Annotated in this window: 90 protein-coding genes, 3 tRNA genes and 3 pseudogenes (1 of these 96 running past the window's edge); 57 read left to right on the forward strand and 39 right to left on the reverse strand. The window is 41.0% G+C overall.

Annotation, left to right across the window (positions count from 1 at the left end; genetic code table 11):
* From VB620_RS05275 to VB620_RS05290, 4 genes are all read left to right on the forward strand, one after another.
* Window positions 1-306, forward strand: the final stretch of a protein-coding gene (locus VB620_RS05275) for a phosphoglucomutase/phosphomannomutase family protein (protein ID WP_323195094.1). Its footprint begins 1,131 nt before the window's first position; the window shows 306 of its 1,437 coding nt (coding positions 1,132-1,437); its start codon lies beyond the left edge, outside the window; it ends in the stop codon at window positions 304-306.
* A gap of 136 nt (window positions 307-442) precedes the next feature.
* Entirely contained in the window at window positions 443-1,033 is a 591-nt protein-coding gene (gene rdgB, locus VB620_RS05280; RefSeq protein ID WP_323195178.1) for an RdgB/HAM1 family non-canonical purine NTP pyrophosphatase, read from the forward strand.
* 231 nt (window positions 1,034-1,264) lie between these two features.
* Window positions 1,265-1,741: a hypothetical protein gene (locus VB620_RS05285; RefSeq protein WP_323195095.1), complete on the forward strand. Its 477-nt coding sequence runs from the start codon at window positions 1,265-1,267 to the stop codon at window positions 1,739-1,741.
* Window positions 1,738-2,430: an ATP-dependent Zn protease gene (locus tag VB620_RS05290; RefSeq protein WP_323195096.1), complete on the forward strand. Its 693-nt coding sequence runs from the start codon at window positions 1,738-1,740 to the stop codon at window positions 2,428-2,430. Before VB620_RS05285 ends, VB620_RS05290 begins: the two co-directional genes overlap by 4 nt.
* Here the strand turns inward: VB620_RS05290 and VB620_RS05295 are convergent.
* A complete protein-coding gene (locus VB620_RS05295) occupies window positions 2,399-3,412 on the reverse strand; it encodes a diguanylate cyclase (protein ID WP_323195179.1) in 1,014 nt (337 codons plus the stop codon). The two genes, VB620_RS05290 and VB620_RS05295, sit on opposite strands and share 32 nt — an antisense overlap.
* 749 nt (window positions 3,413-4,161) lie before the next feature.
* Here VB620_RS05295 and alaS point away from each other — a divergent pair.
* The 9 genes and pseudogenes from alaS to VB620_RS05335 all read left to right on the forward strand — a co-directional run.
* Entirely contained in the window at window positions 4,162-6,858 is a 2,697-nt protein-coding gene (gene alaS / locus VB620_RS05300) for an alanine--tRNA ligase (protein ID WP_323195097.1), read from the forward strand.
* A gap of 339 nt (window positions 6,859-7,197) precedes the next feature.
* The gene (locus VB620_RS05305; protein ID WP_323195098.1) at window positions 7,198-7,833 is read left to right on the forward strand and encodes a hypothetical protein; all 636 of its coding nucleotides are present in this window, start codon (window positions 7,198-7,200) and stop codon (window positions 7,831-7,833) included.
* Between the two features lie 9 nt (window positions 7,834-7,842).
* A pseudogene (locus VB620_RS20840) lies at window positions 7,843-7,920 on the forward strand (DUF2281 domain-containing protein); the annotation flags it as partial.
* A gap of 180 nt (window positions 7,921-8,100) precedes the next feature.
* Complete coding sequence (locus VB620_RS05310; protein ID WP_323195099.1) at window positions 8,101-8,340, forward strand: hypothetical protein; 240 nt, start codon at window positions 8,101-8,103, stop codon at window positions 8,338-8,340.
* Entirely contained in the window at window positions 8,337-8,783 is a 447-nt protein-coding gene (locus VB620_RS05315) for a putative toxin-antitoxin system toxin component, PIN family (RefSeq protein WP_323195100.1), read from the forward strand. The genes VB620_RS05310 and VB620_RS05315 overlap by 4 nt, the downstream gene beginning before the upstream one ends.
* 47 nt (window positions 8,784-8,830) lie before the next feature.
* Window positions 8,831-9,148: a DUF2281 domain-containing protein gene (locus VB620_RS05320; RefSeq protein ID WP_323195101.1), complete on the forward strand. Its 318-nt coding sequence runs from the start codon at window positions 8,831-8,833 to the stop codon at window positions 9,146-9,148.
* 118 nt (window positions 9,149-9,266) lie between these two features.
* Entirely contained in the window at window positions 9,267-10,550 is a 1,284-nt protein-coding gene (locus VB620_RS05325) for a phospholipase D-like domain-containing protein (RefSeq protein ID WP_323195102.1), read from the forward strand.
* A gap of 120 nt (window positions 10,551-10,670) precedes the next feature.
* The gene (locus VB620_RS05330) at window positions 10,671-11,279 is read left to right on the forward strand and encodes a hypothetical protein (protein ID WP_323195103.1); all 609 of its coding nucleotides are present in this window, start codon (window positions 10,671-10,673) and stop codon (window positions 11,277-11,279) included.
* 217 nt (window positions 11,280-11,496) lie between these two features.
* A pseudogene (locus VB620_RS05335) lies at window positions 11,497-11,808 on the forward strand (DHHA1 domain-containing protein); the annotation flags it as partial.
* A gap of 144 nt (window positions 11,809-11,952) precedes the next feature.
* Here VB620_RS05335 and VB620_RS05340 read toward each other — a convergent pair.
* From VB620_RS05340 to VB620_RS05360, 5 genes are all read right to left on the reverse strand, one after another.
* Complete coding sequence (locus VB620_RS05340; protein ID WP_323195104.1) at window positions 11,953-12,333, reverse strand: hypothetical protein; 381 nt, start codon at window positions 12,331-12,333, stop codon at window positions 11,953-11,955.
* Between the two features lie 189 nt (window positions 12,334-12,522).
* Window positions 12,523-15,225, reverse strand: coding sequence for an ABC transporter substrate-binding protein (locus VB620_RS05345; RefSeq protein ID WP_323195105.1), 2,703 nt, complete (start codon window positions 15,223-15,225; stop codon window positions 12,523-12,525).
* A gap of 227 nt (window positions 15,226-15,452) precedes the next feature.
* Complete coding sequence (locus VB620_RS05350) at window positions 15,453-16,406, reverse strand: tetratricopeptide repeat protein (RefSeq protein ID WP_323195106.1); 954 nt, start codon at window positions 16,404-16,406, stop codon at window positions 15,453-15,455.
* A 48-nt stretch (window positions 16,407-16,454) separates the two neighbouring features.
* A complete protein-coding gene (locus VB620_RS05355) occupies window positions 16,455-17,558 on the reverse strand; it encodes a DUF1822 family protein (protein WP_323195107.1) in 1,104 nt (367 codons plus the stop codon).
* Window positions 17,559-17,610: 52 nt separating this feature from the next.
* Window positions 17,611-18,306, reverse strand: coding sequence for a hypothetical protein (locus VB620_RS05360; RefSeq protein ID WP_323195108.1), 696 nt, complete (start codon window positions 18,304-18,306; stop codon window positions 17,611-17,613).
* A gap of 277 nt (window positions 18,307-18,583) precedes the next feature.
* Between VB620_RS05360 and VB620_RS05365 the strand changes: the two genes are divergently transcribed.
* Together VB620_RS05365 and VB620_RS05370 are read left to right on the forward strand one after the other, a co-directional pair.
* Window positions 18,584-19,525, forward strand: coding sequence for a DNA adenine methylase (locus VB620_RS05365; RefSeq protein ID WP_323195109.1), 942 nt, complete (start codon window positions 18,584-18,586; stop codon window positions 19,523-19,525).
* 19 nt (window positions 19,526-19,544) lie between these two features.
* On the forward strand, window positions 19,545-20,471 hold the full coding sequence (locus tag VB620_RS05370) for a type II restriction endonuclease (protein WP_323195110.1): 927 nt from the start codon (window positions 19,545-19,547) through the stop codon (window positions 20,469-20,471).
* Between the two features lie 24 nt (window positions 20,472-20,495).
* On the opposite strand, the gene VB620_RS05375 is transcribed toward VB620_RS05370, so the two are convergent.
* The 5 genes and pseudogenes from VB620_RS05375 to VB620_RS05395 all read right to left on the reverse strand — a co-directional run bounded on the left by VB620_RS05375 (window position 20,496) and on the right by VB620_RS05395 (window position 24,069).
* Complete coding sequence (locus VB620_RS05375; RefSeq protein ID WP_323195111.1) at window positions 20,496-21,479, reverse strand: L-histidine N(alpha)-methyltransferase; 984 nt, start codon at window positions 21,477-21,479, stop codon at window positions 20,496-20,498.
* A gap of 198 nt (window positions 21,480-21,677) precedes the next feature.
* On the reverse strand, window positions 21,678-21,935 hold the full coding sequence (locus tag VB620_RS05380) for a GNAT family N-acetyltransferase (protein ID WP_323195180.1): 258 nt from the start codon (window positions 21,933-21,935) through the stop codon (window positions 21,678-21,680).
* Between the two features lie 35 nt (window positions 21,936-21,970).
* Window positions 21,971-22,321: pseudogene (locus VB620_RS05385) on the reverse strand (hypothetical protein); the annotation flags it as partial.
* Between the two features lie 377 nt (window positions 22,322-22,698).
* Window positions 22,699-22,968 (reverse strand): hypothetical protein, encoded by a 270-nt coding sequence (locus tag VB620_RS05390; RefSeq protein WP_323195112.1) that lies wholly within the window; start codon window positions 22,966-22,968, stop codon window positions 22,699-22,701.
* A 624-nt stretch (window positions 22,969-23,592) separates the two neighbouring features.
* Window positions 23,593-24,069 carry a GNAT family N-acetyltransferase gene (locus VB620_RS05395; RefSeq protein WP_323195113.1) on the reverse strand — a complete coding sequence of 159 codons (477 nt, stop codon included), beginning with the start codon at window positions 24,067-24,069 and terminating at the stop codon, window positions 23,593-23,595.
* Between the two features lie 120 nt (window positions 24,070-24,189).
* On the opposite strand from VB620_RS05395, the gene VB620_RS05400 reads away from it, so the two are divergent.
* The 3 genes from VB620_RS05400 to VB620_RS05410 all read left to right on the forward strand — a co-directional run bounded on the left by VB620_RS05400 (window position 24,190) and on the right by VB620_RS05410 (window position 28,193).
* On the forward strand, window positions 24,190-26,283 hold the full coding sequence (locus VB620_RS05400) for a hydantoinase/oxoprolinase family protein (RefSeq protein WP_323195114.1): 2,094 nt from the start codon (window positions 24,190-24,192) through the stop codon (window positions 26,281-26,283).
* A gap of 125 nt (window positions 26,284-26,408) precedes the next feature.
* Window positions 26,409-26,552, forward strand: a complete 144-nt coding sequence (locus VB620_RS05405) for a hypothetical protein (protein WP_407674181.1) — start codon at window positions 26,409-26,411, stop codon at window positions 26,550-26,552.
* Between the two features lie 72 nt (window positions 26,553-26,624).
* Complete coding sequence (locus VB620_RS05410; RefSeq protein WP_323195115.1) at window positions 26,625-28,193, forward strand: hydantoinase B/oxoprolinase family protein; 1,569 nt, start codon at window positions 26,625-26,627, stop codon at window positions 28,191-28,193.
* A gap of 178 nt (window positions 28,194-28,371) precedes the next feature.
* On the opposite strand, the gene VB620_RS05415 is transcribed toward VB620_RS05410, so the two are convergent.
* The gene (locus tag VB620_RS05415) at window positions 28,372-31,653 is read right to left on the reverse strand and encodes a diguanylate cyclase domain-containing protein (RefSeq protein ID WP_323195116.1); all 3,282 of its coding nucleotides are present in this window, start codon (window positions 31,651-31,653) and stop codon (window positions 28,372-28,374) included.
* A 650-nt stretch (window positions 31,654-32,303) separates the two neighbouring features.
* Between VB620_RS05415 and VB620_RS05420 the strand changes: the two genes are divergently transcribed.
* From VB620_RS05420 to VB620_RS05435, 4 genes are all read left to right on the forward strand, one after another.
* A complete protein-coding gene (locus VB620_RS05420) occupies window positions 32,304-32,942 on the forward strand; it encodes a bifunctional 4-hydroxy-2-oxoglutarate aldolase/2-dehydro-3-deoxy-phosphogluconate aldolase (RefSeq protein WP_323195117.1) in 639 nt (212 codons plus the stop codon).
* 322 nt (window positions 32,943-33,264) lie between these two features.
* Window positions 33,265-33,675, forward strand: a complete 411-nt coding sequence (locus tag VB620_RS05425) for a hypothetical protein (RefSeq protein WP_323195118.1) — start codon at window positions 33,265-33,267, stop codon at window positions 33,673-33,675.
* Between the two features lie 6 nt (window positions 33,676-33,681).
* On the forward strand, window positions 33,682-34,536 hold the full coding sequence (locus VB620_RS05430) for a hypothetical protein (RefSeq protein ID WP_323195119.1): 855 nt from the start codon (window positions 33,682-33,684) through the stop codon (window positions 34,534-34,536).
* Window positions 34,537-34,824: 288 nt separating this feature from the next.
* Window positions 34,825-36,273 carry an FAD-binding domain-containing protein gene (locus VB620_RS05435; protein WP_323195120.1) on the forward strand — a complete coding sequence of 483 codons (1,449 nt, stop codon included), beginning with the start codon at window positions 34,825-34,827 and terminating at the stop codon, window positions 36,271-36,273.
* 225 nt (window positions 36,274-36,498) lie between these two features.
* Here the strand turns inward: VB620_RS05435 and VB620_RS05440 are convergent, their stop codons facing one another.
* Complete coding sequence (locus VB620_RS05440) at window positions 36,499-38,577, reverse strand: mechanosensitive ion channel domain-containing protein (protein ID WP_323195121.1); 2,079 nt, start codon at window positions 38,575-38,577, stop codon at window positions 36,499-36,501.
* A 261-nt stretch (window positions 38,578-38,838) separates the two neighbouring features.
* Here VB620_RS05440 and VB620_RS05445 point away from each other — a divergent pair, with 261 nt between their 5' ends.
* Entirely contained in the window at window positions 38,839-42,678 is a 3,840-nt protein-coding gene (locus tag VB620_RS05445; protein WP_323195122.1) for a DUF2157 domain-containing protein, read from the forward strand.
* 248 nt (window positions 42,679-42,926) lie between these two features.
* On the opposite strand, the gene VB620_RS05450 is transcribed toward VB620_RS05445, so the two are convergent.
* Window positions 42,927-43,880 carry an NAD-dependent epimerase/dehydratase family protein gene (locus VB620_RS05450; protein ID WP_323195123.1) on the reverse strand — a complete coding sequence of 318 codons (954 nt, stop codon included), beginning with the start codon at window positions 43,878-43,880 and terminating at the stop codon, window positions 42,927-42,929.
* A gap of 224 nt (window positions 43,881-44,104) precedes the next feature.
* Between VB620_RS05450 and purD the strand changes: the two genes are divergently transcribed.
* Window positions 44,105-45,379: a phosphoribosylamine--glycine ligase gene (purD, locus tag VB620_RS05455; protein ID WP_323195124.1), complete on the forward strand. Its 1,275-nt coding sequence runs from the start codon at window positions 44,105-44,107 to the stop codon at window positions 45,377-45,379.
* A 178-nt stretch (window positions 45,380-45,557) separates the two neighbouring features.
* Window positions 45,558-47,504, forward strand: a complete 1,947-nt coding sequence (gene nblS / locus VB620_RS05460; RefSeq protein WP_323195125.1) for a two-component system sensor histidine kinase NblS — start codon at window positions 45,558-45,560, stop codon at window positions 47,502-47,504.
* On the opposite strand, the gene VB620_RS05465 is transcribed toward nblS, so the two are convergent.
* The 5 genes from VB620_RS05465 to VB620_RS05485 all read right to left on the reverse strand — a co-directional run bounded on the left by VB620_RS05465 (window position 47,501) and on the right by VB620_RS05485 (window position 51,341).
* A complete protein-coding gene (locus tag VB620_RS05465; protein WP_323195126.1) occupies window positions 47,501-47,869 on the reverse strand; it encodes a zinc ribbon domain-containing protein in 369 nt (122 codons plus the stop codon). The genes nblS and VB620_RS05465 overlap by 4 nt on opposite strands.
* A gap of 186 nt (window positions 47,870-48,055) precedes the next feature.
* Window positions 48,056-48,967, reverse strand: coding sequence for an alpha/beta fold hydrolase (locus VB620_RS05470; protein WP_323195127.1), 912 nt, complete (start codon window positions 48,965-48,967; stop codon window positions 48,056-48,058).
* 33 nt (window positions 48,968-49,000) lie between these two features.
* Entirely contained in the window at window positions 49,001-49,825 is an 825-nt protein-coding gene (locus VB620_RS05475; protein WP_323195128.1) for an SDR family oxidoreductase, read from the reverse strand.
* A 47-nt stretch (window positions 49,826-49,872) separates the two neighbouring features.
* Window positions 49,873-50,520, reverse strand: coding sequence for a pentapeptide repeat-containing protein (locus tag VB620_RS05480; RefSeq protein WP_323195129.1), 648 nt, complete (start codon window positions 50,518-50,520; stop codon window positions 49,873-49,875).
* A 338-nt stretch (window positions 50,521-50,858) separates the two neighbouring features.
* Window positions 50,859-51,341 (reverse strand): hypothetical protein, encoded by a 483-nt coding sequence (locus VB620_RS05485; protein ID WP_323195130.1) that lies wholly within the window; start codon window positions 51,339-51,341, stop codon window positions 50,859-50,861.
* A 111-nt stretch (window positions 51,342-51,452) separates the two neighbouring features.
* Here VB620_RS05485 and VB620_RS05490 point away from each other — a divergent pair, with 111 nt between their 5' ends.
* Window positions 51,453-52,169: a calcium-binding protein gene (locus tag VB620_RS05490; RefSeq protein WP_323195131.1), complete on the forward strand. Its 717-nt coding sequence runs from the start codon at window positions 51,453-51,455 to the stop codon at window positions 52,167-52,169.
* A 40-nt stretch (window positions 52,170-52,209) separates the two neighbouring features.
* Here the strand turns inward: VB620_RS05490 and VB620_RS05495 are convergent, their stop codons facing one another.
* Complete coding sequence (locus tag VB620_RS05495) at window positions 52,210-53,421, reverse strand: DUF4336 domain-containing protein (protein WP_323195132.1); 1,212 nt, start codon at window positions 53,419-53,421, stop codon at window positions 52,210-52,212.
* Window positions 53,422-53,661: 240 nt separating this feature from the next.
* Between VB620_RS05495 and VB620_RS05500 the strand changes: the two genes are divergently transcribed.
* Entirely contained in the window at window positions 53,662-54,435 is a 774-nt protein-coding gene (locus tag VB620_RS05500) for a hypothetical protein (protein WP_323195133.1), read from the forward strand.
* A 217-nt stretch (window positions 54,436-54,652) separates the two neighbouring features.
* Here VB620_RS05500 and VB620_RS05505 read toward each other — a convergent pair whose 3' ends face one another.
* From VB620_RS05505 to VB620_RS05520, 4 genes are all read right to left on the reverse strand, one after another.
* Complete coding sequence (locus VB620_RS05505) at window positions 54,653-55,021, reverse strand: hypothetical protein (RefSeq protein WP_323195134.1); 369 nt, start codon at window positions 55,019-55,021, stop codon at window positions 54,653-54,655.
* A gap of 49 nt (window positions 55,022-55,070) precedes the next feature.
* The gene (locus tag VB620_RS05510; protein WP_323195135.1) at window positions 55,071-56,795 is read right to left on the reverse strand and encodes an ABC1 kinase family protein; all 1,725 of its coding nucleotides are present in this window, start codon (window positions 56,793-56,795) and stop codon (window positions 55,071-55,073) included.
* Window positions 56,796-57,222: 427 nt separating this feature from the next.
* A complete protein-coding gene (locus VB620_RS05515; RefSeq protein WP_323195136.1) occupies window positions 57,223-59,814 on the reverse strand; it encodes a M1 family metallopeptidase in 2,592 nt (863 codons plus the stop codon).
* Between the two features lie 577 nt (window positions 59,815-60,391).
* Window positions 60,392-60,658 (reverse strand): hypothetical protein, encoded by a 267-nt coding sequence (locus tag VB620_RS05520; RefSeq protein WP_323195137.1) that lies wholly within the window; start codon window positions 60,656-60,658, stop codon window positions 60,392-60,394.
* Between the two features lie 776 nt (window positions 60,659-61,434).
* On the opposite strand from VB620_RS05520, the gene VB620_RS05525 reads away from it, so the two are divergent.
* The 3 genes from VB620_RS05525 to VB620_RS05535 are packed head-to-tail and all read left to right on the forward strand — an operon-like array spanning window position 61,435 to window position 63,138.
* The gene (locus VB620_RS05525) at window positions 61,435-61,926 is read left to right on the forward strand and encodes a GNAT family N-acetyltransferase (RefSeq protein WP_323195138.1); all 492 of its coding nucleotides are present in this window, start codon (window positions 61,435-61,437) and stop codon (window positions 61,924-61,926) included.
* Complete coding sequence (locus VB620_RS05530) at window positions 61,927-62,625, forward strand: ComF family protein (RefSeq protein ID WP_323195139.1); 699 nt, start codon at window positions 61,927-61,929, stop codon at window positions 62,623-62,625.
* A gap of 54 nt (window positions 62,626-62,679) precedes the next feature.
* Entirely contained in the window at window positions 62,680-63,138 is a 459-nt protein-coding gene (locus VB620_RS05535) for a PPC domain-containing protein (protein WP_323195140.1), read from the forward strand.
* Window positions 63,139-63,166: 28 nt separating this feature from the next.
* Here the strand turns inward: VB620_RS05535 and cobS are convergent, their stop codons facing one another.
* The gene (gene cobS, locus VB620_RS05540) at window positions 63,167-63,937 is read right to left on the reverse strand and encodes an adenosylcobinamide-GDP ribazoletransferase (protein ID WP_323195141.1); all 771 of its coding nucleotides are present in this window, start codon (window positions 63,935-63,937) and stop codon (window positions 63,167-63,169) included.
* A 373-nt stretch (window positions 63,938-64,310) separates the two neighbouring features.
* Here cobS and VB620_RS05545 point away from each other — a divergent pair, with 373 nt between their 5' ends.
* From VB620_RS05545 to psbM, 5 genes are all read left to right on the forward strand, one after another.
* Window positions 64,311-64,763 carry a hypothetical protein gene (locus VB620_RS05545; protein WP_323195142.1) on the forward strand — a complete coding sequence of 151 codons (453 nt, stop codon included), beginning with the start codon at window positions 64,311-64,313 and terminating at the stop codon, window positions 64,761-64,763.
* A 187-nt stretch (window positions 64,764-64,950) separates the two neighbouring features.
* Complete coding sequence (gene tgt / locus VB620_RS05550) at window positions 64,951-66,054, forward strand: tRNA guanosine(34) transglycosylase Tgt (protein WP_323195143.1); 1,104 nt, start codon at window positions 64,951-64,953, stop codon at window positions 66,052-66,054.
* A gap of 86 nt (window positions 66,055-66,140) precedes the next feature.
* Window positions 66,141-66,278, forward strand: coding sequence for a photosystem II reaction center protein K (locus VB620_RS05555; RefSeq protein ID WP_010995059.1), 138 nt, complete (start codon window positions 66,141-66,143; stop codon window positions 66,276-66,278).
* Window positions 66,279-66,470: 192 nt separating this feature from the next.
* Complete coding sequence (locus VB620_RS05560; RefSeq protein WP_323195144.1) at window positions 66,471-66,767, forward strand: 2Fe-2S iron-sulfur cluster-binding protein; 297 nt, start codon at window positions 66,471-66,473, stop codon at window positions 66,765-66,767.
* 117 nt (window positions 66,768-66,884) lie between these two features.
* Window positions 66,885-67,001: a photosystem II reaction center protein PsbM gene (psbM, locus tag VB620_RS05565; protein ID WP_280653519.1), complete on the forward strand. Its 117-nt coding sequence runs from the start codon at window positions 66,885-66,887 to the stop codon at window positions 66,999-67,001.
* A 309-nt stretch (window positions 67,002-67,310) separates the two neighbouring features.
* Here the strand turns inward: psbM and VB620_RS05570 are convergent, their stop codons facing one another.
* Window positions 67,311-68,162, reverse strand: coding sequence for a universal stress protein (locus tag VB620_RS05570; RefSeq protein WP_323195145.1), 852 nt, complete (start codon window positions 68,160-68,162; stop codon window positions 67,311-67,313).
* 459 nt (window positions 68,163-68,621) lie between these two features.
* Here VB620_RS05570 and VB620_RS05575 point away from each other — a divergent pair, with 459 nt between their 5' ends.
* The 5 genes from VB620_RS05575 (at window position 68,622) to VB620_RS05595 (ending at window position 72,374) form a co-directional block, all read left to right on the forward strand.
* On the forward strand, window positions 68,622-69,158 hold the full coding sequence (locus tag VB620_RS05575; RefSeq protein WP_323195146.1) for a pentapeptide repeat-containing protein: 537 nt from the start codon (window positions 68,622-68,624) through the stop codon (window positions 69,156-69,158).
* Window positions 69,159-69,444: 286 nt separating this feature from the next.
* Complete coding sequence (locus VB620_RS20845) at window positions 69,445-69,969, forward strand: pentapeptide repeat-containing protein (RefSeq protein ID WP_407674182.1); 525 nt, start codon at window positions 69,445-69,447, stop codon at window positions 69,967-69,969.
* 356 nt (window positions 69,970-70,325) lie between these two features.
* Window positions 70,326-70,745 carry a pentapeptide repeat-containing protein gene (locus tag VB620_RS05585; protein ID WP_323195148.1) on the forward strand — a complete coding sequence of 140 codons (420 nt, stop codon included), beginning with the start codon at window positions 70,326-70,328 and terminating at the stop codon, window positions 70,743-70,745.
* A gap of 472 nt (window positions 70,746-71,217) precedes the next feature.
* Window positions 71,218-71,718 carry a pentapeptide repeat-containing protein gene (locus tag VB620_RS05590; RefSeq protein WP_323195149.1) on the forward strand — a complete coding sequence of 167 codons (501 nt, stop codon included), beginning with the start codon at window positions 71,218-71,220 and terminating at the stop codon, window positions 71,716-71,718.
* 119 nt (window positions 71,719-71,837) lie between these two features.
* On the forward strand, window positions 71,838-72,374 hold the full coding sequence (locus VB620_RS05595) for a pentapeptide repeat-containing protein (protein WP_323195150.1): 537 nt from the start codon (window positions 71,838-71,840) through the stop codon (window positions 72,372-72,374).
* A 138-nt stretch (window positions 72,375-72,512) separates the two neighbouring features.
* Here the strand turns inward: VB620_RS05595 and VB620_RS05600 are convergent, their stop codons facing one another.
* Window positions 72,513-74,621: a M3 family metallopeptidase gene (locus tag VB620_RS05600; protein ID WP_323195151.1), complete on the reverse strand. Its 2,109-nt coding sequence runs from the start codon at window positions 74,619-74,621 to the stop codon at window positions 72,513-72,515.
* 115 nt (window positions 74,622-74,736) lie between these two features.
* On the opposite strand from VB620_RS05600, the gene VB620_RS05605 reads away from it, so the two are divergent.
* The gene (locus VB620_RS05605) at window positions 74,737-75,531 is read left to right on the forward strand and encodes a dienelactone hydrolase family protein (protein ID WP_323195152.1); all 795 of its coding nucleotides are present in this window, start codon (window positions 74,737-74,739) and stop codon (window positions 75,529-75,531) included.
* Between the two features lie 419 nt (window positions 75,532-75,950).
* Here VB620_RS05605 and VB620_RS05610 read toward each other — a convergent pair whose 3' ends face one another.
* Window positions 75,951-76,253: an acylphosphatase gene (locus tag VB620_RS05610; RefSeq protein WP_323195153.1), complete on the reverse strand. Its 303-nt coding sequence runs from the start codon at window positions 76,251-76,253 to the stop codon at window positions 75,951-75,953.
* 166 nt (window positions 76,254-76,419) lie between these two features.
* On the opposite strand from VB620_RS05610, the gene VB620_RS05615 reads away from it, so the two are divergent.
* Together VB620_RS05615 and VB620_RS05620 are read left to right on the forward strand one after the other, a co-directional pair.
* Window positions 76,420-76,797, forward strand: coding sequence for a DUF1823 family protein (locus VB620_RS05615; RefSeq protein WP_323195154.1), 378 nt, complete (start codon window positions 76,420-76,422; stop codon window positions 76,795-76,797).
* A gap of 322 nt (window positions 76,798-77,119) precedes the next feature.
* Window positions 77,120-78,163 (forward strand): 3-deoxy-7-phosphoheptulonate synthase, encoded by a 1,044-nt coding sequence (locus tag VB620_RS05620; RefSeq protein WP_323195155.1) that lies wholly within the window; start codon window positions 77,120-77,122, stop codon window positions 78,161-78,163.
* A gap of 349 nt (window positions 78,164-78,512) precedes the next feature.
* On the opposite strand, the gene VB620_RS05625 is transcribed toward VB620_RS05620, so the two are convergent.
* Entirely contained in the window at window positions 78,513-79,730 is a 1,218-nt protein-coding gene (locus VB620_RS05625) for a TetR/AcrR family transcriptional regulator (RefSeq protein ID WP_323195156.1), read from the reverse strand.
* 174 nt (window positions 79,731-79,904) lie between these two features.
* On the opposite strand from VB620_RS05625, the gene VB620_RS05630 reads away from it, so the two are divergent.
* The 3 genes from VB620_RS05630 (at window position 79,905) to VB620_RS05640 (ending at window position 83,004) form a co-directional block, all read left to right on the forward strand.
* Complete coding sequence (locus VB620_RS05630) at window positions 79,905-80,762, forward strand: acyl-CoA desaturase (protein WP_323195157.1); 858 nt, start codon at window positions 79,905-79,907, stop codon at window positions 80,760-80,762.
* A 114-nt stretch (window positions 80,763-80,876) separates the two neighbouring features.
* On the forward strand, window positions 80,877-81,800 hold the full coding sequence (locus VB620_RS05635; protein ID WP_323195158.1) for a ribonuclease D: 924 nt from the start codon (window positions 80,877-80,879) through the stop codon (window positions 81,798-81,800).
* 364 nt (window positions 81,801-82,164) lie between these two features.
* On the forward strand, window positions 82,165-83,004 hold the full coding sequence (locus tag VB620_RS05640) for a tetratricopeptide repeat protein (protein WP_323195159.1): 840 nt from the start codon (window positions 82,165-82,167) through the stop codon (window positions 83,002-83,004).
* Window positions 83,005-83,012: 8 nt separating this feature from the next.
* Here the strand turns inward: VB620_RS05640 and VB620_RS05645 are convergent, their stop codons facing one another.
* Complete coding sequence (locus tag VB620_RS05645; protein WP_323195160.1) at window positions 83,013-83,357, reverse strand: hypothetical protein; 345 nt, start codon at window positions 83,355-83,357, stop codon at window positions 83,013-83,015.
* A gap of 210 nt (window positions 83,358-83,567) precedes the next feature.
* Window positions 83,568-83,750, reverse strand: coding sequence for a hypothetical protein (locus VB620_RS05650; RefSeq protein ID WP_323195184.1), 183 nt, complete (start codon window positions 83,748-83,750; stop codon window positions 83,568-83,570).
* On the opposite strand from VB620_RS05650, the gene VB620_RS05655 reads away from it, so the two are divergent.
* The 3 genes from VB620_RS05655 to VB620_RS05665 all read left to right on the forward strand — a co-directional run bounded on the left by VB620_RS05655 (window position 83,662) and on the right by VB620_RS05665 (window position 86,329).
* Window positions 83,662-84,501 carry a DMT family transporter gene (locus tag VB620_RS05655; protein WP_323195161.1) on the forward strand — a complete coding sequence of 280 codons (840 nt, stop codon included), beginning with the start codon at window positions 83,662-83,664 and terminating at the stop codon, window positions 84,499-84,501. The two genes, VB620_RS05650 and VB620_RS05655, sit on opposite strands and share 89 nt — an antisense overlap.
* A gap of 271 nt (window positions 84,502-84,772) precedes the next feature.
* Window positions 84,773-85,138, forward strand: coding sequence for a hypothetical protein (locus VB620_RS05660; protein ID WP_323195162.1), 366 nt, complete (start codon window positions 84,773-84,775; stop codon window positions 85,136-85,138).
* A gap of 285 nt (window positions 85,139-85,423) precedes the next feature.
* A complete protein-coding gene (locus tag VB620_RS05665; protein WP_323195163.1) occupies window positions 85,424-86,329 on the forward strand; it encodes an ATP-grasp domain-containing protein in 906 nt (301 codons plus the stop codon).
* 262 nt (window positions 86,330-86,591) lie between these two features.
* Here the strand turns inward: VB620_RS05665 and hpsU are convergent, their stop codons facing one another.
* The 3 genes from hpsU to VB620_RS05680 all read right to left on the reverse strand — a co-directional run bounded on the left by hpsU (window position 86,592) and on the right by VB620_RS05680 (window position 89,026).
* Window positions 86,592-87,146 carry a hormogonium polysaccharide biosynthesis acetyltransferase HpsU gene (hpsU, locus tag VB620_RS05670; protein WP_323195164.1) on the reverse strand — a complete coding sequence of 185 codons (555 nt, stop codon included), beginning with the start codon at window positions 87,144-87,146 and terminating at the stop codon, window positions 86,592-86,594.
* A 103-nt stretch (window positions 87,147-87,249) separates the two neighbouring features.
* Window positions 87,250-88,179 (reverse strand): glycosyltransferase, encoded by a 930-nt coding sequence (locus VB620_RS05675; RefSeq protein WP_323195165.1) that lies wholly within the window; start codon window positions 88,177-88,179, stop codon window positions 87,250-87,252.
* 64 nt (window positions 88,180-88,243) lie between these two features.
* Window positions 88,244-89,026 (reverse strand): hypothetical protein, encoded by a 783-nt coding sequence (locus VB620_RS05680; RefSeq protein ID WP_323195166.1) that lies wholly within the window; start codon window positions 89,024-89,026, stop codon window positions 88,244-88,246.
* A gap of 237 nt (window positions 89,027-89,263) precedes the next feature.
* On the opposite strand from VB620_RS05680, the gene VB620_RS05685 reads away from it, so the two are divergent.
* The 4 genes from VB620_RS05685 (at window position 89,264) to VB620_RS05700 (ending at window position 92,141) form a co-directional block, all read left to right on the forward strand.
* Window positions 89,264-90,571 carry an RNA-guided endonuclease InsQ/TnpB family protein gene (locus VB620_RS05685; protein ID WP_323195181.1) on the forward strand — a complete coding sequence of 436 codons (1,308 nt, stop codon included), beginning with the start codon at window positions 89,264-89,266 and terminating at the stop codon, window positions 90,569-90,571.
* A 45-nt stretch (window positions 90,572-90,616) separates the two neighbouring features.
* Window positions 90,617-91,165, forward strand: a complete 549-nt coding sequence (gene cobU, locus VB620_RS05690) for a bifunctional adenosylcobinamide kinase/adenosylcobinamide-phosphate guanylyltransferase (protein WP_323195167.1) — start codon at window positions 90,617-90,619, stop codon at window positions 91,163-91,165.
* Window positions 91,166-91,221: 56 nt separating this feature from the next.
* Window positions 91,222-91,650, forward strand: a complete 429-nt coding sequence (locus tag VB620_RS05695; protein WP_323195168.1) for a hypothetical protein — start codon at window positions 91,222-91,224, stop codon at window positions 91,648-91,650.
* A gap of 269 nt (window positions 91,651-91,919) precedes the next feature.
* Window positions 91,920-92,141 (forward strand): hypothetical protein, encoded by a 222-nt coding sequence (locus VB620_RS05700; protein WP_323195169.1) that lies wholly within the window; start codon window positions 91,920-91,922, stop codon window positions 92,139-92,141.
* A 42-nt stretch (window positions 92,142-92,183) separates the two neighbouring features.
* Here VB620_RS05700 and VB620_RS05705 read toward each other — a convergent pair whose 3' ends face one another.
* Entirely contained in the window at window positions 92,184-92,969 is a 786-nt protein-coding gene (locus VB620_RS05705) for a TrmH family RNA methyltransferase (RefSeq protein ID WP_323195182.1), read from the reverse strand.
* A gap of 40 nt (window positions 92,970-93,009) precedes the next feature.
* Window positions 93,010-93,091, reverse strand: a tRNA-Leu gene (locus VB620_RS05710).
* A gap of 330 nt (window positions 93,092-93,421) precedes the next feature.
* On the opposite strand from VB620_RS05710, the gene murA reads away from it, so the two are divergent.
* Window positions 93,422-94,801, forward strand: coding sequence for a UDP-N-acetylglucosamine 1-carboxyvinyltransferase (murA, locus tag VB620_RS05715; RefSeq protein ID WP_323195183.1), 1,380 nt, complete (start codon window positions 93,422-93,424; stop codon window positions 94,799-94,801).
* Between the two features lie 93 nt (window positions 94,802-94,894).
* A complete protein-coding gene (locus VB620_RS05720; protein WP_323195170.1) occupies window positions 94,895-95,770 on the forward strand; it encodes a M48 family metallopeptidase in 876 nt (291 codons plus the stop codon).
* Here the strand turns inward: VB620_RS05720 and VB620_RS05725 are convergent.
* Together VB620_RS05725 and VB620_RS05730 are read right to left on the reverse strand one after the other, a co-directional pair.
* Entirely contained in the window at window positions 95,702-95,977 is a 276-nt protein-coding gene (locus VB620_RS05725) for a hypothetical protein (RefSeq protein WP_323195171.1), read from the reverse strand. The two genes, VB620_RS05720 and VB620_RS05725, sit on opposite strands and share 69 nt — an antisense overlap.
* Window positions 95,978-96,019: 42 nt before the next feature.
* A tRNA-Leu gene (locus VB620_RS05730) sits at window positions 96,020-96,103 on the reverse strand.
* Between the two features lie 267 nt (window positions 96,104-96,370).
* Here VB620_RS05730 and VB620_RS05735 point away from each other — a divergent pair.
* Window positions 96,371-96,442, forward strand: a tRNA-Gln gene (locus VB620_RS05735).
* 242 nt (window positions 96,443-96,684) lie between these two features.
* Here the strand turns inward: VB620_RS05735 and VB620_RS05740 are convergent.
* Window positions 96,685-97,161, reverse strand: a complete 477-nt coding sequence (locus VB620_RS05740; RefSeq protein ID WP_323195172.1) for a hypothetical protein — start codon at window positions 97,159-97,161, stop codon at window positions 96,685-96,687.
* Between the two features lie 202 nt (window positions 97,162-97,363).
* Between VB620_RS05740 and VB620_RS05745 the strand changes: the two genes are divergently transcribed.
* A complete protein-coding gene (locus VB620_RS05745; protein ID WP_323195173.1) occupies window positions 97,364-98,668 on the forward strand; it encodes a hypothetical protein in 1,305 nt (434 codons plus the stop codon).
* Window positions 98,669-98,811: the final 143 nt, after the last annotated feature.

A 98,811-nucleotide genomic window follows, 5' to 3' on the forward strand; every position in this document is an offset into this window, starting at 1 on the left:
TATCAGTCCTTGCAAGAAAAAACAGGTTTTACCTCCGCCTACGATCGCATAGATTTACCCTTAGCTAGTATGGATGTGCGATCGCGGCTTTTACAACAATTACAAACCCAACCATTAACCGAAATTGCCGGTCAAACTGTGATTGATTGCCAAACCATCGACGGCTATAAATTCCGCCTAGCTGACCATAGCTGGTTAATGATTCGTTTTAGCGGTACTGAACCAGTATTACGTCTATATTGCGAAGCCCCTACCCTTAAACAGGTGCATCAAACCTTGGCTTGGGCAAAAACCTGGGCAGAATAAGTCCTAAGTGCTGAGTAGAAAAATGTGAAAAGTCTTATATTCAGCACTTAAAACTACGAATTACGAATTACGAATTACGAATTACGAATTACGAATTACGAACTACGAACTACGAACTACGAACTACGAATTACGAATTATGAAATTACTCGTTGTCGCTACAAGTAATCCCGGTAAATTGCGGGAATTACAAGCTTATCTCGCTGATTCTGGTTGGGAATTAACCCTCAAACCCGAAGCATTAGAAGTAGAAGAAACAGGCGAAACCTTTGCCGCCAATGCTTGTCTCAAAGCTTCCCAAATTGCCCAAGCTACAGGAGAATGGGCGATCGCCGATGATTCCGGTTTACAAGTGGATGCCCTGAATGGCGCACCGGGGGTATATTCTGCACGTTACGGAAACAGCGACTCCGACCGCATTGCGAGGTTATTACGGGAATTAGCTAACTCTGTAAATCGCCAAGCTCAATTTGCTTGTGCCGTAGCGATCGCCCGTCCTGATGGTACAATTGCTTTAGAATCCGAAGGTGTCTGTCGCGGCGAAATTCTGCATTCACCCCGTGGTGAGGGTGGCTTTGGTTATGACCCGATATTTTACGTTCCCGAACACAAATTGACCTTTGCAGAGATGTCGCGGGAGTTAAAAGGTTCAATTAGTCATCGAGGTCAAGCTTTAACGGCTGTGATTCCTCAGTTAAAAATTCTGACCGAGAATTTTAGATTTTAGATTTTAGATTTTAGATTTTATAGCAACCGCCCAGGAAGTTAGGACAGAAACAGATCATGAAACCCTGTTCCCTGTTCCCTGCTATAGATTAAAACAATTTGGTACAAGCCCCGTCCTTGAGGACGGAAAAATCCTAAATCCCAAATCGAGTGATTTCTATAATTAAACTACAGATGAACAAAAAGCTAAAGTGATACTATATTGTAGTCATCGCTCTAATCTCTCCTCTAGATGAACAAAGCATTGAATGCAGCACTTTCAATGGAAATTGCTGAGAAGATCAAAAGCAAAGCTAATCAGACATTTGATAATGCTTACAAAGCAGTATTAGCTACAGATAACGCTAAGTATGTTCAGGGATTTTTAGTGGTGGCTGAAACGGCATACCAACCCATCGAACATAGTTGGATAGAAATCAGCGATACCTCAGTCAATGATGCTGTGGTGACAATTATTGATCCCACCCTACCACATCTGCACACAGACCCTGCGGCACTTTGGTACTTCGCCGCCCATAGCTTGAGTGTGAAGCAACTAACAGCCATTGTGGAGGAATCAAAAGAAGATTATCCCGAAGATCATCCCTTACCAATTTATGGCGAAGCACCTTACAAGTATTATGGTAATGTGATGTTAGGTGGTGAAGAATATTTAGTAGCTTTTCAGGCCGCTGAGGCTAAGTGTCAAGAAATCAGAGAATCTCAATGAGTCAAACTGCCTTAAATTTAGTGGCAATATCGATATTTCTCATGACTTTTTCGGTGTTGTTGGGGCCATTAATTCATTTGTCACCAGCAGTACCTGCAATTGCTACCTTTACTATTTTGGGAATCGCCACTTTCGATAATTTCAGTTTGCAAGGTCAGGGCGGTACAATTATTTTAGACTGGATAGCGGGTTTTTCTCCCCAACACCGCGATCGCATTATCCACCACGAAGCCGGTCACTTGCTGACAGCCCATCTCTTAGATATTCCTGTAACTGGTTATACACTCAGTGCTTGGGAAGCCTGGAGACAAGGACAACCGGGACAAGGTGGTGTCACCTTTGATGATGCGGAATTAGCCACTCAATTAGAACAGGGAACAATCAGCGCCCAAATATTAGACCGCTACTGTACAATCTGGATGGCGGGTATTGTGGCTGAGACTTTAGTATTTGACAATGCTGAAGGTGGGGCTGATGATCAAAATAAGCTAGCCGGAGTTTTAGCAGGTTTGGGTTTTTCCCCCGCAGCGACTCAACAGAAACAAAGATTTCATCTTCTGCAAGCCAAAACCTTACTGCAAGCAAATTGGTCTAGTTACCAAGCTTTAGTCGAATCTATGCAAAAACGCGCCTCTGTGCTAGATTGCCAAGATGTGATCAAGAAGAAACTATTCTCAGACGGGGAATAGAAGCACAATACTCACGCCCAACAACTTGATTCCGTCCAGCATCTTTCGCCTGGTATAAGTATTGATCAGCACGATGTAATAGGTTTAAACCATGTACATCATCCTCTGGTTGCAGAGTGGCAAAACCTAAGCTAATTGTAATATTAATAGCTAATTGATGGTTGATTTTAAACGCTTCCTCCGCAATTATCCGGTTGAGACGCTGTGCTACTACCAAAGCCTCCTGATTATTTGTTTGAGGTAAAATCACCACAAATTCCTCTCCGCCATAACGAAAGGGCGTATCTTGAGAACGCAAATTTTGCCGTAAACGTTGACACAATAATTGTAACAGGCGATCGCCAACTAAATGCCCGTGGGTATCATTAACTCGTTTGAAATGGTCCACGTCTAAAATAATTAAGCTCAAAGGAGTGGTTTTAGTCCGGGCTTTAATAATTTGTTTCGGTAATTCCCATTCCAAAGCACGGCGATTATTCATCTCTGTTAAAGCATCAGCTAAAACCATCCCTGACAATAAATTGTTTGTTTGCACCACATCCCGGTGTTTCTGGGCTTTGTGTACACCCAGCATCAACTGAGCTAGCAATAGATTATTATATCCACTGATACTATCTTTTGTGATCTCAGAAGCTTGCCAAATATAAGCATCAGCCCCTTCTTGGAGTACATTGGCCATGGTTTTTAATTCCCAGTCCCAGTCATGCTGTCTTCTCGCAGCCAGATGTTCTAGACGATCCTCTAAAATGATACAGTGTATCCAGTATAAATGCGGCTGAGTTTTCAACCAACGGCAAATCTTCATCGACCCATCCATACTAGCCTGTGCAATAATCACATCCGGAGGTGAAGTTTGAATGTATGATATTGCCAAATGTAAATCCACGATCACTTCTAAATGAATATCTGTAGCATCAAGAAGATGATGGGGAAGTTTGGCGAGAAAATCTTGATTACCAAAAATTAAAACAGAACATTTTATCATTATCTTTTATACCTTATTTTGTAAATGTCAACAGCAGGATAAACTGACAATAAATAAGTTACTAATATTTGATTTTCTGCAAGGGATGATGATTCCTATCGTATGCTGACTAGATTTTTTTATTTAAGGAAATAAAATTACGCGATTCTCCATAGTTCCAAAATATATTCCATAAATATAAGTTATTGAAAAAGAGTATTAGGGTTCAAATTATATTCAATTTAACACTTGATTATTTGCCAAATGACCTGATAAATGTTGGAAACATAAATTTACAGATTAAAAGTATAATGAAAGTGAATATTAATATCCTTACGAGCAACTATTTTTTTTATCATTCTGATAACTTGTGAAATTGATAAATTTATATTGAAACAGAACAACGTTTTTTAGGTTAACATAAGGTTAAGATTCTTTTTCATTAGATAAACAGAAATACTTAGATGAGATGGTTGTGAGATCAATACAGACCTGGTTACCCAAGTCAAATTTTTACTCACCAAACAGATGATATGCCTACGGAGAGCGATCGCACATCTTCCTCTAGATAGGTTGGAAATAAAGTTAATTAGTGGAGATTGTCATTTGTCAGAATTCCCGGTGTGTTTACTTTTCGTAATGTATAGCAGGGAACAGGCTCGCTAATAAGATACCCCTCCCATCAACAACTCACCTATGGCAGAGATGCCCAATTTTGGGTCATACTCTTTCTGTAAAAGCGATTATTTAAAATACTTTTGTCACTCATGGCTTCCAACCCCCAGAAACTTAGCGGTAACGAAATTCGCGCCTCATTCCTCAACTTCTTCGCCCAACGAGGACACCAAATTCTCCCCAGCGCTTCCCTCGTCCCAGAAGACCCCACCGTGTTGCTGACAATAGCGGGGATGCTACCATTTAAACCGATATTTTTAGGACAACGCACAGCCGAATTTAACCGCGCCACCACATCCCAAAAGTGTATCCGCACCAACGATATTGAAAACGTGGGACGGACTCAACGCCATCATACCTTTTTTGAAATGTTGGGTAACTTTAGCTTTGGTGATTATTTTAAACCACAAGCGATCGCCTGGGGTTGGGAATTATCTACTCAAGTTTTCGGCTTACCTCCAGAAAGGCTAGTAGTTAGCGTCTTTAGAGAAGATGACGAAGCCTATGATATTTGGCGGAACCAAATCGGCGTACCCGCAGCGAGAATTAAGCGCATGGACGAAGCAGATAACTTTTGGGTATCTGGCCCCACAGGTCCCTGTGGCCCTTGTTCCGAAATTTATTATGATTTTCACCCAGAACTAGGGGACGAAAACATTGATTTAGAAGACGATACCCGATTTATCGAATTTTATAACCTCGTCTTCATGCAATATAACCGGGATGCGTCGGGTAATTTAACACCCCTGCAAAACAAAAACATTGATACCGGGATGGGTTTAGAAAGGATGGCGCAAATCCTGCAACAAGTCCCGAATAACTACGAAACTGATTTAATTTTCCCCATTATTGAGACAGCAGCCGAAATCGCGGGGATAAATTACCACAGCAGCAGCAAGAGAACCCAAGCTTCCTTAAAAGTTATTGGTGATCATGTGCGTTCCGTTGTTCACATGATAGCCGATGAAATTCGCGCCTCCAACGGGGGACGGGGTTATGTATTGCGGCGATTAATTCGGCGGGTGGTGCGACATGGCCGATTACTGGGGATTAGTGAATTTACTACCCAGGTTGCCGAAACTGCAATTTCCCTGTCAGAATCAGCTTACCCCAATGTGAGGCAACGGGAAGCAGCAATTAAAGCTGAGTTGCAACGGGAAGAAACCAATTTTCTCAGAACTTTGGATAGAGGCGAAATACTGTTGCAGGAAATTATAGAGGATGTATTCTATTCATTACAACATGACCCGTCATCACCGTATTCGCCACTAGGCACAAAAATTTCTGGTATAGATGCCTTTACCCTTTATGATACCTATGGTTTCCCCTTGGAACTGACCCAGGAAATTGCAAGAGAAAAGGCATTAGGTGTTGATGTTGAGGGATTCAACACAGAAATGGAAAAACAGCGAATTCGCGCCAAGGAAGCACACGAAACCATCGATTTAACTGTACAAGGTTCCCTAGATAAACTCGCAGAACATATCCAAGCAACGGACTTTATCGGTTATGTCCAACCAAAAATAACAGCAAAGGTAGTAGCTTTGTTAGTAGATGGTGTTTCTCAAGAAGAAGTATCAGCAAATGGATTACTTGTTACGCAAGCAATGACAAAAATCCAAATTGTTCTCAATCAAACTCCATTTTATGCCGAGTCTGGGGGACAAATTGGGGATAAGGGTTATATCTCCGGTGATGGTGTGGTGGTGCGGGTGGAAGACGTGAAAAAAGAATCTGATTTCTTTATCCACTTTGGACGCATCGAACGCGGTACAATCCGAGTAGGAGATTCTGTGAATGCTCAAATTGACCGGAGTTGTCGTCGTCGCGCTGAAGCAAATCATACTGCAACGCACCTATTACAAGCGGCGTTAAAGCAAATTGTCGATGATGGGATATCTCAGGCTGGTTCTCTGGTTTCCTTTGAAAGATTGCGCTTTGACTTTAACTGTTCCAGGGCTTTGACAGCAGAGGAAATTCAACAAGTGGAAGCACAGGTAAATAGTTGGATTGCGGAAGCACACACTGCACATATAGAAGTATTACCTTTAGCAGAGGCTAAGGCTAGGGGTGCTGTGGCAATGTTTGGGGAAAAATACGGCGACGAGGTGCGGGTGATTGATTTTCCTAATGTGTCAATGGAACTCTGCGGTGGGACTCACGTTAGTAATACTGCGGATATTGGCATCTTTAAGATTATTTCCGAAGCCAGCGCGGGTTCTGGGATACGACGGATTGAGGCTGTTTCTGGCCCGGCAATCTTGGATTATTTGAATGTTCGGGATATAGTAGTTAAGGATTTAAGCGATCGCTTTAAAGTTAAACCGGAAGAATTACCAGAGAGAATCACTACTCTGCAAACTGAACTGAGAAATAGTGAGAAACAATTAGCTACACTGAAATCACAATTGGCGATCGCTAAATCAGATAGTCTCTTACAAACAGTAGAATCTGTAGGCGAGTATCAAATTTTGGTAGCGCAGATGGAAGATGTTGACCCGGAATCATTGAAAACGGCGGCGGAAAGGTTACTGCAAAAAATCGGTAACGGTGCTGTGGTGTTGGGTTCAGTCCCCGAAGCTGGGAAGGTGAGTATAGTTGCAGCCTTCAGTGCAGAGGTGAATAAAAAGGGACTGCAAGCGGGTAAATTTGTCGGTGCTGTAGCGAAGATTTGCGGCGGTGGCGGTGGTGGAAGACCAAATTTAGCCCAAGCCGGCGGACGCGATGCGAGTAAGTTACCAGAGGCGTTAGCCAAGGCGCAGAGTGATTTACAGTCAGCCTTGAGTTAATTAGTTGACTAAGTATATCATCTGCTGATAACATCTCATTAAATGGCGTTGCTGAAGTAAATGATGAAAAGCTCACGCACCAGCGCAGCGAAGCACGAAGTGCGTTAGGCGCAAAGGCGCAAAGGTAGAAAGTGGAGTTCATCAATCAATTCAGCAACGCCCTGTTAATCTATTCGTTTGCTTCACAAGTTAAGTTAGAAGATACCCAGCAACTACCAGAATTCAATTACCGCAAGTGAGGAGGGGAGATAAAGCATAATTATTTTATCTAATTATTTTTGTACCTGAATATCTTCAACAATTGTGTGATAAAACTGATATTTTCAAAAGGAAATCTAAATGCCTAAGCAAATAAAACCTGGTGTGAAAATTTATGTTGCAGTAGAAATGCTGGGGCATATTTGCAATGGTGAATTTATAGTTACAGATGAAAGGAATGATCAAGAATTAAATCCAAGAAATATAGATGATAAAATTAAAATATATCGAAGAGAAGTGGAAGAATGGTTTTTACTGCCAGCTAAAAAATTATTAGAAGAAAATAATTTTAATAATGCTTTTATTGTATTAATGGTTTGTATGTCATACCTTGAGGGAGTACAACAATATAAAACTGGAATTTCTTCTAGTACAGCGAGAGGGTACAGTGAACGATACTTTAAAGACTCTATACGAAGATTATATCCGGGGCAATTTGATAATAATGGTCATTTAATTAAGCTTTATGATCAGGCAAGATGTGGCTTGTTTCACGATGGAATGGTAAGAGGTAGTGTTAGGTTTAAAAATGATTATCCTGAAGCCATAAAATTTAAAAACAATGGAAAAATAATTGAAATTAATCCAACAAAACTATTAAACGATATAGTAGATGATTTCAAAAAATATATCAATGAATTGGAGGATATAAATAATGATAAATCTGAAACTGCAAGAGAAAATTTTGATAAAATGTATAAATTATTAGAGGAATGAATACTGCGCTGGGAAGGTGATGACTTTCAAGAGTGTCTTCAGTCGGTTTACGCTACCCGTGGTAAAGCTAAATTCGATTATGTCTAAGGGACTGCAAGAAATAAATGACCCGGATAAACGAACCGCAGAGACACAGAGGACACAGAGTCATGATAGTTTCAGAGATTTTCTGTTAGTCCGCGCAGGCGGACTTTGTTTGTATAGCCGCGATTTCTAATCGCCTGGGCTTCTTTAAATGAGAATCGCACTACAATTTAAGAAACGATCATGATAGCTACCGACATGGTATCAATTCCAATCACCTTGGAACAACTCATTACGGCGGTACAACAGTTGCAGCCAGATGAACGGGCAAAAGTCGCCAGAGCCTTGATTGAACTAGATTTACGTTCAGATTTGACGGCTTTAATTCAAGAACTTTATGCCGAACCCCCAGTTGATGATATTACAGACGATGACATCATGGCTGAAATTAAAGCCGTGCGTCAGCAATCCCAGCCGATATGACGTTGCGAGTAGTCATTGACACCAACATTTGGATTCGCATTTTGCTAAAAGGACGAGTTACGTTGCCGATTTTGGAAGCATTTAATCAACACAAATTCCAGTTGGTAATGAGTCAACCTCTCATGGAAGAACTCCATCTTGTTTGGAATCGCCCCCGTTTAAGAAAGCGGATTGATCCGAGTCAGGCGATGCGCCTGGAACAACAGTTGCAGTACCGCTCATTATGGGTTGAATTGAAAACTATTCCGCCTAATTGTCGAGATCCTAAAGATTTACCTGTGTTGGCAACAGCGATTGATGGCGAAGCGAGAATTATCGTATCTGGAGATGATGACTTGCGGGCTGATGATGACTTGAGAGCGCTAATGGCAAGCTATAGTATTCAGTTACTGGGCGTTAATTCTTTCCTGAAATATTTGGATGAAAGTGGTGAATCAGGATGATCTCTCTACTAATGTGCCGGGCTTTTTCTATTTTCATCGATACCTTTATGACTATCAAAAAACTCCTTTTCCAAGAAATTGAATCTTCCCCAGACTCTCTTCTAGAAGAAACTCTAGACTTTTTGCGCTTTCTCAAGACTAAGCAAGAAGCAGATAAAAAAGATACACCTGCCTCACCAGTTAAATCAGAAGATACCCAGCGACTACCAGAATCCAATTCAAAAGAAAATTCTCAATCACCCTACCGTCCAGCTTCCGGCCGTTCGATTCTGAGACACGCCAGAACCTGGGAAGGTGATGACTTTCAAAAGTGTCTTCAGTCCGTTTACGCTACTCGTGGTAAAGCTAAATTCGATTGTCAATAGCAAAAACGATCGCACAACTCTAACTTACACCAAGTGCGATCGCGCTTTGCACTTGTCGGAGGCGATCGCCTGAATTAGCGGTATCATATTAAAGATTTAAGCGAAGGCAAAACGAGCCATGAGTCAAACATTTGTGTGGATAATTTTTCCTATTAGCCTACTCATTCTCGTTACTTTAATAGTACTGTATTTCCGAGGTTTATTCCGTTCTCGAACTTTTTACAAAATTAAGAATTTACCCTCACCAAGTACAGCTAACTTTCCTGTTACTATTGCTAGTCTCTCGGATTCCTTTATCACTCAGGGTAAAAGTACCGGATTTTATCGGGAAGCGACAGATATTTTTACGGCGCGACTGGAAGTAATCAATAGTGCTTGTGAATCCATTCAGTTTGAAACATATATTATCACCCCCGGAAAACGTGCTGATGATTTTGCTCAAGCTTTAGTAAAAAAAGCCCAAGCAGGTGTTACCGTCAAAGTAATTGCCGATAGTTATGGCGCAAAAAGTATACCTCAGCAATATTGGGATACACTCAAAGCCGCAGGGGTGGAAGTGCTGCTGTTTAATCCTTTCACTTGGAGAGATCCCGCAGCTAACCTCAGACGCAACCATCGTAAGTTATTGATAGTGGACGGAGAAATTGTCCTGATTGGGGGCGCTGGAGTTTCTGACTTGTGGGATGGAAAGGACGAAACCGAAAATAACCAACCTTGGTTAGATTATGAGGTTTGTTTTCAAGGTTCCTTAGTTGCTCGTTTCCAAGGTATTTTTCTCCAACACTGGCTAGATACTGGTGGTTCATTAGATTGGAACTCGGCCAGTAGTTCTCAGCGTCACGAACAAGAGGAAACCTTGTTAATTACTAAGGGAGAAGATCCCACTCAGCAAGATTCGGGAATTCGCGCTCTGTTTGAATCATTACTACAAGCTGCGAGAAAGCGGATTTGGATCGCTAGCCCCTATTTTTTACCTAATCCCAATTCCTCCCAAATATTACAGCAAACAAAAGCTAGGGGAATTGATGTCAAAATTTTGACGATGGGAGCGCATAATGATAAACCGCCAGTCCGCTATGCTTCTCGGCGATTGTACCCAAAACTGTTAAAAGCTGGCATCGAAATCTATGAATATCAGCCTAGTATGATGCACGCTAAATGCTTACTAATAGATGATGATTGGGTCAGTTTGGGTAGTGCTAATCTTGACTCCCGGAGCTTATTTCATAATGATGAGTTAAATATTTCTACAAGCGATCGCTATTTGTTCCAGCAGATGGAGCAATTTTTTCTGGATGGTTTTGCAAATAGTCGGCTGGTGAGCAACAGGGATTTACGCCATCGTTCCTTACAGGAGCATTTAATTGGACGTATGACGCTGTTATTTCGCTGGTATTTGTAAATTTATCCTCAAAACCTCTAATTAGATAGATATAGATATTGGTCTGTAGGTAGATCCAAATTAGCACTATTTCATCAGAAAATGACGGAGTAATAGCTTTTTCTGGTGTTTAAATATATTATGCAATCAAAACCTTTGATCTTACAAAAAATCATCCCTTTATCTTTAATTGTGCTTCTCCTTCCTTTAGCATCTTGTCAAATAGAAAAAGAACAAGCAGGTAGCTTACCTGAAGTGAATGTAGAACCCGGAAAGCTACCACAATATGATATTCAAGGACCCGATGTGAAGGTCGGAGTCGCAAAGCGCACGGTTACAGTACCCAAAGTAATTGTCATACAGGAAGAACAAACTGTTGAAGTTCCTTATATTGATGTTGATGTACCCGGAGCAGACCGAAAGGAGCGGACTATAACAACTGAAGTTGAAGTTCCTTCTAGTGGTTACAATCTGGAAATTCAAGGTATATATGCCCTAAACAATGAGCTGTGGGTGGTTTCTCAACTTCAAGAAGAAAATCCCAATGCACCAAAAACAAGAGTACGTGTTTCTGATCGCGTTGTTGTTAATAGTCCGGATATACCAGTACGTCAATACATTATTGGAGAGCGTCCTGAGAGTAGCTTTAACGAACAGTACACATTCATTAATAGTCGTCAGCCAATTACTTCAGAATTAGAGTCAGGACAAATGCTATATCAAAAGCCGGAAGAGACGGCTTCAAAATAAATCATCACCTCATCCATTGCACCAAATACAATTAATCGTAAAATTCTGAAGAGTTTCCCACCTTAATTGGGTGCATTATGGACTTGATGACGCGCCGAAAATCCAGTATGCTGCGATCGCCCTACAGTTAATTTATATCTCTTCATAGACATTCCCGCAGTTTTCACCCATTTAGACCACACTATTGTTGATATATTTCCTTCTTCCTGATCAAACTTTGGTAGCGCAAATGGAAGACGTTGACCCGGAATCATTGAAAACGGTGGTGGAAAGGTTACTGCAAAAAATCGGTAACGGTGCTGTGGTGGTAGTTTCAGTTCCCGAAGCTGAAAAGGTGAGTATAGTTGCAGCCTTAAGTGCAGAGGTGAATAAAAAGGGACTGCAAGCCAGTAAATTTGTCGGTGCTATTGCCAAGATTTGCGGCGGTGGTGGAAGACCGAATTTAGCCCAAGCCGGAGGACGTGATGCGAGTAACTTACCGGAGGCGTTAGCCAAGGCGCAGATTGATTTACACTCAGCCTTGAGTTAATTCTATTCTCTTGTGGGGCAGGCAGCATTCGACGAAGCTCGCGCCAAGTCTTGCCTCTTGCCTGCCTGGAGAATAAATTCGACGTTAGGTGTTGATCAAAATTTAGTCAAGAATCTAAACTCCAGTAGAGAATAACAAAATCATTTAGTCAATTACCCAGAAGCCGTTACGTCGCCAGAACTGTTCTTGCAATACTAATTCCAGTTGCTCCACTGAAATACAGTTAGCTTGGACGAGCAATTTACCTAAAGGCTGTTGTTTTTTGATTTGAGCAGTTAAAAAAGAGTGCAGAATTTCTTGGGAAATTAACCGTTTCTTTACTAACAAAGTTCCCAGGCGAATTTTTTGGTTATTTAGTGCTTTTTTAAGTTGTTTTTCTGTAACTAATCGATTTTTTAACATCAGTTCACCCAGTAGACAACCATTATCTTTCTGTTCTTCAAGAATGCTTTTTAAATCCGTTTCAGATATCAGACCTTGACGCAACAACAATTCACCCAACTTATAAAATTGATTTGATAACATACGATTAAATCAATCCTAAAAAATGTATCGAACCTACTTGATTGAGAGATGGCTGTGAAGGTTCAATATTTATCATTCAGCAGTGTTTTCTACTGAAGGGCTATCTGTATTGGGTATGGGACAAAGACGGATTGTTTACAAAACTTTACAAATAAATTACGGTTTAATCACTACATACTTCAGAACCGATTAGATTTGCTCTGTGGATGAAGCCGGACAATTAGCATCTTCTGTGAGGGCAAACTGATTTTGATCGTTAACTGTCACAATTAATCGCGTGGTAATTTCTTTACGATCGCCTTTCTCATCAAAACTAATGGTTTGCCCTTGGAAGACATCGCTTTGTGGTGCTGCATCTTTCACAATCCCAGTTCGAGCTAATCTACGGCGGATATCATCCCTGGTAGTGGGTTGATTTGCGGTTGCTGGTAACACCGAGGTAATCACCTGTATAGCCTCGTATGCCAAGACGCTGCGGCGGTTTAAGTCACCTCCCCAATATTCACGCAACTGTGTTGAAAATTCCTCTGCACCGCACATTTGAGGATGCCAGTCTACAGCTAGAAATAAGCGGTTGGTAAGCGCACCTTTTCCCAGATCCAGTACCGCCGGTAAATAAAGAGTATTCGCTCCTAGTATGGGTTGTTTCCCCTTGTTCGTCTGGAGAATTTTCAGAGATTTTTCCAGTACAGTCCGATTGTTTGTACCACCATCGGAGAGGATAGCGATCGCACTTGCTTGTTTCACCTGAGATGGTAGTTGTTCAGGTTTAAAGTTGGGATCTGATAGGTCAACAGTAGCGATGATATCCCCTCCCTTTGCTTTTAGCACTTCCTCAAACTGATCAAACATATCTTGGCTAAATAGCTCTTGGCTATTGTAAAAAGCGACAACTTTCGGCTGTGTGATCCGCAGATCATTAATCAAGTAGTCAATCAAGGTTTGCGCTTCCACCCTAGTGTTAGAAACAGTGCGGAAAAAGACATCATGTGAACCATCACCACAATTTGCAGACAGTTTAACCATTGTGCTAGTGGGGGCTACCAAAACCAATCCATTGGGGGCGTAAACTTTGAGAGCCTCGCAGGTGTTGGGTGAGGTGTAATGCCCGACTACAGCTAAAATATCCTGATTGCGAGAGAGGTTTTTGGCAACTTCTTGAGCTTGCTGGGTTTTGTTCATATCGTTGGCGATCGCCAGCTGCAAATTCAGCCCGTTTTTAACCGCGACATCCTGTGCCTGTGCAACACCCAGAAAAATATTTATCCCCGGCTCATTATTCATAGAAGCTGCAACGGCAATGGTATACATCGGCGACTGAGGATTTTCAGCATGGCGCATTCTAGCCAGGGCATTATTTCGATAAATTAGCACCTCTGGATCTTGAAGGGCAGTTAAAGCAGCAGCACGGATATCTGGCTGATTTTTGTTTTGTTTAGCTTGCGCCCGGAGGCTATCAAAAAGATTGATCGCATCTTCATATTCACCATCGGCAAAAGACTTGATGCCGTTTTTTTTGAGTGAACTATATTCAGAAGCCAAGATGACTTTACTGCCTTTAATTGAGCGATCGCCACTGGAAATAAAATCTTCAACCGGAATGGGGCAGGTTGTAAATGTTCTGGGGAGAAGTTGGCATTGATACTTCAAGACTAATGGAGTTGCGATCGCTAACCCAGCAGAAAGCAAACTTCCCAGCACAATTTGAGTACGACTAAATCGAGAAATGCGGGAGAACGAAAAAGCTCCAGGCCGGGGTAATGCCAATTCCGGCGCACTGGGATTGAGAAAAACCGCCGGTAGCCATGATGCTGCGGGAAAATCATCTTGCTCTAATGCTATCCGACGACGCGCCCGCCGAATAGACTGACATAATTGAGTTCCTTGGGTAAATTCTCTGAGAAATTCCGTTAAAAATAGGCAAGCAATATCATCCGGCACAGGCTCTTTCATGACAATGATATTTTGAACACCCGCTTCCTTTAAAAACTCGGCAATACCTAGCCCATCGCAAGAATTAAAGATTGCTAGTGTCAGTCCCTTATGTACTGCATCCACTAGACTGGGTCGCAAGTTATCTAAGCTCAGTGATCTATTGGCTCTAATTTGTATCCTGCCACTGCTTTCAACGCTAGAACTATGACCAGCAAAGAATAAAATATCCCAAACTTGATCTGATAAAAGTCTACAAAGTTCTTCGTTACTAGGTTCTAAGACTTGAGTAATCCTTGCTCCGTGGTTTTCTAGCGATCGCAAAGCCGCCGCATCCTGTTCTAGTTTTAGTCCCCCCACAGAGCTGCCAAAAATTGCTAGAACTTTCACTGACCTATTCAACTTGATAGCTGGTTTGTTGAATTGATTAAACAGTGCAAATTCAGCATTGGGCAGTTTATTGTAGAGATCCCAGAAGTGAAACGGTAGCCTAGATATGAGGTCACGATCTGCATGATCATCGTCACAGCGAATAATAATCGGTATAGAGGATTCCTGGGTAATCACCGAATTACTGAGGATGCGATCGCGTAATTGACTAAATTCTGAACGACCAAACCAGTCTTTGCAATAGCCTTTAAGTGCTTCCGTTGCATCCTGCCAAACCGCCAGATTTTCTGCCTCAGAGATGTTGGTTTCCTGTGCTTGAACTACCTCTAATAATCGCCCCTGAAGCCGGCGGCTACCTTCTTGAGAATGTACCTGCCACTGCTGATAGAGTTTTCGCATATTAGGCGCGGCTGGCAGACAGAACTCTTTTGCTCCTTTACTCTCATAGATGGGGCGACCATGTTCCAAAATCTGAAGGGTGATGGGAAATCCCTCCGTAAAGCTACCACCGCGAATTTGAATCACAACGGCGATATCTTGAGGTTGATCAATATTAGTAAACCGCATCATTAGACCTCACAATAATTGGGAAACGAGGGTGTCTTGATATCTGAGAGGGAAGGAAAACAGACAATTTTAACCACAGTGATATTTTCTAGATTATTCATAGTGGGTGTATTTAATATATCTCCTAATACTAATTCTGGATCAAGATGCGCCAAATTCAAAGAGGAGAGAAGAAACAAACAAAGATAAAATCCTGATTTTTGGATTGTAAAAAAGTTGGGAATATGCTATCAGCTATTTAATAATTCCTGTATTTGTTGAGATCCTTGTGGATTTCCTGGCTTTTGAAGTAGTTGTTTAGCCGTTTCTAAATCTTTAATTCCTTGTTGCTTATTACCTTGCTGACCATAAGTAATCCCACGATTACTATAAGCTGGTACAAATTGAGGATTAATTTTAATGGCTTGGGTATAGTCAGAGATTGCTAAGTCTATCTTTCCTTGTTTACCATAAGCAACCCCACGATTATAGTAAGCTATTTCAAATTGAGGATTAATGTTAATAGCTTGGGTATAGTCAGAGATTGCTAAGTCTATCTTTCCTTGTTTATCATAAGCAATTCCACGATTACCATAAGCTTTTGCATATTGAGGATTAATGTTAATAGCTTGGGTATAATCAGAAATTGCTAAGTCTATCTTTCCTTGTTTATCATAAATAACTCCACGATTACCATAAGCTGTTGCAAATTGAGGATTAATGTTAATAGCTTGGGTATAGTCAGAGATTGCTAACTCTATCTTTCCTTGTTTACCATAAGCAACGCCACGATTATAGTAAGCTATTTCAAGTTGAGGATTAATGTTAATAGCTTGGGTATAGTCAGAGATTACTAACTCTATCTTTCCTTGTTTACCATAAGCAACGCCACGATTATAGTAAGCTGGTGCAAGTTGAGGATTAATGTTAATAGCTTGGGTATAGTCAGAGATTGCTAACTCTATCTTTTCTTGTTTATCATAAGCAACGCCACGATTATAGTAAGCTGGTGCAAGTTGAGGATTAATGTTAATGGCTTGGTTATAGTCAGAGATTGCTAAGTCTATCTTTCCTTGTTGAGCATAAGCAAACCCACGATTATAGTAGGCTGTTGCATCTTTTTGATAACCTAGTAATGCCAAAAATGGTAAACCAATAGATAAAATCCCATATTTTGAGGTGTGTTTTAGCTTTTGATAATTCATAATCACTTTATACCCATTGTTAGTAAAATTATTAGAACTAGCCGATAATTACACCACGAAGCACTCAGTAAAAGTTGCCCCATCAAGTGTGACCTGTAGACGAAAGCGATCGCCTGTCTCGGCTGTAAATTTGAATTGAATATAGTTATCCTGTTGGCGAGCTATGATTTCAAAAAAAGGATTTCCCTGTTCAGTTGAGCCTGTGAGCTTCAACCCTGGGGGTAAATGATGAGAGTCTCCTAGCGGATAAACCCTTGCCAGGAGCAGTTGAGTATGATCTGGCTTGGGCAAAATGCCAATTGCTAAAGCTAAGTTATGACCTGTTAAATAAAGACCCAAATCCTTAGCGGTAATCACCGGACAAGCCGGATGAGTAGGATTTATTTCCCACAAAAGCTCGGCTAATTGCCAGCGAATATTATCATCTGCGGTGTTTTCAATCAGGTTAACTAAGGTTTCTGAATCGTTGACAGTATTGGGTAAAGTATTCGCTTGTTGCGGATATTGCTGACGATAAAGATTTTCAATTCGTTTTCGCAGAGTATCTTCTCTTCTTACTAAAGAGGTTGTTTGGAAAATAGTTTGGCTCATTGTCTCCAAAAGCTCTGAGGGAGGCTGCCAGCTAGGTTGAAATAAATTATTTAGCCATTGACCCAAAGATACTGGTTCTGGAGATGAGTCTAAAAATAAACCGATTAGTTCATCTAGCGATCGCAGATAACTCAGGGGTAACTCTGATACAGAGACGGATTCAACAAACCCCACCAGGTAGCCCATTTGGTAAGGCGGATCAAGTTGCACAAAGACATACCCCAAGCGGTCTGTTTGCACTTCTTCCGGGACTAGACATTGGCGATCGCCTCCAGCAATGGGACGACATTCTAAGCTATTTTGCAGACAAGGAACATACAAATCAGCCACATTCTCAATCACCCGATTCAGAGGATGCCAGCTATGACTAATATCCGTTGACGTTTCAATCCCTAATAGCTGTAAGTACCGCCGTGTAACCAGAATAGCCAATGTATTGCGATATACCTGATCTGCCTTAGATGTAGTAGGTTGCTCCTGGGCAAACTCGAAGGCTTGCTGACGATCATCAGGCTCAATAGCAATAGGAATAGCAGTAGATTGTTGAGCGAAGTTAATCATGATACGAATCGAGGCATAATGCCAAAAGTGTTTTGAATATTGTTTTGAGGAATTAGTTAGAAAAGATTGTTTGAAAGCAGGGAAAACATCGCCGCTTACAAAAACGTCTCAACGCTTCTGGATTAGTACCTTGGGCGAGAGCCAGAGTATCCCAAGAAAACTCTCGATTGTCTTTGAGTTCCCATAAAATGTTAGTTAATAAAAGCTCACAGTTAATGTGAGGACTTGACTGCATTCTATTTGTCACCAAGGCTTTGTTATTCTGTACTAAAGCCAGCCAATCTTCTACGGTATCGTCCCATTGATCCGCATCGGGAGCAGGTGGATCAATCCAGCTATTGTCAATAGATATTTTTTGACTAGATATTTTTATTGCTTGACGACTTATATCAATAATTATCCATCTCAGCTTGTGATTGAACCAAGTGATGAAACTTGCCAATTGGGGATTATAGGTCGGGAGATGTTCAATAAACCACACCCAGGTTTTTGAATAGGCTTCATCATAAATATCTGCGGATATTGCGCCACCACGCCAGATTGACTCAGAGCATTTCATCATATCAACGATGAGACTGAGAACCGCATCAGAATCGTGAGAAACTTGCCACTGCTCAAATAGCCATTGACGGGTCGGGATATCATTCATCATCATCAGCAGAATCGCCCTCTCTTGAAGCAATCGCCTTTTCTCTACTGAACTTTTGAGAGCAGCTTGAAGTTGGTTGATTCGTGAATTTGGCGGCACAGATTGGTTACTCCACAGACGTTTCAAGCGTTTATCAATCTTCCCAAGTAGGATTAACCCTAATCTTTACGAAAGTTTACATAAGGTAATTTTCTCTGCACACATCTTGCACCAATAAAAATTGATGTAATTTCATGACACGATATAATTCCAAGACCCTTGATAAAAAACTCATATGATGTTTGGATAAAAAATGACAGATCTAATTGTGAAACCTCCATACTGTATGGTATTTTTGTACTATATGATGTCAGGTATATCTGTTTAAGTGAAATTAATGCTTCCAAAGTTGTCAACATTTCCCGTAGTTGCAAATCCTCCTAAACCTTTTCTGAAATGGGCTGGTGGAAAAAGCCAGCTTATTAAGCAAATGGATAATTTATTTCCCAATAAATTATTGAATGGCACAATAAAAAAATACGTAGAGCCTTTTGTAGGAGGAGGTGCGGTTTTTTGGTATATGGCTGATAAATATCAAATTCCAGAATTATTTATTTATGATATAAATGTGGAACTAGTTATAGCATATAAAACAATTAAATATCATGTAGATGATGTAATTTCAATTTTATCAGACATTGAAACTAAATTTTTGTCTTTTGATGAAATTCAAAGAAATAAATATTTTTATAATGTAAGAATACAATTTAACCAGAGAAAACAATATATCGATTTACAAACCTATAATTTAGAGTGGGTAGAACGAACAGCCCAGCTAATTTTTTTAAATAAAACTTGTTTTAACGGACTTTTTCGCGTCAATTCCAAAGGTGATTTTAATGTACCAATTGGGAAATATAAAAAACCTAGCATATGTGATAGACAGAACTTAAAAACTGCTGCTCAAGTTTTACAGAGAACTCATATTTCTCATGGAGATTTTAGCAAGTGTGAAAATTTTGTAGACAATGATACTTTGGTATATTTTGACCCGCCATATAGACCAATTAGTCATACATCTTCTTTTACTGCTTATTCTCAACAAACATTTAATGATTCTGAACAATTAAGGTTGCGAGATTTCTTTACAAAACTAGATAAAAAAGGAGCTTTACTAGTTTTGAGTAATTCTGATCCGAAGAATGAAAATGAAAATGATAATTTTTTTGAAACAGCCTATGCTGATTATCACATAGAGCGCGTGAAAGCAAAACGTAATATAAACAGTAATGGATTAAAGAGAAAGCCAATAAACGAACTATTAATCATGAATTATTAAGGAGTCACTTAAACTAGAAATGAAATTCCATCCTATATTCCAAACTTATTTGAATTGCTCAGATGAAAATCAAGTGTTTGATTTTTTTAAAGATACACTTACTGGCTCTATCACTAAATGGGATTATTTTGTTGATTGGCAGAAAGTTTTGAAGGGATTTCATAATATAGAAATTCACTTAAATACACTTAACTACTTAATTGGAAAAAATGATATAGAAAGTGAATTTTGTACTTTACTCCAGCAGTCACCTCAAATTATAACTACCATTCCTATTCTTATCGCTTGCCGAACGCTGAGTTTACAAATATTAACTGATTATAGTAAAGGTAGATTTATTTATAAATCTTTCAATTTTCAAAATAAAACTTCGCTGACACAATCAGATATTGATGATATTTTAGAGTTTACCAAAAAAACAGGTGTTTTAGACTTATTTAGAAACAAAAATATTAAAAGCATACCTGATTACGTTCTGGGGATAGAGGTAGGTTTAGATACCAATGGAAGAAAAAACCGTGGTGGTAAGACAATGGAAACTATCGTAGAATCCCTAGTAAGTAAAATATGTCAGCAAAATAATTTTTCGTGGATTCCACAAGCTACATCTCAAAAAATATTATCAGAGTGGAATATTAAAGTTGAGGTGGATAAATCAAAGCGCTGCTTTGACTTCGCAGTGAAAAACCAGAATAGTATTTACTTGCTAGAAACTAATTTTTATGGCGGAGGTGGCTCTAAGCTTAAATCTACAGCAGGAGAATATAAATCTCTTTTTGACTTTATATCACCACAAGGACACAAATTTATTTGGGTTACAGATGGTCTGGGCTGGAAAACTAGTCTTCGTCCTCTAGAAGAAACTTTTCTGTATATTGATTACACCTTTAATCTAAATATGGTCGTCAATGGGCTATTAGAAGAACTAATAACACAAAATTTATGATTTCTCATGATTTAAAGTTAATATTTAACTATCTACTACTTGACAAATAGCCATAATATGTGTGGAATATTTATTCAGACTATAATGAACAAGTTTTAAATCGGCTGTTTCTAATTCTTGCCTTAATTCCGACATTTGATGTTTATGATGTCGCCAAATTGTCACCTCTTCACCTGTTACAATTTCCACAGTCTGATCTACACCCAATTGGTTAAACCGGAAAGTGTAATTTTGCAGAAATTTCATGGTCGCAATTACGCTATCTGTTTTGGTGTCATACCTTCTTAAAAGTTGACTATCTCCAGCCCTAATTTGTAACTTGTTTTGCAGGGTGTGATATATTCCTTCCACATGATATTTGCAACCGCCCCGCGCTTGTCCATCCCATGCAGAATTATTACCTATTTCGTTAGTAATGACTAGCAAATCATTTTTATTCATGCTGTTGCGGAAGTTTTGCCAAACTCTATTTCTGTGGCGATGATTGCCAATGGTTACGCCTAAATGTAAAAATATATTGGCGACATCTTCAGCAGGATTTTTTTTCCACATCTCCCCAGGAATAGCACTGGTTTCTATATCCACTGTGTAACTGCTATATGCAATTTTAGGAAACCATTTCTGAATGTTTGCTTGGGATACTTTCAGCAGTTCTTCGCTAATATCTAAGGCTAGGTATTGATTGATTTTTCCTAGTTTATCCAGTTGGGAAATATATTTTTTCACTGGATAGGAGTTACCCGCACCGACATCTATAATATTCAGGCTTGGGCAATTTTGATAACTGCCGTTTAGATAGTTAAAATTATTCTGTAATAACTCAATTTCTACGTTGTTTGGTTGATACCATTTGGGAACAACATATTTTTGATAAAAGTTATCCCAAACTGTTGCACCTCTCCCTCTGTAAGCGTATTTGACGGGAATTTCTCTGCTGTTTTCTAGTGCTTCTATTAATTCTAATAGTTCTTTGGGGGAAGATAGAAATTCTAAGGTTTCTTTAGGCATTTTTTATAGAGGGAGAAGATTTATATTTATATCACGCAGAGGCGCAGAGGCGCGGAGAGGTTAAGATTGGGCTTGGATTATGGAGGGTTTGGCGGTGGGGTGGATGCTGAAACCTAGTTTTTGACAAATTTTTTGCATGGCTTGATTTTCACGGAGGATATCGGCTGTAATTCTCTGGAGTTTTTCTTGGCGACTAATTTATAGTAATTTTTTGAGTAGTTCGGTTCCTATGCCTTGACTTTGATGGCGATCGCATACCAGAATAGCAAATTCTGCGGTGTTTGTATTATGTAATTTACTGAGGCGACCTACTGCTAAAATTTCTGGTTTCTGAGTTTGCCGATTTTGATGTTCTACTACTAGGGCTATTTCTCGATCATAGTCGATGAAACAGATACGGATTAGTCTTTCATGGCGGACTCTCGATTGCAGTTTAATTAGGTGGAAGTAACGCAGGTAAACGCTTTCTTCTGAGAGTGTTTGATGAAATTCTACGCCGCAGTATCAGGATAAGGATATGTAGGAATTTGGTTACTATTGAGAATCATTTCCCTGGCGGCGATGTCTGCGCCTCCCATCCAACTTGCTAAAATCGGTTTACCAGGCATCTCTGCGTAGGGTTTCAATTGTTCGGCTGTTTGGGTGGGATTTGTGATGATCGCCATTCCTTCTAAAACCCGGTGGGGGTCACTTTCCAAGACACTGCGATCCATAAACGCCCCCGGATCACCTTCATCGGCGTTACAAATCACAAATTTCCGTTCCCCTAATGCTTTCGCCACAGTCGCCCATTTCAAACCCGTAGGATAACCAGCACCACCTCGTCCCCTTAAACCACTGCGAGTAATAACATCCACGACCTGATCAGGTAGCAATTAATTAGAACGAGAAAAGATAATTAGGGAAAACTGTAAAAAAAATAAATAAAGTTTATTTCTTCCTTCCTCTTTTTTCCTGCGTGTCTTCGTGGTTAATTCTCATCTCCCTAACAGATACTTAAGCCAAGAGAAAAAATAAATAAAACTATGCAAAAAAAAAGGCTAGGTATTCTAACTAGCGGTAGAGATTTTCCAGGACTAAATACTGTAGTGCCGCAGTATATTGTGGCGTGCAGTCCCTGTTTTTTATATCCGCAGGATTTCTGAGTGAAAACTACGCGATCGCTCAGTATTTATCTAGGTATAGCAACCGCTAAGGAGATGAGGACAGAAACAGTCAATTAATGATTTTCAAGCCTTTTCCCTGTTCCTTGCTCCCTATTTCCTGCTGTATTCGATAATTTCTCAGTCTTCACTTTTTTGATTAATTCCATATAGATATTTACCTCATTCACTTCCACATCATGCTCAATTCTGGTGACTCGCCAATTTTCCTTATTCAGGTAAATTTCTTCGCCAATTCTGGGAATGAATTGGAGGTCATAGAATTTTTTTACATAATCTTTTTGTTTCTCTTCCCATAAGATTACCTTCGCTGATTCTGGGCGCATTGTTTTTCCTATAATGAGGTAAAATAGGGCTGTATAAAAGGCACAAATGCTGATAGCATTAAGTCTTTTGATATCCCCATCTCAATTTTATCTTAAGGCTTCTATCTCATAGGGTAGTTTAAACCACATTCTGAGAGGATTTTGATTTAATTTTGGTTAACACAAAGAGTCCTGGAACTTTTTTCCTTTGCCTTTAGGAGGGTTTCTATTGTTAATTAATTTTTAAGGAATTAAATATTAATTTTTATACTCCTATCGGCTGTCTAACTTGGGATTTCACAGCTTTGACATGACAGGATTTACGCAACAATTGCCAAAAATCTTGATTTATCGTTCGCGTAGCGTGCGCGAAGCGCATACCGCCAAGAAAACGTAGATTATGCGTAAGCTCTAAATGATATCAGTATCAAGTTGCTCCCCCCCCTTTAAGTATATCTCTCACCACAACTACTAAGTTAACCTTTGATATCTTTTGCGGCTTGAGGCAATGTCTGCACATCCAAATTATGCATTGGTCATACCAAATTTGCGAATTTAATGACTCTATTCTCAATGAATAAGGGATTTTATCTGGGTAAAACGCAGAAATAGTAAAGTTTTGTTGCAGGATTCAACACTGCTGGTTTAACTCTTATTTAGTTCTAACATTTTCTCCATCACAAAATTAATCAACTTTTGTCCTTTACGTTCCACCTCCTGCTGCTTCACCACCATAAAATTCCTCCTATAAAAAAAAGGTTTAGCCGTAATACTAGCTTCCAAAAATAACCTGTTAATCTGTAAATTGCTAGCTGTTAATTCAATTTGCTCTAAAATTTTACTACCCACACCTTGACCTTGAAAATCCTTATGGCAATAAAAGCGGTCAATATGTCCATTAGTCTCCAGTTCCCCAAAACCAATAATTTGCCCATCATCTTCCGCCACATAAGTAAACTTACTGCTTAAACTATCTATCCACACAGCAACATCCATATTGACTGAAGTCCAAGCATCAATTTGTTCTGGCGTATAATCATGAATATTCACCTCGTGAATAGTATCATAGAACAATTGAATAATTTCTGCCGTATCTCCTATTTCATACCTTCTGACTTTCATAATTTATGTCTATTTTCTGAATTTAAAACCTGAAAAATTATAAAACAAAACAATAGAAGAAAATCCCTTATCATAACCAAATAGTATTATTCTACATTTAGACCATTACATAAATGCGCTATGCTCAAATTTTTTGCAGATAGAGGCGGTACGTTCACAGATATAGTTGCTGTCACTGATCAGCAGACAATTATTCAGAAACTATCCCAGCATCCCCAACGGTTTTTAATCGTTCCTATTCCTCATCAGCAATGGGTGATAGTCTATAAACTACTGTCTGAAAATCCCGAACAATATCAAGATGCCGCAATTCAAGGTATTAGGGATATCATGAGTCTGGGAACTAATGAACCCATTCCCACCACAGCCATAGAAGTAGTAAAAATGGGGACTACCGTAGCGACAAATGCCCTTTTAGAAAGAAAAGGCGATCGCGTCGTGCTTCTGATTACCAAAGGCTTTAAAGATGCCTTAAGAATTGGCTATCAAAATCGTCCTAATATCTTCGCCCGTAATATAATTTTACCCACAATGTTATATGAAGAAGTCATTGAGGTAGATGAACGTTACAACGCCCAAGGTGTAGAATTACAACCTGTAAATATTGCCCAAGTTAAACAGGATTTACAAACAGTTTACCACAAAGGTATTCGCAGTTGTTCCATAGTTTTCATGCATAGCGATCGCTACCCCCAACACGAACAACAAATAGCCCAAATAGCCCAAGAAATCGGTTTTACACAGATATCTATATCTCATCAAGTTAGTCCCCTAATGAAAATAGTTAGCCGGGGCGATACAACCGTAGTTGATGCTTATTTAACCCCAATTTTGCGGCGGTACGTCAACCAAGTAGCCAAGCAATTACCCCAAGTTAAATTAATGTTTATGAAATCCGACGGCGGCTTAGTTGCAGCCTCACAATTTCAAGGCAAAGATAGTATATTAAGTGGACCGGCGGGGGGAATAGTCGGCGCAGTTCAAACTAGTAAAAGAGCCGGATTTGAATTAGTAATTACCTTTGACATGGGGGGAACCAGTACAGATGTTGCCCATTTTAAAGGAGAATATGAACGCCAACTAGACTCCGAAATTGCTGGCGCGAGAATGCGAGTTCCCGTATTAGCAATTAATACCATAGCAGCAGGTGGTGGTTCCATACTATTTTTTGATGGTTCTAGTTATCGTGTGGGACCAGAATCAGCCGGGTCAAATCCCGGACCAGCTTGTTATCGCCGGGGTGGTAAATTAACAGTAACAGATGCTAATGTGATGTTAGGAAAAATTCACCCCCAATACTTCCCCTCCGTTTTTGGAATTGATGGTAATTTACCTTTAGATAAACAAATTGTTCTGGAAAAATTTAGCGAATTATCCCAAGAAATCGCAGCAGTTACCGGAAATCAGCGTACACCTGAAGAAGTCGCAGCCGGATTTATCGCCATTGCAGTGGAAAATATGGCAAATGCCATTAAAAAAATTAGTCTTCAAAGAGGTTATGACGTTAGCCAATATACCCTTTGTTGTTTTGGTGGTGCTGGGGCGCAAGTAGCCTGTTTAATCGCCGATACATTAGGCATGAAAACCATATTTTTACACCCTTACGCCGGGGTTTTATCGGCTTATGGAATGGGATTAGCTGATATCCGTGCCATGAGAGAAAAAGGAGTAGAACAACCCTTAACCCCAGAATTAATACCCCAACTACAGGAACTAATGGCGACATTAGAAATTCAATGTAGAAATCAATTAACCTCAGAAGGTGTCAACGGAGAAGAGTCAGTGTTAAAAAAACTGAACTTAAAATATGCCGGAACTAACTCCACCTTAAATATCAATTTTGCCTCAGATATAGCAACTATGCGAACAGAATTTGAGATAGAACATCAAAATCGCTACGGTTTCATTCAACCAGAAAAAACCTTAATTATCGAATCTGTCTCAGTAGAAGTAATTCAGAAAATGGATACACCTGAAGAACCTTTAATTAAACGTACCCGTCCTATAAACGAAGCACCCAAACCTGTGGAAACAGTCAGAATGTTTACAGATAATCAATGGCATGATACACCAGTTTATCGGCGAGAAGATTTACAAGCAGGAGATAGTATTAATGGTTCAGCAATTATTGTAGAAAAAATTAGCACAATTATAGTTGAACCAAATTGGCAAGCCAGATTAACTGAACGCAATCATTTAGTTTTACAGCGTTGATCATTGTGTTCAGCACATTTATGGCTAGGTAATATAATCTAAATATGGGAGTCTTGTTTGATTTTTGAAGGGATTTTTTTTAAACGAACCACAGAGACGCAGAGATCACAGAGGAAGAGAAAAAAATGAATCTTCCCGATAAAATTCAAGGTGAAGAAATAACTATAACAATAGAAAAAGAGGTGAATCATTGGACTCGTCTCTTCTGTGGACAAATCACTCATAGTATACATCAAAATCACTGGGGGATGATTCATTATTTACCTTGAATTAAAAAACAAGTTCTATTAACAATAAATCTTCGCCAATTTAAATGTCACAAGTCTAAATAGGATTAAAAAATGTACACTAATACATCTCAACCCGATCCCGTCCGCTTAGAAATCTTCAAAAACCTCTATCAATTCATCGCCGAACAAATGGGAATCGTGCTGCAAAACACAGCCGCATCAGTAAACATCAAAGAACGCCTAGATTTCTCCTGCGCTATTTTTGACACTTCTGGATTATTAGTAGCCAACGCCCCCCATATTCCCGTACACTTAGGCTCAATGAGTGAAAGTGTCCGCAGCTTAATTAATGATCAAGGCGACACCATTCAACCAGGAAACGTATATTTATCGAATAATCCCTATAACGGCGGAACGCACCTCCCAGATGTCACTGCTATTACTCCTGTTTTCCTGGAAGATACTCACACCTCAACTCCCCTGTTTTACGTCGCTTCTCGTGGACACCAAGCCGATATCGGTGGTATTACCCCTGGTTCCATGCCTCCCCACAGCACTACAGTAGAAGAAGAAGGCATTTTATTTGATAATTTCTTGTTAGTAAATCAGGGAAGATTTCAAGAAAATGATGTGAGAAGAATACTGTTAAATCATTCCTATCCGGCGCGGAACCCTGACCAAAATATTGCTGATTTTAAAGCTCAAATTGCGGCTAATTCTAGAGGAGTGCAAGAACTCCAGAAAATGGTTGTTCAATACGGTGTTGAGACAGTTCAAGCTTACATGAAGTTTGTCCAAGACAATGCCGAAGAATCGGTGAGACGAGCGATAAATCTCCTCAAAGATGGCTCATTTAATTATATAATGGATAATGGGGCAAACATTCAAGTTAATGTTACAATTAACAGAGAACATCGCGGTGCAAAAATTGATTTTAATGGCACATCTCCCCAGCTAAATAGTAACTTTAATGCGCCAAAAGCTGTCACCCAAGCCGCAGTTTTATATGTGTTTCGGACTTTGGTTGATGATAATATTCCTCTGAATGCTGGGTGTCTGAAACCTTTAGAAATAATTGTGCCGGTGGGTTGTATGCTAAATCCCACTTACCCAGCCGCAGTGGTAGCGGGTAATGTGGAAACTTCCCAAACCATTGTCGATGCTTTATATGCTGCGTTGGGTGTGATGGCTGGTTCTCAGGGAACGATGAATAATTTTACTTTTGGAAATCAGCGTTATCAATATTATGAAACTATTTGCGGTGGTTCTGGTGCGGGAGTTAATTTTGATGGGACTGATGCAGTGCATACCCACATGACTAATTCCCGTTTGACTGACCCAGAAGTTTTAGAAACCCGTTATCCTGTGTTGGTGGAAAGTTTTAGTCTGCGTCCTGATAGCGGCGGTCAGGGTAAATATTGCGGTGGTAATGGGGTAGTTCGGCGTATCCGCTTTTTAGAACCGATGACAGCAAATATTCTCTCTAGCCATCGTTTGGTTCCTCCTTTGGGATTAGATGGTGGGAAACCGGGAAAAGTAGGACGCAACTGGATACAACGTGATGATGGTAGGGACGAAGATCTACAGAGTACGGCGACTGCGGAAATGGAAGCTGGGGATGTGTTTGTGATTGAAACTCCTGGGGGTGGGGGTTTTGGTTCTGTGTCTTCAGAGGTATAGCAGGGAACGGGGAACAGGGAATAGGGAATAGCACTTCGGCTTACTTCGACTTCGCTCAGTACAAGCCGCTCAGTGTCCGGGAATAGGCTCGAAACGAAACTCTTTAATTGTGAGGATTTCATTATCTGTTTCTGTCCTAACCTCTTTGGCGGTTGCTATAAATATTGTCTGAGGGCGGCTATGTTTCGGTTTCAAGCACAACGTAACGATTGCGTCCTTGGCTTTTGGCTTGATAAAGGGCTGCATCTGCGGCGGAAATCAAGTCTAAGGGAACCATCCCTGGTGTCGGTGTGATTGTGGCAATTCCTATACTGAGGGTGATATAAGGGCTGACAGATGATGCACTGTGGGGAATTTTGATCTGTTGAATGGCTTTATGAATTTTTTGGGCGACTGTAACACCGCCATTAGTATCAGTATTGGCTAAGATCACCACAAATTCTTCGCCACCATAACGGGCTGCTAAATCTGTACTCCGTTTAACGCTTTTTTTGAAGGCTTGACCCACAAGGCGTAAACAATCATCACCCACGGCATGACCATAGGTGTCATTATATTCTTTGAAGTGGTCAATGTCGCAGAGTAATAGTGTTATCAAACCTGGTTTTCTCAGGAGTTGTTGCCATAGGGAATTCAATTTTTCATCAAAACTGCGGCGATTAGCAAGTTGGGTTAATTGATCGACCATTGCTAAATTTGCCAGATGCTGGTTGGCAGTTTGCAACTGTTGATGAAGTTCTGATTGTTGAATGGCGATTCCCACCTGTAATGCTAATTTTTCCAGGAGTGAACTTTCGCAAGTTTGCCACTGACGTGGACCTCTACAATGGTGGGCAATTAATAGACCCCAAAGGTTCTTATCTTGAATAATGGGGACAACTAGCTTGGATCTGACTTGGCATTTTTCTAATAACTGTAGATGACAATCGCTAAATGCCATGGTGTAAATATCGGAGGCGACTTTAATTTTACCTTGTTGATATGGCTCTGCTGCTGTTTCGACAAAGTAAGTGTCTGTAATCTCCATGTCTAACATTGCTTTGTATTCTGGGGCTACAGATTCTGAGACTACTAAGCCACTCCAATTTGGGTTAAAACGGTAGATGATCACGCGGTCAGTGTGTAAAAAATCTCTAACTTCGGCTACTGTTGTGTTTAATATTTCCGATAAATCTAAGGAATGACGGATTTTTTCGGCGATCGCATAAATCATCTGTTCCTGTTTTACTTGTTGTTGCAGTGCTTTTTGAGCCTCTTTGCGAATGGTGATATCTGTAAATGATGCTAATGCAGCATAGGGTGTTGATTCATCTCGACGAAATAATGGTTGGGAATTAACCGAAATCCATGTGAGCTTACCATCGGGTTTATAAATCCCCATAATCACGTTATACTGAGGTTCTCCAGTCCTTAAGGTGACACTAATGGGATGGGTTTCACCGGGAAAATCCGTACCATCTTCGTGGATGCTTTTCCAAATGGGATCGACGCAGGTTCGCCCAATCATTTGGTCAGCTGTTAACCCTAAAATCTCCTCTGAACTTTCGTTACAGGCGGTAATCCGGCCATCGGCTTTTTGTAGAATAATACCTTCTGCCATTGCTGCAATTACGGAACGATAGCGTTCTTCACTATCTCTAATGGCGATTTCTGCCTGTATGCGATCGCTGATATCTTCAAAAATGTATAGTCGCCCCAAATAGCGGTCTTGATTATCCCGAATTTGGCTAGAAAAGCGGCGAATTGTCCGACCATCCACAAATGCAATTTTATCTTCAATAATGGAACGATTATCTACAGATTTTAATGGGTTACAAATTTTCGCAAATGCTGGCACATCAGCAATTAAATTCACGCAATAGGAAATAATGTCATTACTTTTGATCGCTCCCAGCCGCATATCGGATTCTAGATGTTCCAGACCCCAAATTTCACAAAAGCGGTGGTTAAAATAGAGAATTTCGTCGGTGCGATTATCCACAACCAAAAATGCTAGCAAAGAACTATCGGTCATGGAACGCAAAAAGGCTTCTTGCCAGCGCAATTCCTGTTCTGCAACCTGTTGCTCTGCCATTGCCACTAGTTGTTTGGTGATATCCTTTTCGTTTACCAGCATCAGAGAATTACCTGTAACTGGATCAAGGGTGCTGCGTATATCTATGTTATGCCAGCGTATCCCTTTGGTTGTAAACACTTGGGTTTCTACATGAAAAATTTCACCTAAATTAATGGCGGCTATTGCCTGTTTTCCCACACTCCGATCAACAAAGCGGCGTAACCAAATATTCTCGTTAGCAAGGCTGGGGTTTTGAGTATCCCCATAACAATCTAGGGCGGCTGGGTTCTGCATCAGAGGTACACCATCCATTGTGTACACGGAAATCATTAAACTTGTGTGATACAGTGCTTCCATCCCTCGGAGAATTTCTGGGGCGATATCATGGGAGAGTTGGGTGGCTTCCACCAACATCATTATGCACCCAGGTTCAATTTCCACTCCTGATAAGAGACAACTGACAGTAACGGGTTGCCCTTGGGGATAAAATGTCCAGTTTTCGCTGACGGTTTTGCCTTGCTGAAATTTATCTAAATAACTTTTGAGCCGAATCTGGGTAGCTTCTGAAATATCACTAAAGTTTCGGTTGAGTAATTCTTCTTTACTGGTGGCATTCCACAGATACAGAGATGCTTTGTTGACCCACCACATTTGGTAGTTTTCTAGATCATAAATCCAAATCGGTGTTTGTAATCTGTCAAATGCTCTCAAGTCTGTGGCTGAGATAATATTGGCTGATACTTTTTCATTTTGCTGATCTGTGGGAGAACTAGAGAAGTTTTTGAGTTTTTGCTGTTGTGGCGATCGCCTAGCAGCATTTTTTTGATCCTGTTTAACTGGTTGGATGGCTGTTCCTAGTTGTGTCGCTAACAGTTGTAAAAACTCAATTTCTAATGAACTCCATTGCCGGGGACTACTGCACTGATGGGCAATTAGCAAACCCCATATATCAGTAGATGAGGAGCAGTTACTAGCAATTTGCCGACGATTAACTAAAATGGGTACGACTAAGTTAGCTTGAATTTGTAATTGATTAAATAACTCTTGGCAACAGGGGTCAAGGGGATGAGTTAATATATTTTCAACGGTACTAAATTTTCCTTCTTGATATTCCTTTATCCATTTATTTTGACAACAATAATTATAAATTAATTGCCCCTTAATGGGTATCCATTGGGGACCCACAGATTCTGCTTCTACTATGCCGTCACCATCTGCTAAAATTCGATATATTACTGCGCGATCGCTTGCTAGAGTATTCCTTACTTCTGCAACAATCATGTTCAGCATTTCGCTCAATTGAGATGATGGGTAAATTCCTACAGCCAACATCCTGAGTTGAGACATGATTGACTGAAAGTTAACTTGACCACCCGGTAAGCGATTAAACATGATTGCAGGCATAAGAATGTAACTTTAATTTATTATCCCGAAAAAATTGCTAAAAAAATTCATTTAATATAATTATTGTAATATCACAGAATAACGGAAAGATTGCAGGAATACAACCTTAGTTCTGGCATTTAGTTCTGAATATTTTTGATATGCCCCCCACCCGATAGAGGTAGGATGTAGAAATAATTTAATTAATTACTTTTTTGTGCAGGAATCCCCCTTGTAAAATAAAGGTTTCCAGTTTTTGTAATGGATAGAATGGGAGAGAAAATTATACTCTAGATATATTTAACCCTATGAATAACTAATTTCCCATTTTAACCTCTTTTAACCTCTAATTAATTAGAATGCTTTTTAGTAGACCTGTGTCTGTTAACTACTATACATATCCACGCAATCGGTGAAATACATTAGTAATAGTTGCGTCAAGTAGAAGAATTAATTATTGAAAACTATCCCAGGGTGCGGAAATTTCAATTCACCGCGCCGGTTAAATATTATCCCCTTCAACATCTGTGATATTTCTGATAAATTCAGCTTAGAAATCTCCACATCTAATTCCATCTATCTAAGGTTGCATGATACTAGCCCGATGGAGTAGCTAAATTTGATTGGGCAAAAATTGGCGATAATAATGACTCTGTATCAAAATCACATCAATGCCTGATCAAGTTTGGTTATCACAGTTGCAACAGCACCGAGCGATCGCAGTTATTCGCGCTTCAGATATTCAGTTAGCTGCAAACATGGCTAGGGCGGCGGCGGCTGGGGGTATGGGGTTGATTGAAATTACTTGGAATTGCGATCTCCCAGGGAAATTAATTAGTCAATTACGTGGGGAATTACCAAATTGTATCATTGGTACGGGGACGCTGTTGAATGTCGAGGAATTACAAGAGGCGATCGCATCTGGGGCGCAATTTCTCTTTACTCCCCACGTGGATACAGCGATGATTCAGGCCGCAGTAGCCCAAGGTATCCCGATTATTCCCGGTGCGTTAACTCCCACAGAAATTATCACTGCTTGGAATCATGGTGCTAGCTGTGTGAAGGTGTTTCCCGTCCAAGGAGTGGGAGGGGTGAATTATATTAAAAGTTTACAGGGGCCACTGAGTACAATTCCCTTGATTCCCACCGGGGGAGTGACTATAGAAAATGCTCAGGAATTTATTGCAGCTGGGGCGATCGCAGTGGGTTTGAGTGGACAATTATTTCCCGAACGGCTGGTAAAGGCAGAAAATTGGCGGGCGATCGCCTCCCAAGCCCATGAACTCAAACAACGATTAAATCCTAGATAATTACTTTTGATCGAGTGAATCACTGAACTGAGTTCCCCTCTAATTAAGAACCCATCCATCTACAATACTAAAGGTTACTAATAGTTAACGCTGAAATGTAGCCTTCTATTTGCCTCTGTTCAACAAATGCTAAGTAAGTCGGCGTGAAAATTTCAATGTATGTCATTACGAGTGGAACGCAGTGAAACGAAGCAATCACAAGGGTTGTGAGGATTTTACCTTTTGTTACATAGTTAGGTTTATTTGTGCCGACTTACTTAAAACTGTCTCGCTATATGTATTAAAATAGAAAGCAATAGCTAATGTAAAATCTCAAAAAATAATGAATATTGAGCAGAATGTTTTACAAATTTCAGGAATAGAAATGACCAAAGCCATCTTGGTAGATTTACAAAAACTCTCCTCTTGCGCTGGAGAACCAATAGCATCTATTTATGCAGATAACCTACTGCGGACTATGCGTGTTATGCGTGACAAATTACCGTTTGACCCCTATACAGAAGTGCTAATGGCTTTACATGATGCACTAGCATATTCTAACCGTTGGATTGACTATACTGCCAGTCAGTACCAGGGAGTTTGTGAATTACTTACATCCATAGTAAATCAAGAAATAATCAATAATTCATCAGTTGAAACAGCAATTTTAACTTTAGAATACTTAGGCTTTGATACCCTACCATTCGGAGTTCAAATTGATGAAAATCTGGATATGGGTAAAGACGAAGAATAATAACAAATGGATAATAAATCTATTCTTCAACACTTTCTAGATACATCAGTTTTACGTTCTTTACTGTTAGGCACACAAATCTATAAGCAGTATTTTAAATCTCATTTTACTGACCAAAAGCTTTATATTTCTAATTACGTATATATGGAAATGAGGCGCAGTTACTTAATTAATCTTATTTCCTTCTATTTTGTGCTGCGCCTGGAAACTATAAACAATATTGGAGACGCGATCGCACTGTGGAGCAATAGATTTAAAACCAGCGAACTTAAAGCTATTTTACAACTTATTCCCCAACTTTTTAGCACCCACCAACTCAACTTTAGTAGTCCCCAAGATAAAGAAAAAGCCATCTCTATTTTAGGAATTTATATTAAACGTTTTGAACTTCTACTCAGGAAAAAGTTTAATAATACCAATACAGATTCTACCACCTGTAACCGCGCCCTTGTACCCCTTACCCTTGATTTGCAAAATCTGGCTGCTGGATTAAAACAGTTTGCTGATGAATTTGGAGATGTAAAAAATTGTCGCAGTAAATGTCAGATTGACCAATTTTTGTTAGTACAATACCGTTCAGAAATTGAGCAACTTATCCAAATTGCTTCTCAACTCCCCAAAAACTCAAATACTAGAGGATTTATCAATATTACCAATAATTTAAAAGAAATATTAGATCAAGGAGCAGCAGCCTGTGACTGCAAACGTTGTGAAAAGATTGGAGATGCTGTCATTGCTTTAAATGCACCCCGGAATATGCAACTGCAACATACTGATAATTCCTTTGACTATTTATGTTCAAGCATTAATCAACCCCATTACAAGCATCCTTCAGAGAGTAAAATTATTGCCAGATCATAAATTTTTGGGAAATTACTATGGCATTTATCAAAAATAACTTTGTAAATTCGGATTTTACTTCTGTTCTCAGATTTCAAGAATAGTTGAACGCAGATGGACGCAGATGGGCGCAGATGAAGATTTGATGATTCTGTGCTTTATATCAAATTGCTATGAGGTAGGCTTTAATAAACGATAATTCCGATAGATATCTTGATAATTGGGGATTAATCAGATTTTCAACCAGAATCATAGTCAAGGATGCCATGACAGTCTAAGCTAGTACAAGCGAACTATGATGGATGTGGAATGTCTGAGTTAATTTTGTTTTGGCATCGTCGTGATTTACGTATTTCTGACCATACAGGACTAGCAGCCGCCAGAAAGCAGAGTGCAAAGGTGGTGGGGGTTTTTTGCCTTGACCCCCAGATTCTGGAAGCAGATGATGTCGCCCCGGCGAGAGTTACCTATATGATTGGCTGTTTACAAGAATTACAACAGCAATATGCAGCAGCCGGTAGTCAATTATTAATTTTGCGTGGCAATCCGGTAGAAACTATACCAGCTTTAGCGGTGGCGTTAAAAGCCCAAGCTGTATTTTGGAGTTGGGATGTCGAACCATATTCTCAAACACGCGATCGCACAATCATTGATATCCTGAAAGCTCAAGGCATTACATTTCTACAGCAAAATTGGGATCAGCTACTACACACACCACAGGAGATTTTTACAGGTGGGAAAAGTCCTTACACAGTTTACACTCCCTTCTGGAAAAACTGGAGTAGCAAACCCAAAGCAACACCAGTGGAAACACTGCAAAATCTCACCGGATTAACCGAGGCGGAACAAGAAATCGCCCAAAAAGCCGGAGTCATTCCCTTACCCACAGCTAAAGATTTAGGATTTATCTGGGATGGAGAATTAATTATTGCCCCCGGAGAAGCCGCAGCCCAATCACAATTAGAGGAATTTACAGCCCGTACTATCACTGAATATCAAGAACAGCGTAACTTTCCCGGTGTGGATGGTACATCTCGACTGAGTGCAGCTTTGAAGTTTGGCGTGATTGGGATTCGCAGCCTTTGGGAAGCCACTTTAGCAGCCCAAGCAGATAGCCGCAGCGAAGAAACAACCGCCAGTATCCGCACTTGGCAGCAGGAACTAGCTTGGCGAGAGTTTTATCAACACGCTATTTATCACTTTCCCCAATTGGCTGATGGTGCTTACCGCGACACCTTCAAACACTTTCCTTGGCAAAATAACCCAACGCATTTTCAGGCTTGGTGTGAGGGAAAAACTGGTTATCCCATTGTTGATGCAGCCATGCGTCAGTTAAATGAAAGTGGTTGGATGCATAACCGTTGTCGGATGATTGTGGCGAGTTTTTTAACTAAAGATCTAATCATCAATCCTCAATGGGGAGAAAAATACTTTATGCAGAAGTTGATTGATGGTGATTTATCTGCGAATAATGGCGGTTGGCAATGGAGTGCTTCTAGTGGTATGGACCCGAAGCCGTTAAGGATTTTTAACCCTGCTAGTCAAGCCCAAAAATTTGACCCAGAAGGGGAATATATTCGGAAATGGGTTTGGGAGTTGCGGTCTGTAGATACAGAATATTTAGTATCTGGGAAAATTCCCCCATTAGAACTACAAGGGACGGACTATCCTGCGCCCATTGTTGATCATAAGGTGCAGCAAGCTTTATTTAAAAGAATGTATCAACAGCAAAAAACCCTCACCAGTTCTGAGGGTTGATTTAAGATTGTCGGGATGAATTTACCTTTTCAGACAGAAGCTCAAATTATGGCAAACTCAGGACTGGTAAAGGTTTAAGGGTTTGCGTCAACCTGTGTTATCATTTCAGCGCTTCAAAACTACTCCAGATAGGCATTTGAGCGAAAAAATGTAGGTTGACGCAGAATTAAAGAATTAGAAAAATAGCGATCGCCAACTCAATAAATTTCGGGTAATCTTACCTAATTAGGAAGGAATTATTTTCTTACTTTCAGACCCATTAGACTCAACAAACACTTGCTTAACAATAATATCTTGCATAGGATTAGCCCCCACGCGGATACCTTCTTTTTTAAACTGTTCTCGAATCATCCGAATCAGGTCTTCGTGAACTTCCCAAAATTCCGTTTTTGTTGTCCACCCATTAGCAGCAACACTGATGTAGTAATCTTCAACTTGCCACACATTGGTGAAAGGCTGGAGGTCTCGCAGAACTTTAGGGTGCGATTTAATGATTTCTATGAGCAATTGTTCTACACGGGCTAAATCTTCGTCAAATCCAATCCGTAACCAAATCTTAATTTGTCGAATTTTACCGTGAGATAGGGTTTCAATAGTACCACCCCAGACCACATTGTTGGGAATGGTGAAAGCCTGATTGTTGAAGCCAATGATTTTCGTATTCGCCAAAGTAATAGAATCGACATTTCCCCAAATATCATTGATTTTTACTTCGTCGCCAACATCGAAAGGCTTATAAAGCATCAGCATTAAGCCACTAGCAAAATTACTGAGGTTACTTTGTAGCGCAAATGCCAGCACAAAACTAGCACCCCCAAGCAAAGCTAAAATTGGACCGATGCTGACTTCTAATGCTGTTAATGCCAGCATAATACCAACGATAACCCCACCACGCCTAACCGCCATAATAATAAACTGACGCAATAGCGCAGATATACCATCACAGTAGAAAAGTAAGCGCTGAAGAATTGAACTGAGAATTTGCGAAATAATCACAGAGGTAATCACAATACCCAGAAATTGACTGAGGTTCGCAGACCAACGCCAACCACCTTCTCCCGATTTGAACCAACTGACCAAGCGAACGCCTAAATCTTTTGTATCTTTTAAGTCAACGGAAAATTTACTGGCAGCTTTAATGTACTGTTGGTAAGGCTCAGGGTCGCCACCTTTGCTCTCTAGTTCGTTTAATATGATTCTCAAACGATCAATAATTGCCGTGCGGTCTGCCTGAAGACTGATCACAGCAATCACCAGTTGGTTTTTCAACTTTAACTCAGTTGCGGTGTTTTCTTCCAGTTGTTGTACTGCTATTTCCAGGTTCTTACCTTTTTGATTCAGGCTTTCTCTGTCATTCACAACTTTGATGGGGCCAGCAATTGTTGTACCACTGGGGCTGCTGATTTTGGTTCTTTGCAAAACCATTGATACTTCGTTGAGGTTCTGGGAAAAGTTATCAGTTGGGTCAACTTGGTTTGTATCAATACCAGTAATTACTTCTTGGGCTTTAATCAGAGATTTATGTGCGAGTGCTAAGTTCTGGTTAGCCTCTGTAAATGCTGGTGATTCCGATACGGCATCTTTGAGGGCTGCTTGTGCATCTTCAAAAGTGTTGATGCTCTCCTCTAGTGTGTCAATTTTGCGAGTAGCACTTTCGTATGCGATGGAATCGGTAGTGATTTTTCTGCGGAATCCCTTGGCTTGCACAAGGATTTTTTTTGCTTGATAGAGTTGGTCAATGTCCCTAGCGTTGCTTAAGGCACTGCTCAAAGCTATATCGTTTTGGAGTTCTGTTTTCGTGGCTGCGGCTTTCCTGACCGCTAACTGAGCTTTTTTGAGGTTGTCTTGAGCTTGTTCTACTTTGATTGTGGCTTTATGAAATTCTGGTGAATCTGGATAAGAACGAGATTTGTATTCCTTGGCTGCTGTGAAGGCTTGTTTGGCTTTTTCTAAAGCATTAGTGGCTTCTTGCTGTTTTTGGATAGTTTGATGTTGACGCTTGATAGCAATTTCCGCGTGGCTAATTTTTTTGACCTGTTCTTTGAGTAATAACAGCCATGCTGCTGTTTCATTCTGAAGTTCTTCCAAACTCAGGGGCTGGACTAACAAACGTAGCTCATCAACCGGAATTTCTGGATCTTCAGTTGTAATTGCGGTTGTAGCATTTCCGCTAGTTACAGGCTCAACTTTTTCTATCCCAGTTTCTTCAGCTTTTACTGTTAGCGATCGCCCAAGTGTACCGCATACTGTGACAGTGCAAACAATACCAACGAGAACAATAGCACGCACTCGACAGTACATCATAGTCTGTTTTCCCTCACACCAGGAGATTATTTATATCGCGTAATTAATAAAACTTTATAGTTCTAACTCTATGTAGCAACAGATTTGCAATTTTGAAAACTGTATCAATACAATTCTACTGTGTATTATTAAGGACTGGGCATAAAAAGATAAAGTTCTTTATGCTTGCTGCGTATTCAGTAACAATAAGTGTCACAGCGATCGCATAAATTCACGGTTGACGAATAATCATATAAGCATCTACCGATATCTTGAGGGCTTATGCCATCTCCAGTTGACGAACCGTTAACCATTATACTCAAGCTGCCATCCTTTCACCCGGAATTACTCACCGGATTGGATATCTGGCTAGACTTGGGTTTAATATCTGATCGCCAGGTTAGGCAGCTATGCCAACAGTTTCTGGTCTGTGAAGTAGTTTTAGAACCTGTAACTCTGCCGGAACCAGAAGAGGTCACAGCTTTGCGACTTAAGGCTTCCGCGTCTAGTAGTCCCCGCAAAACTCCCCAAAAACCACCGGAACCTAATTTTGTTTCCTCAATGTTGCAGTCCTTGGGGGCAGAATTGAGTGTGCGTTGGCTACTGTTTTTAGGTTTATTTTTGGTTGTACTTTCCTCCGGCGTACTGGCTGCGAGTCAGTGGGAGAGGTTTCCGGCTGCTGCCCAATATGGTGTGTTATTCGCTTATACCTTAAGTTTTTGGGGCTTTAGTTCTTGGGCGGAGAAACAAAATAATCTCCGATTGACAGCTCAAACTTTGCTAATTGTCACCCTGTTATTGATCCCGGTGAACTTTTGGGCGATGGACAGCTTTCAATTGTGGCACAATCCTTTAAACTGGTTGACAGTGGCGATCGCCACTCCGACTCTGACATTTATTACAGTCTTACTCTGCAAAAATACTCGCGTTTTTAGCAACCTACCCACCGGGAAATTACCTCTAGTAAATATTCTGGGTCTTAGTTATTTGCATTGGGGTTGGGAATTATCCTACTTTCCCTTATTTGCCATTTATCTGGCAATGGTAGGTACAACTATTGTTACTATTTATCACCATCGTTACCCACAGCAGCCCCCCATCACTTCCGAAAATCCTCGTACAGAACCGAATCAATTAGGTATCAGCTTATTCGGGGCTGTAATTATTTATGGCTTAGTAGTTCTATTAGTTCGCGCCATTTTTGTGAATGGGGTGAATATCACTCAGTTAGGTTTAGCCATTGGGATTTGCGGCTGGCTGGTAACTTGGTTAGCACAACACAGAGATTCTACATCCCTCTGGCAACGTCTGGGAAGTATTCTCCTATTTCTCGGTTGGCTAGTAGCGGTATTCACTCAACCCGCACAAGCAATCCTTGTTAGTGGCTTGGCTTTGGTGTCTGTGGGTAATCGCTTAAAAAGCTATAGTTCACTCATTGACTTGGCAACATTTTTTACCATTGGTTTACAAACAATTTGGCTGGGTTGGCGGTTAGTACCTGGGGAATTACAACAACAAGCGATCGCCATTGCGACTCAACTCACCCATACAGAAAGTCAACCGTGGGCGTTATTAGGTGTCGCTTTATTCCCTTATTTAATCTTTATGGTGGTAATCACTGAGAAGATTCATCACAGACAGCACCCGGAATTAGGACAAATTAGTGAATTTCTAACTTTGGTATTCGGGGCTTTTTTAACCGCAATTGCCTATGTAAACCCCACACTGCGATCGCTCAATCTACTCTTTTCTACCATCACTCTCATAGTCATCACTCAACGCCGTTCCCCAGTCCCCATTCCCTTGGTCTATTTCACTCACATCATGGGAGTGTTGACAGTGGGTTCCACGATTCATTGGCAATTCCCCAATCTACCTTTATACATCTGGGCTGGCATTTTACTGGCTGTGATGGTGGCAGAATGGGTATTTAGTCTGGGGGATGGAATTTGGCAACAAAGTTCCTGGTATATCGGCTGCGGGTTGGCTACCCTGAGTTTTTATTTCCTGTGGATGAATAACCAAATAGCTTGGTTTAACGATGGTATTTTCGACCATTGGGGGATATTATGGCTAATTACCCCTTTAACTCTCACAGGTTTAGCTAGTCGCACCAGTGGACAACGGCGAAATATTCACACTTTTTCTAGTGCGATCGCTGTGTGCATGAGTCAGCTTTTAACCTTACCACTAACCGAAACCAGATTAATTAGTTTAGGTGTAGCGACGGCCTTGATGTTCGTAAATACTAACTATTTAAGACACAAAGCTAATGCGGGAATTACAGTCGGTTTTGGGTTGAGTTTTATTGGGGTGTTGCTGTGGGAAAGATTACCGGAACTGACTACATCTGGGTGGTTTATTGTTGGGGCGATCGCCACTTTCAGTTTATGGTTAGCCAGAACAGTTTTAATACAAAGGGATAACGAATTAGCAACTATATATGCAGTCGCTAGTGATCGATGGGCGATCGCATTATGTATCACCGAATTATGCGGAATCACCTTCCGTTCCACCTTACTCAATCCTTATATTCCACCCAACTTTTTATACCTCATCCCCAGCACCATAACCTTAGTTGCAATTGTCTATCGTAGTTGGCAAGCACCCACAAATTGGACATTGTATGGCATTGGTTGGTGTGTAGAATTAATCATTGCCGAAATCCTCACCTCTGGCGAAAATTCCACCCTGAAAATTGCAATAGCTAACATCGCCTTGGGTTTAGTTTCCCAACTGCTAGGAGAATGGTGGCGACGCAAACATCAATTACAAACCTTTCCCAGTAGCTTACACATTTTGCCCTTAATTTATGGTGCTATTAGTGTAGTCTTCCGGTTATATACCTTTACAGCTGCGACTGGGTTCTTTTCCTTGGGTGTAGCCTTCATACTCATTGGAGTGGGGCGACGTAAAGCATCCTTCAAACCCCTATTATATTTAGGAATCATTGGCGTATCAGTCTCCGCCTATGAACTGCTGTTTTATCAAATGTTCCAAAGCACAGGAGGCGCATTAGGTGATGGTTTAATTGCCATGTCAGCCCTGGGAACCAGTATTATGTATGCTTATCGCATCCTCACACCCTGGATAACCAGTTACTTAGGTCTGACTCCCCAACAACTAAAAAACATCGCCCATCTGCATTGGTTATGGAGTAGCAGCTTATTAATGGCCGCTATTTTCCTTCCCATTGACATTAACCGGATGGTGGGATTAGGAACCGGGGTATTTTTAATTAGATATGCCATCTTTCAAGGAAAGAGAACAGCTGCTATCCCCAGTATTTTCCCCATGATTACCACCGGAGAAATCTGGGTTTATCTGGGATTCTTAGAAATAGCCGCCATGCGAATTTATTGGCGAGAAACAGCAGTAGGACAGTGGTTAACTGGCCCCTTAGTACCTTGGAACGGTGCGATCGCCTGTGTAATAGCATACTTTTTATACATCTTACCCTGGGAAAACTGGGGATGGTCGCCCAGACCTTGGAAACAAGTTGCACACATTATTCCCCTGATTATTTTATGGGAAACCAGACTAGAAGTTTCCTCCATCACCTTACTCATCGCAGCTGGGTTTTATATCTTTCTCGCCCAGGTAAGTAAAAACATCCGTTTGACATATATCAGTACCGGATTAATTAATTGGGCTATGCTGCGCTGGTTTGATAGCATCAGCCTCACCAATGCTTTGTGGCATATCACACCCATAGGATTCTCACTGCTGTATATTGCCCAAGTAGATCCTCTGTTAAAACTACCCAACTATAAAACAGCCCGTCATAGTGTAAGAATCATCGCCAGTGGCTTAATTTGTGGATGGGCAATTTTATTTGAACAACAAACACCCTTAATCCCCGGAATCTTCAGCCTCATCGCCATATTTGCCGGACTAGCTTTAAAAACCAGAGCTTTTCTGTATATTGGTACAGCCAGCTTCCTAATTACCAGCTGCTATCAATTAATAATTTTCAGCTTTAGCTATCCCTTCCTAAAATGGATAGTCGGCTTGCTAGTAGGGATTATACTGATTTCCATAGCCGCCAACTTTGAAACCCGCCGGACTCAAATAAATACCCTACTTAGCAGCATCAAAGATCAACTCCAGCAATGGGAATAACACTCCAGGTAATCCATTTATTCTTAAATAGTACTTACGCATAATCTACGTTTTCTTGGCGTTCTTGGCGGCTTGGCGGTTGGATAAATCAAGATTTTTGGCAATTGTTGCGTAGCAAGAATTACGGAAGAACGAACCACAGAGACGCAGAGGACACAGAGGAATAGGGGTTTGAGAGATTTTTTTGCGTAAATCCTGCTAAACCTCTTCCTTCTTTCTTTCTTTGTGTGCTTTGTGGTTCGTTCCTCCTATATTTCATACAAACCCCTTACCCATTCCCATTCCCGCGTTAAACCCTCCCGTAAAGAAACTTGAGGATCATATCCTAAAACTCGCCTAGCCTTCGACACATCAGCAGCTGTATGACGCGCGTCTCCCATCGCCCTTTCGATGTAATTCTTCCGAATCGGTTTACCGACAATTTCCGCCATAGTGTCCAAAACTTCAGCTAACACAACCCTGCTACCACCACCAATATTGAAGACTTCACCCACAGCCGCAGGTACAGTGGCCGCCGCTAAATTAGCAGCTATAGCATCACTGACAAAAGTAAAATCCCGCGTTTGCAACCCATCGCCGTAAATAGGAATGGCTTCATCTTGCAATATAGCCTTGAAAAACTTATGAAAAGCCATATCAGGGCGCTGTCTGGGACCATAAACCGTAAAATAGCGTAGTGCCACAATGGGGACACCAAAGTTTTTGTGATAAAGCATACACAAACGTTCCGCCGCCAGCTTGGTAATTCCATAGGGCGAAACCGGTTGTGGGGGAATTTTTTCATGGGTGGGTAATGTTTCCGCATCGCCATAGACACTAGATGTCGAGGCAAATACAAATCTTTTCAGGCTTTTCGCATCCTTAGCAGCTTCTAATAAAACCTGAGTGGCACTAATATTCCGTTCCGTGTAATTACGGAAACTTGCGCCCCAACTAGCTCTCACCCCAGCCTGTGCCGCCTGATGGTAAATAACCTCAACATCTTGCAGTAGCTTCTGCCAATCTAAAACCTGGATATCTCCGGTAATTAAACTAAATTTCGGCGAATTGTGTAAATGTGCCAGATTTTTATGCTTTAATGTAGGATCGTAATAATCATTAAATTGATCAATAGCAATTACTTCTTGTCCTTGTTGCAGTAATGCTTCTACAAGGTGAGAACCAATAAACCCGGCGGCTCCAGTGACGATTGTTTTAGTCATGTTTATAAATTGATATGTTTTGAATTTTGATATTGACGTTTTTGGCAGTTAATTATTGTCACCTGGAAAATTTAATTATAAATACTGATAAATTATATTCATATTTCGGCAATACCCACTCTTTGAATATAGGAATCAATTAATTCATTCCTCTCCCATGCCAAAATAGATATGCGATCGCCTCTAGAGTGTAATGGTTTTATAAGGGAAGCACGAAGAAATCAGTGAAAGTTTTAGTTATCGGTAATGGAGGACGCGAACACGCTTTAGCTTGGAAGCTGTTGCAATCTCCTCAAATTGAACAAGTAATCTGTGTCCCCGGAAATGGCGGAACTGCAACTCTGGAACGTTGTCAGAACTTATCTTTGGCTGTGGATGATTTTGCCGGAATCAGCCAATACGCCCTGGAAAATGGGGTTTCCTTAGTAGTAGTCGGCCCAGAAGTCCCCCTAGCAATGGGTATCACAGACTACCTCCAAAGTCAAGGACTGATGGTATTTGGACCAGTGAAAGCCGGAGCGCAAATTGAAGCTAGTAAGGCCTGGGCAAAAGCTTTAATGCAAGAAGCCGGGATTCCTACAGCCAAAGCTGCGGTATTTACGGAAGCAACGGCAGCGAAGTCCTACGTAAATTCCCAGGGAATACCCATTGTTGTCAAAGCCGATGGTTTGGCAGCCGGCAAGGGTGTGATAGTTGCCACAACCATTGCACAGGCAGAAACCGCCATTGATAGCATTTTTCAAGGTGAGTTTGGCAGTGCGGGAAATTTTGTGGTGGTGGAAGAATGTTTGATTGGGCAAGAGGTATCAGTTTTAGCCTTGACTGATGGATTAACTATTCGCCCGTTGTTACCAGCCCAAGATCATAAACGCATCGGGGAGGGTGATACCGGGGAAAATACTGGGGGGATGGGAGCTTATGCCCCTGCACCCATTGCGACACCAGAGTTAATGGCTAGGGTGCAAACAACAGTTTTAGAACCTGCGATCGCCTGTTTAAGAGCTAGAGGCATCGACTACCGTGGTATCCTCTATGCAGGATTGATGATTGCCCCCGATGGCGATGTCAAGGTTTTAGAATTTAACTGTCGCTTTGGTGACCCCGAAACACAGGTAATTTTGCCATTGTTAGAAACACCCTTAGTAGAATTAATCCTAGCCTGTGTAGAGCAGCGCTTAGGGCAAATGCCCCCCATTGCTTGGAAACCAGGAGCAGCCGCTACTGTGGTCGCCGCTTCCGGTGGTTATCCGGGGAAATACGCAAAAGGTGAAGTGATTACTGGCATCAAAGAGGCAGAATCCTCTGGAGTAACCGTATTTCAGGCAGGGACACAATTAAACCAACAACAACTAATTACAGATGGCGGAAGAGTCTTAAATGTGACTGGGATTGGTGCAAGTTTTCCCCAGGCGATCGCCCAAGCATACAGTGGCATAAAATTAATTCAATTTCCAGGAATGTATTACCGTAAAGATATCGGTCATCGAGTCCTGAAATAAAAATTATCCTCGGCAGCAGCCCCGGACTTCATTTTCAGCCGGAATACAGCCAAAACTGCCCAGACAAGTGGCCATACCCTGACTACCCTCTCTTTCAACTAACATATTTATCGAATTAACTGTTAATTTTTTAGTTGTTGGGGTTGAATAACCGAAACTACTAACAACTGTGTTTACAATGCTGGCTCCTTTAACAACAATCCGAGAAGCAATTGCCAATTGGTGGTCAGAGTTCACCCTCCAGACCAAACTTTTAGCCGTCGCCACCTTAGTAGTCTCTTTGATCATGAGTGGTCTCACCTTCTGGGCTGTGAATACAATTCAGCAAGATGCTAGGATGAATGACACCCGCTTTGGTAGTGACTTAGGACTACTATTGGCTGCTAACGTTGCGCCCCTAATCGCCGATGACAACCTCACCGAAGTTGCTGAATTTTCTCAACGCTTCTACAGCAGCACCTCCAGCGTCAGTTATATGCTGTACGCCGATGAAACTGGGGACATATTTTTTGGCATTCCCTTTTGGGAACCAGAAGTAGAAAACTCCCTCACCATTAAGCGCAGAATATACCTACCAGAAGATTACAGTAAAGACCGAGAACAGCCGATGGTGCGGCAACATCTCACCCCAGATGGCATAGTCACCGATGTCTTTATCCCCCTGATTGTCAATGAAAAATACCAGGGTGTATTAGCCATTGGTATCAACCCTAATCAAACGGCAGTTATTTCCACTAATTTCACCCGTGATGTTACCATTGCCGTTTTTATCACCATCTGGGTTATGGTAATTTTGGCAGGAGTGATTAACGCTTTAACCATTACTAAACCCATTACAGAACTCCTAGTAGGGGTAAAACAAATTGCAGCAGGTAATTTCAAGCAGCGCATTGACTTACCGCTAGGTGGCGAACTGGGAGAGGTAATTCTCAGTTTTAATGAAATGGCAGAGCGTCTAGAGCGCTATGAAGAGCAAAATATTGAAGAATTAACCGCAGAAAAAGCCAAACTCGAAACCTTGGTTTCCACAATCGCTGATGGTGCTGTATTAATTGATAACAGTATGCAGGTGATTTTAGTTAACCCCACAGCAAGGCGGATTTTTGGCTGGGAAGGAATAGAGGTAGAAGGTAGCAATGTTCTACATCATTTACCCTCAGCCGTACAGATGGAAATTACCCGTCCTTTATCAGAAATGGCCGCAGGTGAATGTGAAAGCGCCGAGTTTCGGATTCATTTAAACACAGCCACAAAGCGCACCGTCCGCATTCTCTTAACTACTGTACTCAACCTGCAACGAGAAAGTATAAAAGGCATTGCCATTACTGTGCAAGATATTACTCGTGAAGTCGAACTGAATGAAGCCAAAAGCCAATTTATCAGCAACGTTTCTCACGAATTACGCACACCTCTATTTAATATCAAATCCTTTATTGAAACCTTGCATGAATATGGTGAAGACCTGAGTTTAGAACAAAGGCAAGATTTTCTGCAAACTGTCAATAATGAAACCGACCGACTCACCCGTTTAGTTAACGATGTTTTGGATTTATCCAAACTCGAATCTGGACGCAGTTACAACTTTGGTGCTGTAGATTTAGCCCAAGCTATTGAACAAACCCTGCGGACTTACCAACTCAATGCTAGAGATAAAGGTATTGAACTAATTCAAGAAGTCGCCATTGATTTGCCCTTAGTCCTGGGTAATTATGATTTGTTGTTGCAAGTATTAGCTAATTTGGTGGGAAATTCTCTCAAATTCTCTCACTCTGGTGGTCAAGTCGCAATTCGTGCTTACCAATTAGATTCTTCGCCTAACTCACATCTGCCCAGTTATGAGGTGCGCGTGGAAATCTCAGATACTGGTATTGGTATTGCAGCAGAAGATCAACAGGCAATTTTTGACCGTTTTTTCCGTGTAGAAAACCGAGTTCACACCCTAGAAGGTACTGGTTTGGGTTTATCTATAGTCAGAAATATCATGGAAAGGCATCGTAGTCAGATGCACTTAGTGAGTGAAGTGGGGGTGGGAACTACTTTTTGGTTTGACTTAAATGTGTTTCAAGCAGAACCCCAAATTTTAGCTGAGTCTCCGGCTGAAACCATCACAATTCCTACGGTTTAACTAGATAAAGCTATCAGCAAGCAGAGGCATAATAAACCTAGTAGTAGCAACCAAGACTGGTGACGTTGAGTCCACTTTTTCAGAGTTGCACCAAAGCTGTTGGCTTGATGTTGCGCTTGTAATCTTAACTGGCTCTGCTCTAGATTGTCGTACAGGGTGCATTCTTTAGCGTAGGGGCGTTGTGGAAAGTTACAAGTATTATCAGCATGATATGTGCAGCTTTCACACAGAGATTCTTCTCCAGTCGCCCGGTGTAGGGGAATTCCTGGATGACCATAAGCTTTCAGGGTTGTCCGACAATGGGGACAAGTAATTGCTTCATTGTCAACGAGTTGATGGCAATGGGGACAAGATATAGTAGCCACAACTTCAGGATAAATAGGTAAACATTTTGATTTTATACTAAATAGAACAAAATTTTAATCATAATTAAACACAGATGGACGCAGATAAACGCAGATGAATTAATGAATTTCGTGATTATGTGCGCCTTAACATAAAATTTCTATTAGCCATTTTCGGGAGTGGGCTATAGTCGCTTTATACCGAAATTAAGTTCCAGTGGACATTTTCTCAATAAATGGTGCGATCGCTTTAATAAATTCCGCCGTTGATTCGTATGGTAAAACGTTACGTCCGGGTAATTTAATTCCACTACCGTGGGGTAAGCAGCCAAGATAATCCGCCAAGCGTTCATCTGGTGTTTCTTGTTTACCTTCCTTACTAATACTCGATGCAGTTTCTCCCACAACTACCAAAGTGGGTTGATTTATACAAGCTAAATAACCACTATAATCCTGTCGCCAAAACCCCGCTAAAAAGGAAAATACTGCGTGGCGACTTTCTGGATTTTCTGCACCCTTAACTAACATATTTAACCACTCTTTATCTACAGCTTCTTCAGCATCAAAAAGTTGCCGAGTGGAGAAAGAACGCAAAAACTTTTCTGTCCGCGCATAGCGATAAAATCCATTACCTAAAGGGGTATCAAAGATATTCCAAGCTATTTTTTGCTGTAATTCTGATGAGTTTTTCGTAATCACTGGCCAAGCAGGAGGACCCGCTAAAATCATTCCCGCAATTAATTTTGAGTTTTTCTGCACTAACTCGATAGCAACTGGTAGCAAAGCACCTTGTACTATAATCACGACAGGTTTTTTTACTACCGTTTTCAAAAAGTAATTTAATTGATCTGCCCAATCTCTAGGAGTATAAGCCACATGGGGCATATCACTTTCACCACATCCTAATAAATCAGGATTGTAAATAGAATTTGTATGACCTGTTATGTACCATTCTTTACGAAATCTATGCCAAAATTGCCGGGATAACCCAACACCAATGGGATGAATTAAAAGTAAAGGTAAACCCTCTGCATTAGAGTTATGCGGTTGATATATTTCGTAGGCACAACTATAATTTTGCCAAGTGTAAAATTGGGTAGGAGATATGTTGATGTTCACGTTTTTTCCCTGACGATTAATTTTTAATTGCGACTACAATATCATCTGTGGATGAATTAATTTATATCCTGCTTGTTTGATTTTTTGATTGGATACTTTCGCATTATATGGACGGTTACTTTTAGCAGTATGATCCCATTTTACTTGGGGTAAATCATATTTTTCCATTAAGCTATCCAGCAATTCTCGACTGGTGAGCGACGCATCATCTACCAGATTATAAATACCTTGTAAATGATTGAGACGCACAAATTCTATAGCGCTCACAATATCATCTAAATGAATCCAATTAGCAATATCTTCGCCAGTACCAGGACGGGTTGTACCAGGAACTCTACTAAATATTTTCATTAGTTCCCTATTAGGACCATAAATACCTCCTAATCTCAAAATACAAACGCGGAGCCGTTCAGTAGATGCTGCTAGCAATACATTCTCAGTTGCTTGGAGAATTTTGCCATGTTCATTCCGTGGTTGAGCTAGAGTTTCTTCATCTACTCCAGTACCTTTGAAATCACCATAAACTGAATAACTGCCAGTATATATTAGTTGCTTAATACTAGGAATATCTGGTAAAATCTCTGCTAGAGTTTGGGCTGTTTTTAGATAAGTTTCTTCATATAAATTTGACCCTTTGGCTCCCACACTCAATAGGACAATATCTTGATTTTGCAAGACAGATTTTAATTTTTCTCGGTCATTTCCGGTGGTGACTACAACTTTTTGGGCTACTTTTTCTAAAGTCGGGACACGCTCAGGGCTAGTTGTGGTGGCTGTGATCATAAAAGTCATTTTTTGCTGCCACAATTCAGCGACAGCACAACCAACGTAACCACAACCAATAATGGCAATGTTCATAAATTCACCTGATTTTTCCCATCAATACTTTCTCGGCGGACAGCTTGTTAACTATGGATAAGACCATCAGGCATAATTGCACCTGCTAAGTTAGCACCTATCAATTTTACCAGTAGGCGATCGCCTGAACGAATCCGCGCTCCTGTAAAATCCGCCCCCCGCAAATCCGCTCCACTCAGGTCAGCACCAATTAAGTTAGTAAAGCGCAAGTTGGCTTCTCTCATATCAGCTAAAAGTAAGTTAGCTCTAAACAAATTCGCCTCAGATAAATTTGCACCCCTAAGAATGACTTTATGCATGAAAGTATCACTCAGATCAGCCCCACTTAAGTCAGCGTAACTCAAGTTTCTCCCAGATAAATCCTTGTTGCTTAAGTTAGAACCTCGGAAGTTTTTACCACTCAAATCTGGGTTGGTTTGGGGTGGTTTATAGCTACTTTGCCGTGTTTTTTTGGGTTGATATCCCGAAGAATGATAACTATTTGGATGCTGATCATTTAAAGACCGTAATTGATCACGAGCTTCATTAATGGCTTTCAGCTTTTCTTGGGCTTTCTTTTGTAAGCGCAGATTATTTTGAGGAATACGATCAGGATGCCAAATAAAAACCAAGTCTTTATAAGCCTGGTTTACTTCCTCAATTGTGGCTCCAGGTTCTATTTCTAAAACTCGATAATACTGCTCCATCTCGCTCATTATGATATTTTTCTAGACAATCAAATTAAGTATGAGTGATGCAGCTGCTAGATGAAACCGACTCAAATCTATTCCTGAAACTGGAATTGGTGATAATTCCTGTTTTAGCCAAGGGCTGGGGCGGGTTCTTGTCCACAGGTATCAATTTAAGAAGAGCTTTTCCCTATCTGCGCTCAATTCAATACTGAGATTCAAATATTATACAAGCGTGTCTTAGCTAACTCAGTTCATAAATAACTTTTTTATCAGCTAATTGCAAAACCCTCTACCTTATTTGTATACACCGAAACTGTAGTGCGATCGCCAAGTGAACCTTGAGTTTTGTATCCATGTCAAAGTTATCCATTCCGCCACCGGTTAATAGCTCTGAAATAAGCCCCGATGGGAATCTGATAAATCTCCACAAGAATCCAGAGAATAATGGATAGATGTGACAAAAAAGTTAGTATCGTCCAGATATATGGTAGCCAACTTATCAAATCATCAGATACTGGCGGAAAGTAATAAGCCACCAGAGCAATTAAACTTGTAGGCAGCACCACAAACGCAACTGCGGCTAGTCCATAACCCCAACCCAACTCCACCCCCTCCAACTGACCTTCTGTCCAATTCCAACCATTCCAGCGCCAAATTAGGGGAGGTTGGCGAGAAGGCATCTTGATTTGTTGTTTTTCTAAATTAACCGTAAAAATTTCATGGCAAAAATCACAAGCCATAGTCTCCATCATCGGCATTTGATAAATTTTACCTACCCGACAGAGAGGACAGGGGTAAACTCCTTGAAAGTCAAAAGACGTAGAGAATATTTGAGAACCAGGCATAGGATTTGGGGCTATAAAAACTAACGGCTTTGAAATGGTATAATTCTGTTACCTGAATAGATGAAAAGACTAGTATAAACCTCCCATATTTTTTGCAAGGAAATAATTAATATGGCAATTATCAACAACGGCGAAGCTAACAATTTTCTCTTTGACTTTTCTTTCGACTACCAAATAAATGGTTTCTGGGATACTGATGTAGTTGTCAGAAGTAGACCTAATACTGATATCGTTATCGGTGGTATCGATGATGATATCCTTGATGGTGGTGATGGTAATGATTTTATATTTGGCAATGGCGGTAATGACACCATAAATGGTGATGCAGGTAATGATAAATTATATGGCGGTAGAGGCGCAGATATAATTGTTGGTAGTAATGGTAATGATAAATTATTTGGTGGTTGGGGTGACGACATTCTCATAGGTGTCAATCCAGAAGATGAACAACCAGGTCAATTAGAAAGAGATATATTGACTGGTGGTTTTGGTAAGGATACATTCGTTCTCGGAGACCCCTTGAAAGTTTATTACGATGATAGCCAGATACGATTCATAATTGCTCCCCCTCCCACTGAACCACCTCCAAGTTATGCTTTAATTACTGACTTTGAAGTAGGTAAAGATGTGATTCAACTGAAGGGAGCTATAGAGTATACCCTTGAGCAAGTAGACTTACCTAATGGCGTTTCTGGGTTGGGAATTTTCTTTGATGCTGATCTCCTTAGTGATAATGGTTCTGAGCAACTAATTGGTATCATTCAAAGTCGCCAATCTCTAAATAATTTGCAAATTAATTTAGGTGATGCAATTACAACAATCATGTAATTTTATCCTTCAGTAGCAAGTACCACTGTGATAGTTACATCTAAATTTTTGTTCTTGGTGGAGGGACAATACCAGTCTTTTGCAAACCTTGATCAATATCTCGAAGTAGTTTAAAGTCCTCCTCTGGTAAAGGATAACTCTGACTAGCTGAATGCTTTTCTAAGAAAGAGAATGCTGCACGAAATTGAGCAGGTTCTGCGGGAATCGGTGAATCGAAATGACAAGGAATAATCCTCTGAAAATCCCAACTCGCCACCTTCTCAACCCAATCTATGGTTTCTCTGGGGGCGCGGTTAAGAATCAGTGTTTGTAAAATTGGTGCAACAAACAAACGCCCCTCACCACTGAGGATCTCAAATGAACGCAGCCAATGGGAGTCCCATTTAAAGGGATATAAGCCAAAATAAGCCTTTGGTGAGCGATTGGGGGCTTTCATCGCCTCACTGAATACTTCACCCCATTTAGGGACTGATAATACACTGGGGCGAAAATACAAAGCAAATAAGGAAACCCTTTGCCATCCCTTGCGGCGATTAGCTGGATTATCTGCAACGATATCAGATGCTGAGTCTTTAGCGTGGAATAATAGGGGATATGGGTCTAACTGTACAACGGCGGGCGGCTCTGCGGATACAGATACCACCGAATCAGTGACTAATAAAGTGTGCGATCGCTTGTGGAAAAATGCCACTTCAGCAAACTTCCCAGGTCCCAGTTCAATCGGTCCGAGAATCCCATAGTCAAACTCTTCCGCAAAGGGCGTATTACGGCAATCTGACGGTAATATATGAGTCCGTTTAGCAGGTAAACCCAGCCAACTAAGGGGGAGATTAAACGGAAAACTCCATTGACCAGGAGCCACAAATACCTCAGCATTGGGAAAGCTTCTGGCAAAAGGTCCCACAAAAACTTTATGTTCTATACCGGAGATAGTTGGCAAAATAATATACTTCACATCACCGTGTTTTGCCACCAACTCTGCAACCAATCTCATACATTCTGGCGTAGGTGCAACAGGAGCATATACGAGCAAACCCCCTTCAGATAGCTTAACGACAGTCATCCGAATCGGGACAACGACGTAAAAAATCCCCTGAATTTGGTCAAAAGTCCAGACTGTATCTTTAACTACTTCTTCCCGGATTGTTTGCCGCTTGCCATAAGGGTAGAGTGGCAATATTAACCAGAAAGGCCAAGAAAAATCCTGCTGATTAATTTGTTCTGGGCTTACTGTAGTTTGATCATCAGCCACTCTCCAACCCCTCCCTATTTCCCAACACTGAAACTATGCAGTTAATAACTTGCTTTTATCAAAACTCTATTATCTCATAATTTAGACAGCATTTATTGCTAATATGTGTATTACTTGTGATTATTTCCCAAGTCTAATTAAATAAAAATCATTCCTTGATATATCAGCCATGAAAATATTTTGTGATCTTTAATTTTTTATCTCCTAAAACTCACATTAAATACAACTATTAAACAGTTTATGACTTCCCCACATAAAGACTTTTGCTTTTGTACCATAGCTTTAAGAAATAAATATCGTCTTTTAGCCCAACAACTGGCGAGTGATTTAGAAAAATATTCCCCTGGCACGAAATTACTAGTATTAACAGACAACCCAGATTGTTTTCAGGAAAATGCTAATGTTTTAGCTATTAAGCATCGTCAAAATGGAATTTTACACTGTTATCATGACAAAAGTATTCTCATGAAAATAGCTTTATCAAAATTTACCACAGCAATTCATATTGATGCAGACACCAGAGTATTAGCAGATTTACCAGATAATTTACCCTGGAAACCAGGAATTACAGCCGGACATTATGAAAATTTGGTGGAACACGTTAGCAGATATAATCCTGAAAGATTATCCTCACTGCAAAAAGTCGCTACACATTTAAGTGTGGATTTAGAAACTGTGACTTATATGGGAGAATCTCTATTTATGATTACTAGAGATAATGGCAAAGAAATAGAGTATTTAAAATACTGGGCAATGATTGGCAGGTATTTGGAATTAAGAGGGATTCATGCTGGCGCAGGTAATGCAATGGGAATAGCTGCTACTAAGGTGGGATGGAATGTTTACCAAGATAGCTGGCAAGAAATTAAAGATGTCATTGATCACACAGATGCTTCTTATTCTAATAAAGAAAAGACTTTATGGGAAAAGTGGCAACGACGAATTGGCTATCACTACCGCTTAAATTTAGCTAGAATTATGGCTTTAAAAAATGCTAAATTTTATTATAATTGAAGTCAAAATAATCTCATAAAAGATATATTATTGCCCCTTCTCTCTGGGTAGAATGTATAAACAAATGATTGAATTATATCCTTTTTTTTAGATAGCAACCACCAAAGAAATTAGTCAAAAAACAGAATCATGAGGCAGGTTGAATACTGTTATAGATTGTCGATGCGTTAGGACTAAAGGCCGTAATACACTCTACATGGAGAAGAGAGGGAACTATTCAAGAATCCAAATCTAAAGCTTGCATTCCTTGACTTTTGGCAAAAGTTAGTAGACTTCCTAATTGCAACCAAACTAGTAAACAAGTTAACAAACTGACTGGTAAACCTATTCCCAAAGCTAAAGAGGAAGGAAAACCAAATATCTGTAAACCTGATGAAAGGAAAAGAGAAACACCGCTAGTAATTCCCAGAAATGGCACAAATAATTGCTTTAATGAGGAAGGAGATTGAGTATTTTCTGTACTATCTTCTGGCCATTGACCTACTATAACTTTTAGCGTGCCAGATAAAGCCAGACCTGAAGTTAATGCTATCAAAAAACCAATCAGGAGAATAAGGTAGGGTGGTTGTTCAGGGAAATAGTACATGATAACTCCGAATTTATATAAAAAAATTATACAGTAAAAAATATGAGCTTTATTCTTTACTGTTTGATTTTACAGGACTAAAAACAGCAAATAACCCAGATTTGGGAATGATAGCAGCGACACTTTCTCTGGATAAGTGTGTCAACATTCCGATCGCTACATCTAACAAACGATTCGGTTGAATGTCATCTTTAACCAAATCCCAGAGGCGTTGGACTTCTGTGGTGTGTAAACGGTCGTTTTCGGTGAGTGCTAGTACTAACTGTCGGCGGAGGAATTTACCTTCTTCAGATAGCAGATATTCTAATCCCATTTGGGCGGTGGGTAATACATCAAAGCTATCATCAGTACGAGCAATTTCGATTAAGTCTTCTAACCGTTGCCACTGGAATTTACCATCTTTAAATAAGACGTTGAGTAATCGTCTTCTTAATTCTGGAGATTCCCCGGTGAGTAAGCGTCTGGCTACGTAGGGGTAACCGATTTCCACAATTTTGAAGTCTGGGTTGAGACTGAGGGCGATACCTTCTTGAGTTACTAGAGAACGAATAATCAAGGCGAACTTGGCAGGAACTCGAAAGGGATATTCATACATCAATTCCGAGAACTCATCAGTTATGGTTCTGAAGTTAAATTCCTTGACATTTTTGCCGATGGCATTTCCCAAAACTGATTCTAATGCCGGGATAATTGGGGAAATATTTGTGTCTCGTGTGAGAAAACCCAAGGAGACAAAATCTGTGGCTAAATCGGCGTAGTCTTTGTTGACTAGATGTACTAGGGCATCTACTAGAGTTTCTTTGGTGGGTTCTTCTAGCTGATCCATCATCCCAAAATCGATGAAAGCCATACGGCCATCAGGCATGGCAAATAAATTGCCTGGATGGGGGTCAGCATGGAAGAAACCGTGTTCCAATAGCTGTTGTAGTCCGGAAGTTACGCCAATTTGGATAATCACTTCTGGATCTAAACCTGCGGCTTTGATTCTGGTACTGTCGGTGAGTTTGAAGCCGTTAATCCATTCCAGAGTTAAAACGTGGGTGTTGGTATAATTCCAGTGAATAATCGGAATTTTGACTCGCAGATCGTTGCGAAAATTGTGGGCAAATTTTTCGGCGTTACGACCTTCATTCAGGTAGTCAATTTCTTCAAATAACTTGATGCCAAACTCGTCCACAATTAATGTGAGATCGTGTCCGAGATTCAGGGGTAGCCAAGGTGCTAGCCAACTAGCAATCCAGCGCATCAAATAAAGATCGAGTGTGATGACTGGGCGTAAGTTGGGGCGTTGCACCTTTACGGCTACTTCTTCGCCGGTGAGTAGACGACCGCGATAAACTTGCCCTAAGCTAGCAGCAGCCACTGGGTTAGGGGATAGTTCGCTATAGACTTCCGAAATGGGTCGGTCTAGTTCGGTTTCGATAATTTGATAAGCGATCGCATTATCAAAAGCTGGTAACTGGTCTTGTAGCTTGATCAGTTCTTCTAAGAAATCTTTCCGTACTAAATCGGGGCGAGTAGATAAGGCTTGACCAACTTTAATAAATGTCGGGCCAAGTCTGGTGAGTAGTTCTCGTAACTGTGTAGCGCGTTTACCTTTATTCTGCTCAACTTTATCTTGCCATTCGTCCCACTTGAGACTCAAAACAAATCCAGCAAATGACCAGATAACTTGCAACATTCGTCCCCAAGCAAGCCAGGGACGGTAACGATAGTGACGAGCGATCGCGTCCGAATTGTAGCGTCTTAGCTGACCGGGTTGATACTGACCCACGCCTTTACATACCTCTTCAACTGGGAATTATCTACTTTGGTTTTTTATGTCCCCGCTTACAAGCTAATTGTAAGGCTGGAGTATTAGTAGTTTTGTATGGAAAACTAGAAATTTAAAATTTTTCCGGGTGATACTTTAAGCGGTTTTAGCCTACCGTACTGCCCAGAGTTTTTTATCTTTTCCTTAATTATACTTTATAAAACTACAAATATTCCTTCGGGAGTGGGGAGTAGGGAGTAGGGAGTAGGGAGTAGGGAGTAGGGAGGGAAGACAATAAAAGGAGAAGAATTTTGTACAAGTCCAATTTATTCCCCTCTGCACCCCTTCGACTTACTTCGACTTACTTCGACTTACTTCGACTTCGCTCAGTACAAGTCGCTCAGGGCAAGCCTGCCCCCTGCCCCTCTGCCTCTTCAGTCCCCAGTCCTTATTGACTATTGGATTTTGCTTCCAAACCTTCCATGCGACTTTTCAGTTCTTGATTTTGTTGTTTGAGTTGGTCGAGTTCCTCACGCATCTGACGGAGGGCGTTATCTGTACCGACATTCTTCTGCACATGGGAAATTTCTTCTTCCGCATAGCGACGTACACGGCCATCTGCTGTTTGGTCGGCTAGCGATCGCAAAATTCCGATAGCTTTAGGGGTTTCCATTTGTCCCAAGGCGATCACCACAGATACTTGGGTTAAAAAGAAGCTTTCCTTGGCTAATTCTGCTAACTTAGCTAAAATGCGCTCTAAATTCACCGGACTTTGACCCACAGAAATTTTACCTAAACCGCGAATTGCGGCTAAACGCAATGGTTGTGGTATGCCAAGTGTAGTGTATGCTAGCAGGAGATTTAAAGCAGCTTCCGAGGTTTTCAGTTCTGCTAAACCACCAACTGCACCACTCCGCACCACCTCATTCCAACCCGCTTTTTTTTCTAAAACTGATTGCAGCAGCTTAACTACCTTTTCTTCCTTTGGTTTTTCGCCTAAATTCATCGCTGCAATTGACCCCACAGCCCGACTAGCGGCTGCTTCCACATAGTAACTAGGGTCCCCATTTTTCAGTAATTTTTTCACAGCCTTGTAACTGTCATGGGTCTTGATAGTCGCCAATGCTTCTACTACCGCACGCCGCACATAAGCATTTTGGTCTTGTAATCCGGGAACTAACCCATCAAAGGCTTGATCTAACTTAATTTTTGCCAGTTGTTTAGCAGCTTCTACCTGCACACCCCAAAATGAATCATTTTTCAGTGCTTGGGATAGGGCAATGGTAGCTTTTAATCCACCTTTTTTAGCCAAAGCTTCGGCGGCATAAATACGAGAAATGGGGTTGGGGTCAAATTCTAACTGTGCTTTTAACTCTGGTACTGAATATTCCAAAGTGACAGTTTTCAGGAAATTATTCTCCACATCAAAGCTGACAAATTGGGGCTTGTCTGCTAGAGGAAAGTAAAAGCTTTGTTCCCGTTCATGGACTCGCACAGTAAAAGTTGTGAGTTGTGCGGTTTTACCTGGTTGAGTGTAACCAAAACCAATGGGGATTTTCAGGTCAAACAAATCTTTACTATCATTTTTGTCGGCTTGGGTTTGAGTGACTGTGACTTTCGCCAAATTCGCATCCCCATCCCAAGAGTAAGCTACTTTAAAATCGGGATGACCTCCACGAAAAACATATTGGTCGAAAAGGAATGCTAAATTACGCCCTGTTGTCTTTTCTATAGCCCGGAGTAAGTCGATTGTTTCTACGGTTTTATGGGCATTATCTTGGACAAAGGTGTGCATTGCTGGCCAAAATAATTCTTCTCCTAATTCCGCCCGAATCATGTGATAAACACAGGACCCTTTTTCGTAGATGTGGCGATCGTAAAGTTCTATGGCTTCGCGGTAAACATGAGTTACCATCGGGCGGCGGTAGCGGTGGCTATCTTCGCTTAAGTAACTTCTGGCTTCGTTTAATCGATAGTATGCGGCTTCTTGGTGGCCATATTCCTGTTCTGTCCACATGACTTCGGAGTAGGAAGCCATCCCTTCCTTAATCCAAGCGTGAGACCAATGTTTAATAACTAGCAAATCACCAAACCACTGGTGCGCTAATTCGTGAACTACTAAACTTTCGGTGTTGCGATTATCTAAGGCGGCGCGTTCATCCAGTAAACATCTATCTGTTAATAGGGTGGTGGAAGTATTTTCCATCCCCCCAAAGATGAAATCATCTACACAAACTTGGGCATATTTGGGAAAAGGGTATGTATAACCATACTTTTGGCTCAAAAATTCGATCATCCGGGGCGTTTTGCCCATGCTGCGTTTAGCGTCGTCTTTTCTACTCTTTTCTACGTAGTAGGTGACGGGTTTCCCTTGCCATTCATCACGAATTTCGGCAAAATCCCCTACTGCTAAGGTCATTAAGTAGGTGGGATGTACTTGCTGTTGTGACCAATGGTAAATTTTGTGATCACCGTCGTTTTGGGTGTCAATGAGTTCGCCGTTGGAAACTGCAATTAAATCTTTAGGAACCCGCACCCGAATTTCGGAAGTAGAAAGTTGTCCGGGATAGTCGAAACAGGGAAACCAGTAACGAGAGTCTTCGTCTTCCCCTTGAGTCCAAACTTGGGTGGGTTTGTGGGGGTAGTGTTGGTCTGGTTGAATAAAGTAGATCCCGCGTTGGGGTTTTTCCGCAGAATAGGCGATCGCAATTAACAAATGCTGACCAATCTGGGTTGGTTGCGATAGTTGAATTACCAGTTGTTCGCCGTTATAGTCAAACTTCTGCGCTATCTCGTCTACCGCTACAGATTCGATCTTCAAGTTGACAGCATCCAAAGTCAAACGGTCAATACCATTGCGGATGGGTAACAGGCGAATACTGCAACTTCCTTGGTAACTTTGGTGAGGAATATCCAAGGACAGATCCAGAAAAATATGCTCTACCTGTCCGGGACGGTCGGGGTTGTAGTGCGGTTTGGCCCCTGGTAATTCAAAAGATTTATGACCGTTATTGTTGGTATCAAAATAAAACTGCGACATTTATGCTTGGTGACCTTTTAATCCTGAAGAGTCTGTTTCTGTATTTAAATGCTATCCGGTTAATATCGCAAATTACAGCAGTTTTGATTTATTTATACCAAACACTTGATGGTTATGTCCCCTCTTACTGCCTTGGATAAGACCAAAAATGGGGTTAATTTCAGCAAAAATCCCGGTAATAGTCCTATTTTTGGGGTTTCCAATACCGGTTGAGGATAGATAAAAACACTAAAAAAGCCCAGTGTTAGTCAACTTTGACAATGGGCTAAACTGCTTTTATTAATAGCTGATCTTCAGGAAGCCGATCACAATCAGGCTATTGACATACCTCCTCGTCCTAAAGAAGCGAGGATTCCTTGACACTTCGCTGGAACACGCCACAAGTGGTCTTATCGTCCCTCCATGTCCGTTTAAAGTCTCCCAATGCCCTATGGCGACTATGCCCAAATTTTAACATAAAGCCGTCCTAGAAGGCGATGCACTGAGCAGTTCGACCCTTCGACAGGCCAGGGCATCGCAGGCTCACTGTAACACCTGTCGAAGTGACGGGGCTTGTATCCCATTATTTTCGGTCAGATTAATCAAAGAATAAATCAAAAGGAAACTCAATTACAAATCCTAAAGTTTCTGCTTCTTGCAATACATCTTCGACGGCGTTGACGGCGGCTTCGGCTTCTTCAACTCCGGGAATAACTAATCCAGAAGGAAGGAAATCGAAAATTGATGAGGATAACAATCCACCGGTTACGCTTTCTTGCTGTTCTAAATTGACTGGTTTAAATAGTGACATTTTGTTGTTGTTTAGCTGTTGTGGATTTGTTGCTTCTGGTTGGGTGTTATTCATTTTGTTAATCTCTGAATTTATCTGAGCTAATACACAAGCACCTCATAGAGGTCTAGTGTAAGTTTTACCATTCAAGAGAAGTGCCTCAGTTGCTTGGTCGCTTCTGTCTGACATTCTCTGTTGCACCACAATCAAACATTGACATACTCACCGACGTTTAACTGCGGTGATGCTTGACACTTTATTGAAACTTGCTACCGGAGTAGTCTGATTGTCTATTTACACCTGTGTAAATTAATTGACACTTGTCGCCCATTGCATAAAAGCTTGGTTTTTGCTTGACGGACTAGGGTATAGACGATGTTTTACTTGACACCGAATAATTTAACATAGAACTCTGGCATCAAGGTAGCTGGATGACTACATTTACAGAGATTTTCCTGAATGAAGTAATTAAAAATATTTGGATTTATACTGAGATTTTTTCGGCTACATATCACTATTGCTTTTTTATACTCTTAGAGGATGTTTGATAGGGATGTGAAGAGAGCCAAATTTAGAATAATTTGAGATATTTTTGCTTTTTTGATATTTCTATATGTACAGTAATGTTACTTAGCTGCTTGTAGCAGCTTGTGATTAATCTGGAAGTTGTTAAAATAGAACAAAGATATATTTAGTTTCTTAAAAATATCAGAATTCCGACTGTGAAGCTATTACTTACCTTTATGTTTCTGGAAATATTGGAAATTTTTCCGCCTAGTGACTAATTCACTGGGTACATTGGAATATAGAACCAAAGAAATTTTCTGTGCAAACCTGACCCCTAAATAGTAATGAAAAACTATTATCAAGATTTTTTGATTCGTAACTGGGAAATAGGCGATCGCACTAGAGCCGCTTCTGTCGTCAGTTATGTATTATCAGAATATGGTCTGGGTTGGGAACCCAAAGGCGCAGACAAGGATGTGCTGCAAGTGGAAGAGTTTTACTTAGGAACAGGAGGTGAATTTTGGGTAATCGAACACCAAAATCAGCTAGTAGGTACGGGGGCATACTACCCCATCAAACGTGGTAAAAAAGCTGTGGAAATCCGCAAAATGTATCTTTTATCCAGTGTCAGGGGTTTGGGACTGGGGAAATATTTGTTACAACAGCTAGAGGGTGCGATCGCCTCCCGTGGTTTTGAAGAAATTTGGATTGAAACCGCCAGTGTGTTGGTGGAAGCGGTGAAGTTATATGAAAGTAATGGTTATCAACCAGCGACAGGAGTAGAAACACCTCGCTGCGATCGCGTATATGTGAAATCCCTAGTTCCAATTCTGTAAATGTCAACCTGGAAGCAAAGTTTTAACAACTTTCTCAACCTGTTTCTGCAATCCCATTGTCTGTTATGCCAAAGAGCAACATCTACCGAATTTTGTCCTTACTGTATTAGACAACTACAAAACTGTCAGCACCAAAACCCGGCGGGTTTATGGAAACCACCAATACCTGTATTTGGCTGGGGAACTTATGGGGGAATTGTCAAACGGGCGATCGCTGTGATGAAATACGAAAATCAACCCCAAATTGGCCGACCTTTGGGTCAATGGCTAGGAGAAGCATGGTTATTATCAAATGTCTCCCAGTGTCAACCAACCCTTCCTGTCGTCGTACCCATCCCACTCCATCCCCGTAAGCAAAAAAAACGCGGTTATAACCAAGCTGCACTCATTGCTGAAAGCTTCTGTCAAACAACTGGGTTAAAATTGCAGTTACATGGTTTAACAAGAGTCCAAGAAACTGAAGCTCAATTTGGGTTATCCGCATCGGAACGAGAAACTAACTTGGCTGAAGCATTTGCGGTAGGTCAAAAATTACGCCGTCGTCGTGTAAATGTACCAGTGTTGTTAGTTGACGATATTTATACCACGGGTGCTACTGCTAGGTCTGCCGTTAAAACACTTAATCAGGCTGGTATTGCTGTTTTAGGTTTAGTCGCTGTAACTACTGCTGTCAAAGATAAATATACTAAAAGTATCTAGGCGAGTATTAGCTGAGAAATTTATCCTGTTTTTGTGGGAACACCTGATAAAATAATGATTAATAAAGCTTTTGTGGTGGCTTTAAAACGACTCATGATTATTCCTACCAGCTTGTTGGTAATTGGCATGAATACAAGGGTAGGATGGGCGCAAAATAAATTGTATAGTCCAATTCCTGTAACTCCCAGTACAGAACTCTCCGATACACTCTCAGATCAAGATATTCCTACAGGACAGGGTGGGTTTGGCCGTGATTATCTGGTGAAGCTGAACCACGGTGATAATTTATTGGTTGACTTATCTTCTGAAAGTTTTGATACCATCATCACAGTTTTAGCACCTAATGGGACAACAGTAGCAGAAAATGATGACGGCCCGGATGGTACTAGTAATTCTTTATTATTTACTCGCATTCATGAAGCCGGAAACTATATTATCCGTGTCCGGTCTTTTGGGGAAACTGGAGTCGGACCGTTTCAATTGAAGGTGACAAAGTTACAACCTGTGAAGTAATTTGTAATTCGTAATTCGTAATTCGTAATTAAAAAATGGTGAGGACACAAAGAAATAAAGCTTCTGTCCACTCAACCACTGCGCCATAGGTGTCTCCTGTGTGTCCGCCTAATTTATGATGGAACCATAATCCCGTTAGGGTGGCGATCGCACTACCAGTTAATATCATACTGAGTGCCAATAACAGATATTGTCTGTCTAATAGGATCATTAACCCACTGAGCAGAAATAACAACAACAGTCCCGGTAATAAATCTCGGTATGAACTAATGGCCTGTTTGTGAAATGCGCCTTTTCCAGTGGGTTTTAAATAAGGATAACAGGCGATCGCTAATTGTTGTCCCCAACGTCCCCATCCACAAGCCGCCATCAGCACTAGCCAGCGATGAGCGCTAATATCTATTAAGGCTGTAGTTTTGAGTAATATTAAGGCGATCGCCACCATAGCCCCAAAAGCACCTGTAGCACTATCACTCATCACCTCTAATCGTTTTTCCGGATTACCCACCGCTAAACCATCCGCAGTATCCATCGCCCCATCTAAGTGCAACCCCCCAGTAATAGCAATCCACATCACCACCACCAAAGCGCTACGAGTGAGTATCGGTATTCCCAGATAATTCATACTAATATCACATAGCCCTAAAATTCCCCCAATCATCAGTCCTACTAATGGGGCGAAATATGCCACTTTCCCGAAATCCAACCCGTTTATATAGGGCAGAGGAATAGAAGTGTAAAATATTATACTAGAAAATAAATTAAAGCCTAAGTTTTTCCACCAAGATAGCTGAGACATTATATCAATATATATGTGAACTGGCTGATATAGCTGGGGACTGGGGACTGGGGACTGGGAACTGCACTCCCAAATTTAAAGCTTTAAATAAGATCCTCTGAGATTAGAGACTCATTGAGAAAACTTTGTTATGCTGTTTTCAGTAATATCTTTTTTTTAGTGCTGATTTTAACTGAAAGCCAGTAAAGTTAGCCAACTCAACCTGTATAAGAAAGAATTGAATTTTGCATTCTTCAACTCATAAACTACCAGAGTCTTAATTAGACAATAGCCCTCCCAAACTGATAATTGTTTAAATTTCAGGGGACAACAAGCTTTTAAATACACCTTTTAGCTTTGTTGTACCTCATCTTTGCGTATCTTCTATTTTCCTATGAGTCACCATCTACCAGAGACCAGGATACCAGCTCCGTGTATTGTCAACACCGGAATAATTGTGAATAAGCTCGACATCCGACGATTACTGTCTGATTTAGGTCGAGTCCACTACGTTTACACCCAAGAAGGTAAATTACAGAGTGAGGGTGAAGGAGATGTGATGGAAGTTTTTATTCATCCCCAACGGTCTACCTTAGTAGCTAATTCTGCGCTTTACTTGAATATTGATAGTTTTGATTACCTAGAACTCAAACAATCACCGGAACAAAAGACTTACTTTGATTTATCCCAAGAGGGTATGTGCTTACGGTTGATTCCCCTTTCGACTCCCTCACAAGAACGAAAAGAGCGTAACTTGAATGTGAGTGCTATAGAAGCAATGATGGAGCAAGTTTTCTCAGCTAAATGGGATGCGGAAATTGACGATGATTGTTCTGATTCATTTTGATTCGTTACAGCATATACTCAAGGGGTTGTAGTCGAAGCCTGACTTTGGACTCTAAGTTATAAGTATGTTTGTGGTTTTATGAATTATTTTCAAACCACAGAGACACAGAGAACGCAGAGAGAAGAAAGGTATTTTACGAGTTTCAATTTTTTGTTTATACATTTAGCGCGATCGCATTAATTTTACCTTGAGTGCCAATTTTGAATTTCAATCCTTAGCCCAATGTAGTCGGACAAAAGCCAGGGCTGGTGTATTTCACACTCCTCACGGGATTGTGGAAACCCCTAGATTTATGCCTGTGGGAACTCTGGCAAATGTCAAAACTGTTACCCCAGATCAGTTGCAAAGCACAGGGGCGCAAATGGTATTATCTAATACCTATCATCTCCACCTGCAACCAGGGGAGAAAATTGTGGCTGGAGGCGGTGGGTTACACAAGTTTATGGGCTGGAATGGTCCAATGTTGACGGATTCCGGTGGGTTTCAAGTGTTCAGCTTGAGCGAAATGCGGAAAATTTCTGAAGATGGTGTAACTTTTCGTTCACCCCATGATGGGCAAATTATTCATTTAACGCCGGAACGCTCCATAGAGATCCAAAATACTTTAGGGGCTGATGTGATCATGGCCTTTGATGAATGTCCTCCCTACCCAGCTAGTCGGGAAGATGTGGAAGCTGCAACCCAGAGGACTTATCGTTGGTTAGAACGGTGTATCGCTTTTCATCAACGTAGTGATCAAGCTTTGTTTGGTATTGTCCAGGGTGGTGTGTATCTGGATTTACGCGCCCAAGCAGCCCAGGATTTAGCGAAGTTGGATTTGCCTGGATATGCTATTGGTGGTGTGAGTGTGGGAGAACCACCGGAACTGATGGCGGATATTGTGCGAACTACAGCGCCTTTGTTACCACCGGAGAAGCCACGTTATTTAATGGGTGTGGGTACTTATCGGGAAATGGCAATTGCGATCGCCTCTGGTGTAGATTTATTTGATTGTGTCATTCCTACCCGTTGGGCGCGACATGGTACAGCAATTGTCCAAGGGGAACGCTGGAATTTGAAGAATGCAAAGTTTCGTGAAGATTACACACCATTAGATGAAACTTGCCCTTGTTATGCTTGTCAAAATTTCAGCCGGGCTTATATTTCTCATTTAGTGCGATCGCAAGAAATCCTAGCTTACACATTATTGAGTATTCACAACATTACGGAATTAATTCGTTTTACCCAAAAAATTCGTGAAGCAATATTAAGCGATCGCTTTGCTACCGAATTTGCTCAATGGCTCAACTAAAAATATTAAATAACCAATCCCCAATCCATGTTAAGATACCTTTCAATTATGAACTCTGTGTTAGATTAGGTGGATTTAAACAAAACATGGAAGCAGCATTGTTATTAGCAAAATTGCCAGAAGCTTACCAAATTTTCGATCCTTTGGTAGATGTTCTCCCAATTATTCCCGTCTTTTTCTTGTTGCTGGCTTTCGTATGGCAAGCAGCTGTCGGCTTCAGGTAATCTAACCGATTATCAATTACTGGGACAGGTATCTCACCTGTCCTATTTATTTGAAAATTTTCACTTGATTAAACTTGATATTTATTAATATTTTGTAATAAGCTACCAGAAATTAAGTAGGATAGTCTACGGAATATTTGTAGAAATCAGATTTTCCCACCACGCCTACAGTCAAACAGGTATCAATCAGCTATGGGTAACATCAAATTTATCAAAGAAAATCAAGAAGTAATAGCAGCTGATGGCGCTAATCTTCGACTTAAAGCCATGCAAAATGGGATTGACATCTATAAACTTATTGGCAAAATGACCAATTGCGGCGGCGCTGGACAATGCGGTACTTGCATTGTAGAAATAGTCGAAGGAATGGAAAATCTTTCCCCTCGCACAGATGTAGAGAACCGCAAATTTAAGAAAAAGCCCGACAATTACCGCCTAGCCTGTCAAACCCTAGTAAACGGACCAGTCAGTGTAGTAACCAAACCCTAGACCATAACTGCGCCATTGCCACAAAGGAAGTCAAAAAATTTCAGCTAACACTGGCATCGATAATGTTATTCTAAAGTTGTTAACTAGAAACTGAAATTAAAGAGAGGCTTTCTTGCTATGCAAGTGAATGACCTAGGGTTCGTAGCGAGCATTCTGTTCGTTTTAGTTCCCGCAGTGTTTTTAATAGTTCTTTACATCCAAACTGCTAGCCGTGAAGGTGGAAAAGATTCTTGACCGAAAATAATGGGATACAAGCCCCGTCACTTCGACAGGCTCACTGTATCACCTGTCGAACTGCTCAGTGCATCGCCTTCTAGGACGACTTTATGTTAAAATTTGGGCATAGTCGCCATAGGGCATTGGGAGACTTTAAACGGACATGGAGGGACGATAAGACCACTTGTGGCGTGTTCCAGCGAAGTGTCAAGGAATCCTCGCTTCTTTAGGACGAGGAGGTATGTCAAATTTGTGCGTAACAGAAAGAACCCCAACACCATTGGTGCAGGGTTTTTTTGTTGAACAACCGCTAAATTTAGGATGATGTTAAGCCACAGTCCGCGCCAACAACACAGGACAAGTGGCATTAACTCGAACATAGTCAGACAAAGAAGCACCTATGAGTCTGTCGATATCCACAAAACTCTTAGCTACTGAAGGCCTACGGTCTGGAGAACCGAGTAATAATAAGTCTGTGTTTAACTCTTCTGCTAGACGACAGATTTCTTCACCCGGTTTACCAGCACTGGTGAAACAACGAGTTTCCACACCATATTTTTGCGCTTCAGCAACCGCCTCAGCCAAAATTGGATTTTTTTCCGGGTTAATTTCAGTAATTTCAGGGGTTCTGCCACGCAAATCTGTAGTCACATTAGTCAAAATTAACTGACTACCCTGAACATTTCGTAACAGAAACAGTGCCAAACTTAAGCATTTTTTGGCAGAATTGGAATTATCCATCGCCACCATCACCCGCTTAATTCTCTTCACATAAATGTCATCTTTTACCAGCAACATGGGGCGAGAAGATAGCTGGAAAACATACTGACTAACCGAATTAGATAAAATGGATTGCAGACGCTTCAGCCCCCGCGAACCCATAACAATTAGGTCAGCCTCCATCTCATCTGCTACTTGACAAACGACATCCTTGGGATCACCTTGGCGTAAAATTGAAGACACCTTACTGGGATCTAAATTCAGAAACTGAACAGCATTAGCCAATATTTTTCCACCCTCTTCCCATTTATCTGTCATGGCTTCAGAAGTACTTTGGGACGGTACAACGTGGAGAACAGTCACCTTTGCGGATTCGATTGATGGCAACTCCTTTAAGGTTTTGAGCATTTCTTCTGCATGACCCAAACCAGAAACTGCTAGCAAAATGTTATCAATCATTGTTACTTCTCACCTTGAAAATTGCTTTGGTATTTGCTTTTATTACTTGCTTCAATAACCTATTCACTGAGTCGGCACAAACTTTAAATCATTAGCTATTACCACTAAAACCTGTGATAAATAGTTAATTAATGTTGCGGCTTTTAACTAAATTACCTAAACTCTGGACTAGGATTTAAAGATTCAGCATACACTTAATTTAGCGTAATAAACTTCATAAATTATGATGTTAGTGATTATTTTTAATCTATGTTGATTTATTTTAATTAGAAAAAGGTTAAGTATTGCAAAGAATTTTATATAAATAGGACTTACGCAGACTCTATGAGTTCTTGGCGTTCTTGGCGACTTGGCGGTTACATAAATTAAGCCTTTCGGCAATTTTTGCGTAAGTCCTAATAAAAATGAGACTTTTATATTTGTGTTTATAAACTGAGGGTGCGGAATGTGGGTTAAATCATGGTTTGGCAGATAGGTCCCGAAGAATTGTTGGTTCGATATGGTGACGGGGAACGTAACTTTGCTGGGGTCGAGTTGATTGACTCCGAGATCCGCTCCCGCGATTATCCTGGGATCGATCTTGTCGGCGTTGTTTTGCGAGATATCAACTTGCGAGGAGCTTATTTCAATGAAGTCATGCTGGTAGAAGCCGATTTGACTGGTGCCGACTTGGGTGGTATTTTCCTAGAAAGTTGTTCCTTGGCAAGGGCAATTATTCGTGATGCTAATTTGCGTGCCGCCAGCTTAGACTGGAGTGCTTTCCACGATGCTGATTTGCGAGGAAGCAACTTGGATCACATGAATGCCAGTTGTGCTGAATTTCGTGGAGTTCAAATCGGTTCTTTTGAGTATGCTATTCTCGCTAATACTAAATTCCAAGGCGCTCACACCAGCAGCAGTCTGATCTGTAGTAGCTGGAATTTGATATGGCACACCACTATGCCTGATGGAAGTCTCGTAGAGGGTCCTCAGTGGGGAAATGGTCGTGGGAAATAAGTAGTCATCAGTGCGATAGCGAAGCGCTGCTGCAAGCAGATCGCAATTCCTCGTAGGTTGGGTTGAGGAACGTTCACGTAGTGTGCCGGAGGCATAACCCAACATTAACGCTGTTGGGGCGACCTTGGGGGTCAAATTGGGTGATTTGGGCTTCGGCTAGTTGTCCTGTGGGGAGGTCGGTGATTTGGAAGTTAATGTTGAAGGTAAGCGTTTCTGATCTGAGTAAATCTCCCCAAATATTATTAACACTATAGTTAAGATTGGAAAAGAAATTGGAGGTTAATTCATGGTTTGGGAAATAACTGCTGAGGAGTTGTTGGCTCGGTATGCTGATGGAGAGCGCGATTTTCGAGGGATTGAGTTGATTCAATCCCAGGGTGTTCCCCTCGACAGTTCGATTGACCTCGAAGGCGCTATTTTGAGAGATATCAACTTGCGCGGAGCCTATTTGAGACAAGCCGATCTGTGTAAAGCTGATTTGACTGGAGCCGATTTGTTTGGTGTTTCCTTGGAAAGTGCTTGTTTGAAAGGCGCTATTATCAGGGATGCTAATTTGTACTCCGCCAATTTGAGTTGGTGTAACTTGACTGAAGCCGATTTGGGAGGAACCAATTTGGCTCAGATGAATGCTAGTAGTGCTGTCTTCTGTGGAGCAAACATCAGTAGTTTTGAGTTCGCTATTCTGATTAAAACTAACTTCAGAGATGCTTACATCGCTCCAAACATTATTTGGAGTTATGGGAATTTTGTTTACCAGACTACTATGCCCGATGGCACTATCAAAAGCGGTCCCTTTTTCGGAGATTTTTAGTTCATCTTCAGTTGCAGCCATGAGGGACGCAGGTTTAATGACATTTAGTTTTTTTAGTGCGATCGCAATTCCTCGTAAGTTTGGTTGAGGAACGAAACCCAACATTAACGATGTCTAAAATAATTGACTACTATAAATTAGCCATACAAATATTTCTACATTATAGATATTCGCTTCAAACTAACACCATATTTTAATATTACTCACTTCCCACATCGTCTGGAAACTCTAACTTAATACCAGCACCCCAATCAATTGTATATATACCCTGCGTGACATAACGATTAAAACTTGAAAACACGAGCAGGGTTGAGTGGGTTATCTTGGAGTATGTTAATTAATGCAGAATTTGAGTTATGGATGCTGAAGAGTTGTTGCAGCGTTATGCTGCTGGGGAGCGAGATTTCAGAGGGGTTGACTTGAGTGGAGTCAATTTGGAAGAGGTTTGTCTTGAAGAAATCAATCTCGAAGGAGCTGATCTTAGAGGAACCCTTTTCTTCCGTTCTAACTTGCGGGGGGTTATTTTCAGAAATGCCAACCTGGAAGGAGCCGATCTCAGTATGACTTTTTTGGATGAAACTAATTTTCAAGGAGCTAACATCAGGTACTGTAATACTATGGAAACTTCCATGATCCGTGCTAACTTCCGGGATGCTGAACAAGAAGGAACTACTCTGGGTGGGTATATGTACAACACTATCCTCCCCGATGGTCGAGTTGTCTCCGCCCCCGATCCTGATAGAGATAGATTGATTGCTGAAGGGTATGAATTCTGAGCCAGCCAATAGAGGTACTGCTTGCAAAGGGGTAAGTAGGGGACTTGAATTATCACTCTCAATAGCCTTTTCAATTTGATCAAGCAGATTTGAGAAAAAGTCAAAGCCTGTGATTTCTTCGAGATAATTAACGTCAACTCTCCAATAAGGCGAATAGCTCCACTTACTTGCAGTGCGATCGCAATTCTTCGTAGGTTGGGTTGAAGAACTAAACCCAACATTAACGATATCTAAAATAATTGACCACTATAAATTAGCCATACAAATATTTCTACATTATAGATATTCGCTTCAAACTAACACCATATTTTAATATTACTCACTTCCCACATCATCTGGAAATTCTAACTTAATACCAGCACCCCAATCAATTGTATATATACCCTGCGTGACATAACGATTAAAACTTGAAAACACGAGCAGGGTTGAGTGGGTTATCTTGGAATATGTTAATTAATGCAGGATTTGAGTTATGGATGCTGAAGAGTTGTTGCAGCGTTATGCTGCTGGGGAGCGTAATTTCGTTGGAATCGATCTCAGTTCGCCCAGAGTCATTGAAGATGTTGATTTGAGAGGGATTAATTTGAGGGGTGCTAACCTGGGTGGCGTTCGCATTGCAAGAAGTGATTTGAGTGAAGCCAATTTGTTCGGAGCTTGTATGATTGGGAGTACTCTGATCGATGTCAATCTGAGCAAAGCCGATTTGGCTTATGCTATTTTGTGTCGAGTTGATTGGCGTAATGTTGACTTGAGTGAAGCTTACTTGTTCGGAGCTAATTTGACCAAAGCTGCTTTGAGGAATGCCAACTTGTTCTACACCAATCTGGAAGAAGCTCTTTTGATTCGTACTAGCTTGAGGGGAGCTATCAATACGGAGGACGTATTCCGAATCCATGATGCCTTCATTTGGAACCTGCGGCTTCCTGATGGAAGTATTGATGAAGGTCCACGGTTCGAGTTTCTGGAATATTGAATAAGGGTCTAGCTCGGCTGTTAGTGCGATCGCAATTCTTCGTAGGTTGGGTTGAGGAACGTTCACGTAGTGTGCCGGAGGCATAACCCAACATTATATTTGAAATTAAAAATTAGATAATGGTTTTGGAAATGACTCCAGAAGAATTGGTTGGTTACTACCTCCAAGGGCAGCGTGACTTTCGAGGAATTAAGTTGATCCAATCCCCGTTGGATGTCGAAGGAAACGAAATCGATTTGCGGGGGTTGTGTTTGCGAGATATTAACTTGAGTGGAGCCTCTTTGAAAAAGGCTGATTTTACTGAAACTGATTTAAGCGGAGCCAATTTGCTGGGAGCTGTTTTGGAACAGGCTTGTTTCAGACGTGCTATTGTTAGGGATGCTAATTTGTATTCCGCTAATTTGCGCTGGTGTGATTTGACCGAAGCTGATTTGAGGGGAAGTATCCTCGATCATATCAATGCCACGTGCGCTTACTTCGACAGAGCAATCAATATTGGAGCGATGGAATATGCTATTTTGGCTGATGCTAGCTTCCAAGATGCTCATATCCCTGACCAACTTATCTGTCGTGGCGGAAATTTGATTTGGAGAACTATTATGCCCGATGGCAGTATCAAACTTGGACCCCAGTACGGAGATGCGGAAGGTCGATAGTTCATTTTTCCTCGCAGTGTTGTCGCGTAGCGCTACTCACCATTTTAATTTAGGAAAATGCTTAATTTTGATCAGACAGCAGCATCAACAAGTTAAGGTGCGTTAGCCTACGGCATAACACACCCTACTGGACAATCGTTAATTTACAGTCGCTAATAAACCAGTATGCTTGAGTAACGAAACCGTGCTAGGTTCACGACCCCGGAAAGATGCAAACACATTCATGGGGTGTTCACTACCACCGAGAGCTAAGACTGTATCCCGGTAAAGTTTACCTGTAGCTTTTATCGCTTGTTCATCTTCTAAACCAGCTTCTTCAAAAGCAGCAAAGGCATCAGCACTGAGTACCTCAGCCCACTTGTAACTGTAATAACCGGCGGCATAACCACCTGCAAAAATGTGTCCAAAAGCGCATAAAAAAGCGTCTTCTGGTAGAGGTTGTAAAACCGTGGTAGTTTTGGCAATGCGATGACGCACATCTGCAACAGTTTCATCACCACCGGAGCGATAACGATAATGTACTTCTAAATCAACACTGCTAAAGTGAACCTGCCGCAACATCACACTCCCACTCATATAGTTGCGTGCCGCTAGAAGTTTTTGGTAATAATGCTCTGGTAGCGGTTCACCAGTTTGATAATGCTTGGCCATACCAAATAAAGTGGGTCGCTCGTAGCACCAGTTTTCCATAAACTGGCTGGGTAGTTCTACAGCATCCCATTCTACGTTATTAATACCTGCTGCCCCGTTGTAATCTACTTTGGTCAACATATGATGCAAGCCATGACCAAATTCATGAAATAACGTTTCTACTTCATAAAAAGTCATTAAACTGGGCTTACCATCTACGGGAGGACTTTGGTTACAAACCAAATATGCCACAGGTAAACGAATGGATGTGACACCATTTTCGGTAATTTTGCTGCGATTAATACAGACATCCATCCAAGCACCACCGCGTTTTTCTGCTGGACGACTGTAGGGGTCTAGGTAAAAGTAAGCTAGGGGACTACCAGTTTCATCAGCAATTTGAAAATAACGCACATTTTCATGCCAAACTGGGGCTTGACCATCGGCAGGAGTAACGGTGATGCCAAATAAGCGTTTTACCAGTCCGAATAAACCATCTAAGACTTGGGGTAGAGGAAAGTAAGGACGTAATTCTTCGGCTGTAAAGGCAAATTTTTCTTCCCGTTGGCGTTCTGCCCAAAAGCTGGTATCCCAGTGTTGTAAATCGTCGGCTTCTGGTGCGTTCTTACTAGCAGCAAAGGCTTTGAGCGCTTCTAAATCTTGGACAGCAGCATCATAACTGGCTTGGCGTAGTTCTTCTAATAATGCTTCTACTGCGGCGACATTAGGAGCCATTTTACTGGCTAGGCTCAATTCGGCATAATTTTCAAAGCTGAGTAATTGGGCGAGTTCTTGGCGTAATTCTAAAGTCCGCTCAATTAGGGGCTGATTATTTAACTCCCCGGATGAAGCACGAGTTATGTAGCCTTTATACAGTTGTTCCCGCAAGTCTCGGCGGGTGCTGTGCTGCATGAATGGACTATAGCTGGGAAAGTCTAAGGTGATGCGCCAAGGGCCATTTTCTGGGGTGGCGTTTTCATCTCCGGCATCACGGGCGGCCTGTGCTGCTAAACTCAGGAGGCTATCGGGTAAGCCGTGGATTTCGTCTTTGCTTGTCAGGGTTAAGCTAAAGGCTTTGGTGGCATCTAAAACATGGTTGGAGAATTTGGTGGCGAGTTCTGCTAACTCCATTTGGATGGCGTTGAAGCGTTCTCTGGCTTCTCCTTGTAAGCCTACGCCGGAAAGTTCGGCATCTCTAATAGCAGCTGTGACAATTCGTTGTTGGGCTGATTCTAAAGTTTCCCAGTTGTCACTGGCGCGGAGTTGTTTAAGAGCATGATAAATTGGTTGGCTTTGACCGAGTTTGTTGCTGAACTGTACTACTTGTGGTTGTACGCTTTCGTAGGCGGTGCGGAGTTCTGGGCTATTTTTGACACCCATTAAATGGCTAACTATGCCCCAAGTCCAGTTCAATCTTTCTGTGAGCTTTTCCAGTGGTTCTACTAAGCCGTTCCAAGTAGGCTGAATATTAGCTTCTAAGATGGTGAGATTTTGGTCAAGTTCTGCTAGGAGTTCGGTAAAGGCGGGGATTATTTGCTCTGCTTGAATTTCTGGGAAGGGGGGTAAGCCAGAACCTTTAAGTAAGGGATTTTGAGAAATAGTGACATTTGCTGTCATAGTTTTGTGTGAATTGGTTATAAATATCTTGATGTATCTTCTAATGTAGCGATCGCTGCGTGATTTAGCCTTGTCAAAATGGCAAAATGTTGAGAAAGCCTTAATTAATTAGCAAATGAAATTACTGATTCCTCTTTTGGTTGCACCTGTCCTGGTGTCTTTATCTTCTACACAACTGCTAGCAGCTATTCAAACCAGAACTATTGAGTATAAACACGGCGATACTGTTTTAGAGGGTTATTTAGCTTTCGACGATTCAATTTCAGGTAAGCGTCCCGGTGTTTTAGTAGTGCATGAGTGGAATGGGTTACAGTCTTTTGTCAAAGAACGTACTGAGAAATTAGCCGAACTGGGTTATGTAGCATTTGCTGCTGATATCTATGGTAAGGGGATTAGACCAAATAATCCCGAAGAGTCGGGAAAACAAGCCACAATTTATCGTCAGGATAGACAATTATTGCGCGATCGCACCACTGCCGGATTAAAAGTTTTACGACAAAATCCCTTAACTGATATCCAACGCATCGCCGCCATTGGTTACTGCTTCGGCGGAGGAACAGTCCTAGAACTAGCCCGTAGTGGCGCAAATATTGCCGGAGTTGCCAGTTTTCACGGTAATCTCGACACCCCTAACCCCAATGATGCCAAAAACATCCAAGCCAAGGTATTAGTGTTACATGGTGCTGATGACCCCATTGTCCCTGACGAACAAGTGGAAGCATTTGCTACCGAAATGCGAGAAGCAAATGTTGATTGGCAATTAATTTCCTATGGTGGCGCAGTCCATAGCTTCACTAACCCAGAAGCCAATAATCCACCGACATCAGTTTATAATCCCGTGGCACAAAAGCGCTCTTGGCAAGCTATGAAACAGTTTTTTAGCGAAATCTTTCAGAAACCAAATAACTAAATTTTCCTCATAAAAAAACCTCAGCTTGGCAACTGAGGTTCCTGATTAGGAGAAGTAAGAATGACGATTTAGATACACAAATACTAAGGAGCCAAATTTAAACTCGATACCAAGGCAACTTGATTAATAGTGATTTAGGTAAGTTGTTTTTTATTTGCTGACTTATAGAAATAATAGTAACGAAATTGTTACAAAAAGTCAATAAAATTTACAACAAAGTTACATACCTCGGTAATCAGCCCAGTAGAAAAGCGGTAAAAGTCGGGTAAACTGGTTAAATTTGCCCTAAAAACTCGGTTTTATGTGTAGCAGATTGACAGCGCCAAAATGCAGATATCTATGAAAATATTCGGAAAAGCGGGTCAAGCAAAACTACTTGGCCAGTCAAACTGTTAATTATCGCTGGTAAAAAAACATCTCTACTCAAAGCGCCTGACTTCAAACCCCCGTAAATGTTCAGGTTGTTCATACTCAATCACAATATTCTGAACCACCGCCGCCGATGGTCCTGTATGACACCAGCGCAACATCTCTTCCACAATTACCAGCGCCCCTTCAAAAACTGCCTCTACACGGTTATCAGGGAGATTTTGCACCCAACCGCTTAAACCCAACTGGCTAGCTGTATCGACAGTTGCATAGCGATAACCTACACCCTGCACTCGACCGGAAATGAAGACATGGGCGCGGACTATCTTAGGGAGTGATGTAGAATTCTGCATATACAAGTCAATCCTTGATAATTTCTAGTTTATCGGCTTTGTGAATAGATGACGGAATTTTTCAGTCAAACACTAGTACTTTTGGCGGATAAATCTTTAATTAGGTGTAGAAAGAGTTAAAATCATTCTTATTTGTAGAAATCTATTTATCAAGTTTTAATCACTTATGTCTAACTTACCACCACTGAATACAGAAACAATCTGGGCAATTCTTAATGATAAAATTGATGATACCATTGTGCATCAATTGGTATGGTATTACTTAGGTTATCGCTATGACTCTGCAAATGGTAAATGGGATAATGAGGAAGTAATAGCAGAATGGCGAGATGAATATCCAGAACCGCCGAATTTTTTAGATAGTCGCCCAGCTACAATGAAATTAACTCGTTCTATACCTAAAGAAAATAAACAAATAGCTAAGGAAAAGTTGGGTTTTAAAGGTTATAAAATTGGGGAGTTTACTCCACGAGATGCTCGTAGAGCCACAGCAGCTAATTGGTTATTAAGTCATTTGCAAATAACTCAGGGAAAAATTGATTAAGTAGAAATCTATATCCAGTGTGCCAAACTATCGCACCAATGGCGAACAAAGTACACAAACTAGGAAATTATATAAAATCAGAGGCGGATGAGATGTTTGCATAGCCTTAACTACTCTCACAGTCTCTGATTATACAGGAGAGGGGGCAGATTGTCCCCTTTTAAGTTATGAAAACAAAACAATCTTGCATCCCCAGTTGCAGTTTATCCATAGTATGGTGCTAAATTTGTCAGACAAGAATAACTTGCTGTTGTGCTTTTGATTTAAAATATATATTACCTTGACACCTAAGTACAATAGCAAAATTTACAACTTTGACTTTATGCAGAATAAATTATTTAATACTAACATCAAAAACTCTCACGTATTGTTAACGCCCAACGAAGTTAAAACAAAATTACCTTTAACTAAATTGGCTGAACACAATGTATTGCAACATAGACAGGAAATCAAAAATATCCTCGATTTTCAGGATAGCAGAAAATTTATGGTAGTTGGTCCCTGCTCAATTCATGACACAGAAGCAGCCTTAGAATATGCCCAGAAATTGAAGTTTCTCTCGGAAAAAGTCCAGGATAAACTGCTACTGATTATGAGGGTATATTTTGAAAAACCTCGAACCACTGTCGGGTGGAAAGGATTGATTAATGATCCAGATATGGATGATTCTTTCCATGTGGAAAAAGGTATATTAACTGCACGGAGCCTACTATTAAAAATAGTAGAGTTGGGTTTACCTGCTGGTACAGAAGCATTAGATCCAATCATACCTCAATATATTAGTGAGTTGATTACATGGTCGGCGATTGGCGCACGTACTACTGAATCACAAACACATCGGGAAATGGCTAGTGGACTTTCTATGCCTGTAGGTTTTAAAAATGGCACGGATGGTAATATTCAAGTGGCTTTAAATGCTTTGCAATCAGCTAAAAGTCCTCATAATTTCCTGGGTATTAATCATAAGGGACAAGTTAGTGTTTTTGAGACTAGAGGTAATCCCTATGGTCATGTGATTTTACGCGGCGGTAGTCAGCCTAATTTTGAAGCAGAAAATGTTAAATTGGTGGAGGAAAAATTAAAGGCGGCTAATTTGCCACCCAGAATAGTGATTGATTGTAGTCATGGAAATACGAATAAAGATTACAAACTACAACCGAATGTTTTAGAGAATGTGATTGCACAAATGGCTGATGGTAATACCTCACTGGTGGGTGTGATGCTGGAATCTAATTTGTATGAAGGTAATCAACCAATGGCTGCCAAACGAGAAGATTTAAAGTATGGTGTTTCTGTAACTGATAAATGTATTAGTTGGGATGAAACTGAAAAAATCATTCTGGCGGCTTATCAAAATCTTTCTTAGAGCAGGGAATAGCACTTCGGCTACGCTCAGTGTCCGGGAACAGGCTCGCACTGAGCGTAGTCGTTTGCGTAGCATCCCGAAGGGTAGGGCTTGAAACTCTCTAATTGTAAGGGTTCCATTCTCTGTTTCTGTTCTCCACTCTTTTGTAGTTGCTGTGGTTGGAATCTGAGTTTAATTATGATGATGTTTTGACGGAGTAACAAAAAAATAATTTGCTGGTTGGTGATTTGATAGTTAGATTTATGGGAGATATTAATAGCTGAAGCTAGAAAGTGTTTAACATAAAAACTGGAGAATAAAAATTACTAGAGTTTCGGCTCAGACAAAGATAAATTATTAGTTGGTGAAACTATGTAGGCTTATGATCTAAACGAGTTGCTTGTTCTAGGGCGGCTTTTTCTTTGGCTCTTTTGGCGTAGAATTGTAGTTGGGCGCGATCGCATCCTGTAAGAATAGTCAGATTTTCCCAACTCATCCCCCGCATTAACATTTCCACACACCAAGTATGTTGAGTTTGGGCGATCGCTGGCGGTTCTCCTTGAGGCGTTAATAATCCCTGAGTCCATGTTTCCCAATGTTGCCATAAATCTGATTCTGTCATCGCTTCACCGGCTTGATTCAGAAACATTGCAGGTTGATCATCTTGACGACTTTTTAACCATTTGATTAACGGGTTATTGCTATAAGAACCATAACGTTTACCTAAAATCCACTGATTAACAGGGACTTGACGGCGCAATTCTGGGGTGGTAATTTGCAGAAAATGTCCAGAAACATCACAGATTTGGTGGTTTTGCTGCAAGCTAATCATCTCTTTTGGAGATAAGCCAGCACCAAATAATACATAAGCCAAAGCATAATCTTGTATTCCCAACTTCTTGGCTTTTTGCAAAATTTGGTGAACTAAACCCATAGGTAAATCAGCCACTTCCGAGATATTTTCCCGGACTGTTATTGATCTAGCTGAAGATGACATCACACCGTGTAAAAACAACTCCACTAAATTTTCCAGAAAATCATCCCGATCTTCCCACAATTCGTTAAATTCACTGGTGAATTCAATCACCGCATACCCCAAAATCATCCCATTCAACAAACTAGCTAATTTTTCGGCGGGGAGATAGGTATTTAAATCTCCTTGCTGGATTACAGTGGCTAAATACTCGGCTACATAGCGGTTAGCTTCGGTTAACCCACGTCCTAAAGCTCGGCGATTTTCCATTGGGTACTGATTAGCTTCACCAACTACAGATCGTACTAACTCTGGTATCCGTTCTAAGGCGTGTAAGCTGTCACTTGCATAATCTTTGAGTGCTTGGTATATGTCAGCAGGAGGAGTAGCCCTCTGCACAAGAGACTTTCCTAAATTCGTAAAAGCTGCGGATTCTTCCAGCACAGACAACAATAGCCCATGCTTATTTCCAAAGTTGCGGAATAACGTGACTTCGTTGACTTCTGCTTTTTCAGCTATTTGGCGGGTTGTGGTACCGCTAACTCCCTGAGCTGTAAATAATTCTAGCGCTGATTGTATCAGACGTTGACGTGCTGAAATCGGTTGAGATGTCATAGGAAATAATGCAAGTGATACTTGCCTGAAAGTTACAGGTCTGCTAGCATAACAAATGTAAGTGATACTTGCTTTTCTTTACTGTAACTAACTGCTGTGCAGAGTCGGAAAAATCCTGCTGGGGTTGCACCAAGAAATAGCAAATCGCTTGATCATCCATTCACAGGAATTTTTATGACTGCGAAGTCTCTGGCGTTCACTACTAATGTAGGAAATTCACCTCGTCTTAGATGGGTGAACGTGATATTTTTTGCTGCATTTCATGCCTTAGCTCTCCTCGCTCCTTGGTTTTTCTCCTGGTCAGCACTAGGTTTATTGGTGTTTCTGCACTGGTTATTCGGCAGTATTGGCATTTGTCTAGGATATCATCGACTGTTGAGTCATAAAAGTTTTCAAGTACCCAAGTGGTTAGAATATGCGATCGCCACTATTGGGGCTTTGGCTTTACAAGGGGGTCCAATTTTCTGGGTTGGTGGACACCGCCAGCATCACGCCCACACAGAAGATGTTAACTTAGACCCATACTCCGCCCAGCGAGGATTTTGGTGGAGTCATATACTATGGATTTTTTACCCCCGGTCTGAGTTTTTTGATTATGACGTGTATAAAAAATATGCACCTGATCTAGCACGCCAACCTTTCTATCGCTGGCTAGATCGTTACTTTTTACTGCTCCAAATTCCCCTTGGATTACTACTGTATGCGATCGGCGGTTGGCCTTTTGTGATCTACGGTGTATTCTTGCGGTCAGTTTTATTGTGGCATTCCACTTGGTTTGTCAACTCAGCATCACACCTTTGGGGTTATCGTACCTTTGATGCAGATGATGGCGCACGTAATCTCTGGTGGGTATCACTAGTGACCTATGGAGAAGGTTGGCATAATAACCATCATACTTATCCCCACATGGCAAAATCTGGATTATCTTGGTGGGAGATTGATATGACTTGGTGGAGTATTAAACTCTTGCAGACTCTGGGTTTAGCCAAAAAGGTGGTTTCTACTCCTCCTCAAACCGCTACGCTCAAATAAATTACCAATTTTTCATGCCGGCAGCAAGATTAGCAGTCGGCTTTCAGATTTCTAATTTTTGATTACTGGAAATCCCAGAGAATTTAATATCAGGGTGTTAGGAAATATTTGTTTATGCCATATTTAAATTCTACTAGTGATATTCGTGCCATTATCTCTGAATATAAAACTCATGCTCAAACTTTGTGGATTGATACAGAGGTGGCTGATTATCAAAGTCGTCATCCGAGATTGTCACTGATTCAGGTGTTGGATGATCCTCAAGATATGAGTGGCGATCGCGTATATCTCTTAGATGTGCTAGATCAACCTGATATTGTAACTGAGTTTATTGAGCAAATTATGGAAAATCCTGAGATTGAAAAAGTATTTCACAATGCCAATTACGATCTCAAGTTTCTCGGTAATAAAAAAGCCAAAAATATTACTTGTACTTTAAAACTAGCTAAGAATATACCCTACTATATTTTACCATTACCTAACTATCAACTGAAAACTTTAGCCACAGAACTTTGCAAATTTAATTATATTGATAAACAAGAACAAAGTAGTGATTGGGGTAGGCGACCTTTAACTGAAGGACAAATTGAATATGCTTATTTAGACTGTATTTATCTAGCTCAAGTACATTTACATTTATTAGAGTTACAAGTAGCTAGTAATCCAGACCCCCAAAGCGAAGATCTAACAGCACTGGATGCTAGATACACAGATTTATTAGCAACTTGGGAGTTATTAAACTCGGAATTTGAGCATTTGCAAGAACGCTTAAAAAAAGCTATGCAAGCTCAAAATGTCATGGAAACTTCTGTCTGTAAATTAAGTAGTTATCAACGCCAAACTATGAAAGTGCCATTTACAGAATTAGCCAAACTGGTACAAAATCAAAATATGAGTTTAGATTTTCCCATTACACTGACTCAGAAAATCCAAAAAGATTTAGGTGAGAGTTGGCAGCAATTGTCTGTAGATATTGATACAACTACATCCTGGCGACTATCTACTAAAAACCAAAAAGATGATGATACCCAGAAGTAGCTAATTTCATCTGAGTAAAAATTTAATATTAATTGCAGTTTTAATTTGCATATCTAATCAATTTTAAATAAAGTATAAGGCAAAACATAAAATATATCTTTATTCCTCTAGAATAAAATTTAAATAATCAATAGATAATTGATTACAGATAAATATTTTTATGCTTTGGATTTGATTCAGCAGGTAAAATTATTGAATTTAGCTGATATCAGGTCATAAAATTTGCAGATCCACAGGAATGTGAGATATTTCCTCTGGTGGATATGATGGGAATTTGACTGAAAATTGAAAATCAATGAATTGAAACAAGCAGTAAATTTATTGCTTATTGTAATCCAGGTGTAATGACAGTTTAGGGTAACTTATGAAACTGCGGTTATTTCAGCAACAGCAACGCCAGATTAAAAGAATATTGAGTATGGCTGTGGTGACTGCATTGAGTGCTACTACCATTTCTTGTAGTGAAAATAAAGATGTGTTGGTAACAGAAATTGATATTAGTCCTCCTAGTAGTGGGATAGCGCAAACATCAGCAGCAGGTAATCTCTATGTTCAGGCTAAGAATCAGCACTTTCAAGGTGATTTGCAAGGGGCGATCGCTACCTATAGCCAAGTGATTGATACTGATCCAGAATACGCTGAGGCTTATAAGAGTCGGGGACTAGCTTATTTTGATGCGGGGGATAAGCAAAGGGCGATCGCAGATTACAATCTAGCCATTGACCTTTCTCCTGATGACGCGGAAACCTACAATAGCCGTGGAAATGCTCTCGCTTCCCTGGGAGACCAGCAAAATGCGATCGCTGACTATAACGAAGCTATTCGCCTCGCCCCCCGCTATGCAGAAGCCTATAATAATCGGGGAAATGCTCGCGCCGATCAAGGAGACAATAACGGGGCGCTAGATGATTTTAACCAAGCTATTAACCTCGATTCCCGCTATACCATTGCTTTCAATAACCGAGGAAATGTCCGCGCGGCTCAAGGAGATAGAGAAGGGGCGATCGCCGATTACAATCAAGCCATTCGCCTCAATCCTAATTTTGGACCCGCCTACAATAACCGAGGAAATGCTCGCGCGGCTCAGGGAGATAGAGAAGGAGCGTTAGAAGACTTGCAAAGAGCCGCCGCTATTTTTCAAGAACAAAATAGCAATGATTTATATCAGCAAGTCATGAAAAATATTCGGGAATTGGGGCAGTAATCGCTGCTTTATTTACTGAATAAAGACTCAAATTCGGCTTGCAAGGAAGTCATATCTGCCAGCCGAGCCACGAGTATATTCTCGTTACCAGCATCAATTAAACGGACTTTCCAATAACGAATACTTTCGGCGTTATTTAACCAAAACTTCACTACAGTATCTCGTACTTGTTCAGTATTCCAACCCCATTTAACTGGTAAGGGGTCTATAGATGCTAAGACTGCATCTAATGTACATTTATGAGTGCTGAGATATTCTACTCCACTTCTACTTGGTTGGTTGATGGTCTGTTGCTGATGATGAAAAAATTGCCAAGTAGGAGATACGCCTACAATGTCAAAAGTATATTTCATTCCATTCCTCCCAAGGATTAATCAGTTGTGTCGAGAATTAAGATTCGGATTACAAGCTGTGATAAAACAGCAGTTGAGACTAGCTTAAAAAGTAATTGATTTGGCTATAACATAGACTCATTTGTGTTTAGTGAAATTAGCACTCTCTCTATTAGAGTGCCAGAATGTTTTCCGGTATTTATAGTATTATTAAAGAGTTTTGAGCAAGATCTAAAGGATAAATGATATTTTTAATAATTCTTTAATAAATGGCGGAGGTGAATTAGCTGCTTTAGCTGCTGCTGGTTTGTGGGCGATCGCCTCTGTGGTATATGGAATTGTCGGACAGCAGATTCCTCCGCTACGACTAAATGTGATTAAAGGAATAGTAGCGATCGCCCTGTTAATTTTCACTATTTTGCTAACTGGGGAATCTTTACCCACCGCCGCCCCTATGCCGATTTTGCTGCTGTGCTTGAGTGGGGTAGTTGGTATTAGCTGGGGTGATACGGCTTTTTTGGGAGCGCTGAATTATTTAGGCGCACGTCGTGTTTTACTTCTGGGTACTCTGTCTCCTCCCCTGACTGCCATTTTCGCCATGATTTGGCTTCAGGAAAGTTTAACTATCACCGCTTGGGGTGGAATTTTGATCACTACATTGGGGGTTGCTTGGGTAGTTACAGAAAGAGTTCCCGGTAGCAGCGATGATTCCCCACACCTCTGGCGAGGTATCAGTTTAGGCTTATTAGCGGCGATCGCCAACGCCATTGGTACAGTTATCTCTCGCGTAGCATTTAGTACAGGCAGTGTCACATCTTTATGGGCGGCTTTACTGCGCTTGGGTGCAGCACAATTAATTCTCTTCGCCTGGATTTCCTTACCTCACCGTAACCCCCCAGCATTATCCTCTTCCTCCAGACAACCTGGAAAAATCATTTTTGCCACTTGCTTCGCCGCTTTTACTGGGACTTACTTGGGTATTTGGTTACAACAGACAGCCATTAAATTCACGGCGGCGGGAATTGCTTCCACCTTGTTACAAACTAGCCCTCTGTTTGTGATTCCTGTGGCTATCTGCATGGGTGAAAAAGTCAGTTGGAGAGCGATCGCCGGAGTAATTATTGCCATCATCGGCATTACATTGTTATTTTTTCCTAGCACATAGGCCAAAATCATTACCTCTTTGAACCGCCAAGCCGCCAAGAACGCCAAGAAAATGTAGATTATGCGTAAGTCCTATTAACTTATGATTTATCTTTAACTTTTATATGCGATAATCTGATCAAAAAAATAAGAAAATTATACACAAAGCCAAATTAATTGTTGAAGATAAGCAAAACCAAATAAAACTGATGTTTTTAGCCTTGGTATTTACTGATCTTCCGATAGCTAGGTTTTTTCTTCCTTAGATATTTATGTTCACAGGAGAATAAAAAATGAAACATCCTTTTGATTTAGAAATTACAGAACTAGAATCTCTGAATTTAGAGTTTCAAGAAGTGACCGATAAAGACGCTGCTGAAATTACAGGTGGAGCTAACTTCACAACTCTAGCTATAGGTGAAGAAGGTGGCGGCTTAAATAACCTACCTTCCCTATCTCCGCTACCTAGCTTTCCTATAGGTGGAAACGGTGGCGTAGCGACTACCTTAGCTATAGGTGAAGAAGGCGGCGTAGCAACTACCTTAGCTATAGGTGAAGAAGGTGGCGTAGCGACTACCTTAGCCATAGGTGAAGAAGGTGGCGTAGCGACTACCTTAGCCATAGGTGAAGAAGGTGGCGACGTAAATTTTCCTATCTAAAAAATCCAGTCAACTAGCAAAATTAGCGGTTCTTGCGGTAAAGAAGGCAAAATATATCAGCAAAGATTAAAACTTAGCCGATAAAATGTCTGAGAAGTTTAATTTGATGTTCTCGCAGCAATTAAAAATCGCGTAACCAACGCAACAAGACCGTTGATTTGAAGTTAGTCCGCTTCGGCGGACTTTGTTTTTCTGTGGGGTAAATAAGGGCAAGATGCTGACTCCACAAGAGTTTTCAGATATCCTCTCATCTTAGTAAATAACTATCAAAAATTTTATCGAGCAATGAATATTTTAATTTTAGGCAATTCTCAAGACGTTCATGCAGTTGCTATTAAACAGGCGATTACAGAAGCAGGTGCAACCGCAAACTATTTAGATACGTCACTGTTTCCACAACATTTGAAATTATCTTGGCAACCAGGAACAGAAACAGGGCGTTTAATTTTGCCTTCAGGACATTTATTAGAAATTACAGATATACACAGCGTCTATTGGCGCACTTTTTTTGGGGTAGCTGTGCCATCTTTGCCAGATCAACACCAACAGATAGTTGCTACTAATGATTCAATGGGCGCTCTACGTTCTCTAATGCAAGCTTGTCCGGCTAGGTGGGTAAATTCCTGGCAAGCCTATCAACTTCATAAAGAGAAACCCCTACAATTAAATATGGTCAAAAATATAGGAGTAACGATTCCCAAGACATTAATTAGTAATGATAAAGACCAAATTATTGAATTTACTCACTATCTAGATCAAGCTATTTTTAAGCCTGTCTATGGAGGCGCACATACTAAAAAAATAACGCCAGAACATTTAGACTCAAAACGATTAGATTTAGTCTTGAGGATTTCTCCGGTGACAATACAGGAATATATCCCAGGTACTAATATTCGTAGTTATGTAATTGGCGATCGCATCTATAGTGCAGAAATTCGATCTAGCCAATTAGATTTTCGGGAAGATACTCAAACTGAGTTAATACCAGTAAAGTTACCTGCTGCTGTTGAACAACAATGTTTAAAGATTGCTGACCTATTGATGTTAGAGTGGACCGCCATAGATTGGCGTTTAAAACCAAATGGAGAATATATTTTTCTGGAAGCCAATCCTAGCCCCATGTTTTTGCACTTTGAGAAACAAACAGGTTTCCCCATAACCCAAAAATTAGTGGAGCTATTAATGAAGTAGCTTTGATATTCGCTGACAAAATTTATCTTTGATGTGGCTTAATATTCATGGTGTTCACATTAAATGCTCTTTGAGATATATTTTTGATTGTTGTTCTATCTGCTATAGCAACCGCCAAGGTGGGTAGGACACAAACGGATCATAAAACCATTGTAATTAAAGAGTTTCAAGGCTTCCCCCTGCTCCCGGACACTGAGCGTAGCCGAAGTGCTGCTCCCCTGCTCCCTGCTCCCTGCTCCCCTGCTCCCCTGCTATAATTCTTTTACCTCGGATACTGAGGAGAACAAGGACTTCCCCAACACACTTGATTGGCAGGTATATCAGTAAAAACACTACTACGAGCGCCAATCACCGCATTAGCACCAATATTGACTCCTATCCCCAGAAAACAATCTGCGGCTACCCATGCCCCATTACCAATGATAATACTTCCGGTTTTTAAACCAAAGGCCGGATCTTGAATATCATGAGTACCAGTACATAGATAACTTTTCTGGGAAATTACGCAGTGTTCACCGATGGAAATCTGATCCAGACTGTAGAAAACTACATCATCACCAATCCAACTGTAGTCACCAATTGTAACTTTCCAAGGGTAGGTAAAACGGGCAGTGGGTCGAATTAAGACATTTTTACCGATTTTCGCACCAAATAATTTCAGTATCGTACAACGCCAACTATTGCAAGGATGAGGTGTGAGGGGAAAAGCGATCGCCTGTACAAACCACCATAATAAAATATACCAACCAGGTTTACCCCGATTAAACCAAGATTGGTCATATTTACGCAAATCTACAAAAGGTTGATCATTAGTCATTGGTCATTAGTCATTGGTCATTAGACCTCTAAATATTTAGTAAGTAAGTCGGCGGACAATTATTAATTTCTACAATTTCAAATCACCTGATCAGTCAAACCAATTATTTCTTATTAATTGATAGTAAGCCTTGAATAGCAGCATTTAGATAACCTATTTGCCCATAAGCATAAACAAATTTATCAAACCGTTCTGCGGGATCGGCAAAATATTGTAATGCTTTATATATACCCCGGACAAATCGCTCACTACCCCGTTGTAATTGACGAATGTCGGCTTGATTGGCTAGTTGTTCACGATAGCACTCACTGATACCTTGCCACCAACCACGATTTAAGAACCAGGAGCGCTTGAGGCGTTCGGGTGCGACATTGTGAGCGACTAAGGCTTGGGGAAGGTATGCAACTTGCCAACCACGCTGGAGGGCAAATTCTGTCATTTGTAGTTCTTCGTTGGATAGTAGGTTTTTACCCACTCGACCGAGGTGAGGATCAAAACCACCGATTTCTTCGAGAAAACTGCGCCGTAGGGAATAATTCAAGCCTCTAGGGGTTAAACCTGGCTGCTGAATGTAAACCATACTGTCGCCTAAATCATAAGCGCCTAAATTGCCAGCTAACCCAGGAGATAGCCAGGATGGTGGTTCGATGTTGGGCGGCCATAAAAGGGTGACTTTCCCGCCGGCGATCGCCAGTTGAGAGTTATCCTGATAGGCAGCATACAAGACTTGTAGCCAGGAGGTGCTAGCTACGGCATCATCATCTAAATAAGCCAGAATTTCTGCACTGGCAACTCTTGCGCCGGTATTGCGAGCTACGGATAAACCAATGGTAGGTTCAAAGACATATTTAACACGGCGATCGCCCAATCTCTGTTCCACCACTTCACGAGTGCGATCGCTAGATCCATTATCCACAACCACAACTTCAAACTCACCCCTAAAATCCTGTGCCAATAAACTATCAATGGCCGCCCCTAAGTAACTATCTCGATTGTGAGTGCAGATGATCGCAGAGATTTGGTGATCTGGCATAGAATTGATTTTCAATGTAATAATTTATGGACTTTAGCAATAGTTCTGCTTTTCCCAGCTCTACTCAAGCCTGTTGAATTTTACTATGCAACATTACCAGAGTTTCTGCTAATTGACTGAGACGAGTTTCTAGATACTGCTTACGCCCCAAAAGTTGCCGTAATTTCTGGTGACGAGCGATCGCCATACTCACCATCGGTAATTGATCTGATGGACAGTTACGCGACCAGACCTTTCCAGAAGCATCCAAACCACAAAGTCTATACCCAGCACGGGCAGATTCGTCAGAGACTTTCTCATTAGTTGTACAAATTTCTTCTACATAGTCCATTAGATTAACCACTTCCCCATGCCGGAGTGTACCAGTTGCGGCCTTTCCTGGTTCTTGGAGATTCGATTCTAACCAGCCATTTATAATCGGACCTTCCAAATAAATATCTTGAATTTCCTGTAAGATTCTGTGCAATTCTCTTTGCCAACCGGCGATATGTTCCTGAATTTCTTGCAGTATATTCATCGCTAATGCCGGGTTAGCACCGTGGCGATGGTTACTAAAACTAGGAGTTTTAAATTTCGGTAGGCTGGGTACTTTACCGCCAATTTCTTGTCCTGGAAAAGTTGCCACAGATTGATGTTCCGGAAACAAATTCGCCTCGCCAGAATGTTCACTTGCAGATGTTGTCTGTTCTTCAGATGTAGTATCTCTGCTAGCTGTAGATTCCGTTCCTCCCACGCTAATCCTAAAGGAAAAAGAAGACTTTAAAGAATCACCTGCTTCTGTTGGGATAGTGTGGCGATTCCCTAAATCATGTAAAGTTGCCTCGATGCGTTTTAAACCTGTTTTCATAAAGATATCCTGAAACATGGTATTCCCAATAGCTTGGCATAATTCAGCATCGGGTTGTTGAGTTGATCGCTTTCGCCAATTTTGGCATAAGGGTTTTACTCCACTCCTTACTCCCCAGCCATAGCATATTTTTTGTTGTTTTCCATATACTTGTTGAGAATTATAGTCTAGTCGATTAGGATAAAGAGGTCAACAAAATTCTGGCAGGTCGAACCAGTGGCTAAAAACCAGAAATTAATCGGGGTTCAGCAAATCTTGTTATCCCCAAATGACGAAACAAAAGCGTTATTAGAGTACCTTTGTCAACAATCAGGAAAACTTTACAACAATGGCGTTTATTTCGCTAGGCAAGCTTTTTTTAAAACAGGAAAGTTACTGACTAGTAAGTTTGACCTGATTTACGAAGAATCTATTAGTAAATCACTGGTTGCTCAGTCAATGCCATCTACTCCGATGCAGCAAACTTTAATGTCAGTAACCGAGGGATTTAAATCCTTTAAAGAATTGCGGTCTTTGTTTGTTAAAGGTCAATTACATTTCCAACCTAAAGCACCTAATTACTTGACAGGTTCTAAACTATTTAAGGTTGCCTACCCCAACTCTGGAGGGCAAAAACCGACCTTAGTTGATAGTCAACTTAGATTTTCCTTGGGAGTAACAGTCAAAAGATGGTTTGGTATTTCAGAATTTTTCCTGCCAATGCCATCAAATATTGATTATTCTCAAGTTAAAGAGTTGACAATTCTTCCGAAAAATGGGGCATTTTACCTGGAAATATCTTATGAGTTAGAAAAACAAAAACATAATTTAGATATTAATCAGGCTTTATCAATAGACCTAGGAACTGCGGATAATTTAGCAGCTTGTGTTGATACATTGGGTAATTCCTTGTTGATTGATGCGCGTTCGATGAAAGCAATGAATCAACTTTGGAATAAAAAGGTATCGACGCGAAAAGAGGGTAAGCCCGAAGCATATTGGGATAAATGGTTGGATAGAGTTACTCGTAAGCGTAACCATCAGATGCGAGACGGCATTAACAAAGCAGCGAAACTAATTATTAACCATTGCTTAAAATACGGCATTGGAACATTAGTCATCGGTTGGAATGAAGGTTTTAAATCTAATGCCAGCATGGGTAGAGTGAACAATCAAAAATTTGTTCAAATGCCTTTGGGCAAACTAAAAGACAGATTAAAACAACTGTGCGATTTACACGGAATCATATTTCAGGAAACCGAAGAATCTTATACTTCAAAAGCATCTTTCTTAGATGGAGACTCCCTGCCCAAGTACGGTGAAAAGCCTGAAGGGTGGAAAGCATCGGGTAAGCGCGTTGAACGTGGATTGTATCGGTCTGCAAATGGTTGGATTGTTAATGCTGACCTCAATGGGGCGGCAAATATTCTCAAGAAAGTAGCCAGCAATCTAAGCTTAGACTTAGGCTTACTGGGTAGACGGTCTTTGACAACCGTAGCGAGAGTTAGACTTTGGATGCTACCTAACCTTACTCTGTCCGCAGAATATCAGTGGATTCAGCCCTGATAGTGTCAAAATGAAGCTAATTTTAGCTTTGAAAAGGATAAAGTTTTGGGCAAACTCATTTTAGTCACAGGGCCAGCCAGGTCTGGTAAAAGTGAATGGGCAGAAACTCTAGCAATAGAGTCCGGAAAAAAGGTGGTTTACGTGGCGACAGCAACTGAAAACCCAGAGGATGCAGAATGGCAAAAACGGATTCAAGAACATCAAAACCGTCGTCCTTCTGATTGGGTAACAATGGCAGTACCTGTAGAATTATCTGCTACCCTGGCCGATGCCAAGCCCAATACCTGTATTTTGGTTGATTCTTTGGGAACTTGGGTAGCTAATCTTCTAGAAAAAGATGATCATACCTGGAAAAATATTTTGGCAGAGTTCTTAGAAACAGTTGATTTGGTAGCTGCTGATATGGTATTTGTCGCTGAAGAAACAGCTTGGGGTGTAGTACCAGCTTATCCTCTTGGTCGCCTGTTCCGCGATCGCCTGGGTTCTGTAATTCGTCAATTAGGTGCTATTTGTCAACCTGTGTATTTAGTTACTGCCGGTCATATTCTCAATCTCAGCACTCTGGGGACACCATTAGCACCACCGAAATTTTAATTTTAAATTAAACATTTCACCGCTAAAATCACTCCACCAAAATTTAAAATTATGGTATGGCAACTAAACAAGAAGTTAAACAGTATCTTGCCTACTGGTTTCAGTTGGGTAAAAAAGTAGTAACGGGCGACGGTAAGGTAAGCCTTCTACCCCAAACCGTTCTCCAAGGCGATGGCTACAGTCAGGAATTTGAAGAATGTTGGCAAACAATTTTCTCCCACACCACGGGGGAATTTTATCTAGAGGGTACTAATGAAAGCATCAGGGAACTACTAACACCAGTATGGGAACTGTTACCTTGTGGTATTTGTCAAATGCCAGTAGCCAAACGAAACATCGGGATGCCTGCGCTATCATGTCCTTGCCATGATTTACCAACCTGGCCTAATAGTGAATTACCCGCACCACGCAGCCCAATTAATAACCAAGAGCAATTGATGGTTATTCGGAATCGCCTTCAAGGTGATACCTCATCTACATATTAAACTTGTATCATCAGGGCGGGTCATATCCCAGCCCACAAAAAATTCCCCACAACTGAATATCTATACACAGCAATTTTCATAGAGATGAAATACTGTACTGATTGACTCGGCTGAAACACATTTCCTCTCTCCAAAAATGACTAATTTTGCCATTCAGCTTTTTAATGAGTAAAGTTGATCCAGTATCAAGTCACATATAATACCAGATTACAACCTATAGAGACTGCAATCCAGAAGACACCATTAAATCAGGATTTTTAACTTATATTATGGAGCAAAATCAAGATCAAGACCGTCAGGCCGCAGACCAAAAGTTTCAGGAATCTCTCGAGCAATTAGAGTATATCTTGCAAAAAAACTCTGAGGAAGATTCAACACCACCAAAATCTGCTGATAGCAGTCAGGATGTTTCCACAAATATTGATTTATCAGAGTGGGAGGATGCTGTGGCTGATATTGAAGAATATCTTGAGAGAAAAAGAAAAAAGTAGTGTGAAATTACGAATTACGAATTACGAATTACGAATTACGAATTACGAATTACGAATTATTTGCCGTTGAGCCTCATACATCATTAAAGCAGCTGCGATCGCCACATTCAAAGACTCTACACCCGGAGTTAGGGGGATTTTCACCTGCTGGTCAGCCATGTTAGCTAAATCAGCAGATAAACCAGCACCTTCATTACCCAGTAAAATTAGACTAGGTTTTCGCCAATCTACATCCCAGTAAGTTAAATTCGCCGTGGGTAAAGTTGCTACTATCTGCATTCCGGCTTGCTGACTTTGTTTGATTATTCCTGACAAATCTTCAGTCACTGCTGTGGGGACGCGAAACCACTGTCCCGCCGAAGCGCGTAAAACCTTGGGGCTGTCTACATCTACACTATCTTCACTCACCCATAAACCCGTTGCGCCAGTAGCCGCCGCCGTGCGAATTATTGTCCCCAAATTACCGGGATCTTGGATGGTTTCCAAAGCTAGAACTAAACCACTAAAGGGTACTTGATTTTGATGAATCACCCGTTTGGCGGTAGCAATCACACCATCTGGTTGAACTGTGGTGGCGATCGCTGCTAAAATTTCCTGACTAACAATTTCTACCCTTTCACTCTGGCTACAAGCAGTTTCCCATAGTGCCTGGTGGCTGATTTGCCATTCTGGAGTGCAGCAAACCGTCACCAGTGGGTAATTCACCACACAAGCCTCTTGTAACAGGTGTGTACCTTCCAGTAGACACAATTGCTGCTTATGTCGCTCTTTGGTAGAGTGCAGCTTGCGGATTTGTTTAACTAAAGAATTTTGGAGACTGGTTAACACAATGGGCAATTTCTGATTTTGGATTAAACCAAAAATAATATGCGGAACCCGGGACTTGAACCCGGAAGCCTTGCGGCACTAGAACCTGAATCTAGCGCGTCTGCCAATTCCGCCAGTTCCGCTTACATAGATTTTCATCGACAACTCACAATTATTACTTAAATATTTATCTTTGTCAAGTGCTATCTGCTAGCAGCAGCGCTCCGCGATCGCCGAACGTGGAGTTTTGATCATCCTTCAATGATTCTCTTGTCCCTGTTATCCGCACTTTTGGCTACAATTATTAAATACTTAAAAAACTTGCTACAGCTTGTTTACAGCCCCCAGATCATATTCCCCACCCAATTTAGTTATCCCAGATGTCTGACAAAATGTAGAGAAACCAACTCTTTACTGTAGAATCAAAACCAACTTCTAACCTGTAAAATTACGTATTTTTTGGAGGTAGGCTTATTAATCCTTCTAGCAGCTTACCAGATGCCAAACTAACTCCCGAAGCAGACTCCTTAGTCTTGAAAATATCGGGTGGGCATCCTTTGCAAGGTCATGTAAAAATCAGTGGGGCTAAAAATTCCGCACTCGTAATCATGGCTGGCTCTTTGCTGTGTTCAGGCGATTGTCGCATCCGCAACGTTCCCTTATTGGCAGACGTAGAGCGGATGAGTCAAGTTCTATCGGCTTTAGGTGTTCGCCTCACCAGAGAAGACGACATTTTAGATATCAACGCCACCGAAATCACTACATCACAAGCTCCTTACGAACTAGTTACCCAATTAAGAGCAAGTTTTTTTGCTATTGGGGCAATTTTAGCTCGCTTAGGAGTAGCACAAATGCCATTACCCGGTGGTTGTGCCATTGGAGCCAGACCCGTTGATTTGCACGTCCGAGGACTGCAAGCAATGGGCGCTGAAGTGCAGATAGAACATGGCATTTGTAACGCCTATATTCCCGGAAGTAGTGGCAGATTACAAGGAGCCAAAATCTACCTAGATAGCCCCAGTGTAGGAGCAACGGAAACATTAATGATGGCCGCCACCCTCGCAGATGGTGAAACCATTATCGAAAACGCTGCACGAGAGCCAGAAGTAGTTGATTTGGCTAATTTTTGTAATGCAATGGGAGCCAAAATTCAGGGTGCAGGCAGCAGTCAGATTACAATCGTGGGTGTTCCCAAATTGCATTCTGTTGACTATAGTATTATTCCAGATCGCATTGAAGCCGGAACCTTCTTAGTTGCTGGAGCCATAACTCGTTCAGAAATTAGTCTCTCCCCAGTATTACCAAACCACTTAATCCCAGTCATTGCTAAACTGCGGGAAATTGGTTTAACAATTATTGAGGAGACACCCAAGTGCTTACGTATCCTCCCCGCAGCCACTCTCAGAGCCAGCGATATTGAAACCTTACCTCATCCTGGCTTTCCTACAGATATGCAAGCTCCATTTATGTCCTTACTAGCTGTGGCAGAAGGTGACAGCCTGATTAACGAATCTGTCTTTGAAAATCGCTTGCGTCACGCCTCCGAGTTAAATCGCTTAGGAGCAGATATTCGCGTTAAAGGTAATGCTGCCTTCGTCCGAGGAGTACCGAAGTTATCAGGCGCACCAGTCATTGGTACAGATTTACGCGCATCAGCAGCATTAGTTTTAGCAGGATTAGCAGCAGAAGGAGAAACCATATTTCAGGGATTACACCATCTTGATCGTGGCTATGATCGCATTGATCTGAAATTACAGCAACTAGGAGCGAAAATTTTGCGTCTGGGTGATGTGCCACCAGATACGGAATTAAGTTCTCATACCAGTAATTCTCAAGCTTCCATTTCCACCTAGTTAGGGGACTAAAGATTGGGGATTGGGAATGGGGGACTGGTTATACTAACTATGGGAGTTTGTTGATCTGTTGTTTTTTCAGGTTGTTATATTATGTCATTGTTGAAAACTCCGCTCATCGGTTTAAAAGCTGACTCATTTCGTCATCCATTAGACTTACAAGCCACCACATCTCTGAAGCAGATACCAGGTCTGGATATGATGGTACGAAATTGGCTCGGTCCAATGGCAGAACAGGTTTTTTATGTGGAAAATATCGCCTCCAGTGTGTTGGTGGGTGAAAAACAACTTCCTCATTTATCACAATTATTGCTGGAAGCCTGTAAAATCTTGGATATAGAGCCTCCGCAGTTATATATCCGTCAACATCCGGCTCCTAATGCCTATACCTTTGCGATGCGAGGTAAGCAACCTTTTATTGTGCTGCATACTTCCTTAGTTGATATGCTGACACCAGAGGAAATACAGGCGGTGATAGCCCATGAATTAGGACATCTCAAGTGTGACCACAGTGTTTATTTAACACCTGTCAATCTTTTGATATTAGCCGCCGCCATTGTGCCTAATGTAGGAACTTTTCTCGCCCAAGCTATACAATCACAACTATTAGAATGGGTACGCTGTGCTGAGTTTACCTGCGATCGCGCCGCATTACTAGCTACCCAAGACCCTAAAGTAGTCATGTCAGTATTAATGAAGCTAGCCGGTGGTTCACCTACCCTCGCTCCCCAACTTAACTTAGATGCCTTTGTTGCCCAAGCTCGCGCTTACGATGATATTAGTAAAACAGAACTGGGTGAAATGGTTAAAGAAGCTCGTACTGCCCAATTAACTCATCCCGTCCCCGTACTACGCGCTAGAGAAATTGACCGTTGGGCTAGCAGCACCGAATATCAATCTTTATTGCAAGGTAATGGACTCGACTCTACAAATGAAATTGCATCCCAGGGACGGTGGCGCAATTGGTAAAGTTGGTATAATTCCCATAAAAAAAGGGGAAGATTTTTTCTCTTCCCCCTGTGGATAATTGTTATTGTCTTTTCCTTTGTCAGCTTGTTTGAGCTTTTTGAGTAACATCTGCCTTTGCTTTTTGAGTTGACGCTTCCTAGCAGAACCACCTCTACCTTTATCGTTTCTCCCTTCTCGGCGGGGAGACTCCCATCTTTTTAGTCGCATGGCTAGTTTCCGTTGTGAGGGTATGTTTTAGTGTGTGTAAAGTGGGCAGGAGGAGAATCGAACTCCTATGACCGCAAGGCCGCCACATTTTGAGTGTGGTGCGTCTACCAATTTCGCCACCCGCCCTTGGGTGTAACTTAACTATTATATCCTATTTAAATGAATTTGCAACCAGCAAATCAAAAAAATTTCTGGGACTCTTTGATTGTCTATTTTGACTATGGGTTAAGCTTACCTAAGACTCAGTTTTTTGGGAAATATTTCACTGATTTATGCCATCTAGAGCAAGTGATCTGGGTGACAGAACAGCAGCGATAAATTTTTTCCCAAATTTCTGCTCAAGGTACTTGACATTACCCTAGTACAACCTGTTATATTGTTTGAGTCAAACGTTGGGGCGTAGCCAAGTGGTAAGGCAGCGGGTTTTGGTCCCGCCATCCCTAGGTTCGAATCCTAGCGCCCCAGTTCAACAGAAAGTAAAGCAACTCATTACTCAAGTGTGATGAGTTATTTTAGTATTTTATTCTAAAATCCTTATGGTTCACTCTAGAAGCTATTTTCTAGGGCAAGCAGTAGGATAAAACTGTTAAAAATATAGCAGAAAGCTAGACTGGAGTGTAGTCAAGCCGTGTAGAGTTCACACCAGATAATTGTTAACTAACGCAATAACTGGCTGCAATCAGGTTAATTTTGGAAACTTGATGTTATTACTCAGGAGATTTTAAGGCTTTATCCAATACTTGGCGTGCGTGTTCCGCTTTAGTTCGTGCTTCTTGGTAACGCAAATTAGCCTGAGCAAAATTTTTCAGAACTTTAAAACCTTCCTTCAGACGAGCAATTTCCTCTTCAGTTACTGGATTATCTAAAAACAGAACATCAACTGCTTGGCGAATTTCTAATGCATCAGCTCGTGTTTCCTGTACTTTGAGCTTCAGTGTAGCTAGATTATTCAAAATCTGGACAGCTTGTGTAATACTATCTTCGCCACTAGTAGAATCATTAGCAGGTTCTTTGACTTCAATTAATTGTTGAGGGCCAAATCCTTCTTCTAGTTCCGTGGTTAGCTTACCAGCATCCATTAATTCCATCAGCTGATCCATAGCTTTCTCACGGGCTTTGACTGAATCTTTACCAGAAACAGTAAGCATAACTTCTGGACTTTGAGCGAGAGTATACTGAACCATATTTAGAATAGAAAAATTGCTGATTAACCAAGCTGAGGCCAATAATCATAACATGAAGGTAGTGGCAGTAAAACCTACAGTCATTGGTCATTGGTCATTGGGAAATTTTTCTTTCCCTCTGTACCCTGCTTCCTCTGTCTAGCTAAAATAAAACTTTATACTTAAGAAAGATTCAAGTAAATTTTAACAGGAGGGAAGAGTAGTGACTCCCAATCCCACCATCATGCAAGCTGTAGAAAAACTCGGCTACCGAGTTACGGTTGGTGATGTTTCAAGTCAGGCTGGCTTGAATATCGCTGAGGCTAGACAAGGTTTATTAGCACTGGCTTCTGATGCTGGCGGACATCTACAAGTTGCAGAAACAGGTGATATTGTTTACCAATTTCCGCGCAATTTCCGCGATATTTTACGTAATAAATACTTTCAGATGCGGCTGCGGGAATGGTGGAAAAAGGTCTGGGAAGTTCTTTTCTACCTGATTCGCATTTCTTTTGCTGTTTTCTTAATTCTTTCGATTGTCCTGATAACTATTACCATCTTTATCATTGTTACTGCTTCCAACTCAGACCGCGACGATAACAGGGGTAGCAGTTCTAGGGGTGGGGGGTTATTCTTTTTCCCTTTCCCAGATTTATTTTGGTACTTTAGCCCTAATTATGGCAGGGGTTATCAAGAACGACAGCAGCGAAGACAATCCCAAAAAAGTGATTTGAATTTTTTTGAGGCTGTATTTTCGTTTTTGTTTGGTGATGGTAATCCTAATGGCAATTTAGAAGAACGCCGATGGCAAGAAATTGGGGCTGTTATTCGGAATAATCGTGGTGCGGTAGTAGCAGAACAAATTGCACCGTATCTGGATAATTTGGGAGAAAGTTATACACAAGATTATGAAGATTATATGCTGCCGGTGCTAATTCGATTTAATGGACAACCAGAGGTAAGTCCGGAAGGACAGATTGTCTATTATTTCCCAGAGTTGCAAGTGAAGGCAAGTGAGAGGGGTCGTGAGTCAGTACCGACGCATTTAGAAGAATATCTTTGGCGTTTTAGTGCGGCGAGTTCAGGACAGGTGATGCTGGCGGCTGGTTTGGGTGTACTCAATTTTGTGGGTGCTTTAATATTAGGAGGTTTGATAGCCGATGGTACAGCAGCTGCTCAATTAGGAGGATTAGTAGTTTTTGTCCAAGGGATTTATTGGCTGTTGTTGGGTTATGGTGCTGGTTTCTTGGGTGTACCTTTAGTGCGCTATTTTTGGATTCGGTGGCGAAATAAAAAACTTGCTGCGGGTAATAGCGATCGCCTGTCCCGATCTAGACTATTAATAAATCCAGATGACGGTTTACAGAAAAAAATTGACTACGCACAGCAGTTCGCTACAGAAAAAGTTATCGGTAGTGAAGATTTAGTATATTCCAGCGAAACCGATTTAATCGACCAAGAAATTGACCGTTCTGCACAAATTGACGCTGAATGGCAAAGACGGTTACAGGAGGGAAGTGGGGAGTAGAATTGACATACTCCCAGCCCCAGAAGGGACAGGGATTCTAGGATACTGGCGGAAAATGCGGACTCAAGCCCGTCTAACTTTTCCTCTCCTACTGGAAAATGCCCTCACCAGTTGGATTATTCCAAACTACCAGAGTTGGTTTT

The organism is Nodularia harveyana UHCC-0300, from assembly GCF_034931085.1.
Classification (GTDB): domain Bacteria; phylum Cyanobacteriota; class Cyanobacteriia; order Cyanobacteriales; family Nostocaceae; genus Nodularia; species Nodularia harveyana.

Excerpts from the sequence above, each read along its gene's own strand:
- VB620_RS05305 (WP_323195098.1), top strand. The coding sequence starts at position 7,198 with ATGCCTAAGCAAATAAAACCTGGTGTGAAAATTTATGTTGCAGTAGAA.
- cobS (WP_323195141.1), bottom strand. The coding sequence starts at position 63,937 with ATGTCTCAGCTATCTTGGTGGAAAAACTTAGGCTTTAATTTATTTTCT.
- VB620_RS05720 (WP_323195170.1), top strand. The coding sequence starts at position 94,895 with ATGTCATTGTTGAAAACTCCGCTCATCGGTTTAAAAGCTGACTCATTT.
- VB620_RS05445 (WP_323195122.1), top strand. The coding sequence starts at position 38,839 with ATGCCATCTCCAGTTGACGAACCGTTAACCATTATACTCAAGCTGCCA.
- VB620_RS05725 (WP_323195171.1), bottom strand. The coding sequence starts at position 95,977 with ATGCGACTAAAAAGATGGGAGTCTCCCCGCCGAGAAGGGAGAAACGAT.
- VB620_RS05615 (WP_323195154.1), top strand. The coding sequence starts at position 76,420 with ATGTCTAACTTACCACCACTGAATACAGAAACAATCTGGGCAATTCTT.
- VB620_RS05410 (WP_323195115.1), top strand. The coding sequence starts at position 26,625 with ATGTACACTAATACATCTCAACCCGATCCCGTCCGCTTAGAAATCTTC.
- VB620_RS05575 (WP_323195146.1), top strand. The coding sequence starts at position 68,622 with ATGGTTTGGCAGATAGGTCCCGAAGAATTGTTGGTTCGATATGGTGAC.
- VB620_RS05560 (WP_323195144.1), top strand. The coding sequence starts at position 66,471 with ATGGGTAACATCAAATTTATCAAAGAAAATCAAGAAGTAATAGCAGCT.
- VB620_RS05285 (WP_323195095.1), top strand. The coding sequence starts at position 1,265 with ATGAACAAAGCATTGAATGCAGCACTTTCAATGGAAATTGCTGAGAAG.
- VB620_RS05425 (WP_323195118.1), top strand. The coding sequence starts at position 33,265 with ATGAATATTGAGCAGAATGTTTTACAAATTTCAGGAATAGAAATGACC.
- VB620_RS05640 (WP_323195159.1), top strand. The coding sequence starts at position 82,165 with ATGAAACTGCGGTTATTTCAGCAACAGCAACGCCAGATTAAAAGAATA.
- VB620_RS05400 (WP_323195114.1), top strand. The coding sequence starts at position 24,190 with ATGCTCAAATTTTTTGCAGATAGAGGCGGTACGTTCACAGATATAGTT.
- VB620_RS05515 (WP_323195136.1), bottom strand. The coding sequence starts at position 59,814 with ATGTCGCAGTTTTATTTTGATACCAACAATAACGGTCATAAATCTTTT.
- VB620_RS05450 (WP_323195123.1), bottom strand. The coding sequence starts at position 43,880 with ATGACTAAAACAATCGTCACTGGAGCCGCCGGGTTTATTGGTTCTCAC.
- VB620_RS05420 (WP_323195117.1), top strand. The coding sequence starts at position 32,304 with ATGCCTGATCAAGTTTGGTTATCACAGTTGCAACAGCACCGAGCGATC.
- VB620_RS05530 (WP_323195139.1), top strand. The coding sequence starts at position 61,927 with ATGTCAACCTGGAAGCAAAGTTTTAACAACTTTCTCAACCTGTTTCTG.
- VB620_RS05620 (WP_323195155.1), top strand. The coding sequence starts at position 77,120 with ATGCAGAATAAATTATTTAATACTAACATCAAAAACTCTCACGTATTG.
- VB620_RS05475 (WP_323195128.1), bottom strand. The coding sequence starts at position 49,825 with ATGAACATTGCCATTATTGGTTGTGGTTACGTTGGTTGTGCTGTCGCT.
- VB620_RS05440 (WP_323195121.1), bottom strand. The coding sequence starts at position 38,577 with ATGATGTACTGTCGAGTGCGTGCTATTGTTCTCGTTGGTATTGTTTGC.
- VB620_RS05595 (WP_323195150.1), top strand. The coding sequence starts at position 71,838 with ATGGTTTTGGAAATGACTCCAGAAGAATTGGTTGGTTACTACCTCCAA.
- VB620_RS05505 (WP_323195134.1), bottom strand. The coding sequence starts at position 55,021 with ATGTACTATTTCCCTGAACAACCACCCTACCTTATTCTCCTGATTGGT.
- VB620_RS05480 (WP_323195129.1), bottom strand. The coding sequence starts at position 50,520 with ATGAGCGAGATGGAGCAGTATTATCGAGTTTTAGAAATAGAACCTGGA.
- VB620_RS05605 (WP_323195152.1), top strand. The coding sequence starts at position 74,737 with ATGAAATTACTGATTCCTCTTTTGGTTGCACCTGTCCTGGTGTCTTTA.
- VB620_RS05585 (WP_323195148.1), top strand. The coding sequence starts at position 70,326 with ATGGATGCTGAAGAGTTGTTGCAGCGTTATGCTGCTGGGGAGCGAGAT.
- VB620_RS05290 (WP_323195096.1), top strand. The coding sequence starts at position 1,738 with ATGAGTCAAACTGCCTTAAATTTAGTGGCAATATCGATATTTCTCATG.
- VB620_RS05660 (WP_323195162.1), top strand. The coding sequence starts at position 84,773 with ATGAAACATCCTTTTGATTTAGAAATTACAGAACTAGAATCTCTGAAT.
- VB620_RS05675 (WP_323195165.1), bottom strand. The coding sequence starts at position 88,179 with ATGCCAGATCACCAAATCTCTGCGATCATCTGCACTCACAATCGAGAT.
- VB620_RS05355 (WP_323195107.1), bottom strand. The coding sequence starts at position 17,558 with ATGATTAACTTCGCTCAACAATCTACTGCTATTCCTATTGCTATTGAG.
- VB620_RS05600 (WP_323195151.1), bottom strand. The coding sequence starts at position 74,621 with ATGACAGCAAATGTCACTATTTCTCAAAATCCCTTACTTAAAGGTTCT.
- VB620_RS20845 (WP_407674182.1), top strand. The coding sequence starts at position 69,445 with ATGGTTTGGGAAATAACTGCTGAGGAGTTGTTGGCTCGGTATGCTGAT.
- VB620_RS05490 (WP_323195131.1), top strand. The coding sequence starts at position 51,453 with ATGGCAATTATCAACAACGGCGAAGCTAACAATTTTCTCTTTGACTTT.
- VB620_RS05625 (WP_323195156.1), bottom strand. The coding sequence starts at position 79,730 with ATGACATCTCAACCGATTTCAGCACGTCAACGTCTGATACAATCAGCG.
- VB620_RS05570 (WP_323195145.1), bottom strand. The coding sequence starts at position 68,162 with ATGATTGATAACATTTTGCTAGCAGTTTCTGGTTTGGGTCATGCAGAA.
- VB620_RS05590 (WP_323195149.1), top strand. The coding sequence starts at position 71,218 with ATGGATGCTGAAGAGTTGTTGCAGCGTTATGCTGCTGGGGAGCGTAAT.
- VB620_RS05555 (WP_010995059.1), top strand. The coding sequence starts at position 66,141 with ATGGAAGCAGCATTGTTATTAGCAAAATTGCCAGAAGCTTACCAAATT.
- VB620_RS05315 (WP_323195100.1), top strand. The coding sequence starts at position 8,337 with ATGACGTTGCGAGTAGTCATTGACACCAACATTTGGATTCGCATTTTG.
- VB620_RS05500 (WP_323195133.1), top strand. The coding sequence starts at position 53,662 with ATGACTTCCCCACATAAAGACTTTTGCTTTTGTACCATAGCTTTAAGA.
- VB620_RS05535 (WP_323195140.1), top strand. The coding sequence starts at position 62,680 with ATGATTAATAAAGCTTTTGTGGTGGCTTTAAAACGACTCATGATTATT.
- VB620_RS05395 (WP_323195113.1), bottom strand. The coding sequence starts at position 24,069 with ATGAAAGTCAGAAGGTATGAAATAGGAGATACGGCAGAAATTATTCAA.
- VB620_RS05325 (WP_323195102.1), top strand. The coding sequence starts at position 9,267 with ATGAGTCAAACATTTGTGTGGATAATTTTTCCTATTAGCCTACTCATT.
- VB620_RS05330 (WP_323195103.1), top strand. The coding sequence starts at position 10,671 with ATGCAATCAAAACCTTTGATCTTACAAAAAATCATCCCTTTATCTTTA.
- VB620_RS05320 (WP_323195101.1), top strand. The coding sequence starts at position 8,831 with ATGACTATCAAAAAACTCCTTTTCCAAGAAATTGAATCTTCCCCAGAC.
- VB620_RS05665 (WP_323195163.1), top strand. The coding sequence starts at position 85,424 with ATGAATATTTTAATTTTAGGCAATTCTCAAGACGTTCATGCAGTTGCT.
- VB620_RS05485 (WP_323195130.1), bottom strand. The coding sequence starts at position 51,341 with ATGCCTGGTTCTCAAATATTCTCTACGTCTTTTGACTTTCAAGGAGTT.
- VB620_RS05405 (WP_407674181.1), top strand. The coding sequence starts at position 26,409 with ATGAATCTTCCCGATAAAATTCAAGGTGAAGAAATAACTATAACAATA.
- VB620_RS05545 (WP_323195142.1), top strand. The coding sequence starts at position 64,311 with ATGAGTCACCATCTACCAGAGACCAGGATACCAGCTCCGTGTATTGTC.
- VB620_RS05365 (WP_323195109.1), top strand. The coding sequence starts at position 18,584 with ATGCTTCCAAAGTTGTCAACATTTCCCGTAGTTGCAAATCCTCCTAAA.
- VB620_RS05695 (WP_323195168.1), top strand. The coding sequence starts at position 91,222 with ATGGCAACTAAACAAGAAGTTAAACAGTATCTTGCCTACTGGTTTCAG.
- VB620_RS05350 (WP_323195106.1), bottom strand. The coding sequence starts at position 16,406 with ATGAATTATCAAAAGCTAAAACACACCTCAAAATATGGGATTTTATCT.
- psbM (WP_280653519.1), top strand. The coding sequence starts at position 66,885 with ATGCAAGTGAATGACCTAGGGTTCGTAGCGAGCATTCTGTTCGTTTTA.
- VB620_RS05345 (WP_323195105.1), bottom strand. The coding sequence starts at position 15,225 with ATGATGCGGTTTACTAATATTGATCAACCTCAAGATATCGCCGTTGTG.
- VB620_RS05630 (WP_323195157.1), top strand. The coding sequence starts at position 79,905 with ATGACTGCGAAGTCTCTGGCGTTCACTACTAATGTAGGAAATTCACCT.
- VB620_RS05430 (WP_323195119.1), top strand. The coding sequence starts at position 33,682 with ATGGATAATAAATCTATTCTTCAACACTTTCTAGATACATCAGTTTTA.
- VB620_RS05680 (WP_323195166.1), bottom strand. The coding sequence starts at position 89,026 with ATGAAAACAGGTTTAAAACGCATCGAGGCAACTTTACATGATTTAGGG.
- hpsU (WP_323195164.1), bottom strand. The coding sequence starts at position 87,146 with ATGACTAATGATCAACCTTTTGTAGATTTGCGTAAATATGACCAATCT.
- VB620_RS05415 (WP_323195116.1), bottom strand. The coding sequence starts at position 31,653 with ATGCCTGCAATCATGTTTAATCGCTTACCGGGTGGTCAAGTTAACTTT.
- VB620_RS05435 (WP_323195120.1), top strand. The coding sequence starts at position 34,825 with ATGTCTGAGTTAATTTTGTTTTGGCATCGTCGTGATTTACGTATTTCT.
- VB620_RS05645 (WP_323195160.1), bottom strand. The coding sequence starts at position 83,357 with ATGAAATATACTTTTGACATTGTAGGCGTATCTCCTACTTGGCAATTT.
- VB620_RS05370 (WP_323195110.1), top strand. The coding sequence starts at position 19,545 with ATGAAATTCCATCCTATATTCCAAACTTATTTGAATTGCTCAGATGAA.
- nblS (WP_323195125.1), top strand. The coding sequence starts at position 45,558 with ATGCTGGCTCCTTTAACAACAATCCGAGAAGCAATTGCCAATTGGTGG.
- alaS (WP_323195097.1), top strand. The coding sequence starts at position 4,162 with ATGGCTTCCAACCCCCAGAAACTTAGCGGTAACGAAATTCGCGCCTCA.
- VB620_RS05340 (WP_323195104.1), bottom strand. The coding sequence starts at position 12,333 with ATGTTATCAAATCAATTTTATAAGTTGGGTGAATTGTTGTTGCGTCAA.
- VB620_RS05610 (WP_323195153.1), bottom strand. The coding sequence starts at position 76,253 with ATGCAGAATTCTACATCACTCCCTAAGATAGTCCGCGCCCATGTCTTC.
- VB620_RS05525 (WP_323195138.1), top strand. The coding sequence starts at position 61,435 with ATGAAAAACTATTATCAAGATTTTTTGATTCGTAACTGGGAAATAGGC.
- VB620_RS05740 (WP_323195172.1), bottom strand. The coding sequence starts at position 97,161 with ATGGTTCAGTATACTCTCGCTCAAAGTCCAGAAGTTATGCTTACTGTT.
- VB620_RS05310 (WP_323195099.1), top strand. The coding sequence starts at position 8,101 with ATGATAGCTACCGACATGGTATCAATTCCAATCACCTTGGAACAACTC.
- VB620_RS05635 (WP_323195158.1), top strand. The coding sequence starts at position 80,877 with ATGCCATATTTAAATTCTACTAGTGATATTCGTGCCATTATCTCTGAA.
- VB620_RS05520 (WP_323195137.1), bottom strand. The coding sequence starts at position 60,658 with ATGAATAACACCCAACCAGAAGCAACAAATCCACAACAGCTAAACAAC.
- VB620_RS05375 (WP_323195111.1), bottom strand. The coding sequence starts at position 21,479 with ATGCCTAAAGAAACCTTAGAATTTCTATCTTCCCCCAAAGAACTATTA.
- VB620_RS05700 (WP_323195169.1), top strand. The coding sequence starts at position 91,920 with ATGGAGCAAAATCAAGATCAAGACCGTCAGGCCGCAGACCAAAAGTTT.
- VB620_RS05390 (WP_323195112.1), bottom strand. The coding sequence starts at position 22,968 with ATGCGCCCAGAATCAGCGAAGGTAATCTTATGGGAAGAGAAACAAAAA.